111 protein-coding genes, 4 tRNA genes and 1 pseudogene (2 of these 116 only partly in view) are annotated in these 111634 nt (G+C 62.8%); 53 read left to right on the top strand and 63 right to left on the bottom strand.

Annotated elements, in window-relative coordinates:
• The 4 genes from AC0KWY_RS00740 to AC0KWY_RS00725 all read right to left on the bottom strand — a co-directional run.
• A protein-coding gene (locus AC0KWY_RS00740) for a chaperone modulator CbpM (protein WP_474027744.1) crosses the window boundary here: on the bottom strand, nt 1-70 show its start. The gene continues 251 nt to the left of window position 1, outside the view; the window shows 70 of its 321 coding nt (coding positions 1-70); it begins with the start codon at nt 68-70; its stop codon lies off the left edge, out of view.
• Nucleotides 71-72: 2 nt separating this feature from the next.
• The gene (locus AC0KWY_RS00735) at nt 73-1020 is read right to left on the bottom strand and encodes a DnaJ C-terminal domain-containing protein (protein WP_474027743.1); all 948 of its coding nucleotides are present in this window, start codon (nt 1018-1020) and stop codon (nt 73-75) included.
• A gap of 103 nt (nt 1021-1123) precedes the next feature.
• Entirely contained in the window at nt 1124-1363 is a 240-nt protein-coding gene (locus tag AC0KWY_RS00730; RefSeq protein ID WP_474027742.1) for a DUF2789 family protein, read from the bottom strand.
• Between the two features lie 20 nt (nt 1364-1383).
• Entirely contained in the window at nt 1384-1515 is a 132-nt protein-coding gene (locus AC0KWY_RS00725) for a hypothetical protein (protein ID WP_474027741.1), read from the bottom strand.
• 245 nt (nt 1516-1760) lie between these two features.
• Here AC0KWY_RS00725 and AC0KWY_RS00720 point away from each other — a divergent pair, with 245 nt between their 5' ends.
• Nucleotides 1761-1946: a CsbD family protein gene (locus tag AC0KWY_RS00720; RefSeq protein WP_474027740.1), complete on the top strand. Its 186-nt coding sequence runs from the start codon at nt 1761-1763 to the stop codon at nt 1944-1946.
• Nucleotides 1947-2028: 82 nt separating this feature from the next.
• Entirely contained in the window at nt 2029-2412 is a 384-nt protein-coding gene (locus AC0KWY_RS00715; protein ID WP_474027739.1) for a PRC-barrel domain-containing protein, read from the top strand.
• Between the two features lie 197 nt (nt 2413-2609).
• Here AC0KWY_RS00715 and AC0KWY_RS00710 read toward each other — a convergent pair whose 3' ends face one another.
• Nucleotides 2610-2777: a hypothetical protein gene (locus AC0KWY_RS00710; protein ID WP_474027738.1), complete on the bottom strand. Its 168-nt coding sequence runs from the start codon at nt 2775-2777 to the stop codon at nt 2610-2612.
• Between the two features lie 186 nt (nt 2778-2963).
• On the opposite strand from AC0KWY_RS00710, the gene AC0KWY_RS00705 reads away from it, so the two are divergent.
• Together AC0KWY_RS00705 and AC0KWY_RS00700 are read left to right on the top strand one after the other, a co-directional pair.
• The gene (locus AC0KWY_RS00705) at nt 2964-3416 is read left to right on the top strand and encodes a CHRD domain-containing protein (protein ID WP_474027737.1); all 453 of its coding nucleotides are present in this window, start codon (nt 2964-2966) and stop codon (nt 3414-3416) included.
• 89 nt (nt 3417-3505) lie between these two features.
• A complete protein-coding gene (locus AC0KWY_RS00700) occupies nt 3506-3700 on the top strand; it encodes a hypothetical protein (RefSeq protein WP_474027736.1) in 195 nt (64 codons plus the stop codon).
• A gap of 222 nt (nt 3701-3922) precedes the next feature.
• On the opposite strand, the gene AC0KWY_RS00695 is transcribed toward AC0KWY_RS00700, so the two are convergent.
• From AC0KWY_RS00695 to AC0KWY_RS00650, 10 genes are all read right to left on the bottom strand, one after another.
• Complete coding sequence (locus AC0KWY_RS00695; protein WP_474027735.1) at nt 3923-4450, bottom strand: hypothetical protein; 528 nt, start codon at nt 4448-4450, stop codon at nt 3923-3925.
• Nucleotides 4447-4854 carry a cupin domain-containing protein gene (locus tag AC0KWY_RS00690; protein ID WP_474027734.1) on the bottom strand — a complete coding sequence of 136 codons (408 nt, stop codon included), beginning with the start codon at nt 4852-4854 and terminating at the stop codon, nt 4447-4449. Before AC0KWY_RS00690 ends, AC0KWY_RS00695 begins: the two co-directional genes overlap by 4 nt.
• 417 nt (nt 4855-5271) lie before the next feature.
• Entirely contained in the window at nt 5272-7818 is a 2547-nt protein-coding gene (gene mgtA, locus AC0KWY_RS00685; protein WP_474027733.1) for a magnesium-translocating P-type ATPase, read from the bottom strand.
• Between the two features lie 57 nt (nt 7819-7875).
• Nucleotides 7876-9576: an ABC transporter ATP-binding protein/permease gene (locus AC0KWY_RS00680; RefSeq protein WP_474027732.1), complete on the bottom strand. Its 1701-nt coding sequence runs from the start codon at nt 9574-9576 to the stop codon at nt 7876-7878.
• 72 nt (nt 9577-9648) lie between these two features.
• Complete coding sequence (locus AC0KWY_RS00675; protein WP_474027731.1) at nt 9649-10122, bottom strand: hypothetical protein; 474 nt, start codon at nt 10120-10122, stop codon at nt 9649-9651.
• Between the two features lie 8 nt (nt 10123-10130).
• A complete protein-coding gene (locus AC0KWY_RS00670; RefSeq protein ID WP_474027730.1) occupies nt 10131-10553 on the bottom strand; it encodes a hypothetical protein in 423 nt (140 codons plus the stop codon).
• 28 nt (nt 10554-10581) lie between these two features.
• A complete protein-coding gene (locus tag AC0KWY_RS00665) occupies nt 10582-10779 on the bottom strand; it encodes a hypothetical protein (protein ID WP_474027729.1) in 198 nt (65 codons plus the stop codon).
• A gap of 75 nt (nt 10780-10854) precedes the next feature.
• Nucleotides 10855-11070, bottom strand: a complete 216-nt coding sequence (locus tag AC0KWY_RS00660; protein ID WP_301278393.1) for a glycine zipper 2TM domain-containing protein — start codon at nt 11068-11070, stop codon at nt 10855-10857.
• A gap of 52 nt (nt 11071-11122) precedes the next feature.
• Nucleotides 11123-11734, bottom strand: a complete 612-nt coding sequence (locus AC0KWY_RS00655) for a hypothetical protein (RefSeq protein ID WP_474027728.1) — start codon at nt 11732-11734, stop codon at nt 11123-11125.
• Nucleotides 11735-11990: 256 nt separating this feature from the next.
• Nucleotides 11991-13022 (bottom strand): phospholipase A, encoded by a 1032-nt coding sequence (locus tag AC0KWY_RS00650; protein ID WP_474027727.1) that lies wholly within the window; start codon nt 13020-13022, stop codon nt 11991-11993.
• Nucleotides 13023-13194: 172 nt separating this feature from the next.
• Here AC0KWY_RS00650 and AC0KWY_RS00645 point away from each other — a divergent pair, with 172 nt between their 5' ends.
• The gene (locus AC0KWY_RS00645; protein WP_474027726.1) at nt 13195-13338 is read left to right on the top strand and encodes an IS3 family transposase; all 144 of its coding nucleotides are present in this window, start codon (nt 13195-13197) and stop codon (nt 13336-13338) included.
• A 23-nt stretch (nt 13339-13361) separates the two neighbouring features.
• Here AC0KWY_RS00645 and AC0KWY_RS00640 read toward each other — a convergent pair whose 3' ends face one another.
• Nucleotides 13362-14438, bottom strand: a complete 1077-nt coding sequence (locus tag AC0KWY_RS00640) for a GSU2403 family nucleotidyltransferase fold protein (protein ID WP_474027725.1) — start codon at nt 14436-14438, stop codon at nt 13362-13364.
• Between the two features lie 143 nt (nt 14439-14581).
• Between AC0KWY_RS00640 and AC0KWY_RS00635 the strand changes: the two genes are divergently transcribed.
• The gene (locus AC0KWY_RS00635; protein ID WP_474027724.1) at nt 14582-14956 is read left to right on the top strand and encodes a hypothetical protein; all 375 of its coding nucleotides are present in this window, start codon (nt 14582-14584) and stop codon (nt 14954-14956) included.
• Nucleotides 14957-15166: 210 nt separating this feature from the next.
• Here AC0KWY_RS00635 and AC0KWY_RS00630 read toward each other — a convergent pair.
• A tRNA-Val gene (locus AC0KWY_RS00630) sits at nt 15167-15241 on the bottom strand.
• Between the two features lie 97 nt (nt 15242-15338).
• On the opposite strand from AC0KWY_RS00630, the gene gltX reads away from it, so the two are divergent.
• The 5 genes from gltX to AC0KWY_RS00605 all read left to right on the top strand — a co-directional run bounded on the left by gltX (nt 15339) and on the right by AC0KWY_RS00605 (nt 18797).
• Entirely contained in the window at nt 15339-16733 is a 1395-nt protein-coding gene (gene gltX / locus AC0KWY_RS00625) for a glutamate--tRNA ligase (protein ID WP_474027723.1), read from the top strand.
• Nucleotides 16734-16798: 65 nt separating this feature from the next.
• A tRNA-Ala gene (locus AC0KWY_RS00620) sits at nt 16799-16874 on the top strand.
• Between the two features lie 34 nt (nt 16875-16908).
• Nucleotides 16909-16984, top strand: a tRNA-Glu gene (locus AC0KWY_RS00615).
• A 16-nt stretch (nt 16985-17000) separates the two neighbouring features.
• Nucleotides 17001-17077: transfer RNA gene (locus AC0KWY_RS00610), tRNA-Asp, on the top strand.
• Nucleotides 17078-17177: 100 nt separating this feature from the next.
• Nucleotides 17178-18797 (top strand): DUF6538 domain-containing protein, encoded by a 1620-nt coding sequence (locus AC0KWY_RS00605; RefSeq protein ID WP_474027722.1) that lies wholly within the window; start codon nt 17178-17180, stop codon nt 18795-18797.
• Nucleotides 18798-18891: 94 nt separating this feature from the next.
• Here the strand turns inward: AC0KWY_RS00605 and AC0KWY_RS00600 are convergent, their stop codons facing one another.
• Nucleotides 18892-19563, bottom strand: a complete 672-nt coding sequence (locus AC0KWY_RS00600; protein WP_474027721.1) for a hypothetical protein — start codon at nt 19561-19563, stop codon at nt 18892-18894.
• A 325-nt stretch (nt 19564-19888) separates the two neighbouring features.
• On the opposite strand from AC0KWY_RS00600, the gene AC0KWY_RS00595 reads away from it, so the two are divergent.
• Together AC0KWY_RS00595 and AC0KWY_RS00590 are read left to right on the top strand one after the other, a co-directional pair.
• Entirely contained in the window at nt 19889-20524 is a 636-nt protein-coding gene (locus AC0KWY_RS00595) for a YkgJ family cysteine cluster protein (RefSeq protein ID WP_474027720.1), read from the top strand.
• A gap of 401 nt (nt 20525-20925) precedes the next feature.
• A complete protein-coding gene (locus tag AC0KWY_RS00590; protein ID WP_474027719.1) occupies nt 20926-21294 on the top strand; it encodes a hypothetical protein in 369 nt (122 codons plus the stop codon).
• Between the two features lie 1362 nt (nt 21295-22656).
• On the opposite strand, the gene AC0KWY_RS00585 is transcribed toward AC0KWY_RS00590, so the two are convergent.
• The 7 genes from AC0KWY_RS00585 to AC0KWY_RS00555 all read right to left on the bottom strand — a co-directional run bounded on the left by AC0KWY_RS00585 (nt 22657) and on the right by AC0KWY_RS00555 (nt 28639).
• Nucleotides 22657-24480, bottom strand: a complete 1824-nt coding sequence (locus AC0KWY_RS00585; RefSeq protein WP_474027718.1) for a family 2A encapsulin nanocompartment cargo protein cysteine desulfurase — start codon at nt 24478-24480, stop codon at nt 22657-22659.
• Nucleotides 24455-25381, bottom strand: a complete 927-nt coding sequence (locus AC0KWY_RS00580) for a family 2A encapsulin nanocompartment shell protein (RefSeq protein ID WP_474027717.1) — start codon at nt 25379-25381, stop codon at nt 24455-24457. The genes AC0KWY_RS00585 and AC0KWY_RS00580 overlap by 26 nt, the downstream gene beginning before the upstream one ends.
• A gap of 109 nt (nt 25382-25490) precedes the next feature.
• Nucleotides 25491-25718 (bottom strand): helix-turn-helix domain-containing protein, encoded by a 228-nt coding sequence (locus AC0KWY_RS00575; protein ID WP_474027716.1) that lies wholly within the window; start codon nt 25716-25718, stop codon nt 25491-25493.
• A complete protein-coding gene (gene epsC / locus AC0KWY_RS00570) occupies nt 25715-26680 on the bottom strand; it encodes a serine O-acetyltransferase EpsC (protein ID WP_474027715.1) in 966 nt (321 codons plus the stop codon). Before epsC ends, AC0KWY_RS00575 begins: the two co-directional genes overlap by 4 nt.
• On the bottom strand, nt 26677-27651 hold the full coding sequence (gene cysK, locus AC0KWY_RS00565) for a cysteine synthase A (RefSeq protein WP_474027714.1): 975 nt from the start codon (nt 27649-27651) through the stop codon (nt 26677-26679). The genes epsC and cysK overlap by 4 nt, the downstream gene beginning before the upstream one ends.
• 24 nt (nt 27652-27675) lie before the next feature.
• A complete protein-coding gene (locus tag AC0KWY_RS00560) occupies nt 27676-28194 on the bottom strand; it encodes a rhodanese-like domain-containing protein (RefSeq protein WP_474027713.1) in 519 nt (172 codons plus the stop codon).
• A gap of 139 nt (nt 28195-28333) precedes the next feature.
• Nucleotides 28334-28639: a DUF2325 domain-containing protein gene (locus AC0KWY_RS00555; protein ID WP_474027712.1), complete on the bottom strand. Its 306-nt coding sequence runs from the start codon at nt 28637-28639 to the stop codon at nt 28334-28336.
• Between the two features lie 491 nt (nt 28640-29130).
• Between AC0KWY_RS00555 and AC0KWY_RS00550 the strand changes: the two genes are divergently transcribed.
• Nucleotides 29131-31290 carry a KAP family P-loop NTPase fold protein gene (locus AC0KWY_RS00550; RefSeq protein WP_474027711.1) on the top strand — a complete coding sequence of 720 codons (2160 nt, stop codon included), beginning with the start codon at nt 29131-29133 and terminating at the stop codon, nt 31288-31290.
• Nucleotides 31291-31534: 244 nt separating this feature from the next.
• Here the strand turns inward: AC0KWY_RS00550 and AC0KWY_RS00545 are convergent, their stop codons facing one another.
• Together AC0KWY_RS00545 and AC0KWY_RS00540 are read right to left on the bottom strand one after the other, a co-directional pair.
• Nucleotides 31535-32638 (bottom strand): sigma-54 interaction domain-containing protein, encoded by a 1104-nt coding sequence (locus AC0KWY_RS00545; RefSeq protein WP_474027710.1) that lies wholly within the window; start codon nt 32636-32638, stop codon nt 31535-31537.
• 130 nt (nt 32639-32768) lie between these two features.
• On the bottom strand, nt 32769-32984 hold the full coding sequence (locus AC0KWY_RS00540) for a TOBE domain-containing protein (RefSeq protein WP_474027709.1): 216 nt from the start codon (nt 32982-32984) through the stop codon (nt 32769-32771).
• 423 nt (nt 32985-33407) lie between these two features.
• Here AC0KWY_RS00540 and AC0KWY_RS00535 point away from each other — a divergent pair, with 423 nt between their 5' ends.
• From AC0KWY_RS00535 to AC0KWY_RS00495, 9 genes are all read left to right on the top strand, one after another.
• A complete protein-coding gene (locus AC0KWY_RS00535; protein ID WP_474027708.1) occupies nt 33408-34040 on the top strand; it encodes an energy transducer TonB in 633 nt (210 codons plus the stop codon).
• 46 nt (nt 34041-34086) lie between these two features.
• Nucleotides 34087-34929: a MotA/TolQ/ExbB proton channel family protein gene (locus AC0KWY_RS00530; protein ID WP_474027707.1), complete on the top strand. Its 843-nt coding sequence runs from the start codon at nt 34087-34089 to the stop codon at nt 34927-34929.
• Between the two features lie 6 nt (nt 34930-34935).
• Nucleotides 34936-35358 carry an ExbD/TolR family protein gene (locus AC0KWY_RS00525; protein WP_474027705.1) on the top strand — a complete coding sequence of 141 codons (423 nt, stop codon included), beginning with the start codon at nt 34936-34938 and terminating at the stop codon, nt 35356-35358.
• Nucleotides 35359-35382: 24 nt separating this feature from the next.
• Nucleotides 35383-35811 (top strand): ExbD/TolR family protein, encoded by a 429-nt coding sequence (locus tag AC0KWY_RS00520; RefSeq protein WP_474027704.1) that lies wholly within the window; start codon nt 35383-35385, stop codon nt 35809-35811.
• A gap of 143 nt (nt 35812-35954) precedes the next feature.
• Nucleotides 35955-37352, top strand: coding sequence for an MdtA/MuxA family multidrug efflux RND transporter periplasmic adaptor subunit (locus AC0KWY_RS00515; protein ID WP_474027703.1), 1398 nt, complete (start codon nt 35955-35957; stop codon nt 37350-37352).
• Nucleotides 37349-40456 (top strand): MdtB/MuxB family multidrug efflux RND transporter permease subunit, encoded by a 3108-nt coding sequence (locus tag AC0KWY_RS00510; protein WP_474027702.1) that lies wholly within the window; start codon nt 37349-37351, stop codon nt 40454-40456. Before AC0KWY_RS00515 ends, AC0KWY_RS00510 begins: the two co-directional genes overlap by 4 nt.
• Nucleotides 40453-43572, top strand: coding sequence for a multidrug efflux RND transporter permease subunit (locus tag AC0KWY_RS00505; protein ID WP_474027701.1), 3120 nt, complete (start codon nt 40453-40455; stop codon nt 43570-43572). Before AC0KWY_RS00510 ends, AC0KWY_RS00505 begins: the two co-directional genes overlap by 4 nt.
• A 4-nt stretch (nt 43573-43576) precedes the next feature.
• Entirely contained in the window at nt 43577-44989 is a 1413-nt protein-coding gene (locus AC0KWY_RS00500) for an efflux transporter outer membrane subunit (protein ID WP_474027700.1), read from the top strand.
• A 24-nt stretch (nt 44990-45013) separates the two neighbouring features.
• Nucleotides 45014-47098 carry a carboxy terminal-processing peptidase gene (locus AC0KWY_RS00495; protein ID WP_474027699.1) on the top strand — a complete coding sequence of 695 codons (2085 nt, stop codon included), beginning with the start codon at nt 45014-45016 and terminating at the stop codon, nt 47096-47098.
• A gap of 88 nt (nt 47099-47186) precedes the next feature.
• Here the strand turns inward: AC0KWY_RS00495 and AC0KWY_RS00490 are convergent, their stop codons facing one another.
• The 19 genes and pseudogenes from AC0KWY_RS00490 to AC0KWY_RS00400 form a co-directional block, all read right to left on the bottom strand.
• On the bottom strand, nt 47187-48623 hold the full coding sequence (locus tag AC0KWY_RS00490) for a DUF1501 domain-containing protein (RefSeq protein WP_474027698.1): 1437 nt from the start codon (nt 48621-48623) through the stop codon (nt 47187-47189).
• Nucleotides 48624-48639: 16 nt separating this feature from the next.
• Complete coding sequence (locus AC0KWY_RS00485; protein WP_474027697.1) at nt 48640-51030, bottom strand: DUF1549 and DUF1553 domain-containing protein; 2391 nt, start codon at nt 51028-51030, stop codon at nt 48640-48642.
• 239 nt (nt 51031-51269) lie between these two features.
• On the bottom strand, nt 51270-54104 hold the full coding sequence (locus AC0KWY_RS00480; RefSeq protein WP_474027696.1) for a TonB-dependent receptor: 2835 nt from the start codon (nt 54102-54104) through the stop codon (nt 51270-51272).
• Nucleotides 54105-54391: 287 nt separating this feature from the next.
• A complete protein-coding gene (locus AC0KWY_RS00475) occupies nt 54392-54976 on the bottom strand; it encodes a peroxiredoxin (RefSeq protein ID WP_474027695.1) in 585 nt (194 codons plus the stop codon).
• A gap of 27 nt (nt 54977-55003) precedes the next feature.
• Nucleotides 55004-55678 (bottom strand): c-type cytochrome, encoded by a 675-nt coding sequence (locus AC0KWY_RS00470; RefSeq protein WP_474027694.1) that lies wholly within the window; start codon nt 55676-55678, stop codon nt 55004-55006.
• Nucleotides 55678-56064 carry a hypothetical protein gene (locus AC0KWY_RS00465; protein WP_474027693.1) on the bottom strand — a complete coding sequence of 129 codons (387 nt, stop codon included), beginning with the start codon at nt 56062-56064 and terminating at the stop codon, nt 55678-55680. Before AC0KWY_RS00465 ends, AC0KWY_RS00470 begins: the two co-directional genes overlap by 1 nt.
• 53 nt (nt 56065-56117) lie before the next feature.
• Nucleotides 56118-56609 (bottom strand): rhodanese-like domain-containing protein, encoded by a 492-nt coding sequence (locus AC0KWY_RS00460; RefSeq protein ID WP_474027692.1) that lies wholly within the window; start codon nt 56607-56609, stop codon nt 56118-56120.
• Nucleotides 56606-58174 (bottom strand): PepSY domain-containing protein, encoded by a 1569-nt coding sequence (locus AC0KWY_RS00455; protein ID WP_474027691.1) that lies wholly within the window; start codon nt 58172-58174, stop codon nt 56606-56608. Before AC0KWY_RS00455 ends, AC0KWY_RS00460 begins: the two co-directional genes overlap by 4 nt.
• Nucleotides 58175-58193: 19 nt before the next feature.
• The gene (locus AC0KWY_RS00450) at nt 58194-58664 is read right to left on the bottom strand and encodes a c-type cytochrome (protein WP_474027690.1); all 471 of its coding nucleotides are present in this window, start codon (nt 58662-58664) and stop codon (nt 58194-58196) included.
• 43 nt (nt 58665-58707) lie between these two features.
• The gene (locus AC0KWY_RS00445; protein ID WP_474027689.1) at nt 58708-59421 is read right to left on the bottom strand and encodes a cytochrome b/b6 domain-containing protein; all 714 of its coding nucleotides are present in this window, start codon (nt 59419-59421) and stop codon (nt 58708-58710) included.
• A gap of 11 nt (nt 59422-59432) precedes the next feature.
• Nucleotides 59433-60323, bottom strand: coding sequence for a dienelactone hydrolase family protein (locus AC0KWY_RS00440; RefSeq protein ID WP_474027688.1), 891 nt, complete (start codon nt 60321-60323; stop codon nt 59433-59435).
• A 16-nt stretch (nt 60324-60339) separates the two neighbouring features.
• A pseudogene (locus tag AC0KWY_RS00435) lies at nt 60340-60888 on the bottom strand (SMP-30/gluconolactonase/LRE family protein); the annotation flags it as partial.
• Between the two features lie 12 nt (nt 60889-60900).
• On the bottom strand, nt 60901-61332 hold the full coding sequence (locus AC0KWY_RS00430; protein ID WP_474027687.1) for a hypothetical protein: 432 nt from the start codon (nt 61330-61332) through the stop codon (nt 60901-60903).
• Between the two features lie 344 nt (nt 61333-61676).
• A complete protein-coding gene (locus AC0KWY_RS00425; RefSeq protein WP_474027686.1) occupies nt 61677-62255 on the bottom strand; it encodes an AraC family ligand binding domain-containing protein in 579 nt (192 codons plus the stop codon).
• 15 nt (nt 62256-62270) lie between these two features.
• A complete protein-coding gene (locus AC0KWY_RS00420; RefSeq protein WP_474027685.1) occupies nt 62271-63083 on the bottom strand; it encodes a MetQ/NlpA family ABC transporter substrate-binding protein in 813 nt (270 codons plus the stop codon).
• A 35-nt stretch (nt 63084-63118) separates the two neighbouring features.
• A complete protein-coding gene (locus AC0KWY_RS00415; protein WP_474027684.1) occupies nt 63119-63781 on the bottom strand; it encodes a methionine ABC transporter permease in 663 nt (220 codons plus the stop codon).
• Entirely contained in the window at nt 63774-64691 is a 918-nt protein-coding gene (locus AC0KWY_RS00410; protein WP_474027683.1) for a methionine ABC transporter ATP-binding protein, read from the bottom strand. The genes AC0KWY_RS00415 and AC0KWY_RS00410 overlap by 8 nt, the downstream gene beginning before the upstream one ends.
• Before the next feature lie 159 nt (nt 64692-64850).
• Nucleotides 64851-65660, bottom strand: coding sequence for an alpha/beta fold hydrolase (locus tag AC0KWY_RS00405; RefSeq protein ID WP_474027682.1), 810 nt, complete (start codon nt 65658-65660; stop codon nt 64851-64853).
• A gap of 2 nt (nt 65661-65662) precedes the next feature.
• The gene (locus tag AC0KWY_RS00400; protein ID WP_474027681.1) at nt 65663-66952 is read right to left on the bottom strand and encodes an O-acetylhomoserine aminocarboxypropyltransferase; all 1290 of its coding nucleotides are present in this window, start codon (nt 66950-66952) and stop codon (nt 65663-65665) included.
• 386 nt (nt 66953-67338) lie between these two features.
• Here AC0KWY_RS00400 and AC0KWY_RS00395 point away from each other — a divergent pair, with 386 nt between their 5' ends.
• From AC0KWY_RS00395 to AC0KWY_RS00385, 3 genes are all read left to right on the top strand, one after another.
• Nucleotides 67339-67479, top strand: coding sequence for a hypothetical protein (locus AC0KWY_RS00395; RefSeq protein WP_474027680.1), 141 nt, complete (start codon nt 67339-67341; stop codon nt 67477-67479).
• Between the two features lie 141 nt (nt 67480-67620).
• Nucleotides 67621-68175: a phasin family protein gene (locus tag AC0KWY_RS00390; RefSeq protein ID WP_474027679.1), complete on the top strand. Its 555-nt coding sequence runs from the start codon at nt 67621-67623 to the stop codon at nt 68173-68175.
• Between the two features lie 158 nt (nt 68176-68333).
• On the top strand, nt 68334-69182 hold the full coding sequence (locus AC0KWY_RS00385; protein WP_474027678.1) for an EAL domain-containing protein: 849 nt from the start codon (nt 68334-68336) through the stop codon (nt 69180-69182).
• A gap of 3 nt (nt 69183-69185) precedes the next feature.
• On the opposite strand, the gene AC0KWY_RS00380 is transcribed toward AC0KWY_RS00385, so the two are convergent.
• Nucleotides 69186-70121, bottom strand: coding sequence for a CysB family HTH-type transcriptional regulator (locus AC0KWY_RS00380; RefSeq protein ID WP_474027677.1), 936 nt, complete (start codon nt 70119-70121; stop codon nt 69186-69188).
• A 116-nt stretch (nt 70122-70237) separates the two neighbouring features.
• Nucleotides 70238-70696, bottom strand: coding sequence for a hypothetical protein (locus AC0KWY_RS00375; protein WP_474027676.1), 459 nt, complete (start codon nt 70694-70696; stop codon nt 70238-70240).
• A gap of 193 nt (nt 70697-70889) precedes the next feature.
• Between AC0KWY_RS00375 and AC0KWY_RS00370 the strand changes: the two genes are divergently transcribed.
• Genes AC0KWY_RS00370 through AC0KWY_RS00360 form a run of 3 tightly spaced genes read left to right on the top strand, consistent with a single transcriptional unit; the run spans nt 70890 to nt 73128 of the window.
• Nucleotides 70890-71192 carry a c-type cytochrome gene (locus AC0KWY_RS00370; protein WP_474027675.1) on the top strand — a complete coding sequence of 101 codons (303 nt, stop codon included), beginning with the start codon at nt 70890-70892 and terminating at the stop codon, nt 71190-71192.
• A 12-nt stretch (nt 71193-71204) separates the two neighbouring features.
• Nucleotides 71205-72506 carry an FCSD flavin-binding domain-containing protein gene (locus AC0KWY_RS00365; RefSeq protein WP_474027674.1) on the top strand — a complete coding sequence of 434 codons (1302 nt, stop codon included), beginning with the start codon at nt 71205-71207 and terminating at the stop codon, nt 72504-72506.
• A gap of 52 nt (nt 72507-72558) precedes the next feature.
• Nucleotides 72559-73128, top strand: coding sequence for a hypothetical protein (locus AC0KWY_RS00360; RefSeq protein WP_474027673.1), 570 nt, complete (start codon nt 72559-72561; stop codon nt 73126-73128).
• Between the two features lie 177 nt (nt 73129-73305).
• On the opposite strand, the gene AC0KWY_RS00355 is transcribed toward AC0KWY_RS00360, so the two are convergent.
• A complete protein-coding gene (locus AC0KWY_RS00355; RefSeq protein WP_474025700.1) occupies nt 73306-74325 on the bottom strand; it encodes a sulfate ABC transporter substrate-binding protein in 1020 nt (339 codons plus the stop codon).
• 211 nt (nt 74326-74536) lie between these two features.
• On the opposite strand from AC0KWY_RS00355, the gene AC0KWY_RS00350 reads away from it, so the two are divergent.
• From AC0KWY_RS00350 to AC0KWY_RS00340, 3 genes are all read left to right on the top strand, one after another.
• Complete coding sequence (locus AC0KWY_RS00350; RefSeq protein WP_474027672.1) at nt 74537-75883, top strand: phenylacetate--CoA ligase family protein; 1347 nt, start codon at nt 74537-74539, stop codon at nt 75881-75883.
• A 2-nt stretch (nt 75884-75885) separates the two neighbouring features.
• A complete protein-coding gene (locus tag AC0KWY_RS00345) occupies nt 75886-76401 on the top strand; it encodes an RBBP9/YdeN family alpha/beta hydrolase (protein WP_474027671.1) in 516 nt (171 codons plus the stop codon).
• A gap of 101 nt (nt 76402-76502) precedes the next feature.
• The gene (locus tag AC0KWY_RS00340; protein WP_474027670.1) at nt 76503-76832 is read left to right on the top strand and encodes an ArsR/SmtB family transcription factor; all 330 of its coding nucleotides are present in this window, start codon (nt 76503-76505) and stop codon (nt 76830-76832) included.
• A 756-nt stretch (nt 76833-77588) separates the two neighbouring features.
• Here the strand turns inward: AC0KWY_RS00340 and AC0KWY_RS00335 are convergent.
• A complete protein-coding gene (locus AC0KWY_RS00335; protein WP_474027669.1) occupies nt 77589-77834 on the bottom strand; it encodes a hypothetical protein in 246 nt (81 codons plus the stop codon).
• 87 nt (nt 77835-77921) lie between these two features.
• Between AC0KWY_RS00335 and AC0KWY_RS00330 the strand changes: the two genes are divergently transcribed.
• Both AC0KWY_RS00330 and AC0KWY_RS00325 read left to right on the top strand, forming a co-directional pair.
• Complete coding sequence (locus AC0KWY_RS00330; protein WP_474027668.1) at nt 77922-78401, top strand: hypothetical protein; 480 nt, start codon at nt 77922-77924, stop codon at nt 78399-78401.
• Between the two features lie 251 nt (nt 78402-78652).
• Nucleotides 78653-78907: a DUF3418 domain-containing protein gene (locus AC0KWY_RS00325; protein ID WP_474027667.1), complete on the top strand. Its 255-nt coding sequence runs from the start codon at nt 78653-78655 to the stop codon at nt 78905-78907.
• An 88-nt stretch (nt 78908-78995) separates the two neighbouring features.
• Here AC0KWY_RS00325 and AC0KWY_RS00320 read toward each other — a convergent pair whose 3' ends face one another.
• Together AC0KWY_RS00320 and AC0KWY_RS00315 are read right to left on the bottom strand one after the other, a co-directional pair.
• A complete protein-coding gene (locus tag AC0KWY_RS00320) occupies nt 78996-81290 on the bottom strand; it encodes a tetratricopeptide repeat protein (RefSeq protein ID WP_474027666.1) in 2295 nt (764 codons plus the stop codon).
• Between the two features lie 43 nt (nt 81291-81333).
• Nucleotides 81334-83223, bottom strand: a complete 1890-nt coding sequence (locus AC0KWY_RS00315) for an ATP-binding protein (RefSeq protein WP_474027665.1) — start codon at nt 83221-83223, stop codon at nt 81334-81336.
• 493 nt (nt 83224-83716) lie between these two features.
• Here AC0KWY_RS00315 and AC0KWY_RS00310 point away from each other — a divergent pair, with 493 nt between their 5' ends.
• The 4 genes from AC0KWY_RS00310 to AC0KWY_RS00295 all read left to right on the top strand — a co-directional run bounded on the left by AC0KWY_RS00310 (nt 83717) and on the right by AC0KWY_RS00295 (nt 89182).
• Nucleotides 83717-85180 (top strand): protein adenylyltransferase SelO, encoded by a 1464-nt coding sequence (locus AC0KWY_RS00310; RefSeq protein WP_474027664.1) that lies wholly within the window; start codon nt 83717-83719, stop codon nt 85178-85180.
• Between the two features lie 107 nt (nt 85181-85287).
• Nucleotides 85288-85911, top strand: a complete 624-nt coding sequence (locus tag AC0KWY_RS00305) for a histidine phosphatase family protein (RefSeq protein WP_474027663.1) — start codon at nt 85288-85290, stop codon at nt 85909-85911.
• Nucleotides 85912-85918: 7 nt separating this feature from the next.
• Nucleotides 85919-88837: a response regulator gene (locus tag AC0KWY_RS00300; protein ID WP_474027662.1), complete on the top strand. Its 2919-nt coding sequence runs from the start codon at nt 85919-85921 to the stop codon at nt 88835-88837.
• 144 nt (nt 88838-88981) lie between these two features.
• Nucleotides 88982-89182 (top strand): hypothetical protein, encoded by a 201-nt coding sequence (locus AC0KWY_RS00295; RefSeq protein WP_474027661.1) that lies wholly within the window; start codon nt 88982-88984, stop codon nt 89180-89182.
• Between the two features lies 1 nt (nt 89183).
• On the opposite strand, the gene AC0KWY_RS00290 is transcribed toward AC0KWY_RS00295, so the two are convergent.
• From AC0KWY_RS00290 to msrA, 3 genes are all read right to left on the bottom strand, one after another.
• Nucleotides 89184-90500, bottom strand: a complete 1317-nt coding sequence (locus tag AC0KWY_RS00290; protein ID WP_474027660.1) for an NAD(P)H-dependent oxidoreductase — start codon at nt 90498-90500, stop codon at nt 89184-89186.
• Between the two features lie 68 nt (nt 90501-90568).
• Nucleotides 90569-91537, bottom strand: coding sequence for a selenoneine biosynthesis selenosugar synthase SenB (senB, locus tag AC0KWY_RS00285; RefSeq protein WP_474027659.1), 969 nt, complete (start codon nt 91535-91537; stop codon nt 90569-90571).
• A gap of 64 nt (nt 91538-91601) precedes the next feature.
• Nucleotides 91602-92957: a peptide-methionine (S)-S-oxide reductase MsrA gene (gene msrA / locus AC0KWY_RS00280; RefSeq protein WP_474027658.1), complete on the bottom strand. Its 1356-nt coding sequence runs from the start codon at nt 92955-92957 to the stop codon at nt 91602-91604.
• Nucleotides 92958-93395: 438 nt separating this feature from the next.
• Here msrA and AC0KWY_RS00275 point away from each other — a divergent pair, with 438 nt between their 5' ends.
• The 3 genes from AC0KWY_RS00275 to AC0KWY_RS00265 are packed head-to-tail and all read left to right on the top strand — an operon-like array spanning nt 93396 to nt 95952.
• On the top strand, nt 93396-93848 hold the full coding sequence (locus AC0KWY_RS00275) for an AAA family ATPase (protein WP_474027657.1): 453 nt from the start codon (nt 93396-93398) through the stop codon (nt 93846-93848).
• 9 nt (nt 93849-93857) lie between these two features.
• Nucleotides 93858-94394, top strand: coding sequence for a hypothetical protein (locus AC0KWY_RS00270; protein ID WP_474027656.1), 537 nt, complete (start codon nt 93858-93860; stop codon nt 94392-94394).
• Nucleotides 94366-95952 (top strand): cobaltochelatase CobT-related protein, encoded by a 1587-nt coding sequence (locus tag AC0KWY_RS00265; protein WP_474027654.1) that lies wholly within the window; start codon nt 94366-94368, stop codon nt 95950-95952. Before AC0KWY_RS00270 ends, AC0KWY_RS00265 begins: the two co-directional genes overlap by 29 nt.
• 183 nt (nt 95953-96135) lie before the next feature.
• Here the strand turns inward: AC0KWY_RS00265 and AC0KWY_RS00260 are convergent, their stop codons facing one another.
• The gene (locus AC0KWY_RS00260) at nt 96136-96423 is read right to left on the bottom strand and encodes a lasso peptide biosynthesis PqqD family chaperone (RefSeq protein WP_474027653.1); all 288 of its coding nucleotides are present in this window, start codon (nt 96421-96423) and stop codon (nt 96136-96138) included.
• A 78-nt stretch (nt 96424-96501) separates the two neighbouring features.
• Nucleotides 96502-97014: a GNAT family N-acetyltransferase gene (locus AC0KWY_RS00255; protein WP_474027652.1), complete on the bottom strand. Its 513-nt coding sequence runs from the start codon at nt 97012-97014 to the stop codon at nt 96502-96504.
• Between the two features lie 97 nt (nt 97015-97111).
• Here AC0KWY_RS00255 and AC0KWY_RS00250 point away from each other — a divergent pair, with 97 nt between their 5' ends.
• The 4 genes from AC0KWY_RS00250 to AC0KWY_RS00235 all read left to right on the top strand — a co-directional run bounded on the left by AC0KWY_RS00250 (nt 97112) and on the right by AC0KWY_RS00235 (nt 99313).
• The gene (locus tag AC0KWY_RS00250) at nt 97112-97414 is read left to right on the top strand and encodes a DUF6916 family protein (RefSeq protein ID WP_474027651.1); all 303 of its coding nucleotides are present in this window, start codon (nt 97112-97114) and stop codon (nt 97412-97414) included.
• Nucleotides 97415-97690: 276 nt separating this feature from the next.
• A complete protein-coding gene (locus AC0KWY_RS00245) occupies nt 97691-98221 on the top strand; it encodes a phage tail protein (protein WP_474027650.1) in 531 nt (176 codons plus the stop codon).
• Between the two features lie 15 nt (nt 98222-98236).
• Nucleotides 98237-98764 (top strand): phage tail protein, encoded by a 528-nt coding sequence (locus AC0KWY_RS00240; protein ID WP_474027649.1) that lies wholly within the window; start codon nt 98237-98239, stop codon nt 98762-98764.
• Nucleotides 98765-98776: 12 nt separating this feature from the next.
• Complete coding sequence (locus AC0KWY_RS00235) at nt 98777-99313, top strand: phage tail protein (RefSeq protein ID WP_474027648.1); 537 nt, start codon at nt 98777-98779, stop codon at nt 99311-99313.
• Nucleotides 99314-99490: 177 nt separating this feature from the next.
• Here the strand turns inward: AC0KWY_RS00235 and AC0KWY_RS00230 are convergent, their stop codons facing one another.
• Nucleotides 99491-99643 carry a hypothetical protein gene (locus tag AC0KWY_RS00230; protein WP_474027647.1) on the bottom strand — a complete coding sequence of 51 codons (153 nt, stop codon included), beginning with the start codon at nt 99641-99643 and terminating at the stop codon, nt 99491-99493.
• Nucleotides 99644-99791: 148 nt separating this feature from the next.
• On the opposite strand from AC0KWY_RS00230, the gene AC0KWY_RS00225 reads away from it, so the two are divergent.
• The gene (locus AC0KWY_RS00225) at nt 99792-101729 is read left to right on the top strand and encodes an asparagine synthase-related protein (RefSeq protein ID WP_474027646.1); all 1938 of its coding nucleotides are present in this window, start codon (nt 99792-99794) and stop codon (nt 101727-101729) included.
• Between the two features lie 43 nt (nt 101730-101772).
• On the opposite strand, the gene AC0KWY_RS00220 is transcribed toward AC0KWY_RS00225, so the two are convergent.
• The 4 genes from AC0KWY_RS00220 to AC0KWY_RS00205 form a co-directional block, all read right to left on the bottom strand.
• The gene (locus tag AC0KWY_RS00220) at nt 101773-102690 is read right to left on the bottom strand and encodes a hypothetical protein (protein ID WP_474027645.1); all 918 of its coding nucleotides are present in this window, start codon (nt 102688-102690) and stop codon (nt 101773-101775) included.
• 269 nt (nt 102691-102959) lie between these two features.
• A complete protein-coding gene (locus tag AC0KWY_RS00215) occupies nt 102960-103928 on the bottom strand; it encodes a hypothetical protein (protein ID WP_474027644.1) in 969 nt (322 codons plus the stop codon).
• A 219-nt stretch (nt 103929-104147) separates the two neighbouring features.
• Nucleotides 104148-104702 (bottom strand): aspartyl/asparaginyl beta-hydroxylase domain-containing protein, encoded by a 555-nt coding sequence (locus AC0KWY_RS00210; protein WP_474027643.1) that lies wholly within the window; start codon nt 104700-104702, stop codon nt 104148-104150.
• Nucleotides 104703-105149: 447 nt separating this feature from the next.
• Nucleotides 105150-105731, bottom strand: coding sequence for an SCO family protein (locus AC0KWY_RS00205; protein ID WP_474027642.1), 582 nt, complete (start codon nt 105729-105731; stop codon nt 105150-105152).
• Nucleotides 105732-105961: 230 nt separating this feature from the next.
• Between AC0KWY_RS00205 and coxB the strand changes: the two genes are divergently transcribed.
• The 5 genes from coxB to AC0KWY_RS00180 are packed head-to-tail and all read left to right on the top strand — an operon-like array spanning nt 105962 to nt 110326.
• A complete protein-coding gene (coxB, locus tag AC0KWY_RS00200; RefSeq protein WP_474027641.1) occupies nt 105962-107065 on the top strand; it encodes a cytochrome c oxidase subunit II in 1104 nt (367 codons plus the stop codon).
• A gap of 10 nt (nt 107066-107075) precedes the next feature.
• On the top strand, nt 107076-108674 hold the full coding sequence (ctaD, locus tag AC0KWY_RS00195) for a cytochrome c oxidase subunit I (RefSeq protein WP_474027640.1): 1599 nt from the start codon (nt 107076-107078) through the stop codon (nt 108672-108674).
• A gap of 29 nt (nt 108675-108703) precedes the next feature.
• The gene (locus AC0KWY_RS00190; protein ID WP_474027639.1) at nt 108704-108850 is read left to right on the top strand and encodes a hypothetical protein; all 147 of its coding nucleotides are present in this window, start codon (nt 108704-108706) and stop codon (nt 108848-108850) included.
• A 4-nt stretch (nt 108851-108854) separates the two neighbouring features.
• The gene (locus AC0KWY_RS00185; RefSeq protein WP_474027638.1) at nt 108855-109457 is read left to right on the top strand and encodes a cytochrome c oxidase assembly protein; all 603 of its coding nucleotides are present in this window, start codon (nt 108855-108857) and stop codon (nt 109455-109457) included.
• A complete protein-coding gene (locus AC0KWY_RS00180; RefSeq protein WP_474027637.1) occupies nt 109454-110326 on the top strand; it encodes a cytochrome c oxidase subunit 3 in 873 nt (290 codons plus the stop codon). The genes AC0KWY_RS00185 and AC0KWY_RS00180 overlap by 4 nt, the downstream gene beginning before the upstream one ends.
• Here the strand turns inward: AC0KWY_RS00180 and AC0KWY_RS00175 are convergent.
• Complete coding sequence (locus AC0KWY_RS00175; RefSeq protein WP_474027636.1) at nt 110314-110514, bottom strand: twin transmembrane helix small protein; 201 nt, start codon at nt 110512-110514, stop codon at nt 110314-110316. The two genes, AC0KWY_RS00180 and AC0KWY_RS00175, sit on opposite strands and share 13 nt — an antisense overlap.
• Between AC0KWY_RS00175 and AC0KWY_RS00170 the strand changes: the two genes are divergently transcribed.
• Both AC0KWY_RS00170 and AC0KWY_RS00165 read left to right on the top strand, forming a co-directional pair.
• Nucleotides 110513-111280 (top strand): SURF1 family protein, encoded by a 768-nt coding sequence (locus tag AC0KWY_RS00170; protein WP_474027635.1) that lies wholly within the window; start codon nt 110513-110515, stop codon nt 111278-111280. The two genes, AC0KWY_RS00175 and AC0KWY_RS00170, sit on opposite strands and share 2 nt — an antisense overlap.
• On the top strand, nt 111277-111634 hold the 5' portion of the coding sequence (locus tag AC0KWY_RS00165; protein ID WP_474027634.1) for a hypothetical protein. 197 nt of this gene lie beyond the right edge of the window; 358 of the gene's 555 nt are visible here — the first part of the coding sequence; its start codon is at nt 111277-111279; its stop codon lies off the right edge, out of view. The genes AC0KWY_RS00170 and AC0KWY_RS00165 overlap by 4 nt, the downstream gene beginning before the upstream one ends.

Genomic DNA, 111634 nt, shown 5'->3' with positions numbered 1-111634 from the left:
TCAGCGTCAGCTCGTTCTGCTCTTCGAGAATGGTCGCGCAGGCTTGCGGCAGCATCCTGGTCTCGTCCATGCTCATTCTCCCAGTCCGGAACGCGGTTTGAAGGTTTTGAACTGCCCCGCCATGGCGCTGAAGAAGGCCTTGTCGGCATCGTTTTCGGCGGGTGGCACAAGCACTTTGAGCACCGCGTAGAAATCGCCGGGGGTGTTGCCGGGAATGCCGCGCCCCTTGAGGCGAAGCTTGCTGCCGGATTTCGAGTTCGGCGGAATCTTCAGGTTCACCGTGGCATCCGGCGTCGGCACGCCGAGCGTTGCTCCCAGCGCAGCTTCCCAGGGGGCCAGCGGCAGGTCGAGAAAGACGTCGCGCTGCTCGACCCGGAAATGCGCATGAGGATTGAACGACACTTCCAGGTAAAGATCGCCCGCCCTGCCCTGGCCGATGCCGGGCGCCCCCTGGCCGAGCAGACGGATATGCTGACCGGCGCGGACACCTCGCGGAATCGTCACGTTGAGCTTCAGCGAGCGCATCTTCACCTTGCCGTCGGCGTCCACCTCGGGCGTGCCGAGCGTGATGGTCCGGGTCGCACCGTTATAAGCATCGGCCAGGTCAATCATGATCCGGGCATGGCGATCCTCGCCGCGCGCATGAAACCCCGGCGTCTCCCGATGGCTGGCCGAGAAACCCCGGCCATAGATGGATGCGAAGAAATCGCTGAAATTCGCGGCATCCCCGGCGTCTGCGGCATCGCCGGAAAACTCGAAGCCGGCGTTCCAGTCCGGCGGCGGCCGGAAATCCTGGCCGGCCTGCCAGTTGCTGCCCAGCCGGTCGTAGGCCGCGCGCTTCTCGAGATCCTTGAGCACCGCGTTGGCTTCGCCGAGTTCCTTGAACCGTGCTTCGGCCTCGGGATCCTTGCTGACATCCGGGTGATATTTCCGGGCCAGTTTGCGATAAGCGCGCTTGATCTCGTCCTGGCTGGCGTCCCGCGCCACCCCCATGATCTTGTAGTAATCCTTGAATTGCATGGTTTGGCCTGTCTCGGGCGGCTTCTTTCAGGTCACGGGCGCTGCCGGTCGTCGGCGAGCGCCCCACCCTGCACAGAGGAAGAACGAAGCGGAAAACCGGCACCTAAGCGGAGGCATGCAGTTCGGAATTCAGCGCTTCGACCACCTCGGCCCAGTCGGCATCGTCGCTGATCGCCTGCTCCAGGAAAGCCGCTTGCGAAGGCGACCAGAAAACGGCCAGGTGCAGTTGTACGTCGCCCGCCAGCGGCCGTCTGGCTTCGATGAACTGCTCGGTCCCTTGCGGCGGCTGATGCTCTCCCAGTTGGTCGAACAGTTCGTCCATGCTGTGCGCGTGCTGTTCCATGCCGTCGTCCCCTTCGCAAATCAACGAACGGTGATCAGGGGATTGGGGTGCGCTTTTTCCTGCTTCTTGTTCTTCTTGGCGACCTTTTTTTCCTTGGGGGTCAGTACCGCCTGTTTCCGGTCTTCCTTGGTTCCGTGTCGTTCCTTGCCCATGGTCGTTCTCCTCGGGGTGAATGGGTACGTCGTTGAAGGCTAGCCCAGTACCGGCGATCCGTATGTTGGCCAGCGCACATTTCCGTTTCGGCCTGCCGATCCCGCTATTGCCGGGATTGGCGAGCCGTTCGCTATGCGCGCCAGCGTACCGATTGCCGGGGCCACCTTGCCTAATCTCACGTCACGGATGCCGGATCGCAGTTCCGGCATCCGTCCATCATCAATTCAACTTGCAGGAGAAAACCATGAACAAGGATCAAACCAAGGGCCGTATCGAAGAGGCCAAAGGCAAAGTCAAGGAAGTGACCGGCAACCTCGTCGGCAACGACGAACTGGAACTGAAGGGAAAGATCCAGAAGTCCGGCGGCAAGGTCCAGGCTGCCTACGGCGACCTCAAGGAAGACATCAAGGATGCCAGCAAGGAAAAGTGAGCCATCCGGGATATAGGCCGGCGCCACTGCCTACGCCCATCTCCGCACACAGCCTGTCCCCACACAAATTCAGGAGTAGCAAATGACCCAAATCATCCATTCGGAACTCACCACCACCGGCCAGATCGCCTCCAGGTTGCTCAGTGCCAGTACGCTCGCCGCCGACGACGTGTACAACCCGAAAGGCGAAAAGCTGGGCAGCATCAAGGAACTCATGCTCAACATCAATAGCGGCAAGGTCTGTTACGCCGTGCTCTCCTTCGGCGGTTTTCTCAGCCTGGGCGAAAAGCTCTTTGCCGTGCCGTGGAGCGCCCTGAAGGTCGACACCGACAACCAGCGCTTTGTCATGGACACCGATGAGGAACGCCTGAAAACCGCGCCGGGCTTCGATTCCGACAAGTGGCCCAACATGGCCGACTCGACCTGGGAAAAGAACGTCAACGCCTATTACGGCACGACACTCTGAAGCCGATCCCGCCCGCCAGGCCGGTGCGCAAGCCCGAGCCCGGCCGGGCGGGATAGCCGAGTCTCGCTCACCAGCGCCGACAATATCCCGTCATGCGGTCGGCGTTTCCGGATTGCCGGCCGATGGCCGCCTGCCCGGTCCTCAGTCGCATCGCGCGCCTGTTCCATGCGCTTGCGGCCATCCTTGAATGCCAGCGCTCAATCCGGCGCCGGCGTCGGCTCCCCATCCGCTACCTGCTCCGCCGGCGCCAGCGCGGGCCGCGCCGTGTCGTCGAGCTTGGGTTCGAAGATTGATGCCCAGTGGCGGCAGCCCGGCTGCGTGGCCGGGTGTCCATGGTCCCTGACGGGGTCGATTTCCTTGTTCATGTGTGCTCTCCGCTACCGGCTCAGCCGGGGAATGTCGCCCCGACTATGCACGCAGGATGCGGACGGCTCGGTATGCCAGCCAACATAGGTCAGCGCAACGTCCGGTCTGTGTGCGCTGGCGAACGGAAATCCCTGCCTGCCTGGCAAATCATCACCGTTCCCAACCCTTTCAGAGAGATAAGCAAAATGACCCCGCGCCCCCGCTCCCCCCATCTGCTGACTCGCCTTGTCCCGCTGGCGCTGTTGCTGGCATCGGCGCCGCTGTTCGCCGAGATGCCGGTTTCGGTTTCCCTGAGCGGCGCTGCCGAAGTACCGGCAGTCGTCACCCCGGCAAGCGGTCTGGTGAAGATCAGCGTCCTGCCCAATCGCACCATCAGCGGCAGCGTCGACACCAAGGGCATGCTCCCGACCATGGCGCACATCCACGAGGGTAGCGTCGGCACGAACGGAGCGCCCATCGTCACCTTGATCAAGACCGGCGACAACGTCTTCACGGTCCCGGCCGATAGCCGGTTCAGCGAGGCGCAGTACACCAGCTACCTGGCCGGCAAGCTGTACGTGAACGTCCATAGCCTGGCCCATCCGAATGGCGAAATCCGCGCCCAACTGCCCGGCAAGCCGATCCGCATCGCCAACTGACCGGCATCCCCGGAATCGACGCGACGCGAACGGCATCAACCACCTGGATCACCCCGTCCCTCAAACCCGCAACCTGGTCAGGAATTCCCATGAGAAAACTTCTTGTCGTGATACTTGCCGTCGGCAGCCTGCTTGCCGGCTGTGTCGTCCATGACGGCCCCTATCGCGATGGCGGCGACCGCCGCGGCGATCACGACGGCCCGCCGGATCGCATCCACGATCGCGACCGCGATGGCGTTCCGGATCGACGGGACACGCGCCCGAACAACCCGAACCGCTACTAGAGCGTGTCACAGCAAGCAGCGGGCGGCGCGAGAGGTTGACGGGGAGGCACTGCCAGGCGCCGGTCGCGCCGCGCAGTGATCTGCACCAGCGAGCGGCAATGCGCCACGCCAACCGCCGTCCCGCAGATTACGGTGAACACGCCCTGGCCGAAGCCAGCCGCCGGGCGACCGAGCACGCGGAGTCGCCGGCGGCATGCCATCCTGATCGACGGCTGACGGCATTCAAACCGTCATCGCGACATCCTTGACGTCGCCGACCGAGGTGGCGATGACATCCCGCGCCACCTCGGTTTCCTGCTCGGTCCGGGTCTCGGCGACCAGAACCACCTGGCCGCTGGCAATCGCATCCCGGATCAGGTCGGAAAGCCACCCCTCCTTGTGTCCGAAGCCGGCGTTGGCGCCGGCGGCAGCGCCGACGAATGCCCCCAGGCTGGCGCCCCAGCCCAGCATGACCAGCGGCGCGACCAGCGGACTGGCGACGAACAGGCTGACATTTGCCGCCACGATCGCCAATTGCGCCAATGCCCCGATCCCGCCCCCGACGGCGGTACCGATCGCGCCATCCACGAGCACGTTGGTCAGGAGGGTACTGTCCTTGCCTTCGATCTCGGTGACGGCCGGACCGGACTCGGCGTCGAAGAGCTGAAGTTGTTCGCTTGGCATGCCGCGTTCGACGAGGCGGTCAAATGCGGCTTCGGCTTGATTGCGATGGGCAAAAAAACCTGAAACGTGGTGACGATATTCATTCATTTGAGACTCCCGGATTCGCTCGTCTTGCCATTGAAATGTTCAGTGTCACCCTCGGCGTCCGAGCGTTTTTCATGGATGACGCCGTCGCGATGATTTGGCGGTGAGTAGAGCGTGTAGAGCTTGAGCGGCACCGTGCCGGTATTGACGATGTTGTGGTTGACGCCGGCCGGCACCAGCACTGCGTAACCCGTCTTGATCGGCGTCCTGGCGCCGTTCATGATCGCCTCGCCGGCCCCTTCCTCGATGCGGAAGAACTGGTCAACCTTGTGAATTTCGGCGCCGATCTCCTCCTGTGGCAGCAACGACATGAGGACCAACTGGGAATGCTTGGCCGTGTATAGCACGCGGCGAAAGCTGTCGTTCTGGACGACAAGGCTTTCGATATCCTGGGCGAAACCGTTCATGGGAACTCCTTTTCTCGCGCTTCCACGCTCGTCCGTCCGTTGCCGCCATCGGCGACGGGCTTTCAAGGTAGCCCGAACGCATCGCGCCTACCGTGCGCCCGGCAACATAGGAAGACGAACCCGCGGCAAGACGCCGGGGAAGCGCCATCAATCGATGAAGATGACGGCCAGGGCCAGCGCCGCGAGAAACAGGAGAAGTGGCAGTACTTCGCCCATGGCAACGGAACCGGCCGTGGCGACGGCAATTGAATATGGCATGTCGATCTCCCCTGGTTAGGAAAGAGCATGAAGCCAGGTCATGGCGAGGCCGTCGGTGCGCGGGCAAACATTGCCGCACAGGCCCTCTGGCAGCACTTCGTTTCCTCCCGGAAACAGAAATGCATCGGCGCCCAGCGGCATGCGCCGCCAGCCCGCCCGTCAGCCCCGGACGGCGTGCCAGCGATAAAAGGCGCGCTTGGCAAGGTTGACGATGAGCAGATACACCAGCGCCATGCCCGCCAGAGTGAGGTAGAAGCTGGCCGGCGGCGGGACGAAGCCGAAGTAGCTGCCGATCGGGGTGAACGGCAAGACGGCGCCGAGCAGCGCCACGCTGAGCGAGGTGGCAACCAGCACCGGATGCGGACGGCTTTTGAACGGATTGCCCCGCGTCCGGATCACGAAGATGACCAGCACCTGCGTGCAGAGCGACTCGACGAACCAGCCGGTCTGGAACAGTTGCTCATCGGCCTGCAGGACGCTCAACATGACGTAGAAGGTCAGGAAGTCGAAGGCCGAGCTGATGGGGCCGATGGTCAGCATGAAGTTGCGGATGAACTTCATGTCCATGACCCTGGGCCGGCGCACTTCCTCGGCATCGACCTTGTCGAGTGGCACGGGTACTTCGGAGATGTCGTAGAGCACGTTGTTGAGCAGGATCTGCGTCGGCAGCATGGGCAGGAAAGGCAGGAACAGGGCGGCGCCGGCCATGCTGAACATGTTTCCGAAATTCGAACTGGTGCCCATCATGATGTACTTCATGATGTTGCCGAAGGTTCGGCGCCCTTCCATCACGCCATCGTGCAAGACCTGCAGGTCGTGGTCGAGCAGGATCATGTCGGCGGCCTCCTTGGCCACATCGACGGCCGAATCCACCGACAGGCCGACATCGGCCGCCTGCAGCGACGGCGCATCGTTGATACCGTCGCCGAGATAGCCGACGACGTGACCGCGCGCCTTCAGCGCCAGGATGACCCGCTCCTTCTGGGCCGGATTCACGCGACAGAACAGGTTGGCCTTTTCGACCCGGACACGCAACGCCGCATCGTCCATCGCCGCCATTTCCTTGCCGGTCAGGATGCCGACGACCGGAATGTTCAATTGCCCGCACAGATGCTGGGTCACCAGTTCACTGTCGCCAGTGACGATCTTGACGCTGATCCCGCTCGCCTGAAGCGCGGCCAGCGCCTGGCCGGCGCTCTCCTTGGCCGGATCGAGGAAAGCGGCAAAGCCGGCAAAGACCAGTTCCGCCTCGTCGCCGATCACGGCGTGCGGATGATCGGCCGGCACTTCGCGCCAGGCGATACCGAGCACGCGAAAACCTTCCTTTTCAAGATCGACATGCACGGCATGAATCTTTTCCCTGGCCGCCCTGTCGAGCGGGATTTGCGCCGGGTTGCCCTGCTCCTCATAGCTCGCGCACAGGCCGATGATCTCTTCCGACGCGCCCTTGACCACCAGCAAGCGCCCCTGCCCCTTGTCGAGCAGGACCGAAACACGGCGCCGCTCGAAATCGAAGGGGACTTCGTCGATCTTCCGCCAGGCGCTGACATCGATGTTCTGGTGCGCCAGGATCGCTTCGTCGAGCGGGCTCTTCAGGCCGGTCTCGAAAAAACTGTTGAGGTAGGCGAGTTCCAGCACCCGCTCGCTCGGCTTGCCCTGCGGGTCGGTATGCTGCTCGAGGCGGATCTTCGCTTCGGTCAGGGTGCCGGTCTTGTCGGTGCAGAAAACGTCCATCGATCCCAGGTTCTGGATCGCCGCCAGGCGTTTGACGATGACCTTCTTCTTCGCCATGAGCAAGGCGCCGCGGGCCAGCGTGACGGAGACGACCATCGGCAGCAGTTCGGGGGTGAGGCCGACGGCGAGGGCGACGGCGAACAGGAAGGAGTCCAGCCAGGGCTTGTGCATGAAGGCATTGACCAGCAGCACGAAGAGCACGAGCAGGATGGTCAGGCGCATGATCAGCATGCCGAAACGGTGGGTGCCGATCTCGAAGGAGGTCGGTGGCGGCGTCCGGGTCAGGCTGTCGGCAATGGCGCCGATGGCCGTACCGGCACCGGTCTTCACCACCTCAACCCGCGCACTGCCGCTGATCACGGTGGTCCCCATGAACACGGCGTTGGCGGCATCCTGGATCTCGGTGGCAGTGGCGGCCAGCTGGTCGGCATGCTTTTCCACCGGGTAGGACTCGCCGGTCAGCAAAGCCTGCTTGACGAAAAAGTCGTTCGATTCAAGCACCAGCCCATCGGCCGGGATCATATCGCCGGCCGACAGGACGACGATGTCCCCCGGCACCACCTCGCTCACCTTCACGGTCATGGGCAGGCCGTCGCGGATCACCCGGGCCCGCACCGAAACCGACTGGCGCAGGCTGGCTGCCGCCTTGCCGGCGCGGTGCTCCTGGACGAAATCGAGGGTGACGCTGAACAGCACCATGACCAGGATGATGAAGAAATTGGTCAGTTCGCCGGTCATGGCGGAAATCGCGCTCGCCGCCAGCAACAACAACACGAGCGGATTCTTGAAGCGGGCCATGAACTGCTGCCATGGGCGCTCGTCCTGATGATCGCGCAGGCGGTTGGGGCCGAATCTGGCCAGGCGACGTCGGGCTTCGCCATCGGACAAACCGCTGGCCACGGCGGCCGGCGCCCTGTCCGGGTCGGCGTCTGGCGCAAGCCACCAGGGTTGAGGATTCGAATCCACTGCCATAGCCGCTGCCTCCCATGTCAAACCGGATCGCAACCGGGCAACGGCCGATCCGGAACGCTACTCGAAACGATAATCCGCCGCCGCAAACAACTTCCACCCACATTGATCGTCCAGCGCCAGCACCTGGCGGTGATATTTCAGGAGGGACGGCCGATGGCCAACGCTGACCAGCGTCGTGCGGGTCGCCGCCAGCAATTGGTACAGGCTCTCCTCGTTGGCAATATCAAGCGCGCTGGTCGCCTCGTCGAGCATGACGTAGCGGGGCCCGATCAGCAGCACGCGAGCGAATGCGATGCGCTGCTGCTCGCCGACCGACAAGACCTTTCCCCAATCCAGTTCGCCATCCAGGCCGTCGAAATGGGTCGCCAGATCGGGCAGGTTCACCTGTTTCAGCACCGCCAGCAACTCACCATCGCTGACGCGTTTGTCGATCTCGGGATAGAGCAACTGGGTGCGCAGACTGCCTTGCACCATGTAGGGCCGTTGCGGCAGGAAAAGCATCTCCCGGCTCCCCGGACCGACGATGCGGCCGCTCCCCGAGTGCCACAGTCCGCCAATGGCGCGCAACAGCGAGCTCTTGCCGCAGCCGCTGGGGCCGACGATGAGGAGCCCCTGCCCCGGAGGGACGCGCAGGGAAAGGTCCTTGATCAAGCTTCGCTCGTGTTTCGGCGTCTTCAGGGAAAGGTTCTCGATCGCCAGATCCGGCCCGGCGGCAAAGCGGATCGCCCCCGCGTTCGATGGCGAAGGCGCACCGTTGTCGGCGAGAAACCGCCGGAAGGTTTCGAGGCGCTTGATCCCGGCGGCAAATTTGCTGAGGCTGTCGAAGTTGTCGATGATCACCGTCAGCGCGCTGAGGATCGCGGCAAAGGCGCCCGCCGCCTGGATCGCCCGGCCGACTTCCAGCTCGCCGGAAATCACCCGTTCGGCAATGATCGCGCTGGGCAGGACCACGGTCAGGAAACTGTAGCTGAACTGGAACAGGTTGAGTTTCAGTTGTACGCGGATCAGCCTGCTCAGGTTCCCGAAAATCTCGTTGAAATACCCGCCCACCTGCGACGACTCGCGCGCCTCGCCGCGATAGAAGGCGATGGCTTCGGCGTTCTCGCGGATACGCACGAGGCTGTAACGGAAATTGGCTTCGCGCTTGAGCTGATAGAAGTTGAGCGAGATCAGCGTCTTGCCGAACACCATCAAGGTCACCAGGGTGCCGGCAGCGGCATAAACCAGCAGGAAGGCCACCAGTTCCCGCGAGATGCTCCAGAGCACGCCGGCAAAGGCCAGCAGTTGCAGGAGCGCCCCGAAGATCACCATCAGGAACTGCAAGGAGCGCTGGGTGAAGGTGTTGATGTCCTCGGCGATCCGCTGGTCCGGATTGTCGATGTCGGCGCTGGCATTCAGTTCGTAATAGGCCCGGTCGCTGAAGTAGTCGCCGAGGAAATCGCGCGTCAGCCAGCGCCGCCAGTGCAGCGCGAGCTGGTCCCGGACGTAGTAGTAGAAGCCGAAAACCGGCACGCCGATGAGGAGGATGCCCAGGCTTTTCTCGATGGAAAGCCAGAACCGGTCGGTATCCTTGGCCGCCAGCGCGGAGGTGAATTCCCCGGTCTGTTCGTTGAACAGGACGGCAAACCCGGTTTGCCCGAGCAGCAGGACGATCAACATGAGCAGCCGGCGCCTGGCCGGCCACTTCTCCTCACCGAACCAGTAAGGGGCGGCGATCCTTTGAAAACGCAACCAGAGGTGGCGGTCAAAGCGGATCATGTGCAGAGCGGGCTGACGAGCGGTCGGGAGCGCGGCAGACTCGCCCTGAACATGCATCGGTCGATTGCAGCCCTATTCGCCCCGGGCGAAGAAGCGCAGCTTGATCGCCTGCCCGGCGCGGGCCACCAGGATGCGCCGGGTTTGCCAGACACCATCGATATCCACCGCAATCTGATGGCGCCCGACCGGCAACTTCAGGTACAGCAGCGGCCCGTCCGTGACGCCGGAGGCCGTGATCTTCCCGTTGCGCAGGCTGACGGTAAACGGCACGCCGGCCAGGTAATTGCCGCGCGCACCGGTCAGCATCACGTGAACGTTGTAGGCAGCCGACTGCCGACGCATCTCCACCATGGCTTCGTCGCCCACCCCTCCGCTCAACCAGGCAACCGCGCCTTCTGGCGTGCCCGCCGCTTTGCCCTTCGCCGCGTCGTCGAGCGCGAAGGCAGGCACGGCGGCGCATTGCAGCGCAACGATCATGGCGATCAGGGCAAGCCTGCCGCCCGGTGACTTCGGTTTGCCGACTTGCGCGGCCGATAGACTGGACATGGCCGACCTCACCGACGTTCGCCACGGCCGTTGCCGCGATGATCATTGCCGCGCGGGTCGTCACGACGTCGATCCGGCCCATCGCCCCGGCGGTGGCGCTCCTGGTAACGCGGTACGTATTGTTCGTTGTACCACCTGTCCCGAACGAAATAGACCCGTTCGTCGCAGGCATCGTAGGCCGCGCAGTGGCGGCGCCAGTTCCTGGCATGGCCCGGCGGCACGTGCATGTAGACCGGCGGACGCCCCGATGGCCCGCGCCGGATCAGGCGGGGTTGGGCATAGAGCAATTGCGGACGCGGGTAGTCGCCGACATCGATGCGCCCGTAAAAGCCGGGCTCCCCGAGCGTGACCGAGACGCCGACATCGGCAGCCTTCGCCGGTTCGGCGGCCCCCGCCAGCAGCACCGAGAGCAGTAACAGGTTCAAGTTCATGGTGAAACTCCTCGCTCCGTTGCCGTGCTTATTTCTTGTCGCTCTGAGCGGCGTCCTGCAGCTTGCTGCCGGCTTTTTCGATTTCCTGGCCGGCCTTCTCGGTCGCCTGATCGACTTTCCTGCCCGCCTGTTCGACCGGCCCTTCCGTCTTCTGGCAAGCGCTCGCGACGATCAGCAGCGCCGCCAGCATGGCGGCTGCGCCCGGGGTTTTTGTGGGTTGGCTCATCTGCTGCTCCTTCAAGCATCGTTCAACGGACGCCCCAAGCCGTCAGGCCGGAAGCACTGCCTGGCGGTCGCTCGCTTACTTGGCGACCTCGTGACCGACGACGCCACCGACGACGGCGCCCCCCACGGTGCCGGCGGCACTGCCGCCGGTCAGCACGGCCCCGCCAATGGCGCCGACGCCGGCGCCGATCGCGGTACTCTGTCCTTGCGACGACATGCCGGAGCAAGCGCCGAGACCAAGCAAGCTGGCAACGGCCAACACCCTGAACGAGACTTTTCGAGTGGATTTCATGGCACAGACTCCTTTTGAGGATCTTTTCCAGCGCCCGAATTGGCGCCGGAGATTACTTGTTGAAACGCGCCTTCGCCTGGCTCAGGCAAGTGTCCTTGGCGGCCCCCGAGTAGGTGTCGCACTTTTCCTTGGCGACCGTGTACTGGGCGTCGCTCTTGTCTTCGGCGGCATCCTTGCGCGCGTCGGCGCCCTTCTTGCTGGCATCGCTGCGCGCGTCGGCACTCTTTTCGGCAGCCTTGGCATTGGCCTCCGAGGCCTTCATCTTCGCCTTGGCATCCGCCTTGGCGGAGGTCAGCGCGGCCTTGGCTTCCTTGACGCAGACATCCTTGGCATTGCCGGCCAGGTCGTCGCACTTTTCGACGGCGACGTCATAGTCCGCCTCGGCCTTGGCGACGCGCGCCTCGTAGGTGTGCTTCTGCGTCGGCTCGTAGACCGCCTTGAGCTCGGCCTCGGCAAGCTTTTCCTTGCCTTTGGCGTCGGCCTTGCAGATATCGCTGGCGTTGCCGGACAGCGAAGCGCAGTTGGCATGGGCCGCCTTGTACTCGGCACCGATCTTGTCCTTGGCGGCCTTGTAATCGGTTTTCGACATGCCTTCAGCGATGGCGGCGCTGCTGAATGCCAGAACGGCCGAGACGGCAATGACGGTGATGTTGAGCTTGTTCATAAGGTCCTCAATGCGGTGGATTGCTGCGCGCGGCCAATGACGCCGCTGTCTTCGCCGGAACCGCGCTGCATGATTGCAGCGGCGATTCCCCGCTGTACTGGCTGGGAGAGGCTCCGACGAACCCAGCTTAGGCGCTCCCGGCTGGCCCATCTGTCGCTTGGCACACATAGGGCAAGAGACGCCCGGCAGCCGATGCGCAAGCGCCGACGGGAGGCGGAATATCGGCCCGGCGCGCGCTTCCGCAATTCAGGCCGGTTCAGAACTGGAACAAGGTCAGGCCCAGCCCCAGGCTGGTCTGGCGATGGTTGTAGTCCAGCAGCGTCTCGCCGAAACCGTGGAACAGTTGCACATACCAGCGCAAGCCGGTCGGTTGATCGGCAAATACCGGGCGGCTCCAGTCCAGTTGCAGCGAACCCCGGTTGAACGATTTGAAATTGGTCCGCCAGGTCAGATTCATCGTCGACACACCGGGCGACCAGGCCATGTTGATCTCGCCACGACCGATGTAATCGGTGAGATCGGGATTGTCATCCTGGCGCTGGATATGAACCCGCTGACTGTCGCGAATCATCAGGCTGAAGTCGCCATGCTCGAACCCCGCCCCCAGGGTGAGCCGATTCCAGCTCCGGGACAGCGGGTCGCTCTGCCCGTTCGACTGATGGGCGAAGCCTAGCTGCAGCATGCGCAGCTTCCAGCCCAGCGGGAGGGACGCGAACTGCTGCGGAACCGGCACGACATAGATCATTTCCGGCTGATAGTCGCTGCTGCGGAACGGCGACGAATCGTCGGAATCCCACAACTGCCACAGCGAGCGCTGAGTATAGGCCGCCCACAGATCGGCGCCGGGCAGCAGCAGGTCCGCCGCCACCTTGGCGCGCAGCGAAATCTGCAGCTTGGCCTCGACGTTGCCGTAATTCCGGTTGCTCAGGCCGGCGGGCTGGGTCGGGCTATGGGGCGCATGGTTCATCCGCGAGGTGTAGTGCACGGGCAGCAGGAAATTGGGCAGATAGGTACGAACGACAAAGCTTTTGCGCTTCTCGTCCGCCCCCAGTTCCCAGGTCTGCGCCATGACCGACGCGGCGCGCGGGCTGTCGCCGGCACTCGCCCTGGCATCCATCGGCTCATCGCCGACAGTCTTGCCGCCGGCCATCGATCGCTTGGCCGCACGGTCATAACAGGCCAGGCGCAAACGGTCATCCGCGATGTCGGCACAGCCGGCCGTCGGGTCGGCTGAAATGACAGGACCGGGCAATGCCGCCAGCGCCAGTAAGACCATCTTCGTGTTCATGCATCCCCGATCCCTCGCCTGCCCGGTCGGCAGCTCGACCAAGGCTACTCTGTCCAGCCCGGCGCTCTGTTCGGCAGCGCACAAAGCATGAGGATATCCATCAAGCACACAGAAAACGGGAAGCCAGCTCGTTCGGCGATGGCCCGATCCGCCCGGATCGATCCACCTTGCGATGCCCGAGCTTTATGCGCTCGAAGCGGGCGTGCATGATTACATCAACTACTACAACCACGAGCGCATAAAGCTCGGGCTGCAGGGGCTCAGTCCGGTGGCGTTCCGGCTGAGAAGAAGCACCACCAGATCGGCGGGGCCGTGACCGTCCAAATTCAGGGGGTCAGTTCAAACCCGGGGCGATTCAGGTAGCTTTGCCAGACACGCCTCAACTGCACACTTCGCTAGGCTATCGGTGAGCGTGAGGGACTTCCGGATTTTCTCGGCCACCTTGCCGTAGCCATACTCGGGCAGTGCGGCGAGCGCTTTCTGCAACTCGTGATCCCGCCCAATCTCGACCAGCGCTTCGACAATCTCCATCGCCTGAGTCACGTCTTTTTGCACTTTGGTTTGAAAACCCGCCGCCCGTTCCTGCGCAATGATCAGCTTATGGATCGCAAAGCGGGCCGGGTCAGGAAAGTTTGCTGGGATTGCGTACTGACCAACTAGCATGCCGCGCACAATCGGGCCTCCTAGTAGGTAGTCCATGTAACGCAACGGTTCGGCTGCAAACCCAAGATCAGGGAACATGATGGGCGACGTGTCGGTCTTGCGCCGCATCGTCGTTAAGAAGTCGATCTTCACTTTCGATTTGCGACTCATGAGCGAAGTCGCTGGGAACTTGATGTTGAGCGATGGCACGGCGAAGAAGGAGTCGTCGCCAGCTTTAACAACATTCTCGACATTCAGCGTGGAATCGCTGACCGGGGTAGCCAGTGCGATTCCATGGGGCCTGGCAAAGTCCATGTCCATCGTTTTGAGAGAACCACCCCATCGCACGCCCAGCGCATTGCCCAAGGCCCCGAACGCATGTGAACCAACGACCACGATGGCCTTGGAAAATAACCCCGCTCGGGCCAGCCACTCCATCACCCGGAAGTGCGCCAGTTCTACGGACATGCCGCCACTGGACACAAAGGAACGCGTCGTTGTTTTTAGGGATTCAATGGCGCTTTGAATGTCGCTCTTGCGCTCGACTAGGCGTTCGACCAGGGCTTTGGTTTTCTCGGTTTCCAGCCCAAGCGCTTTGCGCCGGAACGTGCCATCCGGCAGCTTTACCTGCCAGTAGAGGTACCGCTTTTCATTGGAGACATTTACATAAGGACTGCCGACAACGCCATCCTCGAATATCAAGACTTCGTAACTCAATGCTTCTTCTAGGAGTTGCGCGTAAAGCGTCTGGGTCAGGGCTGTTTGCAGTTCCATAGCAATTCGAAATTTGTAGTACACGACGAACAGTGTACTACAAAACTCATGGGCATTTGTAGTACACGAGGCAAGGTGTACTACAAAACCCAGAAACGCTTCTATGAGCTTACGAGGCCTGGCGTCGTAGGTAATTCGTGTCAATGACTTTCGACATAATATTTGTCGCCGGTGCGGATGGCATTCGTCAGCAATTGCTGCAAATGCTGACCGAGGAGACACCAATTACCCTGGCTGAAGCATGCTTACGTACTGGCGTCGAGCACAAACTGCTTTATCTGCGCGCCAATAGGGAAGCCCGAGCAATTGCAGACCGTTACCGAAGGCATCAAGCATCGTGCTGGGACCATAAGGAATCCCGACTTCAGACACAAGTTGGCAAGCTGATTCAGGAACGGTTGGAAGCAGGCTATGAGGGAGTTAGCGCCAGGGATGTCTGGCGGCACCTTGATACGGACTTAAAGTCAGTACGCCATAGCTATCGGCAAGTCGCAAAGGCTATGGCAACCAACGAATAAAAAAATCGCCTGCTAAAAAGCAAAACGGAACCCTGCTGGTTCCGTTTTTTTTGCGCCTCGATTTTCGATAAATCGGAGGCAAACCCTAAACCATGCATCAGGACACCCGGTAAAGCAAAATGTGTCCAAACGCGAAATAAAGCAATAACAGGCCTGGTGGCCAGTTTATGCTTATCCGCACAACAGAGCGGGTTTCCAGGGAGTCATCGATGGTGGGCGGTACTGGGTTCGAACCAGTGACCCCTGCCGTGTGAAGGCAGTGCTCTACCGCTGAGCTAACCGCCCATCGAGGAAGGCGCGAATTTAACCATAACTCGCAGAACCGGTCAAACCTCGCTCGGCTAAAATAGCGAACTTTGTTTCAGACACCGAAGCGATTCCCATGAAGCCAGTCCGCACCCGTTTTGCCCCCAGCCCCACCGGCTACCTGCACATTGGCGGCGCCCGTACCGCCCTCTTCTCCTGGGCCTATGCCCGGCGCCACGGCGGCACTTTCGTGCTGCGCATCGAAGATACCGATGTCGCCCGTTCGACACCGGAAGCCGTCCAGGCGATCATCGACGGCATGGCCTGGCTGGATCTTGCACACGACGAGGGGCCGTTCTACCAGATGCGCCGCATGGATCGCTACAAGGAAGTGATCCAGCAGATGCTGGCTGCCGGCACCGCCTATTACTGCTATACGACACGCGAAGAACTCGATGCGCTGCGCGCCGAACAGGAAGCCAGGAAGGAGAAGCCGCGCTACGACGGCCGCTGGCGCCCGGAAGAAGGCAAGACGCTGCCGACGCCACCCGCCGGGGTCTCGCCGGCGATCCGCTTCCGCAACCCGAAGGACGGCGTCGTCGCCTGGGACGATGCGGTCAAGGGCCGGGTCGAGTTCGCCAACAGCGAGCTCGACGACCTGATCATCGCCCGTGCCGACGGCACGCCGACCTACAACTTCTGCGTTGTGGTTGACGACTGGGACATGGGCATCACCCACGTCATCCGCGGCGACGACCACGTCAATAACACGCCGCGCCAGATCAACATCCTCGCCGCACTCGGTGCCGAGGTACCGACCTACGCTCATCTGTCGATGATTCTCGGCGACGACGGCGCCAAACTGTCCAAGCGCCACGGCGCGGTATCGGTGATGCAGTACGACGAGGACGGCTACCTGCCGGAAGCCGTCATCAACTATCTGGCTCGCCTCGGCTGGTCGCACGGCGACGACGAAGTGTTCTCGCGCCAGCAATTCGTCGAGTGGTTCGACCTCGACCACATCACCGCCTCGGCCGCCCAGTTCAACACCGAAAAGCTGTTGTGGCTGAACCAGCACTACATGAAGCAGTTGCCGCCCGCCGAACTGGCGGCCCGGGTCAAGCCACGGCTGGCGGCGCGCGGCGTCGCTACCGACGGCGGCCCCTGCCTGGAAAAGGCGGTCGCCCTCTACGTTGACCGCTGCAACACGCTGAACGTCCTGACCGACGCGGTGGAAGTCTTCTACCTGCAAGTGACGCCGGCGCCGGAACTGCTCGCCCAGCACCTCACCGACGAAACCCGCCCGGCGCTTGCCGACTTTGCCGCCGGCATCGCCAACGTGAACTGGGAAATCCCGGCGATCGCCGCGCTGATCAAGGAGACCATCGGCAAGCACGGCTTGAAGATGCCGAAGCTGGCGATGCCGCTGCGTGCCCTGCTGGTCGGCCAGACGCAGACGCCGTCGGTGGACGCGGTGATCGAACTGATCGGTCGCGAACGCGTCCTGGCGGCTCTCGCAAAAAATCTCTGAAAATCTCGCGAAGGCCCTTTACAAGGGGAAAGACGGTCCCTATAATGCGGCCTTCTTTCGAGCAGGGGGGTATAGCTCAGCTGGGAGAGCGCTTGCATGGCATGCAAGAGGTCAGCGGTTCGATCCCGCTTACCTCCACCAAGAGCTCGAAAGAATGCAGTAGAAATTAGTCCGGGTCCCCATCGTCTAGAGGCCTAGGACACCGCCCTTTCACGGCGGTAACCGGGGTTCGAATCCCCGTGGGGACGCCAAGGTTTTTGCAGTAATGGAGTGGTAGTTCAGTTGGTTAGAATACCGGCCTGTCACGCCGGGGGTCGCGGGTTCGAGTCCCGTCCACTCCGCCAACATATTCCCAAGTGACTGATTATATTGATATAATCAGTCACTATGGCGAGTAAAAGGGTACAAAGGCAGGGTACAAAGTTCAGTCAGAAGGGACTGGACATGCCACCCTACATGACCCTCAGGAACCATACCTACTATTTCCGGCAGAGCGTCCCGCCAGAGCTGCGCTCGCTCATCGGCAAGCGGGAAATCAAGAAGTCTTTGGGTCGCAATTACCCGGCAGCCGTCAGCCTTTGCAAGAAATTTGCCGTCGAGGCCGACAAGGCCATCTGTGATGCTCGCGCCCAATTCGACAGCATCCCTGTCGATCCCTTCTCCTCCGAGGGAATTCGCCGTACCCGACCGGTTCCCCTGACTGAAGTCACCCCAGAACTCGAAACCCAGTTCGGCAACCTGATTCGCAACGCGCTGCTCGAAACCGATCGGAACAAACGGATTGCGGGCATGGATGCTGAGGAATTTGCCGAGTACGGAACGCACATTGACCAAGCGATCGCCACTCTGCGCAAGCAGTTGGCAATGGGCAACGTCGCGCCAGTGCTCGAGGATTCCAGAATCATCCTGATCGGCCGGGGTTACAACCCGAATTTCTCCGCGGACAGTTGGCGAAAAATCGCCTACACCCTGACCCAGGCATTCCTGGAAGCCTATGAAGGCATCAAGAAACGCCAGGAAGGCGCTGTCGTGACTGAAACCAGCACAGACACCCTACCCAGCCAGTTCATCGTCCAGAACACCCGCAAGACCACACCCGACGCAGGCAGCGAAATCACCTGGCAGACGCTGTACGAAGTTTGGGAAAAAGAGTGCGAGCGCCGACAGAGCACCAAGGACGCCTATCTGGCAGCAATGAAGCTGTTCGCCGAATTCAGCCGCAAGGCCCCGCCCCAAACCACGCGCGACGATGCCCTGGCATTCCGCGATTTCCTGCGGGACGTCAAAGCCCTCTCCCCCGGCACGATAGCCAACAAGCTCGGTTTCATCGGCACGTTGTTCAACGCCGGGCGAAATACCGCACGCCTGGCCAGTCATCTACCAGAAAACCCCTTTGCCGATATCACGGTGAAACGGGCCAAACGCGGCAGTGGTGACAATAAGCGCCTGCCTTTCAGCGACAACGACCTGAAAATCATCTTTAGCAGCCCGATCTACACTCAGGGCGAGCGCCCCGAAGGCGGCGCCGGCGAAGCCTGTGTGTGGGTACCGGCGATTGCCTACCTGACCGGCATGCGGCTAGAGGAAATCGCCACCCTGACCCGCTCGCAATTCCGAACCGACGCCAAGGGCAATCACTACATTCACGTTCTGGCATCGAAAACCGATGGCGGCGCCAATCGTGACGTGCCAATCCACCCCGAACTGATCAAGGCAGGCCTCTTGAACTACGTCAGTCTCTGCACGGATCGACTGTTTCCGCAGATCCAGTTGACTGACGAGAGCCAGAGCTCTGCGTTCTCAAAATGGTTTGGCCGTTTCCTCGACAATCTTCAGATCAAGGAACGCTCCAAGGTATTCCACAGCTTCCGGCACCTGTTCAAGGACATTTGCCGCAACGCCCGGATCGAAGAAGCGGTGATCGATCAGATTTGCGGCCACGAACCGGGAACGGTCGGCGGCAAATACGGCCGCGGCCGCCGTGTCGATGTGCTGGCGACAGAACTGCAACGGGTGACACCACCGATATCGCTACCGATGATCACCCCTTCGAAAAAGGGCTGACGCCCCCGCCGTCAGATTCCCTTGGCGAATGTATCGAGATGCCTTGACCGATCCCTCCCGAGAAATTCAGGGTGTTCCGCCCTGGCAGACCAAGCTATTCCCATAACTTGATCATTCTCATTGAGGGCAACTTTGGGGCAGCGGGTAACCGGAGCTTGAATTTCCCCGCCACTTTGTCGCGCTCGTCGAACAAGCGCTTCACTTGCTCGCGCACGCCAGCAAACATCGGCATGGCCACAAGGTATCCTGCTGCTTCTTTCAGTCCGGCAGTATCCCGGGCTTTGATCCGCTCAACCAGGAGCGCCTCCCACTCTCGATAACGGCTTGCCGACAGGCGCCATGTCCAACTGACGGGGCCGCCCTTTTCCGCGGTAGCCGATCTAGGCAGTTGCAACAGTTCGTAGTGCCCGAAAACGATACGTGCCTCAGCCAACCGGCAGTCCTTTACCCGCCCGGGCACTCGATCAGAGTTTCCGAGGCCCTGCGCCCCCTCGGTAGAAAGCATCCACCAGAGCACCTTATCCTGATCGTCGAAAGACATCGGGGCCAGACAAAGATGCACGCTGGCCTTGCCACTGCGCTTACGGTACGCACGAGCAGGGATATCTGCGGCCAGACCAAATGACGACCACTTCTCAGCGAACGCGGGCAAGCGCTCTTGTGGGATCACATCTGCACACCAATAGACGTGCCCGGTCGAGACAAGACGCTGCAGGTGCTGCATGAAAGCCGTCTGATTTACCGGCCGCCGAAAGAGATCTGTCATCGCCACAGCTCCACAAATCAAAGTATAGAAGCTCGAAGCAGAAATCCGTCAGGGAGTTGCCGCTTGACCTCCCAGGCCCCCAGCCACTACAGTCCTCCGGCTACCCAAACAAAGGTAGCCAGGATTGGCGTCCTGATATGGAGCACAACGATTTGGCGTGGCAGACCCACGCCAATAGTCGTTGGTGCGGCACGTCCCAACGGGCGGCCGTGCAGGTGGAACCGCAAGGTTCGCCGATGCTCCATCGGTACGCCAACGCCTGCATTGGCCGCCCACCCGATTGGCGTCGCGTGGGCGGGAAACCACTTCCCTGGAGCACAACCCCATGTTTCCGCAACTTCCCCCAGATGACTTACCCAGCGCAGTACGTCAGCTACTTGAACTCGGCTCCTCGCCTCGCCGGGAAAAATTGCTGTCAGCCCACCCCGAACTTGAGGAGACAGACCTCCTTCACCGCGTTGCCAGCATCGCCACCGAGAACAGCAGTTTCAAATCGAAGCGACGCAAAATCCTCGAGCTCACCGAAGAATTGGTTCGCAGCATCGGAGAAGTCGCCATCTGCCGTCAGGGCTGCGCCCACTGCTGTCATATGCCGACCTTCATCTACGCTCATGAAGCTGAAGCGCTTGGCCTTGCGAGCGGCCGTTCACCAAAACGATTGCCCTACCGTCCGCGAGACACCGTGATGTACGAGGCGGCAGCCTACGTTGGACAGCCCTGCCCCTTTCTGGATGCAAATCATGCCTGCGCTGTCTATACTCAGCGGCCGCTGATTTGCCGCCTCCATCACTCGCTGGGCGACGACCCGGAAGCCTGCAGAATCATCGAAGGTTTCCCGCAAGGCGCCGTTCCCAAGATCGACCCCGATCTGATTGAGTTGCCCTATCACGCCCTGGCGGTCAGAAACTCCCCGAGAGAGGCATGGGGCGCGATCCAGGATTTCTTTCCCACGCCTCCGTGACTGCCTACCGTCAATAAACGCCAGTAGGCGGTCGGGCAACTGAGCGCCCACGCGGCCCCAGTATCGACAAGGCGGATCGATCCGATTCCCAGGCAACGCCAAGCCGTCCGTCGCCCGCCGGGGGACGGCTTGTATCCGCATACCGGCAGGATCGAACCGCATACCGTCTTCTTTCGGACGCCGAGCCTGCTTTGATGTCGAACGCGGCGTTTTTGTCTTATACGAGACTTTGAGCGAAGGAGACCGCCATGCCGAATCTGTGTTTCAAAGTCCGCCCCGGGAGAAAATGCGCCCAGCTTGTTCGGCACGTTTACGACCCCTCGAGAAAACGCAGCAGGACCATGACGGTTGGCACATTGGACTTGTGCTCCGACCCCCTCGAATTTCCAAGGGGGCTGACCTTGCGCCCCGGCAAGCTCATCACTGACGCGGAACACGCAGCCATCCTGGCGTTTCTGACGGCAAACGAAAACCCAGACAGCCGCGACAAGCGACTGAAACAGGTTGAGCGCATTCGCCAGGCGCTACAAAGTTCTCCTGAGGCCGCTGACGAGTTCGGATGCTGCATCGATGCCATCCAGCGTTTGAGCCAAGCCCTGCCGGCACTTGCCGAAGAAACGCGTCGCGGCGGGACGGAGCCTTGGCTCAGCTTGCGGCCTCGCTATCTGGAACTCGGGGAAAGCTGGAAAACCCTTCTCGCCGCAGCTCAACAGGCGGGGATCGCGAAACGTTACCAACGCAAGGGAAGCCTGGCTGCGGATGAGATGTGATTGGGCGTGAAGTGCAACTCTGGAACCTCCTCTCAAGGAATGCCCTGTCACTGGAATGCCCCGGAATTTCAATTGAATTAGAACGAACAGCAACTCAATAATGAACTGGGAGAAAAAAAGGGGCATTCCCCGATGTTCAAATTGGGCATTCCTGAGCTATACCGATCAGGACAGAACAGTTCGGACAGAAAACTGTGCGGCCTTGGTGCGCCAACACCATCCAGCTTGCTGGACAACGGGGCGCGCCAACGCCCTTGTTGTTCTCACTTCATGCCGGCTGTGCCGGTAGCTCCCCGCCAGGGAGCGAGTTGTGTGGCGCCGTATGCTCGTAATGGAGCTTGTACGGTGCGAGGGGGAGGTGGCGGACTAAACCTGGCAATGCCAGGGTAACCCCGCCGCTTTATCCCATGAACGCCGGGCATCTGCCCGGCAACCGGTGCGAACACGAAACGGACGCCAGGCGGAAATGCCTGGATGCTCCTGACGATATGAAAACGAGGTGCAAGTCCTCGCTCGGGGATGCGGGAAAGCCGCATAACCGATGCCAGACAGGATGGCTGCGTTATCGCCTGCCGTGAGGCAGGCCTCGGCGGGATGGAACAAGTGTTCCAGACCCATCGGGCGAGCGTGTTGGTGCCCTGGGGTAGCGCCCAGGAAGCCGCAAGCCGCGTTGATAGCTTAAACCTGTAAATGCGCCCTTTGCGGTGCTATCTGGAAAGTGCAAGTGCTGTTTAGGGCCCGCAGTGCCTGGAACACGATGGAAGCAACAGACGATCCTTCGGATTTGGAAGTAAGGCAGGGGCTTATCCCGGTTCGCCCGCCTGAAACACGGTAACCAGCCCGGAATCTGAACGTCTGTTGTGAGTCGGCAGCGATCTGCATGAACGCAAGAAATCGTCTAAGTGGTGCAAAATGCACTCGGAGGATCGATGGGATGGCACCCATCGGTACGGCACCAACGATGCCGAAAATCCCGAGAGTGTATAAGCGAACCCCCTCAGCAACGAAGCACCGGGTCAATCTGGTGCCGAGCCATGGGGGTGACACAACGCAAGGTGAAGTGGTCAGGGGTGGCACCCTGACAGCAAGCAAAATGGCAACCCCGCTTGGCGGTGGGGTCGCTAATCGTAGGCTTCCTGGCGGAGGCCTCATGCGACACAACCCGAGGGATCATTCTTCGGGATTTCCAGTGAATCCGGCTGTGCCGGTTTCGGATTCTTCTATTCCACGACGGAGGGAATCTTCAAGGTCATAACGCTATTGCCGGGCCTCCCGGCTTAACTCACGGCCACCCCGCCCTGCGGGGTGGCCGGCTTGACCTGTAAAGGAAGAGATCCTCTTCGTCGAGCGGATCGGCTCGATTTACCTGGCGAGCCTCTTGATTACCGACAACATCCGGTCAATTTCCTCACAGGTGTTGTAGAACGCCAATGAGGGCCTTACCGTGGTTTTGACCCCGAAACGACGCAGGATCGGTTGGGCGCAGTGGTGGCCGGAGCGTACCGCGATGCCCTCCTCGTTCAGCGCCCGGCCGACTTCCTCGGTCGAGTAACCGGCGAGCACAAAGGACGCCACGCTGGCCTTGTCCGCCGCCGTGCCGATCAGGCGCACGCCGGGAATTGCCGACAGCCCGCGCATCGCATAGACCAGCAGATCGTGCTCGTAGCGGGCGATGTTCTCCAGGCCGATGCGCTCGACGTAATCGAGCGCCGCGCCCAGCCCGACGGCATCGGCGATGTTGCCGGTGCCTGCCTCGAACTTGTTCGGCGCCGGCTGGAACAGCGTCTTCTCGAAGGTCACGTCAGCGATCATGTTGCCGCCGCCCTGCCAGGGCGGCATCTGCTCGAGGATCGCCTTCTTCCCATAAACCACGCCGATGCCGGTCGGCCCGAAGATCTTGTGGCCGGAGAACACGAAAAAGTCCGCGTCGAGCGCCTGCACGTTCACCCGCAGGTGCGATACCGACTGCGCGCCATCGACCAGCACCTTGGCGCCAGCCGCGTGGGCCATGTCGATGACCTGCTTGATCGGCGTCACCGTGCCCAGCGCGTTCGAGACCTGGGTCACGGAAACCAGCTTGACCTTCGGCCCGAGCAGCTTCTGGAACTCGTCCAGGCGCAGTTGCCCGCTGTCGTCGACCGGAATGACCTTGATCTTCGCGCCGACCTGCGCCGCCAGTTGCTGCCAGGGCACGATGTTGGCGTGGTGTTCGAGCAGCGAAACCACGATTTCGTCGCCCTCGCCGATGTTCTGCGCGCCCCAGGTCTTGGCGACCAGGTTGATGGCTTCCGTCGCACCGCGCACGAAGATGATCTCGTCGCTGGAACCGGCGCCGAGGAAGCGCTGTACCTTGTTGCGCGCCGCCTCGTAGGCATCGGTCGCCCGTGCCGCCAGTTCATGCGCCGCCCGGTGAATATTGGAATTCTCGTGGGCGTAGAAATAGGCGAGACGGTCGATCACCGACTGCGGCTTCTGCGTCGTCGCGGCGTTGTCGAACCAGACCAGCGGCTTGCCGTTCACCCGCTCCTGCAGAATCGGGAAGTCGCGGCGGATGGCGTTGACGTCGAAAGGCGGCCTGCCGCTGGACGCAATCTCCGGCGTCTGCGCCGCATCCAGGAAATAGAAATTCCCTGAATTCTGCGGTCGACCGTGGAAACCCTCCGCTTTCCGCTCCCCGGCGATCTGGGCGAGCAAGGCATGCAGTTCGCCGTCACCCGGCAAACCGAATGGCTGAGCGACAACGCGGTTCTCCGGCACCTTGGGCGCGGCCGCCTGCTGATAGGGACTGGCTTCGCCGAGGAAATAGTACGGCGAGCCCGGCACGGAAATCGGCAGGCTGTCGGTGAAGCTGCTCGGTGGCTGCGGCGGCAAGGCTGCCGCGTAGGCTTCCGGCACGCCGAGTTCGCCACCGCCGCCACCGACCGGATCGACCGGGTCCGGCGCCACCGGCACCGGTGCCACGCTCGGACCGGACTGGATCAGACTGGGCTCCGGCGCTGGCGTGCTGCCGGCAGCGAGCGAGGTTGGCAGATCGAAAGACGGCAATGCGGCCCCCGGCAAGGCGCGGAAAAATTCCGAGGCCAGCCGTCCAAGCGTGGCTTCATCGGGGATTGCTGACAAATGCGCCGGCGCGGGCGCGCCGGACAAGCCTTCGATGCCCTTACTTGTAGGTGTCGGGATAGTCATGGTACTTGCCGATCTCCACGTCATCGAGGACAGCCAGTGCATCCGGAACCAGCACGGCCAGCGAGCAATACAGCGAAATCAGATAGGACGCGATGGCGTTGCGGTTGATGCCCATGAAGCGCACCGACAGGCCCGGCGACTGCTCGCCGGCCAGCCCCGGCTGGAACAACCCGACGACGCCCTGGCGCTTCTCGCCGACGCGCAGCAGCAGGATCTTGGTCTTGCCGCCGTCAACCGGCACCTTGTCCGACGGGATCAGCGGAATGCCGCGCCAGGTCAGGAACTGGGCGCCAAACAGCGAAACGGTCGGCGGCGGCACGCCGCGGCGGGTGCATTCGCGGCCGAAGGCGGCAATCGCCAGCGGGTGGGTCAGGAAAAAGGCCGGTTCCTTCCACACCTTGGTCAGCAGCTCATCGAGGTCGTCCGGGGTCGGCGCGCCGGTCAGCGTCGAGATGATCTGGTCGTCGGCCACGTTGGCCAGCAGGCCGTAATCCGGGTTGTTGATCAGCTCGGATTCCTGACGCTCCTTGATCGTCTCGATCGTCAGGCGCAGTTGTTCCTTGATCTGGTCGTGCGGGCTGGAATAGAGGTCGGAGACGCGGGTATGGACGTCGAGGATGGTGGTCACCGCGTTCAGGAAATACTCGCGCGGCGCTTCGTCGTAATCGACATAGGTCTGCGGCAGCTCCGACTCGTCGCGCTGCGAGCACGCAACACGCACGTCGCGCGGGTTCTTGACGGTGTTCAGGCGATAGATACCAGCTTCAACCGGCAGCCACTGCAGCAGATGCACCAGCCAGCGCGGGGTGATCGTCGACAGCTGCGCCGTCGTCTTGGTGGCATTGGCTAGCTGCCGTGCGGCGGCATCGCCAAGGGCGGTCGGTTCGGGAATTTGAGCCATCAGTGGATCTCCTGCAAGGAAAAGTGAAAATACTTATAAGAAAATCGGATAAACATTGTCGTAAGCCGGCCCCCTGCCCTTCAACATGCTATAGCCATCAATCAGGGGATCAGGCGGCACGCTGCTCGCAAAAGGCCAGCAGTTCGGAAAGCGGAACACCGAGCGCACTGGCCAGCTTGGCCGCCGTTTCCAGCGAGGGCATGACGCACCCGCGCTCGACTTCGCCGAGATAGGAACGGTTGAGGTCGGCCTTCTCGGCCAGCAACTCCTGCGACCAGCCGTGACGCTCGCGGAAGCTGCGCACGGTCAGGCCGAAATGCGCGATCAGTTCGGTCATGCCGCGACCTTCCCGAGATTGGCCGGCTCGTGCTGCAGACCGGCCTGCGTGACCTGACTGCCGGGCGGTACGCTGCGCGTCAGCCAGACGTTGCCGCCGATGCTCGATCCCTGGCCGATGGTGATGCGCCCGAGTATCGTTGCCCCGGCGTACACCACCACTTCATCCTCGAGGATGGGATGACGCGGCGCGCCCTTCTCCAGCGCCCCGCTTTCGTCCTGCGTGAAGCGCTTGGCGCCGAGCGTCACCGCCTGATAGAGGCGGACGCGCTTGCCGATCACCGTCGTCTCGCCGATCACCACGCCGGTCCCGTGGTCGATGAAGAAACCCTCGTCGATCCGGGCACCCGGGTGGATGTCGATGCCCGTGGTGGAATGGGCGATCTCAGACAGTATCCGCGCAATCAGCGGCACGCCGAGCCCATAGAGCGTATGCGCCAGCCGGTAATGAATCACCGCCAGCACGCCGGGATAGCACAACAGCACCTCATCGACGCTGCGCGCTGCGGGATCGCCGAGATAGGCGGCCTCGACATCGGTATCGAGCAGCCGGCGCACTTCAGGCAAACGCTGGGCGAAGGCCTTGACGATCTCGGCAGCATGCGCCTCGACGCCCTCCTTCTCCTCGCAGTTGAGGCGGCGGTTGTAACCAAGCTCAAGCTGGACCTGGTGAAACAGCGCGTTGAGCGCGCTGTCCAGCGTATGCCCGACGTAGAAATCCTCGCCCTCCTGATGCAGGTCGGAAGGACCGAGACGCATCGGGAAAAGCACGCCGCACAAGGCTTCGGCGATTTCCTTGAGCGCCTCGCGCGACGGGAACTCGCGCACCGCGAACTCGCGGGTCCGCTGCTGCGCCTTGCGCCAGCGCACCCGCGCCGCGTGCAGCTCGGCGACGATCTCCTTGACGCCCCAGCCGCCGAGTTGCTCGTAGGCGGGGGAAGCCTGGCTGAGGACCTGGCTCATGCCGGCAACCCGGCCTCGTTGAACAGGCCTTCGAACAGGATGGAACTCAGATAGCGTTCGCCGGAATCGGGCAGCACGACGACAATGGTCTTGCCCGCGTTCTCCGGCTTCTGCGCCAGACGCACGGCGGCGGCGACGGCTGCACCACTGGAGATGCCGGAAATGATGCCCTCCTCCCTGGCCAGGCGACGCGCGTAATCGACCGCATCCTCGTTCGACACCTGTTCAACGCTATCGACCAGCGACAGGTCAAGCACGGCCGGCACGAAACCGGCGCCGATGCCCTGGATCTTGTGCGGCCCGGGTTTGATCGGCTCGCCGGCGCGCGCCTGCGTCAGCACCGGGCTGGCGGTCGGTTCGACGGCCACCGACTGGATCGCCTTGCCCTTGGTGCCCTTGATGTAGCGCGACACACCGGTGATCGTGCCGCCGGTGCCGACACCGGAAACCAGAATGTCGATGGCGCCGTCGGTATCGTTCCAGATTTCCGGCCCCGTCGTTGCTTCATGGATCGCCGGGTTGGCCGGGTTCTTGAACTGCTGCAGCAGGACATACTTGCTATCGGAGGCGGCAATTTCCTCGGCCTTGGCGATCGCGCCGCCCATGCCCTTGGCGCCCTCGGTCAGCACCAGCTTGGCGCCGAAGGCGGTGAGCAGCTTGCGCCGCTCCAGGCTCATCGTTTCCGGCATGGTCAGCGTCAGCGGGATGCCCTTGGCGGCGGCCACGAAGGCCAGCGCAATGCCGGTGTTGCCGGAAGTCGGCTCGACCAGTTCCTTGCCCGGCCCGAGCAGACCGCGCTTTTCCGCGTCGTTGATCAGTGCCGCACCGATCCGGCACTTCACCGAATAGGCCGGATTGCGCCCCTCGATCTTGGCCAGGACAGTGGCCTTGGCACCATCGACAACACGGTTGAGCTTGATCAGCGGCGTGCCGCCAATCGACTGCGAGTTGTCTGCAAAAATTTTCGACATGCGTTTCCCCTTGATGAAATTGAATCAATCCTGAATCCACGGCAGACCGGCATTGCGCCAGCCATTGAAGGCGCCGCGCCGCTGCTGTTCGTCGAGATCGCCCTCGAAACCTTCGAGGATGTTGAAAACCTGTTTGAACCCCGCCTTCGTCGCGGCCTCCGCCGCCGCCGCCGAACGCTTGCCGCTGCGGCAGAGCAGCAGGATCACCTCGTCCTTGCCGGCCTTGGCTTCCAGTTCCTTGACGAAACGCGGATTGCGCGACAACGACAGGCCGGTCATCCAGGCCACATGCTTGGTTTCCGGCACATGGCCGACGAACTTGCGCTCCTCGGCGGTACGCACATCGACAATCACGGCCTCGCCACGCGAGAACAGCGCCCAGGCCACCTGAGGGGAAACGCTGCCGGCGTACGGCAACTGATCGGCCACCGCCTGCTGGCGGGCCTGCTCCAGCGCCGGCGAAGCAACGCTGGCAAAACCGTCCTCGCCGAAAATGGCGGCGGGCACGGAGAAAGACGGCTGGTCGAGAACGGCTTCGGACATCTTGATTCCTTTCGCATCGCTGTTGGGGCGGCGCGATTCGCATCGCGCCGGGATCGGCTTCAAAGCTGGCGGTCGGCTTGACCGCTGTCTGTAGCCACCAATTTATTCCCCGCTGACAGGAGGCAAAACGAATAAAAACTTAGATCGTTATATGACGCCGATCAGAACCGCTCACCGCCGCCAGCGCCGAACTGAGCTGACCGATGCTGCGCCGGCTGAAGACGATCGGCACCGACATCTCGTCGGCCGCCTGCCGGACTTTTCGGGCCAGACCGTGGTTGACCTGGTCGACCATGACCACGACCACGCGGGTATCGCGCGGAATGCTGCGGTGGCATTCGCTGTAATTGCGCCCCTTCCAGTGACGAACCGGGCTGAAGCCATGCTCGGCGAGAAAGTCCCGGTAACTGGCGACCCGGTCGCCACCAACGATCAGTGCGGACATGCTGCGCTCCTGCTGTTTTCACAGCACCAATCTAGGCGAACGGGCTCTTCGGACGAACGACGCTATTGCTTGAAGGAAATAAGCGAACGCCGGATATGCTTTTTCAGAATGGCCGCAGGAGATTCGTGCGATCTCACCCGAGGCGACTGCCGGAGATCATCGTGCCTGGGCACCGATCAACGACGCCCCGGACAGCGTGCGATCTGGCGGCGTTCGGCCAACTGCTGACCTTCGGTGTTCATGCTTCGCCATCATCGGCATGACCGGTCCGCTTCTAAAGCTGCCGGATGAACAATTCAACCTACTTCGGCCTTTGCGGTCGTTTATATTCCTGGCCAATCAGGACTGCTATGCAGTTGGAAAGTTGCCATTCAAAGGAAGATAAAAAAGAACAGCAGAATTACAACCTGGCAGAATCGAACAGTCGATCCATTTCATAGCCACAATGCTTGATTGGGCTAGGCTCACCAACATGTAATGAGGCCAATGCTATGACACAAGAAGACAATGTTGCAGACCTCCGCCTGGACCGGCCTCTTCGGCCGGAAGGGGCACTCGCTGCCGATCTGTTGGATCGAGGAGGTTTTGCCGCCCGAGTCACTGATGTTTTGAGGTGTATTTCTCCCGAGGCGGGGCTTGTAGTGTCCCTTGAGGGTGCTTGGGGAAGTGGAAAGACGTCGTTGCTAGCAATGCTTGAAGAGTTGTTGGATGCAGAACCCGCACAACAACGGGCGGTAGTTGTTCACTTCAATCCATGGCTAATCGGTGACCGCGATGCCTTGTTGCGACAGTTCTTGGCGAGTATTGCCAAAGCCGTCAAATTGACCGATCACGCAAAAGAGGGAAAGCGAGTCGCCAAAGAGCTCAAGACTTATTCAAAGGCGTTCGACATCCTGAAGTTAATTCCCGGAGCAGAACCGTGGGCCAGCATCTTCAAATCGGTGGTGGAGTCTGTTAGTAATGCCAGCGAGGCGGTCTTTGATTACAAGACTCCCGACATTGAAGCGAGGAAGGTTGCGTTGGAAAACGCCCTGCGCAAGTTTCCTCAGCGCATTGTCGTTCTGCTTGACGACCTTGATCGTCTGTATCCAGCCGAAGCCTATGAGATGGTTCGCATCATCAAGGCGGTAGGAAATTTACCGAACGTAGGCTATGTACTGGCCTGGGATGAAAAGTACGTCAGTGCCGCATTGGACAAATTGAATGTGCCTTTTGCTGCAACTTACCTCGACAAAGTGGTACAGGTAAGGTTGCATGTGCCCCCACTGTCATTCCCTCAACGTGTTGTACTCATAAACAAGGCACTGGGAAGGCTGGCAAAGGACGCTCTCGCGCAACATTTCAAAGGCGGAGAGGAACGCCTTGGGTCTTTGTTCCATCATGGATTGAGCGAGCTGATTGAGCAGCCGCGGGATGTTGTTCGATTGTTCGACGTCGTTTGCTCAATCGAGCCGGGCTTGCGTGGCGAAATCCATCTGGCTGATATCCTTGGTTTGGCAATCCTGATGATAAAGGCCCCCTCTGTCTTCGACCTAATCAGCCGGATGCCACAGGCGTTTGTCGGAAGACGGCCAGGATCTCGAACGGAGTTCCGCGACGTCAAAGAAGTAGTTGAACACCATGCGGCAGAACGTGATCTAGCTATAGACAGCTATGCGCATGCAAAAGCTGTTCGGGATGTGGTTCACTGGCTATTTCCGCTGACTGCCAAGGTAGATGATGTTTTCACCTTCGGTCGAGTTGAGTTTGGCGAAGGGCATTTAGCAGCCCCTGACCGCTTGCTTATCGCCTTGCACCTTAGTGCACGACCGGATGATCTCAGTCTAGTACGTGTAAGGCAGTATCTCCTCCATCCTGCCAAGCGCGCCGAGATTGCCGCGTCGCTTCAGCCGGATAACTGCATTGATTTCGTTGCCCAACTGGGCAATATGGCAGAGAGCCTGGGTAGTGATGTATCCATTGATGCAGAAAATCTAGCGATAGCCATTGCTCAGCTTATTGAAGGAGAGGTATTCGTACGTAGGGCGAGGGATCGCGACGAAGTGATCTTTATCAAAGCCGAAGGGGCAGCAGTGCAAGCGATTGGGCAACTGTTCAAGCGCTTACCTGAACCGGTCGCCTTGGATCTGACGGTACGAATTTTGAGCGACGAGAAGGCTTTGTCGGTGGCATCAAGGATTGCCATCATGAATTTCATTTCTGATGACCGCGATAAATTGGATTACCTCAAAGTGCCGGCCGAGAAACGTGAGCCAGCCTTGGAAGCCTTCGCCAACAATGTGAAGAACACAGCACACAACGGTGATCTGTTTGCCAAGTCCACGCCTGACCTTGTGCTGTGGGTCCTGACGCGACTAAAGCCAGAACACAGCAAACTTGTGTTTGAGGCAATTCAGAAAACGGACCCAACTCTGGATAGTTTCGTGGAAGCCATGCTGAAGGGGTCGTTCGATAGCCACAAAGGCCAGAGCTATCGATTGCCGAAAAACCTCGAAGAGCTTGAGAATTTTATCGCCATCGACTTGTTGAAGCAGCTCGCAGCGGAACGACTGAAAGATGAGACCTTGGACTATCCCGTCAGAGCGGCTTGGCGGGCATTGCTTGAAAAGAAATGTATTTATGGGAAGGACGGATCAGAAAACCGCGACTAACTTCCGAGGGGTGGATGTTCACCACATACCAGCCGTTGCCACCAAGGCGCGAGAATAACCACTCAGGCTAACCACTCAGGCCGAACAGTTCGCGTTCAGATAATGCTCTGACCGGCGGTTTCAATCAGTAAGCTGCCGTTGTTGTGCCCAACAGGCGAAGGTCAGCCGAGGATCGACCGGAGTCGCCCAAGCAACAAGTACGCATCCGCAGTCAGGCGAATGCGACTGCGCAAAATCCTGCCATCTAGTTGATGCTGTCCTCCAGCAACGAATCCTCGCCGTCCGTCGCTCCCGCCCGGCCGGAAGCGAGCAAACCGAAGCGCTTCAACTGGGCACGCAGGATGTTGCGCGAGATTCCCAGCAGGCGTGCCGTATGTACCTGGTTGCCGGCGCAGTGTTCGAAGGCCAGTCGCACCAGTGTTTCCTCGACCTGTTCGTAAAGCGCACCGCGATGCTCGTCGAACATTTCGCGCAGCGCCCGCGATAGGCGGCATTCGTCGTCGTCCGCTGTCGCCGCCTGGGCCTTGCCGGCGTTCAGGTTGGGTACCCGCTCGTTGAGGCGCAGGTCGGCCGAGCGGATGACGCCGTCGCGGCAGACGATCAGCGCGTAGTGGATGACATTTTCCAGCTCCCGGATATTGCCGGGCCAGGTGTAGTTGATCAGCGCCTGGCGGGCGTTCGACGAGAATTCTATCGGCCCGAGGCGCAGCTTGGCGCGATAGCTATCGACGAAGTGCCGGGCCAGCGGGACGATGTCCCCCGGGCGCTGGCGCAATGGCGGCAGGTTGATCGGCGCGATGTTGAGCCGGTAGTAGAGGTCGGCACGAAAATGTCCGGCCTCTACCGCGCTGACCAGATCGACGTTGGTGGCGGCAACCAGGCGGACGTCGATGTCGATCGGTCGCCGTGACCCGAGACGGACCACCTGACGCTCCTGCAATACCCGAAGCAGCTTGACCTGCATGGCGAGCGGCAGATCGCCGATTTCGTCGAGGAACAAGGTGCCGTGCTGCGCCGCTTCGAACCAGCCCTGTCGTTGCCCCTGCGCGCCAGTGAAGGCTCCGGCCTCATGACCGAACAATTCGGCCTCGATCAGGTTTTCGCTGAACGCCCCGCAGTTGACCGCGACGAACGGCCCGCTGCGCCCGCTCTGCGCGTGCACGTGGCGGGCGATCAGTTCCTTGCCGGTCCCGGTGTCGCCGATGATCAGTACGGTAGCGTCGCTCGGCGCGATCAACTCCGTGGTGTCAAGAATTTCCAGCGACACGGGATCGTTGAAAACCAGCGCCTTGGCGCGGATCGACAAGGGATTCGCGTACGAATCCGGAAATGTCAGCACAGTACTCATCAGTCCCCTCCGGCGGTGGCGCAAACGCCGGCGCACCGCAACCATTTACCCCTTCAGGCACCGGCGCTGGCCGGTCCCCAATGCCGCACAACGCCAGCGGAACAACCGTGGCGCGCTCCCCCGAGCTTTCTTACAACTTGGCGATCGCCACTTCGGTCGATTTGACCAGGGCCAGCACCTCGGAACCGATCTTCAGGTCGAGATCCTTGACCGAGCGCGTGGTGATCACCGAAGTCACGATCCCGAACGGGGTGTCGACCTCGATTTCCGAAACCACCGGACCGAGCACGATGTGCTTGACGGAGCCCTTGAACTGATTCCGGGCGTTGATCAACTGGATGGTCATGCTTTGCTTCCTTTCTGTCTGCTGGATTGAATGGATTTGCCACGCGTTGTTGTCGATGGCTGAGGCAGGTTAGGTGCTGCTGCAGCGCACAACAACGACAGTTTTCCTATAACCATTTTCTTTCCATGGACGATCTCGTCAGCGCCGGCAAGGCCGCTGTTGCGCGCCAAACAGTTGGACCAGCGTTGCTGTTGCGGGCGCAGCAGCCAAGGCCTGCCAAAACTCCCCTGGCAACACCACGGTGAGCGCTGGCCGACAAAAAACCGCTTTGCTTTCGTGGCCTTAGGCAACCCGAACGTCCCAGGGCAGCGAACGGGCACGGCTCATGCTGCAGCACAGCACCGTGGTGGCGGCATGCGCTGTTGCCGCCCTGGCCGGACAACAACCGGCACCCGGAAAAAACCCAGCAGAGAACCCTGAACCATGAATTTCTCGCCCAGCTACGCCGCCCGACAACGCGACCCACGCCAGCACCTGGTCGGCATCTCCGCCGTCGTGATCTTTCACGTCCTGCTCGTCTATGCCCTGGCCAACGGCCTCGGACGCAAGGTGGTGGAAGTGTTCAAGGCGCCGCTCGAAGTCAGCATCGTCGAGGAAATCAAGCCGCCGCCTCCGCCGCCGCCACCACCGAAGATCGTCCAGTCGCGGCCCAAGGTCAGCGCGCCGCCGCCCCCCGCCTATGTGCCGCCAACCGAGGTTGCGGTTCAGGCGCCAGCGCCGGTCGTCACCACCACCAGCACGCCGACCCCGCCAGCGCCACCGGCGCCGCCGGTCCAGCAGACTGCGCCGGCACCGCTCAGCGTTGCCGTGGCTTGTCCCAATTTCCGCAACGTTGTGCCGCAGATGCCGTCGCAGGCTGAACGCCAGGGGCTTTCCGGCGACGTGGTCGTCGAATTCACGGTCACGGCGGATGGCCATGTCCGGGACATCGGTGTCGTCCGCTCGACCAGCGCGATTTTCAACGCCGCCGCCACCCGCGCCGTTGCCCAATACCAATGCGTCAGCCAGGGCCGCGATGTCCGCGTCAGGCAGATGATTTCTTTCCGTGTCGATTGAACACTTACCCGATCACTTCAAACAGCTTCAACAGGAGAAATTCACCATGTTCCGCTTCAAGAACCTTCGTGCGCTGTTCGCCGCACTGCTCGTCGCCGCGACTTCGCTGGCCGCTCCGCTGGCATCCGCGCAAACCGCCCCGGCCAGTGCCGGGCAGGCAACGGCCACCGCCGCCGTCGACAACCCCTATGGCCTCGATGCCTTGTGGAGCGGCAGCGATTTCGTCGCCAAGGGGACGCTCGTCATCCTGATCATCATGTCGGCGGGTAGCTGGTTCATCATCTTCACCAAGCTCTACGAGCAGCGCAAACTGGCCCGCCAGAGCAAGAAGGCCAATGCCAGCTTCTGGGCGGCCGGCGGCCTGCAACAGGCGATCGAGACCCTGGACCAGAGCAGCGCCTTTCACTACATCGCCAAGGCTGGCGTGGATGCCACCGACCACCACCGCGGCCTGCTCGGCTACATCGATCTGAACGACTGGATCCAGCTCTCCATCCATCGCTCGATTGACAGCATCCAGAGCCGCCTGCAGGACGGACTGGCCTTCCTGGCCACGGTTGGCTCGACCGCGCCCTTCGTCGGTCTGTTCGGCACGGTGTGGGGCATCTATCACGCCCTGACCGCCATCGGCATCGCCGGTCAGGCTTCGATCGACAAGGTCGCCGGGCCGGTCGGCGAAGCATTGATCATGACCGCCATCGGCCTGGCCGTCGCCGTGCCGGCGGTGCTCGGTTACAACTGGCTGGTCCGCCGCAACAAGGCGGCACTCGAAGACGTGCGCACCTTCGGCAGCGAACTGCATGCCGTTCTGCTCGGCGAGGCCGCCACCCGCGTCACGGAAAGCAGTGGCCCGAAGGTGGTGCACGCCATCCGCGCCATTTCGGTGTAAATCGCCATGGCCATCAACGTCGGCACTGCAGACGAGGACGAGGTCCTCTCCGCCATCAACACCACCCCGCTGGTCGATGTGATGCTGGTATTGCTGATCATCTTCCTGATCACCATTCCGGTCGTCACCCAGACGGTTGCCGTGGAACTTCCGAAGGAACGCAACCAGCCCCGCGTCACCAAGCCCGAGAACATCAATCTTTCGGTCACCCGGGACGGCGCGGTCTACTGGAACGAAAAGCGGGTGGCCGGCCAGGAGTATCTGGTAAGCCAGTTGAAGGGCATCGCCCTCGTCGAGCCGCAACCGGAAGTGCAGATCCGCGGTGACGGCAATGCCCCTTACGAACACGTCGGCAAGGTCGTGCTGGCCGCCCAGCGCGCCGGCATCGTCAAACTCGGCTTCATCACCGATCCGCCGCCCCTGCACTGACCCCCTGACAGAGGAGAAACATTCATGGCCATGAACATCGGTCCGGGCAGCGGTTCCGGCGATCCCGAGGTGATGGTGGACATCAACACGACGCCCTTGATCGACGTCATGCTGGTCCTGCTCATCATGCTGATCATCACCATCCCGATCCAGTTGCATTCGGTCAATCTGAACCTGCCGGTCGGCAGCCCGCCGCCGCCGAGCACCCCGCCGGAGATCGTCAAGATCGACATCAATGCGGGCGGCACCGTGTTGTGGAACGGCGAAGCGCTGGCCGATGGCGCCGTGCTCGAATCCCGCTTGAACCAGGCCGCCGCCCAGGCCGTGACGCCGGAGCTGCACGTCCGCCCCGACAAGCTGGCTGCCTACCGGCATGTCGCGAGTGTCATGGCCGCCGTGCAGCGCCAGGGCCTGACCAAGGTCGGGCTGGTGGGCGCCGAACAATTCATGTAGGGGCGGCCGCGTCTGACCCGATAGCTTTGCCGGCCCAGGTTGCGGCGAGGCTGACATCCGTTCCGCCGATGTCACCCTCGCCTTTCCCCTTGCCGGCCTCACCGAACGATAAAGACAACCGTCGCATGGAAGATTCCAAGCCAATGAAACGCTGGGCGGGACGACATCCGAAGCTCGCCGTCAGCGCGATCGCCCTCGCCCTGCTGACTGCCGCCGGCACCTATTACGCCTTTGCCGCCCGGGCCAACCCCGCCGCCGAGGCGGCCAGCCACGGAGCACGAGGCAAGGGCGAAAGAGCCTCGGCACCGGGCGCGCCCAATGGAGGGGCCCGGGTTCAACCGGTGAAAGGCACCGCCGCCCGCCGGGGCTCGCTCGACGTGGAGGTTGCCGCCATCGGCACCGTGACGGCGTCCAATACCGTGATCGTCAAGCCGCGGGTGGACGGTCAGATCGTCCGCATCAATTTCCGCGAAGGCCAGACGGTCAAGGCCGGCGACATCCTGGCCGAGATCGATCCCCGCCCGTTCCAGATCCAGCTCGACCAGATCCGCGGGCAATTGCTGCGCGACGAAGCACTGCTCGCCGCCGCCAGGGTGGACCTCGAACGGTATAAGGGGCTGCTCGACAAGGACTCGATTGCCCGGCAACAGGTCGACACCCAGGAAGCCCTGGTCCGCCAGTACCAGGGCAGCGTACATATCAACCGCGCCCAGGAAGCCAACGCCCGCCTCAATCTTGCTTTCACGCGGATTGCCGCGCCGGCCGGCGGACGCATCGGCCTGCGCCAGGTCGATGTCGGCAACATGCTGCGCAGCACCGACAGCAACGGGATCGCGGTGATCACGCAAACCCGGCCGATTTTCGTGGTCTTCGCCATTCCCGCGGAGCGCCTGGGCAACATCGCCGGGCGCCTGCAGCAAAACGAAAAATTGCTGGTCGAAGTCTGGGACCGCGAAAACCGCAGCAAGCTCAGCGAGGGCTATCTGCACAGCATCGACAATCAGATCGATGTGGCGACGGGAACCATCAAGCTCAAGGCGGAAATCCCCAACGGCGACGACAGCCTGTTTCCGAACCAGTTCGTCAACGCGCGGCTCAAGGTGGAAACCCGCCAGGGCGCGGTGCTGCTGCAATCCGCTGCCGTCCTGCGCAACCCGCAGGGTACCCAGGTCTTCGTGGTCGGCAACGACCAGCGGGTGGAAGCGCGCAACATCCGTCTCGGCCCGGCCAACGGCAATCAGGTGGTGATCGAGGCGGGATTGTCGGCCGGCGAGACCGTCGTCCTCGACGGTGCGGATCGCCTGCAGAACGGTGGCCGGGTTGAGTTGCTCAGCGTCGACGGCCAGCCGGTCGCCAGCCAGGGCGAGCGCCGCGGCAGCGATGCCGCCGGCAGACGCGAGCCAGGTCAGCAGCGTCCGCGCGATGCCCATGCCGCCCGCCCGTCTACGGCTGGCGTTTCGCCATTCGCCAGCGTGGAATTCGCCATCCCCTTGGCCCTGCGCCTCGATCGCCGACCGGTGGCCGGGCTGGAACCCCGATGAACCCTTCCCGTCTGTACATCCTGCGCCCCATCGCCACCTCGCTGATCATGGTGGCCATCCTGCTGGCGGGACTGATCGGCTATCGCCTGTTGCCGGTTTCCTCGCTGCCGGAAGTCGATTATCCGACCATCCAGGTGACCACGCTTTACCCCGGCGCCAGCCCGGAAGTGATGACTTCCGCAGTGACCGCGCCACTGGAGCGCCAGCTTGGCCAGATTGCCGGCCTCAACCAGATGTCGTCGAGCAGTTCCGCCGGCGCCTCGGTCATCGCCCTGCAGTTTGCGCTCGGTCTCGATCTGGACGTCGCCCAGCAGGAAGTCCAGTCGGCGATCAACGCCGCCAGCGCCTTCCTGCCCGGCGATCTGCCGATGCCGCCGGTGTTCAGCAAGGTCAATCCGGCCGACGCGCCGATCATCACCCTGGCCATCACCTCGACCGAGCTGCCGCTGCCGCGGGTGGCCGATCTCGTCGATACCCGCGTCGCCCAGAAAATTTCCCGGGTCGCCGGGGTCGGCCTGGTCAGCCTGGGCGGCGGTCAGCGACCGGCCGTCCGCATCCAGGTCAATCCGCAGGCCCTGACCACCAACGGTCTCAATCTCGACGACATCCGCAATGTCATCACCAGCGCCAACGTCAATATGGCGAAAGGCAGCTTCGACGGCCCGTTGCGCGCCTCCACGCTGGATGCCAACGACCAGTTGCGTTCGGCGGCGGAGTACCGGAACCTGATCATCGCCTGGAAAAACGGCGCGCCGATCCGCCTCGGCGACATCGCGGAACTCATCGACGGCGCCGAGAACAACCGGCTGGCGGCCTGGGCCGACGACAAACCGGCGATCATCCTCAACATCCATCGACAACCGGGCGCCAACGTCATCGACACCGTCGATCGCATCAAGACGCTGCTGCCGACGCTGCAGGCGGCCTTGCCGGAAAACGTCCAGTTGCAGATGCTGAGCGACCGCACGGTCACCATCCGCGCTTCGGTGGCGGATGTCCGCAATGAACTGCTGCTCGCCATCGCCCTGGTCGTGCTGGTGATCTTCCTGTTCCTGCGCAACATCCCCGCCACCCTCATTCCCAGCGTCGCCGTCCCGCTGTCGCTGATCGGCACCTTCGGCGTCATGTACCTGGCCGGCTTCTCGATCAACAACCTGACCCTGATGGCACTGACCATCGCCACCGGCTTCGTGGTCGACGACGCGATCGTGATGATCGAAAACATCGCCCGTTACGTCGAGGCCGGCGACCCGCCGATGGAGGCGGCGCTCAAGGGCTCGGCGCAGATCGGTTTCACCATCATCTCGCTGACCATATCGCTGCTTGCCGTGCTCATTCCCCTGCTCTTCATGGGCGACGTGGTGGGGCGGCTGTTCCGCGAGTTCGCGATCACCCTGGCCGTGTCCATCCTGATCTCGGCGCTGGTATCGCTGACGCTGACCCCGATGATGTGCGCCCGCCTGCTCCATCACGTGCCGGAGGAACAACTGGGCCGCTTCCATCGCCTGTCCGGCGCCTTTCTCGACCGCCTGATCGAGCGCTACGCGCTCGCCCTGCGCTGGGTCCTGCAGCATCAGACAGCGACGCTGGCGGTCGCGCTGGGCACGCTGCTGCTGACCGTGGTGCTTTATCTGGCGATCCCGAAGGGCTTCTTCCCGGTCCAGGATACCGGGTTGATCCAGGGGGTCAGCGAGGCGACGCAGAATGTTTCCTTCGCCGCCATGAGCGAGCGGCAGCAGGCGCTGGTCGACACCCTGCGCCGCGACCCCGACGTCGCCAGCATTTCCTCGGTGATCGGCGTCGACGGCAGCAACGCCACGCTCAACAGCGGCCGCCTGCTGATCAGCCTAAAACCGCACGGCGAACGCCAGCACGATGCCGGCGAAATCATCAGACGCCTGCAGGAACGGGCGGCGCGGGTCGGCGGCATCGCGCTCTACCTGCAGCCGGTCCAGGACCTGACCATCGAGAGCCGGCTCAGCCGCACCCAGTACCAGTTCAGCCTGGAAGGCGCCGATGCCGCCCATCTGGGGGAATGGGTGCATTACCTGCAGCGTCGTCTCGAGCGCCGGCCGGAACTCGCCGATGTCGCCAACGACTGGCAGGACCAGGGGCGCCAGGCCTACGTCGAGATCGACCGCGACCAGGCCGGACGCCTGGGCATCTCCGTCGCCGCCATCGACAACGTGCTCTACAACGCCTTCGGGCAACGCATGATTTCGACCATCTTCACGCAGTCCAACCTTTATCGGGTGATCCTCGAAGTCAAGCCGGAATTCCAGCGCGGCCTCGATGCCATCGGCAACCTCCATGTCGTCGCCGGCAACGGGGCGCAGATTCCGCTGAGCAGCGTCACCCGCGTCAGCGAACGCCCCGCCTTGCTGGCGGTGAATCATATCGGCCAGTTTCCCGCCGCCACCTTCTCGTTCAACCTGGCACCGGGCATTGCCTTGGGCGAAGCGGTGCAGGCGATCCGTGAAGTCCAGCAGGAGCTGGATCTGCCGGCCAGCCTCAGCCTGCGCTTCCAGGGGGCCGCCCTGGCCTTCCAGGCCTCGCTGACCAGTACCGTCTGGCTGATCGTCGCTGCCATCGTCACCATGTACATCGTGCTCGGCGTACTCTACGAGAGCACGATCCATCCGGTGACGATCCTGTTGACCCTGCCGTCCGCCGGCGTCGGCGCGCTGCTCGCCCTGATCGTGGCGGATCGTGACCTGGGCATCGTCGGCATCATCGGCATCATCCTGTTGATCGGCATCGTCAAGAAGAACGCCATCATGATGATCGACTTCGCCCTCGAAGCCGAACGGGAACAAGGCAAGAGTCCCGAGACCGCGATCTACGAAGCCTGCCTGCTGCGCTTCCGGCCGATCCTGATGACCACGCTGGCCGCCCTGCTCGGCGCGCTGCCGCTGATGCTGGGCGACGGCGTCGGCTCCGAACTGCGCCAGCCGCTGGGCATCACGATGGTGGGCGGCCTGATCCTGTCGCAGATCCTGACGCTGTTCACCACACCGGTCATCTATCTCGCCTTCGATCGCCTGGCCCGCCGTTGCGCGAGCTGGCGCCGCGGCCCCCTGGCGGTCGGGGAAGAACGGCGATGAGCCTGGCCGAACGACTGATCCGGCGCCCGGTCGCCACCTCGCTGCTGACGCTCGGCATCGTCCTGCTCGGCATCGCCGCCTACTTCCAGTTGCCCGCCGCCGCCCTGCCCCAGGTGGAATACCCGGTCATCTCGGTACGCGCCAATTTGCCGGGGGCCAGTCCGGAAACCATGGCGTCGAGCGTGGCCACGCCCCTCGAACGGGCTCTCGGCAGCATCGCCGGGATCAACGAGATCACTTCCGGCAGCGCGCTCGGCACCACCGAAATCAACCTGCAGTTCGACATCGACCGCAACATCAACGACGCCGCGCGCGACGTCCAGGCCGCCATCAACGCGGCGCGCGGCCAGTTACCCAGCGGCATGACCGGCAACCCTTCCGTGCGCAAGGCGAACTCGACCGACGGTCCGATCGTCATCCTTTCGCTGACCTCCGATACGCTGTCGCGCTCCCAGATGTACGACGCGGCGCTCACCATCCTCGGCCAGAAGCTCTCGCAGATCGAAGGCGTGGGACAGATCAACGTCGGCGGCAGCGCCCTGCCGGCGGTGCGCATCGAACTCAATCCGCAGGCTCTCGCCCGCGCCGGCGTATCGACCGAGGAGGTCAGGAACGCCATCGTTTCGACCAACGTCAACCGGCCCAAGGGGGTGCTCGAAGATGCCGACGCCAGCTGGCTGGTGACCGCCAACGACCAGGCCAAGAAGGCGCAGGACTATGCCCCGCTGGTGGTCGCCTGGCGCAACGGGGCCGCCCTGCGCCTGCAGGATGTCGCCGAGGTCGAGGATGGCGCGCAGGATCTGCGCAACGCGGCGCTGACCAACGGCCGGCCCTCGGTCGTCATCCAGGTGCAGCGACAGCCCGGCGCCAACATCATCGCCACCGTCGACCGCATCCGCGAACGCTTGCCGGAACTGCAGTCAGCCATTCCCGACTCGATCCGGCTGCGCATCGTCCAGGACCGCAGCGTGACCATCCGCGCCTCGCTGCGCGATGTCGGCGCCAACCTGCTCACCGCGGTCTGCCTGGTCATCCTGGTCGTCATGCTGTTCCTGCGCGACCGCCGGGCCGCCCTGATCCCCGCCGTAGCGGTACCGACGGCGCTGATCGGCACGCTGGCCGTCATGTACCTGGCCGGATTTTCCCTGAACAATCTGTCGCTGATGGCATTGACCGTCGCCACCGGCTTCGTCGTCGATGACGCGGTGGTCGTCCTGGAAAACATCAGTCGCCATGTTGACCGCGGCCTCGCGCCAATGCAGGCTGCGGTGCAGGGCTTCAACGAAGTTCGCGGTACCGTCATCTCGATGACCCTGTCGCTCGCCGCCGCCTTCATCCCGATCATCTTCATGGGCGGCGTCGTCGGTCGCCTGTTTCGTGAATTCGCGGTCACGCTAACCGCCGCCATCGTGCTGTCGCTGCTGATCTCGATCCTGGCAACGCCAATGCTGTCGGCGCGGGTACTGCGTCCGCGCGACAGTTACCGGCGCGGCGCCTTCTCGCGCCTCACCGAGCGTTGCATCGAGCGACTCCAGGAAGGCTATCGGCGCTCGCTGGCGTGGACACTCGACCATGGCCGGCTGACGCTCGGCCTCCTGGCTGCCGTGATCGGCCTCAATATCTACCTGTACGGCATCGTCCCCAAGGGCTTCTTCCCGCAGCAGGATACCGGCCGCCTGATCGGTGTCATCCGCGCCGACCAGAGCAGCTCCTTCCAGTCGATGCAGGAGAAACTCGCCGATTTCGTGGACATCGTCCGCCGCGATCCGGCGGTGGCCGATGTCGCCGGTTCGACCGGTGGCGGCGGTGGCGGTCCGGGCGGCGGCGCGCGCAATTCCGCCCAGATGTTCATCACCCTGAAACCGCTGGCCGAGCGGAACGCCAGCGCCGAACAGATCATCGACCGGCTGCGCCGGCAGTCGGCCCATGTCGCCGGTGCCAGGCTGTTCCTGAATTCGGCGCAGGAAATCAAGATCGGCGCCCGGGCCAGCAGTTCGAGTTACCAGTTCACCCTGATGAGCGACGACCTCGCCGAGCTGCGCGCCTGGGAACCCGGCATCCGCCGGGCGTTCGCCGAACTGCCCCAGCTCACCGACATCGATACCGACAACGAGGACAAGAGCGCCCAGACCTCGCTGACCGTGGACCGCGATGCCGCCGCCCGCCTCGGCCTGAGCCAGCGCAGCATCGACACGACCTTGAACAATTACTTCGGGCAGCGCCTGGTATCGACGATCTACAACCCGCTCAACCAGTACCGGGTGGTCATGGAGGCGGCGCCGCGCTACTGGCAGAGTCCGGATTCCCTGGCTGAAATCGCGCTGACCACGGCCAGCGGGGAACTCGTTCCGCTGTCGGCCATTGCCCGCTGGGCGCCCGCCTACGCGCCGCTGTCGGTCAACCATCAAAGCCAGTTCGCGGCTTCGACGATCAGTTTTTCGCTGGCGCCCGGGGTCGCGCTCGGTGAGGCCGCTCAGGCGATCCGCGAGACGCTGGCGAGAATGGGGGTGCCGAGCACGATACATGGCAGCTTCGAGGGCTCGGCCCGGGTCTTTCAGGCGTCGATGGACAGTCAGCCCTGGCTGGTGCTGGCGGCCATCGTTGCCGTGTATCTGGTGCTCGGCATCCTCTACGAGAACCTCGTCCATCCGCTGACCATCCTGTCTACCCTGCCCTCGGCCGGTGTCGGCGCCCTGCTCGGCCTGCTCCTGTTCGGCAGCGAATTCACCGTCATCGCCATGATCGGGGTGATCCTGCTGGTCGGCATCGTCAAGAAGAACGCCATCATCATGGTCGACTTCGCGCTGCAGGTGGAACGCAACGCGGGGCTCGCCCCGCGCGAGGCCATATTCCAGGCCTGTCAGTTGCGCTTCCGTCCGATCATGATGACGACCCTGGCCGCCATCCTGGGGGCCGTGCCGCTCGCCCTGGGCAGCGGCGATGGCGCCGAACTGCGCCAGCCGCTGGGCATTTCCATCGTCGGCGGCCTGATCGTCAGCCAGTTCCTTACCCTGTACACCACGCCCGTCGTCTACCTCTACCTGGATCGCGCCCGTCTCGCCTTCCATCACCGCCGGAAGCCACGCCCCGGAGCGCTGGCCCCGGACGCTGCCTGAACCCATGAAGAATCAGAAAATCCTCGTCCTGGCCATGATTTCGTGTGTGCTGAGCGGCTGCGCCGTCGGCCCCGACTACCGGAAACCCGCCGTCAGCGTTCCGCTCGCCTGGGACGCGCAAGGCGCCGACCGAGACGCGGCATCGCCAGCCGGCAAGGCGCTGCCGGCAAGGTGGTGGGCGGCCTACGGCGACCCGACGCTAGACCGGTTGGTCGAACTTGCCGACACCCAGAATCAGGATCTGCTTGTCGCAGAAGCCCGTCTCCGCCAGGCGGATGCCGCGTTGCGCGGCAGCCAGGCCGGCCTGTTTCCCGCCCTGAGCGGGACGCTTGCCCGGACACGGACGCAGGATGCGGGCAACGCCGCGGTACGCAAGCTCGACCGCCTTGCCTTGAGCGCCGGCTGGGAAATCGACCTGTGGGGACGCGTTCGCCGCCAGATCGAGGCCGGACGGGCGGAACGGGAGGCCACGGCGGCCGAACTGGCGGCGGCCCGGCTGAGTATCCAGACCACCCTGGCCCAGAGCTATTTCACGCTGCGCATCAACGATGCCCAGCAGCGCCTGCTCCAGAAAACGCTCGCCGCCTACCAGCGCTCCTTCGACATCACCCGCAACCGGCACGCGGCCGGCATCGCCAGCCAGGCCGAAGTCGCCCAGGCGGAAACCCAGTTGCGCTCGACCGAAGCCCAGGCGATCGAACTGAACATCGAGCGCGCCCGACTCGAGCATGCGATCGCCACCCTGACCGGCCGACTGCCCGACGCCGCTCGCCTCCCGGCAACGGACGAGCTGCCCGTCCCGCCGGCGATTCCGCTCGCCCTGCCGTCCACCCTGCTGGAAAGTCGGCCTGACATTGCCGCCGCCGAGCGCCGCGTGGCTGCAGCCAACGCCCGAATCGGCGTTGCCCGCGCCGCCTTCTTTCCGGAGATCAGCCTGAGCGCCAGCGGCGGTTTCCAGAACGCCGGCATCGCCCACCTGCTGACCTTGCCCAACCGCTACTGGTCACTGGGGCCGATCCTGGCGATCTCTCTCCTCGATGGCGGCAAGCGCGCTGCCGCCGACGACGAGGCCATCGCCGAACACGACAGCAGCGTTGCCAGCTACCGGCAGACCGTATTGCAGGCCTTCCGGGAAGTCGAAGACGAGCTTTCCACCCTGCGCATTCTCGAGCAGGAGAAAACCGCCCAGCTGGCGGCAAGCGCCGCCGCCAGGCGCTTCCAGACGCAGACCGACAACCAGTACCTGGCCGGTACGGTCAGTTTTCTCAACGTCGCCACCGCCCAGGCCGCGGCACTCAACGCCGAACGCAGCAGTCTCGACCTGCTGGGCCGCCAGTTGCTCGCCTCGGTCGCCCTGGTCCGCGCCTTGGGTGGTTCGCCCTGGCAAGATCGGGCATATTCCGACCTTTCCCCTTGAGCTCGCCGTCAGCCACATTCCTGAATGCCTCCGATCAAACATCTCACCCTCGGCATCGCCCTGGCTTTTGCCTGCGCTGCCCATGCCCAGGAAGTGGCGCCCCAGGCGCAGCAGGGCGTGGCCGCCAGCTTGTCCGCGGAAATCCTCGGCCGCTATCACTACCGGCCAATACCGCTCGACGACCGGATGTCCGAAGCGATCTTCGAGCGCTACCTGAAACAGCTCGACGGCGAAAAACTCTTTTTCGCCGAACCCGACATCGCGCTGCTGCAAGGCGTCCGCCGTCGTCTCGACGACGCCGTGGGCAGCGGCGACCTCCGGCTGCCCTTCCTGATCTTCAACCTGTATGCGCGCCATGCCATCGACCGTTACCGGGAAGCCCAGGCCTTGTTGCGCGAAGCGCCCGATTTCACGCTGCCCGAAAGCATGGCGGCCAGTCGGGAAAATGCCCCCTGGCCGAAGGACGGCGCGGAACGCCGCGAGCTTTGGCGACAACTGGTCAAGAACGACTGGTTGCGTCTGCGTCTGGCCGGCAAGGCCGACCCGGAGATCGTCCGGACGCTGGACCGCCGCTACGAACTGGCGATCGGCCGCATCAACCGGCTGAACGCCGAAGATGCGTTCCAGTCCTTCATGAGCGCGTTCACCAACAGTATCGACCCGCACACGAATTACCTCGGCCCACGCAACGCCGACGATTTCGAGATCGGCATGAGCCTGAGCCTGGTCGGGATTGGCGCCGTCCTCGAGGAACGCGACGCCTATACGACGATTCGCGAACTGATCCCCGGCGGCCCGGCCGCCCTTTCCGGCAAGCTCAAGGTGGGTGATCGCATCCTGGCCGTTGCGCAGGGCGAAAACGGCAACCCGGTCGATGTCTTCGGCTGGCGCCTTGACGAAACGGTGCGCCTGATCCGGGGCGCCGCCAACTCGGTCGTCGAACTCGAGATCATTCCCGCGGACAGCGTCGCCGATGCGCCGCACCGCCGGATCAGGCTGGTCCGCCAGAAAATCTCGCTGGAGGACCAGGCAGCGCAGCAACGCGTCATTTCCCTGGCCGACGGGCGGAGGATTGGCGTGGTCAGCCTGAGCACCTTCTACCGCGATTTCACCGGCAGCCAGAACGGGGCGGCGGACTTCTCCAGCGCCTCCCGCGATGTCGCCAAACTGCTGGCGGAATTGCGCCGGCAACGGGTCGACGCGGTGCTGGTCGACCTGCGCGGCAACGGCGGCGGCGCGCTTGCCGAGGCAGTGGCGCTGACCGGACTGTTCATCGACCGCGGACCGGTGGTTCAGCAACGCGATGGCCGCGGCCAGATTTCCGTCGAGTCCGACAACGATCCCGGCATGGCCTGGGACGGCCCGCTGGCCGTCCTGATCAACCGCGAATCGGCATCGGCATCGGAGATATTCGCGGCGGCCATCCAGGATTACCGGCGCGGTCTGATCATCGGCGAAGCCAGCTTCGGCAAGGGCACCGTCCAGTCGGTACTCGATCTCGACCGCTACACGCCGGAAGGCGCACCCAAACTCGGCTCGCTGACGATGACCGTCGCCCAGTTCTTCCGCGTCAACGGCGGCACCACGCAACTGCGTGGCGTTGCGCCGGACATCACCATCCCCGGTCTCGGAGGGACGGAGCGGCAGGGCGAAAACGCCTTTCCGAACGCCCTGCCCTGGAGTCGGATCGCCGCCCTACCCGGCCCCCTGAATGCCTCGCCTTCCCCCAGTCTGACCGCAGAATTGACCCGCCGGCAGGCGGTCCGTCTGGCCGGCAACGTCGAATTCCAGTTTCTGCGCGATGAACTGGATCGTTTCCGGCGCTTGAAGGCGGAGAACCGGATTTCCCTCAATGAAGCGGAGCGGCGCCGGGAGATGAATCTTCAGGAAGCCAGAAATTCGCTCAGGAAGACGCGGCTGCGGGCGACCGGCAACGCGGCCCCCGCTGACGATCTCTTCGCCGCCGACGACGGGCTGGAAAACGGCGAACGCAGCCTGACCCAGGAGCTGTCGCGCCGCCGGACGCAAAAGGCCGCGCCCGATGTCGTCCTCAGGGAAGCGGCGCAGATCCTGGGCGATGCGCTGCGCCTGGCGAAGCATCCCCACTGAGCGATAAAAAAGGGCCGCCAACCCAAGGTTGACGGCCCTTTCCGGCAACGGCCCTTCCCGGGGCGGCAGACGCCCCGGGAAGCAAACGTCACGCAAACACTTCCTTGACGATATCGCCATAAACGACGGTCGGCCGCTCCGAACGACCGTTGTACTGGAAGGTCGTCTTCAGGTGATTGAGCCCCATCGCATGCAGCACCGTGGCCTGGAAATCGTAGGTCGAGGTCGTCTTGCCGACCGCCTTGAGACCGATCTCGTCGGTCTGCCCAATACTGGCGCCGCCCTTGACCCCGGCCCCGGCCAGCCATTGCGTGTAGCCCCACGGATTGTGGTCGCGGCCGGTTCCCGACTGACCGTAAGAGGTCCGGCCGAATTCGGCAGTCCACACCACCAAGGTCGAATCGAGCAGCCCGCGTTGCTTGAGATCGTTCAGCAAGGCACCGATCGGCTGGTCGACCATCCTGGCCTGCGCCTTGTGATTTCCTTCCAGATCGGTATGGGCGTCCCAGTCGTTGTACTTGTCGGCCTTGCCGGAAACCACCTGGATGAAACGAACGCCGTTCTCGACCAGGCGGCGGGCACGCAACAGGTTGGTCCCGTAATCATTGGTTTCCGGTGTGCCGATCCCGTAGGCGGCACGGGTTTCCGCACTTTCCTTGCCGATGTCGACGACGTTGGGCACCGTCGACTGCATGCGATAGGCCAGTTCGTAGGCTTCCAGACGGGCCTTCAATTCGGTATCCGAGGGATACTTGCCGGCGTGAAGTTTGTTGAACTCGCGCAGGAAATCGAGCGCATCGCGTTGCTGGTTGGCCGCCAGCAGATCCGGACGATCCAGGAAGAGGATCGGCGTCTCGCCGAGTTGCAGCGGTACGCCTTGATAAACCGCCGGCAGGAAACCCGAGGCATAGTTGACCGAACCGCCGGCCAGCCCGCGACCGCCGTTGGAGAGCACGATGTAGGCTGGCAAATCCTGGTTGGCGGACCCCAGGGCATAGGTGATCCATGCCCCGAGCGTCGGCCGCCCCGGCACCGCGCCGCTGGAATTGAGCAGCATGGTCGAGATGTCGTGGGTGGCGCCGACGGTTTCCATGTTGTGGATGAAGGCAAGATCGTCGGCGTGCTTGGCCACGTTGGGCAGCAGGTCGGAGAACCATTTGCCGCTCTGCCCGTACTGCTTCCATTTGCGTTGCGAGGCCAGCAGTTTGCCGGCACCGCCCTGCGTATTGACCTGAACCCCCTTCAGGAAGGATTCGGGAATCGCCTGGTTGTGCAGGCGATAGAGCTCGGGTTTGTATTCGAACAGGTCCTGTGCGGCCGGTGCGCCGTTCATGTGCAGCCAGATGACGGACTTGGCCTTGCCCGGGTAATGCGTCGGCTTGGGCGCCAGCGGACCGGCATCGTTCTCGGCGGCGAACAGCGGCGAGAACACGCCGCCACCGCCGACCATGCCACCGACGGTCAGGGCCAGCCCTTTGGCCGAGACACCGAGAAAGTTCCTGCGGGAGTGCGAATGATGAGTCATGATGATTTCCGGAAAATTAGAAGCGATAGATGAATTCGTTGGCATTGGCCAGGCTGTGCGCCAGATCGACGAATGCCGCCAGGCGGGTCGGACTGGTGTCCGGCAGATCCTTGAGCCCAACGGGCACGGCGACGGCCAGCTTGCCGCTGGCGAGCTGCGCCTTGATCACCTTCTCGTGGCGATTCAGGAAGGCGAGCGCGGCCGCCTTCTCGTCCCTGGCCGGCGCCCGCGAGTAAAGCACCTGGAACAGCCGGTCGAGTTGCGCTTCCTCGCTCTTGCCGGCCTCGCGGATCACCCGTCCGGCCAGGCTCTTCGACCACTGGTAAACCTGGTCGTTGTTGAACAGGGTCAGCGACTGCTGCGGCACGGTCGTCACGTCGCGACGGCTGTGCGGACTTTGCGGCGAGGCGCCGTCGAAGGTCTCCAGCATCGGATAGGGCAAGCTGCGGCGGACATAGACATAAACGCTGCGGGTGTGATGATCCTTGGCGTTGTCGGTCTGCGGCCAGAAGCCCGGCACATTGCGCGATGAAGCCTTGTAGATGACCTCCGGCAGGGGGGGATAAACGCCCGGCCCGCCCGCCTTCGGCGTCAGCAGGCCGGAAGCGGCGAGCAGCGAATCGCGCACCTGTTCCGAGTCGAGACGCTTGCGCGGGAAGGTTGCCAGCAACTTGTTCGTCGGATCGACGGCAAGCGCGTCCTTGCGTTCGGTGGATGCCTGGCGGTAGGTGCTCGAGAGCAGGATTTCGCGCGTCAGTTTCTTGACGCTCCAGCCATTTCTGACGAAATTCCCGGCCAGGTAGTCGAGCAGCTCGGGATGGCTGGGTTTCTGCCCGGCGCGCCCGAAATCGCTAACGCTCGGCACGATGCCGCTGTCGAAGTAGTGCGCCCACAGGCGGTTGACGAAGACGCGGGGAACGACGTGGTTGTCGCTGGAGACCAGCCAGTTGGCCAGGGCCGAACGCCGTCCGGAGGAGTTCGCCGTCGGCACGATCTCGGCCTTCGTGTTGTTCGGCGTGAACAGAGCCGGGAAGCCCGGCTGCACCTCGGCCAGCGGCCGGTGATGATCGCCGCCGGCGTAGATGTGCTGAGGTGCCGCATCGGTTCCGTTCTCGGTCAGCGCGGAAAGGATGGTTGCCCCCTGCTCCGGCCGCTGGTCGTTGAACTTGCGCAACTCGGCCAGCAGCTTCCGGAACTCCGACTGGCGCTGCTTCAGCTTCTCCAGCTTGGCCTTGTCGAAGCCCGGGTCGACCGCCGCCACCTCGACGGCATTGTTGAAGGCGCCGCCGGCGGCGGCAAAGAAGTTGATATCCCAGCCGTAGTTCGGGTTGTTGCGGACGATGTACTGGTCAAAACGGTAGTTCAGCCAGCGATCGAGCGATTTCCATTCTTCCTTGGGTTTCCACAGCGAGACCCGGCCATCCTCGTAGAAACGCTCGCGGTGATACTTGATCACCTCGTCCTTGTGGGGTTCGATGAAGGCCGTCAGCTTGGCACGGATTTCCCGGGTCGCTTCCTCGTAGGCCGCATAGTCCCGTTCGAACTTCTTCTCGCGCTCGCCCTTCTCGAGCACCGGCAGGTTGTCGCTGGGCAGCGTGTTGGCGAAGAAGGACTGCAACTGGTAGTAATCCTTCATCGAGATCTTGTCGAACTTGTGGTCGTGGCAACGCGCGCATTCGAGCGAATGGCCGAGCAGCACCGTGCCGACGGTGTCGGTCATGTCGGTGATCGCGGTATAGCGTTTTTCCAGCAGGTCGCGATGGTCGGGCGCATCCGGATAGCCGCGCAGGAAGCCGGTGGCGACCAGCGCATCCTGCTGGCCGGGCCACAATTCGTCGCCGGCAATCTGTTCCTTGACGAACTGGTTGAACGGCTTGTCCTGGTTGAAGGACTTGATCACGTAGTCGCGATAGCGCCACATGCCGGGCCGTTGCTCGTCGTCCTGATAGCCCTGGGTATCGGCGTAGCGCGCCAGGTCAAGCCAGCGGCGGCCGACCCGTTCGCCGTACTGCGGCGAGGCGAGAAGACGGTCGACCAGTTTTTCGTAGGCATTCGGCGACTTGTCGTTGACGAAGGCCTTGACCTCCTCCGGCGTCGGGATGACCCCGGCCACGTCAAGGTAGACACGCCGGATCAGGGTCACCCGATCGGCTTCAGGGGAAGGTTTCAGACCTTTTTCGGCGAGCTTGGCGAGGACGAACTTGTCGATCTCCGTCCGCGCCCAGCGGGCGTCCCTGACCTCCGGCACGGTCGCCTGCACGGGGCGATAGGCCCAGTTCGAAGGCAGGCTGGACCTGGCGGCGGCCTCCTTCGCCGGCGGCGCCTTTTCCTGCGCCAATATCGGCCCCACGCTCAAACCTGCTGCAGCCAGGCCAAGCACGATGGCCAGCCGAGTTCCGTGAATCATTTCATTTCTCCTGTATCCAGAAAGTACATTCGAGTTATTTCGCAAACTTCAGGCCATCCCTGCGAGGCACGCGACGCAGATGCAAGGCCATGATTTAATTAACTTAATAATTTCCAGGCGCGACACCCGGGGGGCTCGGGGAAACGCTACTGCCTCACCGGAAACAGTCACTGTTGCCCGCCAGACAGATGCCCCCGGGGTCCTAAACAACGGGCCCCGTGACGAGGCCCGTTCCCGGTTTAGAGCTTGGTCGAAAAGACCAGGCCGTACTGGCGAGGAAAGCCGGGCGCCCAGGCATTCCAGGTCTTGTTGCGCGGCGTGTCGTCGTCGAAGACGTTCTTGATGAAGAAGGTCGTCAACCAGCGATCCTTGGCATCGGCAAAACTGAAGTTGAGATCGGTGACCGAGCTGCCCGGAATCCACGCATAGCTGGACAACGAGTTGTCCGAGTTCCAGCGGCTCTGGTAGGTGGTGTTGAAGCCCGAACGGAACACCTTGCCGTCGGCTAGCGGCCAGCTATACACGGCGTTGATGTTGAGCGAGTACTTCGAGGCGCCGGGCAGGGTCTTGCCCGAATAATCCAGGAAGGGGCTCGCCGCCGTGCACTCGTTGGCGCGCTCGACCGGGCAAGTCGCGTTCTTGAAGTCCACGTAGTGCGCGTCGTTGTAGGCGCCGGCGAAGCGGACCACCAGATTCTTGATCCCCGTGTAGGCCCCGTCGATTTCCAGGCCCTGGGTCCTGACCTTGGCCACGTTGCCGAAGCCGGAAACATAGGTGGTCACACTATTGATCGCACTCAGCACCGGGTCCTCGAAGGAAACCGTCTGCTGGTAATTGCTGATGTTGTTCAGATAAAGCGAGGTGTTCAGGACCAGATCGCCACCGAGCAGATTGCTCTTGAAGCCGACCTCGATGCCGGTGTTGCGCTCGGGCTTGACTTCCAGGGCATAGGGCACGGCCGCTTCCCGAATTGTCGGCAGGCCGGATTTCTGGCCGTAGGACAGCGAGACGTAGCCGGTCACGTTTTCATTGAACTTGTACTTGGGGGCGATCGTGAAGGTATCGACGTTGCCCTTGTAATTCGCTGAAAACTGATTGTAGAGGGTGCCGATCCGGCCGCTGCGGATCGCTTTGGCGCGCGCCACCAATCCCTTCTGGGTGGCATCGAGCGCCGCGTAGTTGGCGGCACCGAAATAGGTCTGGGCCAACAGGTCTGCCGCAGCCACCTGGGCGGCGTCGGCCAGTGCTGCTGCCGTCAGGTTGCCGTTGGTTCCGCTGACGACATCGAAACCGCCGCTGGCGCCGCCGTTGAATACCTTGCCGTAGCCATTCTGCTCAATCCGCGCTTCCTGGGTGATGGTCCGGTCCTCCCAGGAACGACGGATGCCGGTATTGACCTTGAAGTCGTCGCTGACCCGCCAGTCGCCGTTGAAATACAGGGCGCTGGTCAGATTGTCCACCTGCGTCGGCTTGGCGATCCACAGGTCGTTGAGCGAGTCGACCAGCATGTAGCGGGCCGCCACCGCGTTGGCGCCAACCGTATTGTTGGCAACCAGCGCGTTGTATTGGCTATTGGTCGCGTACCAGGCGCCGGCATCCGAACCGTAAATGTTGTTACCCTGCGAGCGGCTGATCACCTTCTGCACGAAGAGCCCGGTCTGGTATTCGAGCAGGTTGTCGATGTTGGAGGCGAGCTGGAAATCCTGGGTGTACTGGCGGAAAACCTTGTTCTGGCCGGCTGCCGTCTGGACGTCGAAGACCGTACCTTCATCGTCGCGGAAGGCGTTGAAGACATAGTCCTTGTAAGAGGTCACGGAATTGAGCCGATACTTGTCGGCAAGCACCCAGTTCAGGTCCAGACCGAGGCTGTTGCTGCCGCTGACCACACCCTGCTGCGAATCGCTGGTGATCACCTTCTGGTTGAACCAGTTGCCATTCAGCGTGTAATCGCCATTCCGCAGGAACCAGCCACGTGCCAGGCGCTGCTCGTTACTCAGTGCGGTATTGGCGGCCCCGTTGGCATAGAAGGCCGGCGTTTGCGAGAAGAAGAAGTTCGTGGAATTGATATTCACGTTCTCGCTGTTTCTCGGCATCACCTCGGCGATCAGACGGGCGTCGAAATTGGCGCTCGGCTTGAGCAGCAATTGCAGTCGCGCATTGACCCGATCGGAACTGATGTAGGTGTTGTCCGGGTTGTAGCTGTTCGGTATCCAGCCGCCGCCCTTCTGCACGTCAACCGAGGTCCGGAAAGCCAGCAGGTCGTCGACGATCACCGCATTGCCAACCGCCGTCGCGCGGACACTACCGTTCGACTTGTTGTAGCTCTGCGCTTCGTACTTGGTGAAGCCGACGGAAGTCTCGACCGAGTTGCTGAAGGTCGGTCGCTTGTAATTGACCTTGATGCCGCCGATGGTCGAATTCTTGCCGCCCTGGGTGCCCAAGGGGCCATGGACCGCCTCGACCGATTCGATGTCGTAGAGGCTTGAATAGGCGAACTGGTTGAAGCCCAGACCAACCCCGTCCAGACTGATGCCGACGCTGGGGTCGCCGCCGTCGACGTTGCCGGTTTTACCCAGCCCGCGCATCGAGTAGCTGCTGGTCGAGGTATTGCCGTAATTCCATTTGACGTTGGACAGACGCTTCAGGGTATCTTCCAGCGTCGTCACCCCTTCCCGTTTCAGCTCCTCGCCGGCGACCACCGAAATGGACTGGGGGATTTCCTTGACGCGCAGCAGGGTCTTCTTTCCCGAGACCACGACCCGCTCCAGTTCCGCCGCCGACGACACGGTCTGCCGCCCGCCCCCTTGTTCCCTGGCGGAACGTTCCTCTGCGGGTGCCGCCGTGACCTGAGCTGCCTTATTGCCGCGCAAGGCTTCGAGTTCCTTGCGCAGGCGCAGGTTCTCCTGCTGCAGTTCGGCAAGCTGCCCATCGTCGGCTGCAACTGCGGGGAGTGAGGTGAAGGACAAGGCCCCCATGACGGCAAGAACGCCCAGATGGATTGTTGTGCGCCTGAAAACCGGCGCCGGCTCCTGACGATCGATACCCCGTTTGATTTTTGTCTTTGCATGAACCATGCGATTAGCTCCTGATTGAAATCAAACGGGTTTGGCAAATTGCATGCCTGCCTGACGATTCCTCCGAGAGACGCAGCAGCGCCAAAACCATCCGGAAAAATCATTTACGATCAAAGACATAAAACAAACCATCAGGCATATCAGGAACATCATGTTTCTTGGATTTTTTTCGTATTAGCGAACTGCCCGGATTCGTTCACTCCCTTCTCGAAACTGCTTCTCCAGCACCAGAAAAAAAGGCAGCCATTGGCTGCCTGATTCCTTCGAATGGGGGAAACCGGAGGGTTTTACTGGCGCAAGCGCGTGCCCAGCGTTCTGACGACTTCAAGTACCCGGGCAACATTTTCCCTGGGCGAGAGACCGCCGACGACGGCAGCAATCTTCCCTTCCCGGTCGACAACGAAGCTGGTCCTTTCGGCAAAGCCGTGATCGATTGCCTCACCCCGGGTGTCGCGCCGTCCCGGCTGCAGATCGCGGACATTGACCTCGTAGGCACGCGCTACACGCCCATCGGCATCGGCAGCGACCGTCAATTTGCCGGCGCAGTACTCCGGATCGGCGGAGAAGGTTTTCAGACGCCGGATATCGTCCAGGGAGACGCCGACGACACTGGCCCCAACCTCCTCAAAACGTCCGATGTTCTCGGCAAAAGTGTGAGCCTGGATGTTGCAGCCATTGGTGTAGGCCGAGGGATAGAAGTACACCACGACCGGTCCTGCTGCCAACGCATCGGCCAGCGAGTAACGGAACTCCTTCCCGGCCAGCGCGGCCGGGGTAGCAAACAGCGGCGCAGCCTGGCCAACTTCCAGCTCTGCCGCGGCAGGGGCAATCAGCAGGCCGCTCAGGATGAATGCCAATAAACTTATCTTCATGGATTTCGATTCCTTGGTTTGATGTTCCTACAAGCCGGCCAGATAGGCCGCCAGGGCATCGATTTCACCGTCCGACAACTGGTGGGCAAGCTGCGTCATGACGCCACCGGCGCTGTTCCTGCGTTGCTGGCTGCGCCAGTCACGCAGTTGCTTGTTGAGGTAACGTTCGTGCTGACCGGCGAGACGGGGAATACCGGGATGAGCCCGGCCAGCCTCGCCGTGACAGCTTACACAGGCGGGAATTGCCCGCGCCGGATCGCCTTCGTGGTACAGCCGGGCGGCTGCGCTATCGCCCACCTGCCCGCTGCCCCGCATTGCCGGCAAGGAGGCATAGTAGGCGGCGATATCGTGCAGGTCCTGCTCCTCCAGCGTGCGTGCCATGATTTCCATCTCGTCGCTGTGACGGCGGCCGTCACGGAAATCTTCCACCTGCTTGACGATGTAGGCAGCCGACTGCCCGGCCAGCTTGGGAAACTTGCCGATGTTGCTGACGCCGTCGCCGATCTCGGTGGCGTTGCCGTCCTTGGCATGGCATTCCTGGCAACGCTCGTCATAGGAACGCACCGCGCCGACTGCCGCGCGTCCCACCGGATGCCCGGCGACCGGCAAACTGCCCGGCGCCAACGGACCGGCTGCCCAGACTGGCGACACGCCAAGCAATAACGCGGCGATTGCCGCGTACATCTGACCTTGTGCGCGCATCAGGATTTCTTGTAAATCTTGTGGCAGGACTTGCAGTTTTTCGAGAACTCGGAGGTTCTGGCATTGGCGTCGTCGTAGTGTCCGGCGGCGACCAGCTTGCCGATATCGCCCAGTATCAGCCGGCCCTCGCGGGCAATGTCGACGGCGTCCTGCGTATTGCCCTTCTTCGCATAATGCGCTTCCACCTGCGCCAGGTAGCCATCGAGTTCCTTGATGCCGGCGCTGGCGGCGGCGCCATCCTGTCCGGAGATATGGGAAACCAGATCCTTGGTCACGTCTTCGATGGTCTGCATGAAATCCATGTCGAATTCGTTTTCCGCCTGTGCTGCCGAAACCACCAGCAGCGCGGAGAAGCCCAGACTTGCGATCAGCTTGCTAATTTTCATGTTGCCTTTTCAATGATTGGAATATGCACGAGGATGAGAAATCGTCCTGCGGTTCAGGGGGTCGCAGCCGCCGGCTGGCGGGGAGGTGGCGCTACCGGTTTCAGCAGCTTGCCCCCCTCGGCCTCGTAGTTCTGGACCCCGACCGCGCCGGCGACACTGAAGCCCCGGGCGAGCAGGAAATCGGCCGCGGCACCGGCCCGCCCGGCGTGGTTGGAAGCCGTCAGCACCAGACGATCGCGCGGAATGTAGGCGAGCGATTTCTCCAGGTCGGCCGACTGGATGCTGAGGTAAACCGGCAGACCGCCGTTTCTTGCCAGCTCATCCGGTCGGCGGAGATCGATGACGACGATGCGTTCCGGGGTGGCGAGGTACTGATCGACCTCGGCCTTGTCCAGCTTCTTCACCTGGTATTTCCAGGCAGCACTCGCGCTGCCCTCCCGTCCCGGCACCTGCTGGGCGATGGCAGGAAGAGCGAGGCAAAGCATGACCAGTGCGGCAAACGATGATTTCATGTAACCCTCCTTGAGCAGTGAATGCGGATTCATGATTCCTCCACCACCAGAGGCCGGCTTTCGCTGTCGCGAGGCTGGCGCTTGCGGGGTCGGAAAGTCACCTGCAGGCGCCGCCAGCCGATGACGACCGAACTGGCTGCGAGAACCAGGCCCAGACCGACCCACAGCAGCATCCAGGCGTCCCAGACCGGCCTCACATAGAGCGGACCGATATCCCAGTGATGCAGCGCGGAAAACAGCCAGCGGTAGAGGCGCCGACTGGCGTCCTGACGCAGGAGCAGACGTCCGTCGAGCGGATCGACGTAGTAGTGGGTTCGCGCCGGATCGTCGAGTTCGACACGCAAGACGGGCAAGGGACGATCCCAGGCGGTGCGGGCGTGGCGCGGGTAGTAGTAGCTGTCGTAGGCGGTGACCGGGTAGACCGAAGCGGCAAAGCCTCCGCCCGACAGCCGGTGCACCGCTTCAAGCAGATGCGCCTCGCCGATCCCGCTCCCCGAGCCGACGACGAGTTGCCGGCTGCCATCGCGTTTCCAGGCGGACAGGACCGCTTCATGCCCGACACGGCGCCAGCCGAGCTCGACGACATCCGGAGCCAGGCCGTCCCGGGCGGAAGGCAGCCATTCGGCTGCCGCGCCGGGCAGACCGGGACCGTAGTAGCGGGCCAGCTCGGCACGGGAAGGCGTCGCCGCTGAAAAGAGTTTCCAGGTATTGCCGTTGACGAAGCCGCTGAACGTCCAGAGCAAGGCAAAAATGCCACCGAGCAAGCCGGCCCAGAAATGCCAGCGGAACCAGAATTCCCGGTACGGATGCACCCGCCCCTCGCCATAGCTTCGCTTGCCGAACCAGCCCGGCCGCCAGCGCAGCCAGCCGACAATCAGCCCGCTGAGGCAAGCGGCGAATGCGGCAATTGCCGACCACATGAGAATTTCCGCGCGCTGCTCAGACACCCCGGCCAGATCGAGGAAGCGGAAGAAATGGAGCCAGTTCCCTACCCAGTAGAACGCTCTTTCAACGCGCGTCGACACATGCACGACATCGCCGCTGCGCGCCGAAATGTAGATTTCGCTCCCCTGACCGTCATCCACGGCGAAGCGATGGAAGGGACGCAAGGCATCCTGATTGCGGACGACGAGCGGCTTTTCCACCGTCTCGATGAAATGCACCGCGGTTTCCTCCTGGCCGGACGAAGCATTGACCCATTGTTGGGCGAGCTGCCCGGCCGCTTTCTCGGAAAAGCGCAGGGCGCGCCCGTCGACCGCCGACAGGGCCAGGCGCTTGCCATTGCTGTCCTCGACGAGCCAGACGGGTTGCCCGGCCCGGCGCAGGAGTCTGGCCTCGACCAGTGCCGCCTCGCCGTTTTCCTTGCCCGCCGAAGAATCAAGCGCCTTGCCCTGAGCCGTCTGAAGGCGCCAGGCCTCGCCAAGACTCAGCCAGGCGGGCTCGACGTTGAGCGCTTCGGCATGGGCGAGTTGTTGTATCCGGGTCTGGTTCAACGGGGTCGCGTAGACGATGACCAGCCCGGAAACGAACCACAAGGCCATGCACAAGGCGAGCCCCACGCCAAGCCAGCGGTGGGTCAGAAACAGCAGACGTTTCATGAGGGGAATTCCTTGGAGTTCAGTCTTTCTTCTTGAAATCGTCGTGGCAGTTCTTGCAGCTCGCCTGCAGCTTGCCGAACTGCGCCTTGACCGCTGCCTGATCGCCAGTGGCGGCGATCCTGGCCAGTTCGCCGGCCTCCTTGCTGAACGCGGCAGCCAGTTCGCCGGCGCGCTTGCCGTCGCTGAACAATTCCGGCTTGACGCTGGTTTCGCGCCAGCCCTTGCCCTGCTCGGTACCGGGCGCATAGAGGGCGCCCAGGCCGGAACTGGCCAGCGCAGCCGTACTGTTGGCGGCACGCACGACTTCATCCCGGTTGAAGCTGCCCTCGACGTTGGCCTTGATCCGGGAACTGTTCCAGGCCAGTACCTGATAGACGGACTGCCGCCACTTGATCAGCGTTTCCGGCTTGGGGGGCTGTGCCTGCTGGGCCAGGGCGATGTTGGAAAGCGTGACGGCGAGGACGGCTGCCAGGGATGTACGAAGTTTCATCGATTGCTCCGGAAATCATTAAGGGAAGGTGGTAAAGCGGGATCTACCAGGCCGGCGCGGCGACCGCAGCGGGCACGACGGTTGCCGCCGGGAACAGGAAACCGCCGGCACCAGCGACCGAGACCGCGGCCAGCAGTGCGGCGAAAGCGAAAGCCAGGACGAGACGGCGGCCGGAAATCAGGGTGGGCGATTCGACATCCGCCTGCGCCTCCCCCGCACGCTCCCGCCAGCCGGTCAGCATCGGCTTGAGCAGCGCTTCGCCCTTGAACCAGTGGTAATAGGAAATCGCCAGCAGGTGCAGGACGACGGTCGCCGCGAGGGCATAGAAAACCAGCACGTGCAGCGCGCGCGCCCGATCCGATGTCTCCTGGTCGACGAGAAAGGCCAACGGCCCCTGAAAGGCGATGTCGTCGTTGGCGAACAAGCCTGTCAGCACCTGCGCCAGCCCCAGGCCCAGCAAGGCGAGCACCGACAGCGCACCGAGCGGATTGTGGCCAACGCCCTGCCATTGCCCCCGCAGATGGGCGCGAATCGCCGCCGGTCCGCGCACGAACCCGGCAAACCTGGCCGTCGACGAACCGACGAAGCCCCAGACGATGCGAAAGATCAGCAATCCGAAGACAAACAGGCCGCTGCGCCCGTGCCATGCGATCCAGTCGCCGCCAACCAGGCCGCTACCAACGGCGGCGACGATGCCGACGACGAGCAGCCAATGGAACAGGCGGGTCGGAATATCCCAGACCGGCAGTTTTTCCATCATCGCCTCCTTCAGGCCTGCAGTTGCCGGCGCAGGAAGGCTATCGTCCTTTGCCAGGCCAGTTGGGCCGCCGCCTGGTCGTAGCGGGGCGTGGTGTCGTTGTTGAAGCCGTGTTGCACGCCGGGATAGATGTGAGCCTCATAGCGGGTACCGGCGGCTTTCAGCGCGGCTTCGTACTTCGGCCAGCCGGCGTTGATGCGCTCGTCGTTCTCGGCATAGTGAATGAGCAGTGGCGCCTTGATCGCCGGCACCTCCTCGGCCGGCGGCTGGTTGCCATAGAAGGGCACGCCCGCGGCCAGATCAGGGAGGCGCGTGGCGAGGAAATTGACGATACCGCCGCCGTAGCAGAAGCCGATCGCGCCGAGCTTGCCGTTGCCTTGCGGCAGCCCCTTGAGGACACCGGCGGCAGCGATGAAATCGGCCCGGGTTTTGTTCTGGTCGAGTTTGGGGAAGAGTTCGCGCGCCTTGTCTTCGTCGCCGGGATAGCCGCCGAGCGGGAACAGTGCATCCGGGGCAAAGGCGAGAAAACCGTCGAGCGCCAGGCGCCGGGCGATGTCCTCGATATGCGGGTTGAGGCCGCGGTTCTCGTGGATGACCAGTACCGCCGGCAGCTTGCCGGTGGCTCCGGCCGGCTGTACCAGATAACCGCGCACCGTCCCGTAGCCCTGTGGCGACGGAAATTCGACGTATGCCGCCTGGAGGCGCGGATCGTTACCGGCCACCTGCTGGGCTTCGGCGAAGCGCGGGCTGAGCGCCTGCAGCAGTCCCTCGGCGGTGACCGCACCGACCGCGAAACGCGCCGCGGATTTCAGGAAATCGCGCCGTGGAATGAGGCCGTGCACATATTTGTCGAACAGTTTCAATACTTCCGGATGAAAATCCTTGGCGGTCTGGCGGGGCATGGCGTTTCCTTTTTGCTTATTTGGCCCGGCCGCTGTGGCCGGGGGTGAGGACGGCGATGCGGTAGGCGGCGCCGCGCCCGACCACGTAGAGGCTCTTTTTGTCGCTGCCGGCAAATGCCAGGTTCTGCGGCTTGCGCGGCAGGGGGATGACGCCCAGCCCTTCACCGCTCGCCGAGAAAACCTCGATACCGGCGTTGGAGGCCACGTAGAGACGGCCCTGGGCATCGACAGCCAGACCGTCGGCACCGCTGCTGAAACCGTTGTCGCCCTTGCGCCAGCCGCTCAGGCGAGCAAAGTCACGACGCTTGCCGACGCTGCCGTCGGCTGCCACCGCGTAGGCCAGCACATGCTCGCCGAGCGTATTGGCGACATAGAGCGTCTTTTCGTCCGGGCTCAACTGGATACCGTTCGGTCGCTCGATGTCGGCGGCCAGGCGCTGCAGGCTGCCTTCCGGCGTGATGTAATAAACCGCCGGTTTGGCGAAGACCTTGCCGGGCGCCGCCTGGCCGGCCGGCACATTGACGCCGGAATCGGTGAAATAGACGCCGCCTTTCCGGTCCACGACGAGGTCGTTCGGTCAACCGAAAGGCAGTCCCTCGAAGTTGTCGGCCAGGGTCCGCGCCCGTTCGGCCGGCAACACGACACCGACGCGGGTATCGCTGACCTGAACGCTGACCAGTTCGCCGCGCGGATTGATGCCCAGGCCATTGGAACCGTTGCTGTTTTCCAGGTAAACGCTGGTCGAGCCATCCGGCGCCAGGCGGGTGATGCGGTTGGCCTGCGTCTCGGTGAAGACGAAGCTGCCATCCGGCAGCCCAAGCGGGCCTTCGCTCCCCTTGAAACCGTCCTTGATGAGTTCGACCGGCGTTTCAGTCGCTACCACGCCGGCAATGCCCGGTGTCCTGATCTGTTCCTCGGCGCAGAGGGGCTGGGGCTGGGCCAGGGCCGCGGCGAAGATGAGCGAGGCCAGTCGGGCCGATTGTCGCAACACGAATGATGGGGTTTGCATGAATTCTCCTTGGCTGCTTGCAAGGCCGCGTCGAAAACCGGAAGCGCGGACCACTCCCCTGCCTGATTGCAACCTGCATGCCTGCGCCCTCCCGGTTTCCGCGAACGATCTGCACGACAGCGCCAAGTCACTGACCCAAATGGGGTTTTTGTACACTTTCGCCACCTGGACCGGAGGTTTCCGACGCCTTGACGGTAGCTTCTCCGGTTCGCCAGAGGCGCCCTGCTGCGGCTTGCGCAGCACCTGCTGCTGCCGGGGCAACAGCCGATATCGGGCCTGGCAAAAGCAAATCAGCCCGCTGCCATGGTTTGGTCAGCGGGCTGATCGACGACTTGCAGCAGCGTTCAGGATTGCGCGGCGCCCCCTTGCCCCAAGCGATCCAGGGTTTCGTTGAACTCATCGAACAAGGGCAGCCCGGGCGCCGTGGCGCCGGTGAACTCGGCCTCCCAGCCCTGAGGAATGCTGAACAGGCGCAGCGCGTCGAAATCCGGCCGTTCGCCGGCGTCGAAGAAGTGGCGGACGCCGGCCGGCACGATGATCCAGTCGCCGGCTTCGCAGAGCAGTGCGAGATGACCGTCGGCGACGCGGATGTAGAACAGGCCGCTGCCACCGAGGAAATAGCGGATCTCGGCATCGGCATGGGTGTGCTCGCCGAGGAAACGCTGACGCAGCGCCGGCCAGTCGGGGTTGCCCGGTTTGACACTGACGCGGTCGACGCTGCGGATCGATAGCTGCGCCTTGAGCGCGTCGAGTTCCGGCCCGTAGGCGGCGAGCACGGCGTCGAGGCTGCCGTCGCCAAGTTCGCGCCGCGGCCAGCGGCCGAAGCTCAGGCCGAGGCCGCGCAGCGCCACGCCGACCGCGGCTTCGCCGGTCAGCGTGCGGCCCCAGCGCCCCTGCGCGTCGAAATGCACCAATGCCGTCATCGCCGGGCCCTCCGCTTACTGCAGTGCCGCCGGCCGGGCGTAACCCGGGAAGTGCTTGTCGAGCACGTCCTTGAAGAACTTGCTCTTGAAGGCAGCGGCAATGTCGGCGGCCCACGGCGCATTCTTGTCCTGGGTCCGGGTGGCGGCGACCAGCAGGTAGTAATCCGGCGTCTTTTCCAGGGCCACGGCTTCGGTCAGCTTGAGGCCGGAGGAGATTGCGAAGTTGCCGTTGATCACCGAGAAATCGGTGTCGTCGAGGGCGCGCGGCAGCTGCGCGGCTTCGAGCGGGACGAACTTCAGTTTCTTCGGATTCTCGGCCAGGTCCTTCTCGGTCACCTTGAGCGGATCGACGCCCGGCTTGGCCTTGACCAGGCCGTATTGCTCAAGGAAGACGAAAGTGCGGGCGAGATTGGTCGGATCGTTGGGCACGGCGATGCGGGCGCCTTCCTTCACCTCGGCGACCGACTTGAACTTGCGCGAGTAGAGGCCGAGCGGCGCGATCGGCCCCTGGACGATGTCGACCAGGTCGAGCTTGTTCTTCTCGGCGAAGTTCTTCAGGTAGATCACGTGCTGGAAGTAGTTGGCATCGAGTGCGCCCTGCGCCAGCGCGTGGTTCGGCTGGACGTAGTCGCTGAATTCGACGAGCTTGACCTTGTAGCCCTTCTGTTCGAGCTGCGGCTGGATGCCGCGGCGCAGCACCTCGATGTTCGAGCCGGCGGTGGTGCCGATGGTCAGCTCCTTCTTCGCCTGGGCGTGGGCGAGACCGGCCGAGAGGCCGACGGTGGCGGCAAAGACGCTGAGCAGCAGGTGGCGACGGGTGAAAGACATGAATGACTCCTTGAAGTGGTGATAGGAAAAAAATCTCAGCGCTTGTCGAGGCGATGCGCGATGGCATTGCCGCCAAACTGGATGATCTGGACGATGACGACGAGCAGCGCCACGGTCAGCAGCATGATGTCGGTCTCGAAGCGGTAGTAGCCGTAGCGGATCGCCAGGTCGCCGATGCCGCCACCGCCGACGACGCCGGCAATGGCCGAATACGACAGGAAGCTGACGGCGAGCACGGTGAGCGCCAGGACCAGGCCGGCGCGCGCCTCCAGCACCAGCACCCGCCAGACGATCTGCCATTCCGAGGCGCCCATCGCGTGGGCAGCCTCGATCACGCCGCGCGGCACTTCGCGGATGGTCTGCTCGACCAGCCGCGCCAGATAGGGAATCGCCGCCACCGACAGCGGCACCGCCGCCGCCAGCGGGCCGATCGAGGTGCCGGCGACGATCCGGGTGAACGGCACCAGGGCGACCATCAGGATGATGAAGGGGAAGGAGCGCACGGTATTGACCAGCCAGCTCAGCACCAGATAGGCCGGCCGGTTGGCCAGCGACTGGCCGGGGCCGAGCAGGAAGAGCAGGACGCCGAGCGGGCCGCCGACGAGGATCGCCGCGCTGAGGCCGATGCCGAGCATGATGAAGGTCTGGCCGATGGCTTCCCAGAGTTCGGGCAGCAGTTCGATGAAGGACTCAGGCATAGGACACCTTGGCGGAGAGTTGCGGGGAAACGGCGGACGGCTCGCCGGCGGCGACGCGCCGGGCTACCGGGACAAGCGGCGTAACGGCTTCGCCAACGCCGCTGGCGGCGGCGCGCAGCGCCCGCCACTGGCGTTCCTCGACCAGTTCGGCCAGTTCGCGGCCAAGCGCGCTCTGCCGCTCGCGGGCCGGGCCATCGACGGCGAACTGCTCGATCAGGCGGCCGTGTTCGAGTACCGCGACATGGCTGCACAACTGGTCGACGACGGCCAGTTCGTGGGTGACGATGACGATGGTCACGCCCAGCTCGCGGTTGATCTCGCGCAGCGTCTGCAGCAGCGCACGGGTCGTCTCGCTGTCGAGCGCCGAGGTCGGTTCGTCGCACAGCAGCACGTCCGGACGCGGCGCCAGGGCGCGGGCGATCGCCACCCGCTGCTTCTGGCCGCCGGAGAGACGCGCCGGGTAGCTGGCGAGTTTGTCGGAGAGGCCGACCAGCGCCAGGCACTCGCGCACCCGGGCATCGATCTCGGCGCGGCCATGGTGGCCGTGGATGCGCAGCGGAAAAGCGACGTTGTCGTACACCGTGGCGTTCTGCAGCAGGTTGAACTGCTGGAAGATCATCCCGATGTTCTGCCGCGCATCGCGCAGTTCGCGCCGCCCGAGCGTCGTCAGCTCGCGCCCGGCGACGCGGACGCTGCCGGCGTCGGGCCGCTCGAGCAGGTTGATCAGGCGCAGCAGCGTGGACTTGCCGGCGCCGCTCTTGCCGACCAGGCCGAAAATATCGCCGCGGGCGATGCTCAGCGACAACGGATGCACCGCGTCGAAATGCTGGCCGTCGGGCAGCGTGAAGGATTTTTGTACCGAGCGCAGTTCGATGACCGGGCTGGCGTTGGCAGAGGAATCGTGGCTCATGCTGGCTGTTCCGGCGCCGGTCTGCCCGGCGCCTCGTTGGCTTGGAGAAGGCATCACTGTCGCCGCCCGCAGCGCCCCTGCCAACGAAGAAGAGCGTCTATGCTTATGTGCCGGGCGGTAGTTAGGTTAGAAGCCCTGCCCGCCCGGCGCCGCGCCCCGTCAACGAGCGGCGAGAAAGCCGATCAATGCGTCGAGCACGGCATCGGGCCGCTCGGCCATCAGCGCATGGCCGCTACCCTCGACGGTGACCAGGCGGGCGCCGGGAATCGCCGCCTGAACGGCTCTGGCAACCTTGGGCGAAGTCATCCGGTCCTGGCTGCCGGCGATCAGCAAGGTCGGCGCGGTAATGAGCGAAAGACTGTCGAGCGGACGCCGGTAGGCGTTGCAGGCGGCGAGGTTGACGTGAAAGACGCCGCGTTTCTGGCGCGCCATCAGGCGCTGGTTGACGCCGAGCAGCCACAGGCCGGGCACGGTATTGCCGCCGATCTGGCCGGATGACGAGTACGACCAGGCATTGATCATTGCCGCCGCCTTCGGCTCGTTGTCGCGGGCGGCATTGAGCAGAACGTCGGCCACCGGCATCGGCAGTGCGGTGCCGATCAGCACGCTGCGTACGGTACGTTGTGGGTAGCGGGCGCTGAATTCAAGCGCCACCAGCGACCCCATGCTGTGGCCGACGATCTCGGCCTTTTCAACCCCCAGCGTGTCGAGCAGCGCGGCGACCCAGTCGGCAATCGCCTCGACGCTGGCCAGCGGTTCGCCGCCGCTGCGCCCATGCCCGGGCAGGTCGGGCGCCAGCACGCTGAAGCCGTGGTGGGCGAACCAGCGGGTCTGCAGGGTCCAGCAGGAATGGTCCTGCTGGGCACCGTGGAGGAAGACGACGGTCTTGTTGCGGTCGACCGTGGCCGGCGTCAGTTTCTTGCCGCCGGTGTAGATGTAGACGGATTGTCCGGAAACTTCGCTCTGCATGCTCAAGCCCTCGCGGCGGCGGCGAGGCCGCGGTTGATGTCCTCGATCAGGTCGTCCGGGTCTTCCAGGCCGACCGACAGGCGGATGGTGCCGGGATGGATGCCGGCGGCGACCAGGGCGGCATCGGACATGCGGAAGTGCGTGGTCGAGGCCGGGTGGATGACCAGCGACTTGGCGTCGCCGACGTTGGCCAGATGCGAGAAGACCTTCAGCGCCTCGATGAACTTGCGCCCGGCGGCACGACCGCCCGACAGGTTGAAGGTGAACACCGAGCTGCTGCCGCGCGGCAGGAGCTTCTTCGCCAGTTCGTGGTCGGGATGGCTGGGCAAATCCGGGTGATTGACCGCGTCGACCGTGATGCCGATCTGCGTAGAGAGATGGGCGAGCAGCTTCCTCGTGTTGTCGATATGGCGCGCCATGCGCAGCGGCAGCGTCTCCATGCCCTGCAGGATCTGGAAGGCGTTGAGCGGGCTCAGACAGGCGCCGAAATCGCGCACGCCTTCGCGACGGGCGCGCAATAGAAAGGCGGCGACGGTCGATTCCTCGGTGAACACCATGTCGTGGAAGCCCTCGTACGGCTGGCTCAGCGTCGGGAATTTGCCGCTGCTGTCCCAATCGAAGGCACCGGAGTCGACGACCACGCCGCCGATCACCGTGCCGTGGCCGGAGAGGAACTTGGTCGCCGAATGGAAAACCAGATCGGCGCCGTGGTCGAAGGGCTTGAGCAGGTAAGGCGTGGTGAAGGTCGAATCGACCAAGAGCGGCAGGCCGTGTTCGTGCGCCAGCGCCGAGACGCGCGGGATGTCGAGCACGTCGAGGCCGGGATTGCCCAGCGTCTCGCCAAAGAAGAGCCGCGTTTCCGGACGGATCGCCGCCTTCCAGGCGTCGAGGTCGCGGGTGTCGACGAAGGTGGTCTCGATGCCGAAACGCGGCAGCGTGTATTCGAGCAGGTTGTGCGAGCCGCCGTAAAGCGAGCGGCTGGCGACGATGTGGCTGCCGGCGCCCATCAGCGTGCTGATCGCCAGGTGCAGCGCGGCCTGGCCGGAGGCCACGGCAATCGCCCCGACGCCGCCTTCGAGTGCGGCGATTCGTTCTTCGAGCACCGCGTTGGTCGGGTTGGAAATGCGCGAGTACACATGGCCGCCGCGCTCCATGTTGAACAGCGCCGCGGCCTGGTCGGCATCCTTGAAGACGAAGGACGAACTGAGGTAGATCGGCTGCGCGCGGGCGCCGTACTGGCCATCCGGCACCTGGCCGGCATGCAGGGAAAGGGTGTCGAACTTGTAGCTCATCGCGAGGGATTCCGGCTGGCAAAGCGCGGATGCTAGGCGGCGCGCGCAGCGGCGGGAAATCACCATTTCTTCGATGCTTATAGCGAATTCGAGAATCAACCCGGTTCCAGGCGCAGCCGGGAAAAATTCCCCGCCGGACTGAACCGGCGGGGAAAAACGCAAGTGCGCTCGGAGAGAGAGACGTGATGACGACCGCCATCACGATCGGGAATCTAGGCCATCGGCCCGGACGCCTGAACGACTTTGTCCTGATAAGCAATTTCGGCTGCCGCATCGATCCTTATCAGAACCCGGCGGCCTAATATCGATATAGCGTTTTCTTTGTTCTCCTGATTTCTGGCCGCCCCTACCCTCTGCGGCAACTGACCAGCAAGGAATAGGAAAGCGTGCCCGAACCAGAACTTCTCAAGGACTTCAACAAGTCCCTCCCGCCGCGAACCACGATCCGCGAGCAGGTCATCCAGGTCATTGTCATCCTGACTCTCCTGGCAAGCGCTGGCGCCCTGTTCGCCGCGCTTGCCCGCTGATGCCGGCCGAGCCCGGCATAAAGACAGAAAGCGGCACCTTCTGTGGTTATAAGGACAAACTCGTTGGTCGGCGCCAAACTCTTTCGATAATTGAACACGCACCACCCCGGTGCGCCCTTCAACTCGCCCACGGAGCCCATCATGAGCCACCCCATCACCCACGCTTCCCTGATCGCCAGCCAACAAGCCGCGCTCGACAAGTCCCGCGCCCTGCTCAATCTCGGGCTGCAGGGCACGGAAAAAGTCTTCAACCTCCATCTGGAAACGACGCGTCAGTCGACCCAGGTGCTTTTCGAGCATGCCCGCCAGTTGCTCGCTTCTTCCACCCCGGGTGAAGCGAGCAAGCACCTGGGAGAATTTGTCCGCCCGCAACTCGAACACCTCGCCGCCTACTTCCATCAACTCTGGAGCCTGTCGCTGGCAACCCAGAACAGCCTCGTCCAGCTCGCCGAGGAAAGCCAGGCCGAGACGAACCGTTCGCTGTCCTCGGTGGTCGACTGGTACGCCAGCACCGGCAATGGCGCCGAATCCTCCGTCTCGGCAATCCGCTCCGCAATTTCCGCGACGAACTCAGCCTTCGATCAGGCCACCAGGCTTGCCCGCCAGGTCAGCGACATCGCCGATGCCGGGGTCAATGCCGCCGCCAACGCCGGGCTCCGGGCCGCCGGGGCGAGCGCTCGCAAGAAAGCCGCGTGACCGTCATTGCCGGAGGCTGGCCCCCGAGCCTCCGGCAACAACACTGCCGATCTGGAATGACGATATATCCGGGCGCCTTCTAAGCTGAGAGCAACTGAATCGTTCCCGGCGCCAACGGCGGGCGTTAGATTTCGCAAAACACCGATCTGGAGTCCATCATGCCCTTGAGCGAAATCGTTCGTACCCTGAATTCCCCGCCGGCCGAGCGACATCCGGACTATCTGTACCGCTCCGGCCTCGACCACCCCTTTGTCGCCGCCGAGGGGCGCGTCTTCATCCATTACGCCAACATCCGCCTGGAATCGAAATTCCTGCCCATCGTCGATACGGCAAGCGGCAAATCCCATGGCCATGCGTTGACCATCCAGGCCTTTGGCCTCTCCAACAACATTCCGATGTCGCCTGACGCCGTCTTCGTCCTGCCTACCGATGCCGAAGAGTTCGTCTACCTCGATCGCCTGGTCCGCACCCTGCACGCGCTCAACTACCTGACCCAGCCAGTACGCGGCAATCTGCTGCTGCGCGTCCATGCCCGCCACATCATCAGCGTTCCCGCCAATCACGGTCTGGCCTTCGAGGAAATCCTGCGCCCGTGCGGACTGTTTCCCGACCAGATCACGCTGGAAATCAATACCGACAACGTTGCCGACCCGGCGCACTTCATCCGCGCCGTCGACAGCTACCGCTCGCGCGGTTACGGTATCGCGGTCAGCCATTTCGGCCGCACGACCCTGGATTTCGACTTCCTGGCCGCACTCCAACCCGACATCGTCAAGCTGGACAACCTGCTGCTCGCCTCCAGCCGGCCGCTCGACCGGATCATCGACAACATCCATGCCCTGCGGGCGCGCGTCCTGATCGAGGGGATCGACAGCGCCAAGCTGCGCCGCAACGCCAGTCACCTGGACATCGACCTGCTGCAGGCCCATGCCCCGATCGTCCGCCCGGTCGGCATCCGCATCGCGGCGGATGCCGGAAACTGGGCGCGGATCGATGCCGCTGCCTGAAGCTTACTCGGCCGCCGGCGTCGGCTTCAGGGCGGCGCGGATCGCCTCCTCGCCAAGATCCGGGCAAACCTTCTCGATGAAGGCGTGGGCATAGCTGCGCAGGTAGGTGCCGCAACGCACCGCGAGATGCGTGGTGTTGGCCGGAAAGAGGTGCGGCACCTCGATCAACTGCAGGTTGCGGTCCTGCTCCGGGTGGTAGGCGACCGAGGCGACGATCCCGACGCCCAGCCCGAGGCCGACATAGGTCTTGATGACGTCGGCATCGATCGCCGAGAGCACGATGTCGGGCACCACACCGGCGTCGGCGAACGCCGCATCGACGTGGGCGCGGCCGGTGAAGCCTTCGTGGTAGGTGATGACCGGATACTCGGCCAGCGCTTCGAGCGTCACCGGCCGGCAGTCGAGCAGCGGATGGCCGTCGGGAACGATGATCGCGTGGTGCCAGGAGTAATAGGGAAAGGATGCCAGTTCCGGCACCTTGTTGACCGCCTCGGTGGCGATCCCGATATCGGCCCGGCCGCTGACCACCAGTTCGGCGATTTCCTGCGGGCTGCCCTGGAGCAGGGTCAGGTGTACCTTGGGATAGTCCGCCTTGAACCACTGGATGATCTTCGGCAGCGCGTAGCGCGCCTGGGTATGCGTTGTCGCCACGACGAAGTGGCCGGTCTCGCGGCTGGCGAACTGGTCGGCGATGCGGCGCAGGTTCTGGGTGTCGAGCAGGATGCGCTCGACCACCCCGACCAGTTCCTTGCCCGGTTCGGTCAGGCCGAGCAGGCGCTTGCCGCGGCGGACGAAGATCTCGATGCCGAGTTCGTCCTCGAGGTCCTTGATGTGCTTGCTGACGCCCGGCTGCGAGGTGTACAGCGCATTGGCCACCTCGGTCAGGTTGAACTCCTGACGCACCGTCTCGCGGACGATCCGCAGTTGCTGGAAATTCATGGTATCTCTCCCGTCGGACACCCGGCCCGCATCATTGATCAGCGAACTTTATGAGCATCTTGTTATGACGTGAAATAATAAAAAACGAATAACAAATCACAATTCAGAATAAAACATCAATCCGAACGCTGATCGCGAGTTCTTTGCACCCGGTAGCCATGATGCCGTAACAAACGTACGGCGCCGTTGATCGAACGTCTGACCTCCTCGGGTACATCCGCCGGCGGATCGGCCGGGCCGGCGGGCGGTAGCAGTGTCAGGCCGTGCTGCGCCAGCCAGTCGATGATCGCCTGCAGACCCTTCTGGCCGATGCCCTCGGCCCGCTGCAGGCGCCGGTAGCCGAGCGCGAACACCTCCTGCGGGGTGAATTCGGCACGATTGAACAGTTTGCGCAGCGCATTGCGCTGCAGGGTCGGCAAGCGCAGCGCATGCGCCGAAGACGCACCGCAATCTGCCGACACGTTGGAACAAGCAGCCTCTTCCCGCGAATTGCCTTGCTTCATGGCTCGTAGCGCCCTCGACGAAAACGCGGCAAGGATAGCCAGCCGACCAAGCCTGTGAAACGAACGATTCATGATAAGAATATTCACGAACGAGCAATCTGCCGGTGCTCTGCAAAACTTCTGGATCGACCGCCAGTACGAGCTTTTCGCCCCACACACGCTTCTTAGCTTATGCGAATAAATTCGTTGCCGCTGCTTCAGCCCTGAACGAAAGTGCTCCCCGTTCGGCAAACGGCGTGTTTGCCGGGAATCTCAGGAGCCGTCCATGAAAACCCTTGCCTCGCCTTTGCTCGGCGTCTGCCTGCTGGCGCTCGCCCAGGTCGTTGCTGCCAGCGAAACTGGCCGCGTCCCCTACTTTGTCGCCAATTGCTTCAATTGCCACGGTACCGAAGGCAAGGTGAATTCGGCGATTCCAGCGATCGCCGGGCGCGACCGCGACTACCTGATCGAAACCCTGAAGGCCTACAAGGCCGGCAGCAAGCCGGCAACGATCATGCATCAGTTGGCCAAGGGCTACACCGACGATGAACTGCTGGTCCTGGCCGATTATTTTTCCCGCCAGAAGTGAGGAAGGCGCACCATGAAACGATTCAATGAACAACGCCGTCGCCTGCTCCAGGCAGCCGGGGCATCCACCGTACTGGCCGGCTCGGCAGCGCTCTCCGCCTGCGCCACTGGCGGTGGCGGCAGCAACAGGCCGCTCGGCCGCGTCGTCGTCATCGGTGCCGGCTTCGGCGGCGCCACGGCCGCCAAGTACCTGCGCAAATGGAGTGATCAACGGATCGACGTCGTGCTGATCGAGCGCAACAGCCATTTCATTTCGTGCCCCACGTCGAACGAGGTCCTCGCTGGCAACCGCGAGTATCAGAGCCTCGTCCATGGTTACGACGCCCTGCGCAGGAACTGGGGCGTCCGGGTGGTCAATGCCGAGGTGACTGCCGTCGATACCGCGAAGCGCAAGGTCAGGACGGCAGCTGGCGACGAGTTCGATTACGACCGCCTGGTCGTCTCCCCGGGCATCGATTTCAATTTCGCCGCGATCGCTGGCTACACTGCCCAGGCTCAGGAAAACGTCCTGCATGCCTGGAAGGCCGGGCCGCAGACCCTGGCGCTGCGCAAACAGTTGATCGATTTGCCGGACGGCGGGACTTTCGTCCTTGCCATCCCGAAAGCGCCCTACCGCTGCCCACCCGGTCCCTATGAGCGGGCCAGCCAGATCGCGCACTATTTCAGGACGCACAAGCCGAAGTCCAAGGTGCTCGTCCTCGATGCCAACGAAAAGATCATTTCCAAGACCAAGCTGTTCGCCGACAACTGGGCCGCAGCCTACAAGAACATCATCGAATACCATCCGAACTGGAGTGCAAGCGAACTCGATGTCGGCCAGCGTACGCTGGTCAGCGAAATCGGCGATCGCGTGAAGGGCGACATCATCAACCTGATTCCGCCGCAGACGGCGGGCAAGATCGCCCACCAGATCGGCGTCGTCAATGCCAACAACCGCTGGGCGGACGTCAACTGGATCACCCTCGAATCGACCGCGGTGCCTGGGGTACATGTGCTGGGCGACGCTACCTTATCGGCTCCGACCATGCCCAAATCCGGCCACATGGCGAACCAGCATGGCAAGGCCGCTGCCGCCGCCATCGTCGAAATCCTGTCCGGAAGGACACCGCAACCGATCCTGATGGCCAACACCTGCTACTCCTTGCTCGACGACCGGCTGGCGGTCCACGTCGATTCCGTTCATCGCTGGGATGCGGAGAAGAAGACGCTGCTGCCGGTTCCCGGCGCCGGCGGGGTCTCCGCTGCACCGTCGGTCGAGGAAGGTTTGTACGCCCGCGCCTGGGCCAAGAACATCTGGTCCGACACCTTGAGTTGAGCCCGCTCGATCCGGCCGGCGCCGGATGTGCGGAAAAAAGCGAGCAGACGAGATGCAGGATATGCCGGTCAAGGGCGTCGATGCCAACTATCGTTTCATTGCCGCTTACCAGGAGGTCAATGCCCGGATCGTCCAGCGCCACCAGGCGCTGACGCTCTACGTGACACTGACCGCCAGTCTGCTCGCCGCACTGCTGGCCCTGCACCCGGGCAATTCCCGACGGGAACTCCCCGTCGAATGGCTGGTTTTCGCCTTCCCGGTGACGACGCTATGCCTTGCCTTCCTCAATTACAAGACGGAACGCGCCATCACCAACCTGCGCTCCTTCCTTTCCTCGCTGGAGCGGATCGGCAACGCCCACCAGCAATTGCCGAGCTACAACACCGATCCGCGCTGGGCGAGCGGCGTCAACAAGGTTCGCCGTTTCCATGACTATGCGGCCGCGGTGCTGGCCGGCGGCGCCAACGCGATCGGCATCGGCGTGATGGCACGGCTTTACCCTGAGCGGCTGGCCGAACAGCTATTCCTCCTGACTCCGTTGGTCGGCGGCGCCCTCTTCTCGGTCGTCGCATTGCTGGTCATTCCGCGCTGGAGCTACCGGCCGGTCGATCCGGAGCAGTAGAGCGTCACAAACTGCAGCGCGCCGGCTTCTGCCAGTTTCCCGGTCCGAGCCCACGCTTGGGTTTTGTGCGATCTCAAGTTCGAAATCCCCGAACTCTGCTTTTGCTATCCACAAAACGGATAAAGCCGGCCCGCGCCATCGGCGCGGCCGGCTTCAGGTGGGTGACACCCCGGCGACTTACTTCTTGCCGTACACCTGGTCGAAGGTGCCGCCGTCGGCAAAGTGCTTCTTCTGGGCGGCTTGCCAACCGCCAAGCTCATCGATCTTGATCAGGTTGAGCTTGGGAAAGCGCGCCAGGTCCTTCTTGTCGGCGAGTTCCGGCTTGATCGGGCGGTAGTAGTTCTTGGCTGCGATCTTCTGGCCCTCGGCCGAATACAGGTACTCGAGATAGGCAGTCGCCACCTTGGTCGTGCCGCGCTTCTCGGTCACGCCATTGACCACCGTCACCGGCGGCTCGGCGAGGATCGAGACCGACGGCACGACGATCTCGAACTTGTCCGGACCGAGTTCGTTGATCGACAGGAAGGCTTCGTTCTCCCAGGCCAGCAGCACGTCGCCGATGCCGCGCTGGACGAAGGTGTTGGTCGAGCCGCGGGCACCGGAATCGAGCACCGGCACGTGCTGCAGCAGGTCCTTGACGAAGGCCTGGGCCTTGGCTTCGCTACCGTACTTCTTCAGCGCGTAGCCCCAGGCGGCCAGGTAGTTCCAGCGCGCCCCGCCGGAAGTCTTCGGGTTCGGCGTGATCACTTCGACGCCCGGCTTGAGCAGGTCGTCCCAGTCCTTGATTCCCTTCGGGTTGCCCTTCTTGACCAGGAAGACGATGGTCGAGGTGTAGGGCGAGCTGTTGTGCGGCAGGCGTTTCTGCCAGTTGGCGGGGAGCAGCTTCTGGTTCGACACCTGGGCGATCTCGTCGATGTCGTAGGCGAGCGCCAGGGTGACGACGTCGGCTTCCAGGCCGTCGATCACCGCCCGCCCCTGCTTGCCCGAGCCGCCGTGCGACTGCTTGACCGAGACGTCCTGGCCGGTCGTCGCCTTCCAGTGCTTGGCGAAGGCGTTGTTGAACTCGACGTACAGTTCGCGCGTCGGATCGTAGGAGACGTTGAGCAGCGTGGTCTGCGCCTGGGCGAGGCCAGCGCCAGCCAGCCCGGCGAACAGCGCGCTGGCCAGCAGCGCGCGACGGATGACTGAGTGCTTCATGCTTCACTTCCTCGGTTGAAATAAGTGAACGCACTGTAGAGGTCAGTCAAGCGCGAAAAAAATAATAAAACCTGCAATGCTTATACGCACTTACGAAACCTGGAAGCCCCCCTCCGCGAACAAGCGAAGGCCGCATAAGCACATAACAATTGCGTCGTTTGGCGCAAGCCCAGCGACATCGACAATTCGCTCCATTACGGAGGAATTGTCGATGGGAAAAATCGAACATATTGCGGTCGACCGCGCATACTGGGACGAAAAACTGGAAACCCAGTCGCGCGCCGATTGGGATGCGCTCAAGCTCGATCTGCTGAAAAAGCACCTGCACCACGCTTACGCCAACTCGCCGTTCTACCGTCGGCATTTCGACGCGGCCGGCGTGCATCCCGACGACGTCAAATCGTTGGCCGACATCCGCCGCTTCCCCTTCATCGAGAAGAAGGTGCTGCGCGAACGGCAGGAAGCCGTGCCGCCCTTCGGCGACCTGGTTGCTGTGCCCGAGCGCGACATCGTCTATATCTCGGCCTCGAGCGGCTCGACCGGCGTGCCAACCGCATCGCCGTTCACGGCGCAGGACTTCGACGACTGGATGGACTACGAGGCGCGCCAGTTCTGGTCATCCGGCCTGCGCCCGGACGACCGCTACTGCCATTCGCTGAATTTCTCGCTGTTCGTCGGTGGACCGTGCGTGCTCGGCGCCCAGAAGCTCGGCGCGCTGTCGATCCACGCCGGCACCGTGCCCTCGGAGCGCCTGCTCGCCATCGCCAGACAGTTCCAGGCCACCGCGATCTGGACGACGCCCTCCTACGCCTGGTATCTCGGCGAGACGGCGATCAAGGAAGGCATCGATCCCAAGAAAGACTTGGCGATCAGGCGCATCTTCGTCGCCGGCGAGCCCGGCGGCTCGATCCCGGAGACCCGCCAGCGCATCGAGGCGCTGTGGGGCGCCAAAGTCTATGACTATTACGGCCTGTCCGACATCTTCGGCTCCTGCGCCGGCATGTGCGAGGAACAGCACGGCCTGCACTGGGCCGAGGATCACATCCTGGTCGAAGTGCTCGATCCGGAAACGCAGGAACCGGTCGCCGACGGCGAACGCGGCGAGCTGGTGCTGACCACGCTGAAGAAATCGGCGCGGCCGATGATCCGCTTCCGCACCGGCGACATCGTCTCGTTCACCAGCGAGCCCTGCGCCTGCGGCCGCACCTCGCAGCGCATGCTGGGCACGCACGGACGACTCGACGACATGCTGATCATCAAGGGCGTGAACATCTTCCCCAGCGACATCGAGGCCATCGCCCGCAAGGACCACGACCTGACCGGCGAATACAAGCTGATCGTCGAGCGCGAGAACCACCTTGACCGGCTGACCGTGGAAATCGAGCGCGTTGCCGCCGACGGCGGACGCGATGACGAACTGGCCGCACGCTTTGCCGGTCACCTGAAATCGATTACCGGCGTCTCGGCAAAGATCGTCATCCTGCCACCGGATACCCTGCCCCGCGCCACGCACAAGGCGAAACGGGTCGACGACCGACGCCTCGGCGTGTGGAGTTGAAGATGGCTGAAATCCTGATCGTTCCCGGGCTACGCAACAGCGGCCCGACGCACTGGCAAAGCTGGTTCGAGGAGCAGTTGCCGAATACCCGCCGCGTCGAACAAACCAACTGGGAAAAGACCTGCCTCTCCGACTGGGCGGCCCGGGTTCGCGACGCCATCGATGCCGCCAGCGAGCCGGTCTGGATCGTCGCCCACAGCTTCGGCTGTCTGGCCAGCGTGACTGCGGCTTTCGTCCGCCAGGAAAAAATCCGTGGCGCCCTGCTCGTCGCGCCGGCCGACCCTCAGCGTTTTGACGAACCGGCAGCGCTGCTCGAAGAGCGTCTGACGTTCCCGAGTCTAGTCGTAGCCAGCAGCAACGACCCCTGGGTCAAGGAGAGTATTGCCCGGCAGTGGGCCAGCATCTGGGGAAGCGATTTTCTGAACATCGGCGCCGCCGGTCATATTAACGTCGATTCCGGCCATGGCCCCTGGCCGCAAGGATTGCAGTTCTTTCAACAACTGCAGGCCGGCATTTGAACCGTGCAGCAACATCGGCATAAGCATCTAATTTTTCCTTCTTAGCCGCTGCCGTAGTCACTTCATATACTCAAGGCCTGGTCACCGGATTGAATTGAAACATGCCTGAGTATTTGACGATACCGCTTCTTCAACCTGCTGTCAGGTCCTGGAATCAAACCGAAACCCAAAAGGTTGCCGACTTGCTGAAAGCAATTTCGCACCCTTTGCGATTGGGCATCGTGTGCATACTGGCTGACGGGCCGCTGTGCGTGAATCAGATACAACAATCGATCGGCACCTCACAGGCGAATATCTCCCAACACCTGAGCAATCTTGCCAATCGACGTCTTCTGCTCACGGAAAAGCAAGCCAACCGGGTTTATTACCGGCTGTCGGATGCAAGGCTGATCGAAATCATCGGCATATTGAAGAAAATCTACTGCCATTGAACCCAAACGAGCGACCGGCAGCCTGAACTGCAAAAATTGTGGGCAGGGCGTATCAATCAACTGTGAAGTGCAGTACGGCTTGCTTATCGGCAGGACAGAGCACTGACGAGCACCTACGAGCCTCTGCAACCAGAAGAACGCCGGCCGCCTTTCCCGCCTCCCTCCCCAATCTCCCGAAACAGCCATATCCAGGCGCTTCGCCAGTCGGAAGGAAACCGTGCAACAGCTTCGACGCAACGGTCGCTTCCAGAAAAGGAAGTTGGAGTATCCGTTTTTGTGCGCTATTGCCGGACCGAAAAACGGCAACTCAACAGAGGAAGCAAGACAGCAGGAAACGAAAGCGGCGACGTCTTGCAGTTCCAACAATCACCGCCATCGAGTACCCAACAAGAATCTGTGCTAGATTAGATCCGTCAGCAGGACATTGACTGGGTACAAACCTAGTACAAGTCAATGCCGACGACTGCGATGTAAGTGAATGAATTTAAACGGAATAACGCCTCGACTGAAGAGTCCCATCCACTCCGCCAACAAATTCCCAAGCGGCTGATTATATTGAAATAATCAGCCGCCATGGTGAGTAAAAGGGCACAAGGACAGGGTACAAAGTTCAGTCAGAAGGGACTGGACATACCACCCTAGATGACCCTCAGGAACCATACCTACTATTCCGCCCAAGCGTTCCAGTTGAGCTGCGCTCATTCATCGGCAAGCGGGAAATCAAGAAATCCCTAGAACGCAATTACCCTGCAGCCGTCAGCCTTTGCAAGGAACTTGCGTCGAGGCCGACAAGGCCATCTGCGATGCTCGCGCCCAATTCGACAGCCTCTCTGTCGATCCCTTCTCCTCCGAGGGGATTCGCCGTACCCGGCCGGTTTCAACCACTTGGCAAGATGCCAACGCCTGCGCCGCAGGTTGCAGCCAATCCATCAGGATTTGTCGCTGGTGCGGCGTCAATTCCGTCAGCGCATTCGACAGCTTCCGGAAATCATTGGGCTTCATCACAACACCTACCCAATTGATTCAGATAAGCTCGTTATAGACCAACAGCCTGCGATTACAGAGCCTTAGATAAAGAAGACCCGGACCATGACAAAAAGGTACAAGCTGAATAGAAAGACGAATAGTCTATTGACTGTTCCAGCTGTTAGCAGCCGCAGCCTTCCACATCAAACCACGCACCCACCGCGAAACCACCAACCAAGCCTGAAGTTTCTCGCCTTATTTACGGCGGGCGTCGTTGGCGGCATCGCTGCGCCGTCGGCGTGTTCCGCCAAGGTCGCAGACTGCCCACCCATCGTGCGTGGCGGTGTTGAGTACACCAGCCACCGTAACTACGTGCAAGCGGTCAAGCAGTCGACGGGGGAGGTTCTTTGGCGGACGGTCTTGTTTACCGAAAAGTACACTAGGGAGTTCGACCCAAGGATGGAGGAGGATGTGCAGTGGAACATGGCATGTATTGAGAAAGTTCGTGCAACCGAGGTGGTCGTGAGCGATCACAAGGGGCGAGTCTTTCGCGTCAGCCGGGCAAGTGGGGAGCTCATCTCGACGAAAGAGTCGTCGAAGTAAGCGTTCAAATTCATGACGTTCGACCCAGCCATCACTGTCGCATCTCATCAATACGAAAGATGAGCGGTTTTTTGCCAGATTTCGCGTTGGCAAGCTCGTAGAAGGAGACTTAGATATCCTCGAGGACGCGCTTGCTTTCGGTTGGCTTTCCGGGGCGGCAAATTCATGCTGTGAGGCTTGCTGCCCTTGTTGGCGCTCAGTGTGCTCGCCCGGTTAAGCGGCCGTACCCGCGCTATTACGAGGCGGTCGGCGTGCGCCTCGACAAGCTGAAAGCCAATCCGGCGCACGACGCCCGGTTGATGGCCGAGTACGCGCCGCTATGGACCGACTACGAACGCCGCGCGATCCAGTTGGCAAAAATGGGCGCGGTCGATCCGCTGGTCGAACAGTTCCGCTGGCTGCTGGAAGAGCTGCGCGTCGGCCTCTACGCGCAGGAGTTGAGCACGCCAGTGCCGGTGTCGGTGAAACGCTTGCAGAAACAATGGGAGGACATTCGGCTCGGTTAACGCGACACCGCTACCTTCGGTCCAGGTCGCCCTGCCGCCAGCAACGCCCTCCCCCCGCCTTGGCAAGGGAGGCCCGTCACTGACAACACTAGAGTCCGTAGCGCTCGATCGCGGCCAGATGCGGTGCCGGATCGAGCTGACACTGTTCAGCCAAACGCAACCAGCATGGTGTGTGAGGCCAATCCTGGGTGGCTTCATGCAATGCCTGGTGGATCTCGAGCGGCGAAACGCACTCCGGTGCCGAAACCGTGAAAAAGGCACCGGGCAGATCGCAGGAGTCATCATTGTCGAAGACTTCGTAATCGTCGCCGCTGTGAACCCAGATTTTCCAGTCACGCGCCTGCAACTGCTCGCGCATTTGCTCGAAAGGCGCATCGCCAGGATAAGCCCCGTCTACCAGCCAGCCCGGGCCGAAGCCACCGGACGATAGCGTATGCACGTGCCGGAAAGTCGGAATGAAATTTTTGCGCTCCTCTTCATCCTCGGGGAGCGGCTCGACGGTCGTCGCATCAAAGACCACCCAGTCATCGACATGCTGCCGCCAGTTGCCCCGGGCATTTTCGACGATCCTCGCACTGACCGGACCCGTCCGTTGGGCATAATAGTCAACGGCTTCGCCGTTCTCGAAATAGCGGATGACGACGCCGCCCCAGGCTTCCTCGACCGGCCCGCTCTGGCTCTCGAATTCAATCCCGAGCAGGGCTCCGGCCTCGCGGACCTTATCCCAGTTTTCGGCGGCGCTAGCGGCAACCATGCAATCCCAGAGCACGGATTTGTCCTGCGCCGCGTTTTCGTACAACGTATAGTAATTTTCGGCGGCCTCGGCAAAGCGACATTGCTGCATCAGGCTATGCGCGAGCAGGCCACGGGCGTTGAGCGAAGCCGGCGAGGCACCGAGCAAGGCAAGGCAATGCCGCTCGGCTGCGGGCCAATCATCGCGGCGGGCGGCCAGACGCGCCAAGCACCAGTGGGTAGTCAAGGGAGCAGTGGTTTCGTAGAGGCGGGACAAACGCATCACCCCGGCCTCATCGCCCCGATCTATCAAGGCCCCCAACAGGTGAAAGGCCAAATTTTCTTCCTGCTGGGTGTGGGTTTCGACATACGCCCAAAGCAGTGCAATTGCGTCATCATGGGCGCCGCAGGCATCCAGGGCAGAAACCGCCTGAACGCGCAGCATCTGGTTCTCCGGAAGCTGGTGAAGTGCCTGCAGCAACCATTGGACCTGCTGTTCCGGATTGCTGTTTCCCCCCTTGTCCGCCTGGGCCGCGAGGTACTCAAGCAAGTCCTCCGCTGCGACCGGCAGTGCGTCTTGCTGCGGCAAGGCATTGATTTCGCCGGACAAACGATCCAGAAGTGCCCCAGCGCCCAGATCGCGACGCAGCTTGGGCAAGCAGGCCCGGGCCTGTTCAAGGTAGCGCCGAGCACTCCACGCGCTCCCTCGGAGAATTGCCAACCGAATGCCGTATTCCGCCAGTTCGACGACCATCCGATAGCTGCCGCTTTCTGCGTAGTGCGCCAGCGCGCGCTGCAACTGGCTCGCGAGTTGCCAGGTGTTGCGTTCCTGTTGGCGGAGCAGGACCGGATACGCTGCTTGCCACCAAGAAAGGTGATCGACAAGAGTCAGCTCCGGCAATGAGGGCAAGGTTTCCCAAACATCTTCGTCACGACCAAGCCCTGCCAATGCTCGCGCCTTGAGCAAAGTCCGCGGTTGCGAAACATTCCGGGACTCAAAATCGTCGGCCTCGGTTTCCTGAGCAAGGATATTGTCCAGCGCTTCCTGATAACGCCCCAGCGCGACCAAGGCCCGACTTCGCGCTTCATGGATGTTGTGATCGACTTCTTCGCCGGCCTGCTCGATGCAATCCTGCTGGGATTGCAGGTATGCCAGCGCCTCGTTCAGCTGTGTCGCATCGACCAGCGCATCGGCTTTTTCGTTGGTGAGGCACTGGAAGCACCCCCAGCTTGGATCGATGCGCGCGAGCGTTTCGTCGCAGACGGCAATCCGCTCTTCAAACCAGCCAGGACCGTCAATATTGCCGTAGCAGGCCGCCAGATCCTGGGTCACACAAACAGACTGGGGACAAGCGATCGTTTCCTTGCGGTGCGCGAATTCGAAAAGCGCCACGGCATCGGCCAGCGCTTTCTCACCTTCGGCCTTATTCCCAATCCGGTTGCGCATTTCCCAGTGACCGACAAAGACCTCCAGCCAGGGATTTTCGAGTGTCTTGCATAGCGCCTTGGCCTCCGGCAACAAGGCATCGACTTGCGCCGGCTGCATGTTGACGATTTCGGTGGTCAGCCGATCGATCAGAACCGCACTATGCATTTGGCCCGCCTCGGCGAGGTCGTTCTGGAGCTTTTCGACCCAGTCCCAAATATTCATTTTGTATCCTTGAAGAAAGGTAGGTTGTCCGCAGAGCGGAAAATCAGCGATCAGCGATCAGCGCGATTGATGCTGCGAGGTCATCCAGCGCCTGATTGAGGGTGCTTTCGGCATGCCCTCCCCGGCTCATCAGCACCTTGAAGGCTTTGAGTAGCCGGGCGGCCAGTGCGGCCTGGACAGGCGTTTCGCGCAGGCTCCGAAGCAGGGTCTGAATGGCCGGACTGTCGAGATTCAGGTAGAGCAGCTCGTCGTATTCGGCATCGATCTTTGCAGTGAATTGGCGGGCTAGCCGGAGCGCAGCTTGTGAAATCTGTTTGTCGCTGGCGTCGGCTTCCAGCCGACGTTTAAGTTCACTGTCGCGATCGGGCACAACCACCAATGGCAAAGCGGCCGGATCGAAGCGGGCTGGAATCAGTTTTTCGCCATCCGCCAGATGTGCACTCAGCCAAGTCAGTTGGTCGGACGGCAATTCGGCAAGGGCGAATAGCTGGCGATTGCCCTGCTCGGTCCCCAGTTCGGTCAGGCGAAAGCCTTTGATTTGAGCCCAACGCCGCAGAAAGGGCACGACGGCGTAGCGATGTCCGTGGGCCACAGGAACATTCATGCTCCGAAACAACATTTCCTCGAAACCGTGACGGTTTTCGAAGAGAACATGCAGGCTGCCACGGGAAAGCAGTTCCCGAACAGGAAGATCGCCGCGCGAGCTGGGAATGCGGACGCAATCCATGATGAGCAGAAAAAGACGCTCGTCACACAGGGCCGCACCGAGCAAAGCTTCATTATGACGGTTGAGAACACGTTGCCAGGCTTCGGGTTGAGTACGACTGATATCGGCCAATCCCTCGATCAGGGCCTCCGCGATGGCATGCTGGGTAAGCCGGTATTCGTCGTCTCGCTGAAGATCCTCGCGACTGGCGGTCGGGGTCAACTTTGCGGACTCAATGACCCCGCCAACAAAACCTGCCCACGAAGGCAGCAGATCGCGAGCATCATCATCAAGCAGCATGCCGCGCACGAATACCGACAGATTCCGGTTGTCGCTGGTGCCATAGGTAATCCCGTCTTGTATCCAGAGCAGCCCGACAGCTCCTCCGGGCGTCCCGGAGCGCAAGGGAAGGGTACAGATTGGCTCGAATGCTCTTTCAAAACGGGTAGCAAACGCCAGATTACGGCGCCGTTCAAGCACGGGGTGCAAGCGTGCAGCATCCTGCTGCCGCCAGGGGGGGGCCTCCGGATTCAGTGCCCCGGCCTGACCTGCGAGGTAAATGGGCTCCTTGAGCAACTGACAATAGTGACCGAGGATGTCCAGTAGACGTGTGCGATTGGCCAGCCCAAGATAGTCGTTCTGCAATTCGAGAACAATTTCGCTCCCGATTGGCCGGGAAGGAATCGGGACGATCGAATACTGCTCGGCATTGGTCGAGGTATAACAGTGACTGCGACCGGGATCCTGATATGACGTGGTATTCACGGTTACCCGCCTGGCGAGAACGAAGGCCGACAGAAACCCCAGACCGAACATCCCGATCAGGCCGCTATCATCCACTTCGTTTTGCCGCAGCTTGCGCGTATATCCGACACCGACGGTCGCCAAATAAGCATGGATCTCGTGCTCGGTCAGTCCTGCACCAGTGTCCGTAATACGCAGAAAGCCCTGTGAGCGATCGAAATCGACATCGATTCTTGCGGAATCCTGCCATCCAGGCTGTTCGATCCGACGGCGAATGATCGAGTCATGGGCGTTTTGCACCAGTTCGCGCAAGGCGACCATTGGTGTCGAATACAAATGCTTGCTAAGTACGGACATCAAGCCCGTCAGATCGACGGCCGTACGATGAAGTCCTGCAACGACGGCTGGTGATTCTGGCGAATTCATTGTGCTGGCTATATCTGCGATTGCAGCATTATCGTCGAAGAGACGAGAAAGATCCATGCCAATAGAATGCCCATATGGAATAAAGCATGGCCCGTACAAGGCTGGCGCCGCCGATCTGCGAAGCATGCATTTGAATCGACACGTGGCGATTCATTTCCCGATAGGAAGATTGCTTCGTGAGGAGGGAGCTCTCGAAGGATTTCGGTGCATCACAAACGGCTGAACGGCCGATAACCGGTGAATCGCCGCCCAATCCTGGCCAAGAACCCAAGCTAGCAACACCATTAAACCCCACATAAATCCGTGGCAAAGTGAACGTACCAGTTGGCCAACGACTGGGCACAAAACAAGTACAAGTCAATATCTATAATTTCGACGCAAGCTACTGAATATAAACGCAATAACACTTCGATCAAAGACTCCAGGCCACTCCACCAACCTTTTTGCTTTTCGGCAAAGGAAACAGTCGTCCGCCGGCGCAGGCTGACCCAGCGGCGGAACCAAGCCGCCCCCGCCGGGTCGAATCGGCGCTGCTTTCCGGATGCCATCCATGCCCGACCTGTTCACTTTCGACAACAGCTACGCCCGCGAACTTTCCGATTTCTGCGTCCGCTGGGAGCCGGCAGCCGCCTCGCAGCCGACGCTGCGCTATCTGAACCATGCGCTGGCACGCGAACTGGGTGCCGACCCGGCCGCGCTGATGGCGGCCGATGGCGTCGCCGCACTGGTCGGCAACCGCGTCCCGCAAGGCGCCGAACCGGTCGCCCAGGCTTACGCCGGCCACCAGTTCGGCGGTTTCTCGCCGCAACTGGGCGACGGCCGCGCCTTGCTGCTCGGCGAAGTCATCGACCGCGAGGGACGCCGGCGCGACATCGCCTTCAAGGGTTCCGGCCGCACGCCGTTCTCGCGCAGCGGTGACGGCAAGTGCGCGCTCGGCCCGGCGCTGCGCGAGGCGCTGATCGGCGAGGCGATGCACGCCCTGGCCATTGCCACGACGCGCGCCCTCGCCGTCGTCGCCACCGGTGACCCGGTGCGCCGCGAACGGGCGCTGCCCGGCGCCGTGCTGACCCGCATCGCCGCCAGCCACGTCCGGGTCGGCACCTTCGAATTCCTGGCCCAGCATCTCGGCGAAGCAGCGGTCCGGCGCCTGGCCGATTACGTGATCGCCCGCCATGGCGGGCCCCGGGAAAGCAGCGGCCAACCCTACCGCGACCTGCTGCAGGCGGTCGCCGAACGGCAGGCGGAACTGGTCGCGCGCTGGCTCGGCGTCGGCTTCATCCACGGCGTGATGAACACCGACAACATGACGATCTCCGGCGAGACGATCGATTACGGCCCCTGCGCCTTTCTCGAAGCCTACGACCCGGCCGCCGTGTTCAGTTCGATCGACCGCCAGGGCCGCTACGCCTACGGCCGCCAGGGAACGATCGCCCAGTGGAATCTCGCCCGCTTCGCCGAAACCCTGCTGCCGCTGCTCGACGCCGAGCCCGAGCGCGCCGTCGCCATTGCCACGGACATCATCGAGGCCTTCCCGGGCCACCACGCCGCCGAATGGCTGGACGTCTTCCGGGCCAAGCTGGGGATCGACGAGAGCGGTGACGCCGCCGATGACCGCCGCCTGATCGAGGATTTCCTCGCCCTGCTGGAAGCCGGCCGGGACGATTTCACGCTCGCCTTCCGGGCACTTTACGCGCTGGCCGCCGACGGCACCGCCGAACGGATCGCCGGCGAAGCGCGCTTCGCAACCTGGCTCGCCCGCTGGCAGGCCCGCCAGCCGCAACGCCCGCCAGCGCTGCTGGCGGCGATGCGGACCGCCAACCCGCTGTACATCGCGCGCAACCACCAGGTCGAAGCCGCCCTCGACGCCGCCGTCGATGGCAACGATTTCGCCCCCTTCGAGCGCCTGCTCGACGTCGTCCGCAACCCGTTCGACGCCCGCCCCGAAGCCGCCGCCTACGCCACCCCGGCGCCCGCCGCCTTCACCGATAGCTACCGGACTTTCTGCGGCACCTGAACGTCGCGCCGGCACGCATCAGCACAATTGCATAAACCTCTCGCATACGAGCATCCGCTGTGCTTTAATCTACAAAACTTTACAAAAAACCCCGCGGAGGCAATTTCATGAAAACACTGGCTTGCCTATTGGCCGGCATGCTGTTCTCGCTGTCCGTCGTCGCCGGCGATGCCCCGACCTTCGTCGAAAAGCCGATCACCCGCGAACTCTTCGAGCAGATCCGCAGCGGCGGTTTCGTGCTCTACATGCGCCACGGCAATACCGACAACAACCGCGCCGACCGCTTTCCGGCGGTGGACCTCAGCGACTGCTCGACCCAGCGCCTGCTCTCCGACGCCGGCCGCCAGCTGATGCGCGACATCGGCAGCCACCTGCGCACGGCAAAGTTGCCGCTCAACCGCGTGCTGGTCAGCCCGATGTGCCGCACCCGGGAATCGGCGCAACTGGCGATCGGCGAGCAATTCGAGGTCAAAGAACCGCTGATGTATTCGGCCAACATGACCAGCGAGCAGAAGCAGCCGCGGATCGTCGCGCTGAAGAAGCTGCTCGCCGAACCGGTGAAGCCCGGCGGCAACACGCTGATCATCGCCCACGCGCCCAATCTCGACGACCTGATCGGTTTCTTCGTCAAACCCGAAGGCACCATCGTCGTCTTCCGGCAGACCGGCGGCGCCGGTTACGAATACGCCGCCAGCATCCACCCGGCCGACTGGCCCGGCCTGCTCAAGTGACGCGCTGATGGAGAACTTTCTCCGCCACCGCGGCCGGCGCACCCTGACCCTGATCATTCTGTTGCCGCTGTTGCTGGTCGGCGGCAGCGCGATGATCTTCAACCTGAGCACGGTGTACAGCCTGAAGCAGCAGCAGGCCGACGCCAGCACCGAACAGCGCGAGCTGCTTGCCCTGCTCAACGAAGCCACCGCGCTCAGCGAAACACTGGCCACCGAACAGCTCAAGGTCAGCGAAACCCTGGGCCTCGCCCGCGACGGCAAACTCGACGAAGCGGGGCTCTACCGCAGCCATGTCAGTCTGGTCGACCAGATGGCGGTACTGGACCGCCGCGTCACCGGCCTCGTCGAACGCACGCGGCGGCAGGTGATACCGGAACGGGAAGCGCAGGCTCTGATCGACGACTTTCTGGGCTACCGCAACTACGTCGTGATGGCTTCCGACATCGCCGCCATCGATCCCGGCACCGCCAGCCGCCACATCGACCAGGCGCGCGCCCATTTCATCGCCTTTGCCGAACACGCCCACCACCTCGCCCTGCTCCTCGGCAAGCGGGTCGAAACGCGCAGCGCAGCGGCGACCACCGCCTTTGCCGGGCATTTCGCCAGCGTCCGCCTGACCGTCATCATCGGCATGCTGGGCATGCTGGCGCTGGCGCTGCTGATCGCCAATTTCTTCAGTCGCCGGATGTCCTTGCTCGCCGAAGGCATGATGGCCCTCGCCGCCAGCCGCGAAACGCCGGCGCCACTGCCCGAGATCGAACGTCTGGCGCGCCGCAAGCACGGTGAAATCGCACCGCTGGCGGCGGCCGTCCTCGATTTCCGGCAGGCCCTGCTCGACCGCCATCAAGCCGAAATACAACTGCGGGAATACCAGCAGAACCTGGAAAGCCTGGTTGAACAGCGGACCGCCGAAGTCAACCAGGCCAGGCTCGCCGCCGAAACCGCCAACCGGGCGAAGAGCGCCTTCCTGGCCAACATGTCGCACGAAATCCGGACGCCGATGAACGCCATCCTCGGGCTCACCCACCTGATGCGGCGCGACTCCGTGCTGCCGCGGCAGTTCGAGCATCTCGACAAGATCGGCGACGCCGCCCAGCACCTCCTGGGCATCATCAACGACATCCTCGATTTCTCGAAGATCGAGTCCGGCAAGCTCGCCCTGGAAAACACCGACTTCGACCTCGATGGCCTGTTCCGCAGCATCCACGTGCTGATCGGCGACAAGGCGGCGGACAAGAACCTGGAAGTCGTCACCCGCATCGATCCGGCGCTGCCGATGATGCTCTGCGGCGACCGCATGCGGCTCGGCCAGATCCTGCTCAACTTCGCCAACAACGCGGTCAAGTTCACCGAGCGCGGCGTCGTCAGCCTGCGCGCGCGCAAGATCGACGGCCCGCCGACGGAAGCAATCCGCATCCGCTTCGAGATCAGCGATACCGGCATCGGCATCACCCCGGAACAGCAGTCGCGCCTGTTCCAGCCCTTCGAGCAGGCCGACCTGTCGACCACCCGCAACTTCGGCGGCACCGGTCTCGGCCTCGCCATTTCCCGGCGCCTCGCCGAACTGATGGGCGGCCGCGTCGGCGTGACCAGCACGCCGGGCCAGGGCAGCACTTTCTGGGCCGAAATTTCCTTGCAGCCGGCCAGCAGCCAGGCCCCGGAAACCCAATCGGGCCGGCGCATCGACCGCCGCCTGCGCGTCCTCGTCGTCGACGACCTCGATGAAGCGCGCGACGCCCTGGTCGACATGCTGGTCATGCTGCAGGCGCAGAGCGCCAGTGTCGCCGCCGGCCAGCAGGCGATCCAGCAGGCCGCCGCCGCCGCCCAGCGCGGCCAGCCGTTCGACCTCATCCTGCTCGACTGGAAGATGCCCGGCCTCGACGGCATCGAGACGGCGCGGCAGATCCAGGCCCTGCACCTGCCGCACACGCCGGTGATGATCCTGGTCACCGCCTACGGCCGCGACGAGCCCGCCGATCAACTGCGCGACGCCGGCATCCGCCTCTGCCTGAGCAAGCCGGTCACGCCCTCGACGCTGCACGACGCGATCCTCGAATCGCTGAGCGGCGAACCGGCCACCCAGAACCTGCCGGCCAGCGCGCTCGACCTCAGCCGCTTCCAGGGCCGCCGGGTGTTGCTGGCGGAAGACAACCCGATCAATCAGGAAGTCGCCATCGAACTGCTGCGCGAAGTCGGCCTCGCCGTCAACCTCGCCGAAGACGGCCTGGCCGCCGTCGAACTGGCTAGGAAAAACACCTACGACCTGATCCTGATGGACATGCAGATGCCGCGTCTCGACGGTATCGCCGCCACCATCCAGATCCGCCGCCTGCCCGGCGCCGGCGAAACGCCGATCCTGGCGATGACCGCCAACGCCTTCGCCGAGGACCGCCAGGCCTGCCTCAACGCCGGCATGGCCGACCACGTCGCGAAGCCGGTCGATCCCGACCAGCTCTACAGCACCATGCTGCGCTGGCTGCCGGCGCAACCGCTGGCCGCCCCGGCCGAACGCAGCGCCACCGACCCCGAAGTCCAGGACCAGATCGCCCGCCTCAAGCAGATGCTCGCCGGCATCGATGGCCTCAACGTCAACGCCGGGTTGCGCGCCGTGCACGGCAAGCTCGCCACCTACCGGCGGGTCATCGAACTCTTCATTGCCACCCACGCCGACGACGCCAGCCGCCTGCGCGAACTGATCCACAGCGGGCAGATCCGCGAAGGCGAACATCTCGCCCACGCCCTCAAGGGTTCCGCCGCCAACCTCGGTGCCGGCGAAATCCGCTACCTCGCCGAACGCATCGAACAGGCGCTGCGGCGCAGCGAGATCCACGAAGCCGAAGTCGTCCTCAGCATGCTGGAAATCAAACTGCCGATGATGGTTTCGGCGCTCGCCGGCAACCGCGAGAACCTTGCGGCAAATGTCTGATCCAACCCGGTAGAGGCGCACCGTTGTGAAGCGGCGCCGCACCCCGGCTGTGCCTGAACGCCGCCAGGCCTCCCCGCCGGCGGCGTTTCTTCCCGGTGGAACGGATGTTGCGTGATGTCAAACGTCACATCACGGGAGAAAATCATGGCCCCCCGACTGACCGAAGAAACCCTGTTCTGGATCCGGCTGGCCGCCTTCGCCCACCTGTCCGAACAGATCTTCTGCTCCGGCGCCAGCGTTGCCGACGCCGAGGAACTGCTGTTCGGCTGGTCGCTGCCCGGCGCCCTGCCCGCGACCTACGCCTGCCTGACCGGTGGTGTCGCTTACGCGACAAACCAGGCCTGACTCAGGAACGCCCGGGATGCGGCCGGAGGTCGAGCGCCTTGCGCGGCAGATGGTTGTCGTGCGCCTCCTTGATCCAGCGGATCGCCGCCAGTTGACGGAACAGGCCGGCCGGCACGAGCGGCCGGGCCATCAGGCGGATCGCCGGCCCGGGAACCGGCAGACCGGCGCCCAGCGCCGTACCGGCCAGGCGCAGGGCGCGGATCGGCCGCCGCAGCAGCAGGGCGTGATCGTCGAGCGGCCGGCCGTGGATCATCTCGCCACCGCCGAGCGCCAGGCCGCCCGCCCAGGCCAGTCCGTGCTGCGCGGCAAAATGCCGTAACTGGCGCAGTGCGCTGCGGTTGTGGACAGCTTCCGGATAGCCGCAATTGAGGATGCCGACCAGCCGTCGCGGTGCCCCGGCAGCACCAGTGAGTTGCCGGCCGAGACGCTCGAGCGCCCGCGTCGCCAGGTAAGGCAGACCATCGACGTAAAGCGGTGCCGAGACGACCAGCAGATCGGCCGCCAGCATCGTCGCCAACGCCCGCTCGGCGGCGGCGCCGGGCTTGATGAAAGCCTGCACGTGCACCAGCGTGCAACGGGTGCCCGCCTGCTCCAGCGCCTCGGCCAGTCCGCGCGCCAGCGATTCCGAAGTGCTGCTCCCCTTGGGACGGGCGCTGCCGATCAGGATCGCTGCCGTCGCTGGCGCTGCCGTCGGCGGCCCGGCATCGGCGCGGCAAACCGCGTCGAGCGCATCGGCTGCCGGCTTCGGGAAGGCGTCGCCGGCATCGGCCGCCAGCGCGCATTCCAGCGCCGCCGCCAAATCTTCCCGCCAGCGCTCGGCCTGCTGCGAAACGATGCGACAGACGTAGCGCGAAGCCAGCAGGTTGATCGCGTTGCCGCCGGCGTACTCGCGGAAAGTCGCCGAGGTCTCGTCATCGGCGCGGTCGCTGATGCCGAGGAAGAGCATCGGCGGGTAATCGGGGTAGCGCGGCCGATGCCGGGTCAGGCCGTCGCGCTCGTTGAAGAAGGGATGGATCAGGCCGAGCAGGCGATCGACGGCTTTCTTCAGGTCGCCGCTATAGCCGCCGAAAACGACCGGCGACAGGAAGACGACCAGAGCGGCTTCGCGCACCGCGCGCAGAATCTCCTGCGCTTCGTCGCGGGTCCGGCAGACGCCCGGCGTGCGCGTCCAGCATTCGAAATCGCCGGTGCATGGCGCCAGGTTGATGCCGGCCAGGGAAAAGTGGCTGACCGAGAGGCCGCGGGCCGCGGCCAGTTGCCGCAGTTGCTGGCTGACCGGGTGATTGGCGGCACTGCCGTCGAGTATGACGATATCCATCGGCGCTCAGGGAAATGGGATTAGCGCAGCATTGTTCCACCGGCGACGACCGATGTATACCTCTGGCATCAAACAGCGAGTTGCCGGAGCAGTTCGTGCAGCGCCGCCCGTTCGCGCCGCGGCTGGAAAAGTTCGGCCCGCGCCGCCACCGCCGCCTGCAGGCGAGCCAGCAAGCCGTCGGCGGCCCCCTGGCTGCGCCGCAGTTGGCGCAGGCGTTCGGCCAGCGCGCCGCTGTCGCCGCAGGGAAAATAGCCCGGATAGTCGACGCCGAGCAGGCCGATGTTGCCGTCCACCGCCGAAGCCAGCACCGGCGTGCCGCAGGTGATGGCTTCGATGACGACGTTGGCGCCGCCCTCCATCAAGCTCGGATGGACCAGCAAATGCGCCCGCTGGATCGCCCGCCTGGCCACGCCATGCGGCTGCGCGCCGAGCCAGCGGTAGGCGGGGCAATCGGCCATGGTCGCCGCGGCGGCAGCGCCGAGCGCCGGATCGAGGACGCCGCCGAGGTGGCGGATGCGGATGTCGGGCTGGCCGGCTAGCAGGCGGGCGGCGGCGAACAGTGTTGCCGGCGATTTTTCCGGGCGCAGATGGCCGACCGCGACGACATTGAGATGGCGCGCGGTCTTCACCGGTGTCCGCCGGGCCGGCGCCGACTGCAGGATGACCCGCGCCCGCCCGCGCAGCTCGGCCGGCAGGCTGGCGATGCCGCATTCGTGCAGGACGACCAGCGCCTGTGCGGCGTGCAGCGAGGCGACGGCTGAAGCATCGACGGCGATGTCGCGGTGCAGGTCGGTGCCGGTCAGCACCACGGCCAGACCGCGGCTGCCGTGCCGGGCATGCCAGGCAGCGATGGCTGGCGCCGAGCGGCGGGCATGCAGGGCGATCATCGCCTGGTCTTCGGCCGCCCCGGCATCCGGCCAGTCGCGGACGATGCGCACGCGCCCCGCTCCGGCCAGCAGACGCTGCCAGCGACGGGCGGTGCGCCAGTTGCCGTTGTTGGCGTCGCCGAGGTAGGGACTGACGATGACGAGGTTCATGCGCGGACCGGGATTGCGGAGCCGCCCATTCTAACGGCTCGCGGCTGCCCGCCTGCTTGCCCGCCTACTTGCCCGCTTGCTTGCCCTGGTCCGGCACGAACTTCAACACGTTGCCGTTGATGCAGTAGCGCTTGCCGGTCGGCGGCGGACCGTCGTCGAAGACGTGGCCGAGGTGGATGCCGGAGCTGGCGCTGCGCACCTCGACCCGGCGCATGCCGTGGCTGACATCGACATGCTCGCTCAACGCGCCGGGCAGCGGATTGAAGAAGCTGGGCCAGCCGGTGCCGCTGTCGAACTTGGTGTCGCTGCGGAACAGCGCGGCGCCGGAGATCGGATCGACGAAGGTACCGGGCCGCTTCTCATCCAGATGCGAACCGGTACCCGGATACTCGGTCCCCTGCTCGAAGGCGATCTTCTGCTGCGCCGGCGTCAGCAGGTGGAAACCCAGCCATTTCCAGAAACGCTCCTGGTCGCCGTTGTAGCCGGTGTAGCGCGACACTTCCTTGCCCTTCTCGAAGAGGACGATGGTCGGCGTCGCGAACAAGGCCTTCTCCAGCGCCCAGCCGGCCGGCGGCTGCGGGTTGAGCGTGCGGGCGATGGCGACCGGCGACTGCCAGCGGTCGAGCACTTCGGCCTTGAACTTGCGGCAATAGGCGCAATCCTCGGCTTCGAAGACGATCAGTTGGCGCTGGAAATCGAGCTTCGCCGCGTCCAGCCGGGGCGCCTGGGCGGCGGCCGCCGGCATTGGCGTCGTCGCGGCAACACCGGCCTGCGGATACTTGACGCCGGTACCGCCCAGCCCGCAGTAACCGTTCGGGTTCTTGGCCAGGTAGTCCTGGTGGTATTCCTCGGCGCTGAAATACTTCTTCAACGACGCGATTTCGGTGGTGATCGCCCCGCGCCCGGCGGCCTGCAGCGCCTTTTGGTAGACGTCGCGCGTCTTCAGCGCCAGCGCCTGCTGGGCGTCGTTCTGCGTATAGACCGCGCTGCGGTAGTTGCTGCCGACGTCGTTGCCCTGACGGTCGCCCTGCGTCGGATCGTGACTTTCCCAGAACTGGATCAGCACCTTCTCAAGATTGGTCTTGGCTGGATCGAAGGTCACCTTGACCACTTCGGCGTGGTTGCGCTTGTCCGAGCGCCCCCACTGGCGCAACTTTTCCTGCGCCAGCACGGCGTCGTAAGTGCCATCGACCTCGCCGTTGGCGTAACCGCTCTCGACATCGACGACGCCGGGCAGCGCCGCCATGCGCTTCTCGGCGCCCCAGAAACAACCCATGCCGAGGACGATGCTCTCGGTCACCGCCGGCATTTTCGGCTTCACCGCCTGGGCGGCAGAGGTGGCATCGCCACAGGCGCCGACCAGCAGCGCGGCGGCCAGCGCAAAAGTGATGCCGTTGAAGACAAGTGTTTGCGAAATCATGACGAAACCTTCCGTACAGCGGCAACCGATGGCGGCGGGATTGCCTTCCGCCTCTCCGTGGACCGGGCCACGGCGGAGTAGTTTCCATTGGTCGCGCCAGCCGGCGGATTCTTACACCACTGCCGGCAATTTCTTTTGCCGAAGTCGACGATAATCCAACCGTCAGCGAGTGGTCGTGAGCGTCTGATTGACACTCCAGCCAGATCGGATTCCATGACTTTCCGATTGTCTCCTTCACCACCGCTCGGGAGACGATCCTGTGACGAAGGCTGAATTGTTTGCCCAGACGTCTTGACAGCATTGCGCGCCAGGAGAATTTATCGCAAGCTTGCGCTCTCCGGTTACAGAATTATGCACAAGGCAAGGCAAAGAACGAGCGCATCGCCTCCTGCTGCGCATAATGGCAAGCAGCACATCGACCCCGACGCAAATCACTCCATGAACATTTCCACAGACGCACCAGTCGCCCCCCATCGGCTGGGCCCCGACACCACCCTGTCTGTCCGCGACACATTCGGGATTGATTCCGACCTCAGAGTTCCGGCCTTTTCCACCACATCTGAACACGTTCCCCTGCGCGATGACTGCTATCGATTCGATCCGGAAACCACGCTGGCCATTCTTGCCGGCTTTACCCACAACCGGCGAGTCATGCTGCAGGGCTACCACGGCACTGGCAAATCCAGCCATATAGAGCAAGTCGCGGCACAGCTCAACTGGCCGTGCGTCCGGATCAACCTGGATAGCCACGTATCGCGCATGGACCTGGTCGGCAAGGACGCCATCGTCGTCAGCGACGGCCAGCAGATCACCGAGTTCCGCCCCGGCATCCTTACCTGGGCCTTGCAGCACCCTACCGCGTTGATCTTCGACGAATATGACGCGGGTTGACCAGACGTGATGTTCGTCATCCAGCGCGTGCTTGAGGTGGAGGGAAAACTCACCCTGCTGGACCAGAACCGCGTCATTACCCCGCATCCTGCCTTCCGCCTCTTTGCTACCGCCAACACCGTCGGTCTTGGCGATGTCAGCGGACTCTACCACGGCACCCAACCGATCAATCAAGGCCAGCTCGACCGCTGGCACATCGTCGCCACGCTCAATTACCTTGCCCACGACAAGGAGGTGGAAATCGTCTTGTCCAGGATGCCGGAGCACGCCACGCCGGAAATTCGTGCACAGGTCTCGGCCATGGTCTCCCTGGCAGACCTGACCCGTACCAGTTTCATGCATGGCGAGTTGTCGACGGTGATGTCTCCCCGCACGGTAATCAGCTGGGCCGAAAACACCCGAATTTTTGGCGATCTGAGCACTGCTTTCCGGCTCACTTTCCTGAACAAGTGCGACGACGCTGAAAAACCACTGGTCGCCGAATACTTCCAACGCTGTTTTGACCAGGAACTCCCTCTTGAGCCGGGAAACGCCAGCTTCTACTGAGGCAAGACAGCAGGCACTCAACGCGGCCTGTGCGCGTACCTTGGCGGAGCAACCCGACCTGATGTTGGTCGGCAACGAAAGTACCCTACGTGGCAGCGCCGATGCCGCCGCTTGCCACGTCCGCTATCGACTGCCCGAGATGGCTCGGCAATACCGACCGAAAGCACTGGCTGGCAACCTGTTCGATGCTCTCGAAGAGGCTCGTGCCGAGGCAGAGGGGGCGCGCTGGCTGCCCGGCATTGCCAGCAATCTGGCCTTGCGTCCGGCGGTTTCGGCAAACCCGCGAGATCGCTTGCGGGCCTGGGCCTATAGCGTTTTTCTCGGACAATCAACAAGTTGCCCTGAGAATATCGCCAACGCATTAGCCCTTCTCGCCCGGCATATCGACAACCCGATCGAATACGGTAGTCAGGCCAGCGCGCTGGCCCAGGCGCTGGGAACAAACTTCCCTGCTTCTTCCAGCTTGGATCCGGCCGAGCCTGCCCCGAAATCCGTCCCTGAAACAGACGACGGTTTTTCCGGGGAAAACAGCCAGACTGAAGGCAATGAGGAAGATTCAGACGGCGAGCCGCAGGTCGCCGAGCCGACCCGGGACAGCATCCCCGGCACCGCACCGCCACCTCTACCCGAGGTTCTGATGCGCGACTACCACATTTACGACTCGTCCCATGACCGTGTGGTACATGCCCGCGATCTCGTCGACGCTGCAGAACTGAATCGTTTGCGTCTGCGTCTCGATGGGGAACTGCTGCCCTATCGCGGACTGGTAACCCGGCTTGCCCACAGGTTGCAGCGCCTGCTGCTCGCACGCCAACGCCGCAACTGGTCTCTGGATCAGGAAGAGGGTCTGCTTGACGCCAGCCGTCTGGCCCGTCTGGTGGCCGACCCCAACCGAACCGAGATCTTCCGGATCGAGGAAGACGGGGTGTTCCCCCAAACCTGCGTCACCCTGTTGTTTGACAACTCGGGCTCCATGCGCGGCCATCCAATCACCGTCGCCGCGCTCTCCGCCGATATCCTGGCCCGCGCGCTGGAACGCTGTGGCATCAAGGTAGAAATATTGGGTTTCACCACGACAGATTGGGAAGGCGGCACACCGGCAAGACGCTGGGCCCATTCTGGCAGCCCTCCCAGCCCCGGTCGCCTCAACTCGCTGCGCCACATCGTCTACAAATCCATGGATACCCCTTGGCGACGTGCGCGACTCAGCCTGGGATTGATGCTGAAAGAAGACTTGCTCAAGGAAAACATCGATGGAGAGGCCCTGTGGTGGGCCTGCCAGCGCCTGACAGGAAGGGTGGAAGCGCGCCGCCTGCTTATCGTCGTCAGCGATGGCGCTCCCATGGATAAGGCCACGCTGACGGCCAACCCCCGCAGTTACCTGGACCAGCATCTACAGCAAGTCATTTCCTGGGTGGAAAAAAACACCGACATCCAACTGCGAGCCATCGGTATCGGCCATCAGATTGGTCGTTACTACCGGAATTCAATCAGCCTGCGCAAGGTCGATGACTTGGGATCGATACTTGCGGACCGTCTGGGCGCATGGCTGGATTGAGCCCCCCGGATAAAATCCGCTGACGCAAAGAACACCTTCCCGCTGCAACGAACAACCGCTCCTCCCGAACAGCAGATCGAACAATTGGTGTGCCGCTACCAATTGCTCTCCGGGAAAGGCCAATTTGAAAAACAAGGGAGCACGGATACTTCGGAATTCAGCAAGGCGATCAACGGCCACGAATCAGTCCGTCCGCGTATCGATCAGTTTCTGCGCCGCCATATCGTTGAGAAAACACAGGACATCCGCTTCGCAAGTGGCCCGATCGACAGCGAACTCAACGACCAGTCGGTCGCACAGTCCCCTGACGCTGCACGGTTCGGCAATGAGTTCCCAAACCCGCCCACCGATACTGTCCAGACCGTAGTAATTGCCTTGGGCGATGCTCATCATTACCACCTCGCCATCCACCTCGGCGCAGATCTGTTCCCGTCCTTGAACAACGACACTGTCCAACTCGATGATCATCATCTGGCTACTGCTCCCATGTCATTTCCCGCTGCTGTTAACGAGCCCCATGTCCTAGAGTCGATCTCCGACTGAAGCCATTCAATTCTGCATAAAGGCGGCAGTCGGATACCAAGCCATGTACTCTGTCATGACATCGCTTTGCTCGACACGAAAGCCGAGAGAGAGATAGAGCTGACGAGCGCGAACATTTGTCCGGTTTACCGCCAGGGTCAATGGTGCCCTTGACTGTCCGGCGGCAAACTGCATCGCCTTGATCACCGTGACGCCAAAACCGCGCCCCCGTGCCTGAGGAACGAAAGCCAGATCAACCAGCCGAATCTCGTTCGGACCGAAGTCCACCACGATACGGCCGATGCGCTCGTTCAGGTATTCCACCACGAAATACATGGCATTCGGGAACATCTCCCCGTACCCCTGCCCCTGGGCGCGCTGCTGCATACCGATCAATTCTTCGATGAAATCCGTCCCGGCATCGATCAGGCGTAGATCGTCCCGCGTTGACCGATACAAGGATTCGATAAATCCCTTGTCCTCCGGACGCGCCGGGCGGATGCCCAGATTATCGGGAAGGGGTGTATTACCTGCCAGCATTATTTAGCCCCCTGCACATAACTTTGAACAGACAATTTTATGATAACTTACTATGACATATACAAAGCCAGCAATCACCGCGATACAGGAGGAACACATGACCGCTCCAACCGCGCTCGGCATCAACAATTTTCTTCCCATGCTGGACAAGGAGTTCAAACTCCCCCTGGAGCAAGGAGGCATCCTGTTACGGCTGACCGAAGTCACCCCCTACCAACGCAAAGGTGGTTTCAGGGGGGGGCGCGATCCCTTTCACCTTATTTTCCAAGGCCCGCTCGAACTGCCGCTACCACAGGGGACTTACCCGCTCAGCGCAGAAGGGGGGTTTGAGCACGCCATATTTCTGGTCCCCGTGGGCCGGGAAGAAACGGCCATGATTTACCAGGCAGTGTTCAACTGAACCTCCTCGTAAGGTATGCATCATGGCATGTACAGAATTGACGCGCTTGGTCGCTGTCCTTGCCACACCATGAAAAACGATGCGCTGACGGCTTTTCCGGCATCGCCGAGAAGGTTATCGCGGCGCGCGGCTCACGCGGCGAACGTGGTTTTGCGTGGAGGACTGGAATTACGCCCTCCATGTCGATGCCACCACGCCGTTTACCCAGCCGGCGGAGGTTTTATCGATGGAGTTGCCATCCCCCGCCACCGTTCCAAACTCATCAGGAGAAATGCTATGGCGGATCCATTCCTCGGCCAGATCAGCACTTTCGGGTTCAACTTCGCTCCCCACAACTGGTCGTTATGCAACGGGGCAATTTTGCCCGTCAATCAAAATCAAGCGTTGTTCAGCCTGCTGTACAACAGCTTTGGCGGCGACGGCAGCAGCACCTTTGCCCTGCCCAACCTGCAAGGCCGGGCACCAATGCATTACAGCACGGAATATAGCCAACTAAGCACCCGCGGCACTACCGCCGGAACCGAAACGGTAACCCTCAGCATCGATACCATGCCGGCTCACAACCACATGGTGAAGGCCTCCAACGAAGTGGCCAATCTGGCGGTTCCCAACGCCACCTTCTATCTGGCGCAAACGCCATCGGGAAAGGCAACGGCCTATGCCCCCTATACCAGCGCCAGCGCTTCGGTCATGGGACAGCAGTCGGTCTCCAATGTGGGGCAAGGCACTCCCCACAACAACATGCAGCCCTACCTGGCAATCAACTTCTGCATCGCCATGCAGGGTTATTACCCCAGCCGCAACTGACGAAAGGAACTTCCCATGGACGCATTTGTAGGTGAAATTCGGCTATTCGCGGGCAACTACGCGCCGGTGAATTGGTCGATGTGTTTCGGGCAGACAGTCCCGATCTCTCAATACCAAGTCCTCTTCAGCCTGTTTGGCACGATCTACGGTGGCGACGGAGCGCAGAATTTCAGCTTTCCCGATCTGCGCGGCCGGGTACCCATCCACTTCGGCACCGGTACTGGGTTGACCCCACGCAACATAGGGTCCGCTTCCGGCACAGAAACCGTTACCGTGCTCACGGCCAATCTGCCCCAGCACAACCATGCCTGGATGGCCAATACCGATCTGGCCAGCTTGCCGTCTCCCAATGGCAACGTTTTGGCCAACGTCGGGGCCGGCAACACCCTGTACGAGACCCAGGCGACTTTCGACAAACCCGTCGCGGCCCCGAGCGATACCTTGAGCATGGAGGGAGGCAACCAAGCCCATGCCAACATGATGCCCTACATGGCCCTCAGCTTCATCGTGGCGCTGCAGGGTGAATATCCGAGCCAGAATTGAACGGAGACCACCATGGCTGAACCATTCATCGGGGAAGTCCACATTTACCCCTACACCTATCCCCCCTACAACTGGGCGGATTGTAACGGGCAGCAGATGTCACTCGCCCAGTACCAAGCACTCTACGCCATCGTTGGCATCACCTTCGGAGGGGATGGCAGGACCAATTTCAACCTGCCCAACCTCATGGGGCGCTTGCCGATGGGCCAAGGTAGCGGTCCGGGGCTCACTCCCCGACCCTATGGCTCCACCGGTGGCGACTACACGGTCACCCTGAACCAGAGCCAAATGGCCAACCACAACCACACGCTATCCTTCGAGCGTGAAGTCACCGAAACGGCGGCCCCAACCGGCAATTATCCGGGGGTCTTCCGTCAAAATGGTGCCGGGACGGAACTCTATGACACGAATGGCACGGCCAATCCCGTCTATATGAGTCCCCAGGCTGTCGGTGTCACCGGCGGTAGTCAGCCTCACGCCAACATGCAGCCTTACATGGTGCTACGCTTCTGTATCGCTCTGGAAGGAACCTGGCCTTCTCGCAATTGATCCACCGGCATGATAACGACAAAGCCCCGGCCATGGCCGGGGCTTTTTTACATCAAGTAGAGGCGTGGAAACGCAAGTGCAAGAATTGGCTTATGGGGGAATCCTTGCACCTTATCCTGGCCACCCCGAAAAAACAGAAGAAACGCTCACCCAGCAGCGCCCCGTTGCCGTATCGAATCAGGAGAGCAGACCACCGTCATCAGAACCGTCGAAGTTTTGTTGGGTATTGAGATCAATCCTGGCGGAACGCAACTTGGGGGCTTGCCATTCCTTGCGGCCTTCAACGATGGCTTCTTGAACCATGACATCAACTGTTTCTTGCTCTTGCATGACGGATGACCTCCAAACCGGAATGAATGATGAATAAGAATGCTACGCTAGCGATTCTATCGACCTAACGCTGACCGACACAAGCAATATTATGCCGTGGATATTGCCCGGCGACGATCACACCAAACCCACGCATTGACCCTCAACGATGAGCACAATTGCCGGAATCATCAGGAGACAAGGGGACGCTGTCAGCCAGGATGACACCGAGCGTCTGCTACAAGCCTTGGCAATTTACCGACCGGAAGTCAGCCGCGCCTGGCGGCGCAATCAAGCTGCCTTGGTTTGTACCTTACGCCGTTTAACTCCGGAAGACGTTTTCGATCGTCAGCCCTTGAGCCATGGCGGCACCAAGCCAGTACTGGTCTTTTCCGGACGCCTGGACAATCGCGACGAACTGGCCCAGAAACTGCAAATCCCTGCCGCTCAGTTACGGAACATGGCGGACAGCGCCCTGGTGCTGTCCGCCTATGAGACTTGGGGGGAAGAATCCCCCCGGCACCTGTTGGGGGATTTCGCTTTCGCCGTCTGGTCACCCTTGACGGAATGCCTGTTCCTGGCCCGTGACCCGATGGGCATGCGCCCCCTCTACTGGCATCAGGGCAACGGACTTTTCGCCTTCGCCTCCGCTGCCCAGGCCTTGCATGCGCTACCGCAAATCCCTCGAGAATTGGATGAGGAACGTCTTGCGGAATATCTGGCCCTGATCCCCTGGGTTGGTCCATCGAGTTGTTTTCTGGGCATCCAGCGCCTGGAACCGGGACACAGCTTGATCATGCAAAACGGCAGCGTACGTACGACCTGTTACCACCGTTTCTCTGCGGAACGCCGCATTGAGCTGCCGCGAGACGAGGATTACGTCGAAGCCTTCCGAGAACACATGGAAACCGCTGTCCTTTGCCGGCTACGGGCACGGGGTGAAATAGGGGCGCATCTCAGTTCAGGCTTCGACAGCAGCATCGTATGTGCCGTGGCAGCCCCCATACTGGCGGCACGAGACAAGAAATTGCTGGCCTTCACACATGTCCCCAGAGAGGGGTTCGACGGCCCCGCCCCCAGGGGGCGCCACGCCAACGAAGGCCCCGCCGCCGCCGCTCTGGCGGCACGCCACCCGAATATGGATCACATTCTGATTCGTACCGACGAGCGGCATTTAAGCGAGCTTGACCGGCATTCCCAACACAGCTCACGACCGGTGCTCAATCCAAGCAATGCCCTGTGGATCAGCGCCATCCGCAACGAGGCGGAGGCGCGAGGGGCACGGGTCGTTCTGACCGGGCAATGGGGCAATATGGGATTGTCTTTCGATGGCCGCATGTTATTACCGGCATTGTTACGGCAAGGTCGGCCCTGGACCTGGTTGCGCGAGTCCCACGCCTTGCAGCGACAAGGCGCCATGAGCTGGAAATCGATCCTGACCCAATCGCTGGGGCCGTTCATGCCCGAATGGCTCTGGTCCAGACTCAGTCGGCAGCGCCGAGGCGATCTCTCTGGCCTGTTCCGACAAACCGCGCTGCATCCCGATATCGCCCATGCCCTGGATATTCGCGCCAGGGCGGAGAAGGGCAAGCTCCGACTCAGCTACCGCCCTTGGCACGACGGCCGGGCTGCCCGTCTCATGGTGCTTTACCGAGTTGATCTGGGTGACAGCTATCTCGACGCCTTGGCCCAGGCCGGCGTCGTCGAGCGCGACCCCACCGCCGACGTACGCTTGCTGGAATTCTGCCTGGCCATCCCTGAAAACCAGTTCCTGCGCAATGGACAGATGCGCTGGCTGCTGCACCGTGCATACGGCGACCGACTGCCTCCGGAAATCCTGTACGCCCGCAGCAAGGGGCTGCAATCCGCCGACTGGTATGAGACTGCAGGCCGGGAGCGGGAGGAAATGGCGGCCGAGCTGGATCGGCTGGAAGCTTCGCCGACGGCGGCCCGCCTGCTGGATTTGAAATCGATGCGCCAGGCCCTGGACGATTGGCCCACGACGGGCTGGACCCGGCAGGAGGTGATCAGCGAATACAAACTCAAATTATTGCGTGGTCTCTCGGTCGGGATGTTCATCCGCAAGATGGAAGGAGGGAACGAATGAATGGTGCGAATGGGCGTCAATTCCTTGCTGTCGCCCCAAATCCTCAGGCATCCTGACGCCACGCCAGCGCCACACGATCCAATACCTCTTCCATGCGATCGAGAAATTTTGGGCGGCATAACCGTAGCACCTGGATGCGCTTCGCGGTTCGACTACATTGCTGGAATTGCCACTGCCCCAGCCCCAGCGCCTTGACATGCTGGGGCCTGTAGGTAATTTGCGCCAATGCATTGACGGCATCCAGACCGCGCAACGGTTCAATGACGATACCATCGTCGAGGCGGTTTTCCTCCAGGAGATAAACCCGTGCCAGAGGCAGGGGCAGGTCGCGGTGATCCTCCTCCACCGCCAGATGAAATTTCTCCAGACGGGAATGATCGCGCACCAGTCGCTCAGGTTCGTGGCGGATGTGGCACAGGGCGTCGGCCCAGAGCTTGATGCGGGCGAAGCTGGGCTGGGCCCAGGGCTGGCCTTCACGATCCAAACGTATCGCCAGCAGATCGTCGCCGATGAGACGATGACCACGTTGGCGCAAATGTGCCACCAGGGTGGACTTGCCGGCACCGGAATTCCCCGCGAACGCCACGGCCTGACCGTTCACCTCGACAGCGCCGGCATGCAGGGCCAACAGACCGCGTTGGTGCAGCAAAACCCCCAGCACCGCGCCGAGCAGATACAAGCGGATATCGCCGGGCGCCACGCCAGGCTCGGGGTCGATTCGGACTTGCTTGCCATCTGTGACCAGATAGCGGGCGACCTCCGGCACCTCCAGAAGAAACCGCCCCTCGCCGGCCTGCCACATCGGACCTTGATCGGCAATCGACGGCAATCGCTCGGAAATTTCTCCAAGATCGACAAGGACATCCGCCGGGATATCGATCGGCGCCTCGATCAGTTCCGGAAGCTCCAAGGCTGAGAGAAGCGTCAGACCATGGATGCGGTAACTACGAAATGGACTCATTGGGACAAGACACACGCTAGCAATTTAAGAAACTTCGGTTAGACCATACTCAAGAGCCCAATCAGAATCAGGGATTTCGCATGCCAATTTCGTATTCTTTATTTATCGATGGATTTGAGGATCGTGTCCCGCCAAGTGATGCAAGAGCCAACGCTTCCACGCTACGCTAGCACAGTTCCCGCGGTTTTCCGGCGACGGGAGCGGGCACAGGCCCCGTTCCGTGGGCATGAGATCGAATATTTTCTCCACGTCACGCCCTCTACCCCGCCTCAGGCAGAGCCCTTCTCCTTGCGGATTTTCTCCAGGGATTGATAGGGCTCGATCAGCCAGCGTTCCACCATTTCAACCACAGCAGAATCGGCGGCAGCGCGTTTGTCGGCGCCATCGGGTTGAAAAGCCATGTAACCCCGCTTGGCGCTACGCCCGGTTACCGCGCGCAGGCTCTCCATATCCTGCCTCGCCAGATCGATACCGAAGTGGGCGGCCAGTCTGTTTTCCAGGGCATCGGGCAATTCGTCGTAATTGATCAGCAAACCGTTACCGTGATGCTGCATGGCATGCCTGGCCTGTTCGAGAATGACGGACAGAACCCAAGCCCCATGTCCGAGCGGCTGGCTCATCAGTTCATCGGGCGGATGCAGGCCGTGGACTTTCATCGAGCCCGGTACCAGATGCCAGCCTGGCATTCTCTGATGCGATACCAGTACCTCCAGCGGATCGCGGTAGAGAAAAATCCAGGGCGTATCGGGATAGGCTGCCAGCAAACGATCGATGTGGGCGGTATGCCAGCAATCGGTTTTCAGAAACAGGCGGCGGTCAGCAACGCGGCGCGGCTGACCCAGTGCGGCGAGCAAGGCGCGAATTGTTTCCGCCCCCGCCGCCGGGGCAGGCCATTGCAACAAGGTATCCACAGCTTCCGGCTCGGACAGCACCACGCTATCTGTGAGCGCCGAAAGCCATTGCGCCACCAGCGTCGAGCCACAACGGCTCAGGTGAAACACCATACCTTGCAGCGGCAGGCCGGGATGGCTCGATGCGCGCTCCAGCAACAGATCCAAACTGCTCTGCTGGCGCAACAACTGGTTGAATGGCCGAGCCGCCAGCCTGGCCAATGTGTCATGACAGAACGGCTCGGTGAATCGCTCCGCTCCCATGTAGCCCCAATCCACTTGCGCCTTGGCGTCGCGCATCGACAAGAACAGCGGTATCCAACCGGCGAGCCTGTCCATGTCCGTCATGGCCGCTTTCTGTCGGACCAGGCGCGGCGACCGCTGCGCATGGCCTGCCACACAGCTTCTTCCTGTAGCCCGACCCCTTGGGATTGCGCTATTTGCAGGACGGCGGCAACAAACTCGCTGGCATCGGTCAAGGCAAACAGGCGCGCTTGCCGGACGGGATCGTCATGCACGACTCGACGCAAGGCCTGAATTATCCCTTCGCTGCTTCCGGCCATCTGCTCAGGCCTCAAGCAAGCCGCGCAACCAATCGTTGAGCTTGCAATCGAGCACGATATGCAAGCGTTCGGTCGTACCACGATTGGTGAAACTATGCGGCAAGGTAAAGTTCCCGTACCAGCATTCGCCGGCTGCCCAACGATAACTGACCCCGTCGATACGACACTCCACATCGGGATTCGTCGCCACCACGACATGGATGCGCACTTCACCATGTTCCGGGCTCAGCATCGGATCGCGGTGTTCCTTGATGACTGAGCCCGCGCCCAGTCTCAGCAAACGCACCGCCAACAGAGGGCACTGGAAAGTCGCCAACACTTCCGGAAAGTAGTCGCAGCTTTGCAGCAGCGGAGTGTCTTCCCAGGTCTCGGCCTGCGGGTCCGAATACATCGGTATGACGCTACCTGGCACAGCGCGCAGGGGCAAGCCGCTCCAGTCGCCGTCATAGATGCGGGTATTGAAATGAGGCAACCACTGTTGCGATTGCAGATGCGCCAAATCTGCTTGCAGGCGGTTGGGCGCGAAATTCAACGGCAGGCGAAGTACGGACGGTATCACGAGGTCACGCCTCCAAAGAAAAGGGGGGAATGAATTGGCAAGCACGCTCCAGGAAAAAACGAGGGCACTTCATTTCCCCATGACATACAAGAGCACCGGAAATTTATGTCAACCGCACAAACCCAAACATCATACACACCAGGACGCTCGGCATGCCATCCACCTTGACCTCAAGGCCGCATCAACCCTGCTCTCGAAGAGGTCCCTTTCCGTCTTCTGGCTGGTCTGTTCGTCAAGTCGGGGCTGGACGTGTTCGGCATTGGAAAAGCGCACCTCGGCCCCGACTTTGCGCGCCTGACGGTTGGCGAAGAAGCGGAACTGCTACACGCGCAGCTCGGCGTTGCAGCCTCGCGCAGGACCGAGGCGGCGTAGGCACTTTTGGTCGCCTTGGCCGCATCCCAGATGCATGCACAGCGCCCGCAATCAGTTTGCGCACGATGCGCATGACTAGCGCAACAAGCCGCGCAAATCCGCCACCAGGTCCTGGACGCTGTTCGGGTCGCGCACGTGGAGGCGCAGCCTGCCGGCCGGGTCATAAACGTAGGCGCCGCTGGAGTGGTCGACGACGTAGCCGAGCGCCCCCTCCACCGCATGGCGGCTGGCGAAGACGCGGTATTCCCTGGTCAGCACCTGGATCTGCGTCGGCTCGCCGCGCAGGCCGAGGAAATCGGGGTGGAACCAGGCAACATAGGTTTTCAGTTGCGCCGGCGTGTCGCGCTCGGGGTCCAGGGTGATGAACAGGACCTGCACCCGCTTGCTGTCTTCCCCGAGTTCCTTCATCGCCTCGGCCAGTCGGGCCAGGGTAGTCGGGCAGATGTCGGGACAGGAGGTGTAGCCAAAGAAGACGATCACCGCCCGGCCGCGGAAATCGGCCAGGGTGCGTGGCTGGCCGTGGTGATCGGTGAGCGAGAAATCCCGGCCGAAGCTGGCGCCGGTGATGTCGGTATTGCGAAAGCTGACCGGTTCCGGCTGGCATCCAAGCAGCAGGAACAGGGCGACATTGAGCAGGAACAAGCGGTAGCGCTTCATGGGGGCAGGAGTCATTGAATTAAATAATACGGAACTAATTAAACAATATCGCTTCAGATTGCAAAGCAGGTTGTCAGAAGGGGGGAGCCGGGATGACGATCACAGCGCATTTTTTGCGAGACACGGCGTATCGCTGCGCCGGAATTTCGTCTTCAAGCCAGACTTCGCGCCCTCCTTGTTGGCACCTCGGGCGCCTCGCCCTCCTTGCCCCGGCATTGCTGCCGGGTGTCGTGCACGCGGCCTACAACTTCAACTTCCCGGAACCGGTCACGCCGATCGCGCGGGAGACGCTGAACATCCACAACGAATTCATGCTGATCATCACCGTGCTGTTCGTCGTGGTGTTCGCGATCATGATCTATTCGATGATCCGCCATCGCAAAAGCGTCGGTCATCAGGCGGCCAGGTTCTCCGGGCCGCGCGGCGCCCTGCAGTGGTTCTGGGCGCTGGTGCCCTTCGCCATCCTGCTTTTCATCGACTTCGTGCTGATGGGCATCCCGGCGGTCAAGGCGGTGATCAACATGGAGGACACCCAGACGCGGGCCGACATGGTGCTCAAGGTCACCGGCATGCAGTGGAAGTGGCAGTACGAATACCCCGAGGCCGGCATCAAGTTCATCAGCACCCTGGCCACGCCGCGCGACCAGATCGCCAATGCCGAGGCCAAGGGCGAGCATTACCTGCTGGAAGTCGACCAGCCGGTGGTGCTGCCGGTGGGCAAGAAGGTGCGCGTGCTGCTGACGTCAACCGATGTCATCCATACTTGGTGGGTGCCGCAATTCGGCGTCAAGCGCGACGCCATCCCCGGCTTCCTGCGCGAGACCTGGGTACTAATCGAGAAACCCGGCATCTACCGCGGCCAGTGCGCCGAGCTGTGCGGCAAGGATCACGGCTTCATGCCGGTGGTGGTGCATGCCGTGCCCGAGCCGGAATACCTGGCCTGGGTGGACAGCAAGAAAACCGAGGCCAAGGCAGCGGCGGGCAGCAGCGAGCGGACCTGGAGCAAGGACGAACTGATCGCCGCCGGCAAGGAGGTGTACGAGAAACAGTGCGTCGCCTGCCACCAGAGCGAGGGCCAGGGCCTGCCCCCGGCCTTCCCGGCGCTGGCCGGCAGCAAGGTGATCGCTGGCCCGTTGTTCGACATGAACGGCAAGCCGCCCGCGGATAGCCACGTCAACCGGGTGATGAACGGCAAGGCGGGCACCGCCATGCAGGCCTTCCGCAACACGCTGTCGGACGTCGAACTGGCCGCCGTCATCACCTTTGAACGCAACAGCTTCGGCAACCACCAGGGCGACATGGTCCAGCCCGCCCAGATCAAGGCCCTGCACTAGGAGTCGAGCGATGAATACAGCCACTACCACGCACCCCACACCGCACGACGCCGGGCATTACCCCGGCGGCCTGATGCGCTGGCTGACGACGACCAACCACAAGGACATCGGCACGATGTACCTGACCTTCTCGCTGCTCATGTTCTTCGTCGGCGGGCTGATGATCCTCGCCGTGCGCGCCGAACTGTTCCAGCCCGGCCTGCAGTTGATGCAACCCGAGTTCTTCAACCAGTTGATCGGCGTGCATGCACTGGTGATGATCTTCGCGGCGCTGATGCCGGCTGCCACCGGCTTCGCCAACTGGATGATCCCGCTGATGATCGGCGCCCCCGACATGGCACTGCCGCGCCTCAACAACTGGGGCTTCTGGCTGCTGCCGCCGGCCGCCATCCTGCTCACCCTGCCGTTCACGCTGGCCCTGTTCGGCATCGGCGACGGCGCCATCGCCACCGGCTGGACCTTCTACGCGCCGCTCTCGGTGCAGGGCGGCATGGGCGTCGATTTCGCCATCCTCGCCGTGCATATCCTGGGCATCTCGTCGATCATGGGGTCGATCAACATCATCGTCACCATCTTCAACATGCGCGCCCCCGGCATGACCATGATGAAGCTGCCGCTGTTCGCCTGGGGCTGGCTGATCACCGCCTTTTTGCTGATCGCCACCCTGCCGGTGCTGGCCGGCGCGGTCACCATGCTGCTCACCGACCGCCATTTCGGCACCCATTTCTTCGACGCGGCCGGCGGCGGCGACCCCATCCTCTTCCAGCACCTGTTCTGGTTCTTCGGCCATCCCGAGGTGTACATCCTGCTGCTGCCGGTGTGGGGGCTGATGCCGCATGTGCTGGCCACCTTCTCGCGCAAGCCGACCTACGGCTACAAGGCGCAGGTCTACAGTTTCATCGCCATCGGCCTGCTCTCGGTGGTGGTCTGGGCGCACCACTTCTTCACCGCCGGCCTGCCGGTGCCGGCGCTGATCTACTTCATGTTCAGCACCATGGCCATCTCGCTGCCGCTGGCCGTGCTCTTCTTCTGCTGGATCGCCACCATGTGGAAGGGCGCGATGAGCTTCGAGACGCCGATGCTGTTCGCCGTCGGCTTCATCGTCCTGTTCGGCATCGCCGGCCTGACCGGGCTGATCCTCGCCGATGTCGCCGCCGACGCCCAGTATCACCACAGCTATTTCGTCGTCGCCCACTTCCATTACGCGCTGTTCGCCGGCGGCATCATGGGCGTGATGACCGGCGTCTATTACTGGCTGCCGAAATGGACCGGCCACATGTACAGCGAAAAGCTCGGCAAGCTGCATTTCTGGCTGACGGTGATTTCCTTCAACCTGACCTTCATGCCGCAGTTCTTCCTCGGCCTCGCCGGCATGCCCCGGCGCATTCCGGACTATGCGCTGCAGTTCGCCGAGTTCAACGCCATGTCGACGGTCGGCGCCTTCATCCTCGGCCTCAGCCAGTTGATCTTTGCCTGGAACATCTGGTGCTGCGTGCGCGGCGGCCCCAAGGTCGATGGCCGCGTCTGGGAAGGCGCCGAAGGGTTGGAGTGGGAGTTGTCCTCGCCACCGCCCCACCACAGTTGGGAAACCCAGCCGGTGATCAAATGAAGCCGGGCAATTTTCAGATCGGAGAGCCGATGCCCCCCGCCCCCCCATCCGCCGACGCAGCGGCGTTTTCCCCGGCCGACCTGGCCTCACGCCGCGCCGCCTCACGCCGCCTCGGCTGGTGGCTGGGCGCCGCGGTGCTGGCCATCTACCTGCTCGGGCTGTTGATCCCGCGTTAGCGCCATGGAACAGGTGCCCGCCGCTCCCGCCAGCCACCGCCGCCTGATCGGCCGTCTGCTGTTGCTGGTGGCCGGCGCCTTTGCCTTCGCCTTTGCGCTGGTGCCGCTCTACAACGTGCTCTGCGAGGCCACCGGCTTCAACGGCAAGACCGCCGGACCAGAGCGCGACTTTACCGTCGGCGGCCTCAGCGCCAGCGCCGCGCCGGCCGCCGCCGTCGATACTGGCCGCAGCATCCGCGTCGAATTCACCGGCACGGTGATGCCCGGCCTGCCCTGGGAGATGCGGCCGCTGCTCACCCACCTCGACATCCACCCCGGCGAACTGCAGCAGGTCGCCTATCTGGTGCGCAACACCTCGAACCGGGCGGTCACCGGCCAGGCCGTGCCCAGCGTCACGCCCGGCCAGGCGGCGCAGCATTTCGACAAGATCGAGTGCTTCTGCTTCACCCAGCAGACCCTCGGCCCCGGCGAAGCGCGCGAGATGCCGCTGGCCTTCATCGTCAAGCAGGAAGTCGCCGCCGACATCCGCCACATCACCCTGTCCTACGCCTTTTTCAGCATCGACGGCCAACGCCGGACCCTTACCCGCACCGCGGAGGCAAGATGAAAAACGCTCCAGCCCACGCCGGCCACGGCGCGCACTACTTCGTTCCGCAGCCCAGCCTGTACCCGGTGATCCTGTCCGCCGGCATGTTCCTGCTGGCGCTCGGCTTCGTGCAGACGATGAACGACGCCGGCCCCGGCCAGTGGGTCATGCTGGCCGGCGCGGCGGTCATCGTCTATGTACTGTTCGGCTGGTTCGGCCACGTCATCGCCGAATCGCAGAGCGGCGCCTACCGCGACTGGGAAGACCGTTCCTTTCGCTACGGCATGATCTGGTTCATCGCCACCGAGGTGATGTTCTTTGCCGCGTTCTTCGGCGCCCTGTTCTACATGCGGGTGATCTCGGTGCCGCGCCTGGGCGAGATGATGGCGGTGCACGGCGTCACCCTGTGGCCCGACTTCGCCGGCACCTGGCCGACCAGCGGCCCGCAGGGCGCGCCGTTCACGCCGATGGGCGCCTGGGGCATCCCGGCCTTGAACACCGCGCTGCTGCTCAGTTCCGGCGCCACCGTCACCTGGGCGCACTGGGCCCTGTTGCGCGACCGGCGCCGGCAACTGGTCGCCGGGCTGGCGGCGACGGTCCTGCTCGGCGCCATCTTCCTCGGCTTCCAGGCTTACGAATACCACCACGCCTATACCGAACTGGGCCTGACCATGGGCGCCGGCGCCTACGGCGCGACCTTCTTCATGCTCACCGGCTTCCACAGTTTCCACGTCACGCTGGGCACCGTCATGCTGGCGGTGATCCTGCTGCGCAGCCTGGCCGGCCACTTCAGCGCCGAGCGCCACTTCGCCTTCGAGGCGGTGGCCTGGTACTGGCACTTTGTCAACGTGGTCTGGCTGATCCTTTTTGTCTTCGTTTATTGGGTGTAACCGGGAATGAAGCCAAACCGGAAACTGCCGAGCAGCAACAGGAAGAGCGCGATGGACAGGCCGATGCGCAGGGTCAGCGCGCGTACCGTGCGTTCGCCCTGGCCGCGATCGCGATAGAGAAGGAAGAGCCCGGAGAACAGGCTGCCGACGATGCCAAGCAACAGCAAAACCACCACAATCCTGAGCATGGACGACGCCTCCGGGTCAGTTGCCACGGCCCAGTATGCGCGCCGCCCGAGCGCGCCGGCAAGGGCCAGCCGCAAGCAGGTGGCGATCCTCGGCGGACTGCTGCTGGCGCTGCTGCTGCCGGCCTTCGTTTCCCTCGGCCTGTGGCAATGGCGCAAGGCCGAAAGCAAGACGGCGCTGCAGATCGAACTCGACAGCCGCAGCCACGACGCCGCCATCGCCATGCCGACGACGCCCGCCGACGTCGATGCCCTGCGCCATCGCCGGGTCATCCTGCGCGGCAGCTACGACGCCGCCCATCAGGTGCTGATCGACAACCGCCCGTATCGGGAGCAAGCCGGCTATCACGTCATCACCCCCTTGCAGCTTTCCGGGTTGACCATGCATGTGCTGGTCAATCGCGGCTGGCTGCCGGCGCCGGCCGATCATCGCCAGCAGCCCGTGGCCGAGGTGCCGGCCGGCGAAATCGAAGTGAGCGGCATCGCCGTGCTGCCCGCGCAGCGCTTCTTCAACCTGGCGGCGCAGCCGACCAGCGGCTGGGCGCCGGTCTGGCAGAACCTCGACCTCGAACGCTTCCGCTCGGCCGTGCCCTATCCGCTGCAAGGCCTGGTCGTCCAGCTCGACCCGACGGCGGCAGGCGGCTATGTGCGCGACTGGCCGCGCCCGGACGAACGCGCCGACCGCCACCGCAGCTACGCCTTGCAATGGTTCGGTTTTGCCATCGCCAGCCTCGGCATCTGGGGCTATTTCCTGATCCGCCGACCATGAACAGCGTCGCCCTCCCCACCCCGCCCAACCGGCGCCAAGGCCGCCTCACCCTGGCCCTGATCGTCGGCCTGCTCGCCCTGCCCTTCGTCATCGCCGCCGCGCTTTACTTCGGCGGCTGGCACCCGTCGCGGATGACGCACCACGGCCACCTGCTCAACCCGCCCCGCCCGCTGCCGGCGGAAATCCTGCGGTCAACCGAAAAAAACGCCGAAAAATGGCAACTGGTGCTGCACGTCCGCGGCCCCTGCGCCGCCGATTGCCTGCGCCGCCTCGACGAAATGCGCCGCGTCCACGTCGCCCTCTACAAGAACATGGGCCGCCTGGGCCGCGCGCTGCTCACCGGGCATGCCGACG

Source organism: Azonexus sp. MM2026_4 (assembly GCF_055901855.1).
The sequence above is the reverse complement of the archived record's forward strand: the minus strand, read 5'-3'. Positions and strand labels throughout refer to the sequence as shown.

Bases quoted from the DNA above. Each gene is read 5' to 3' on its own strand.
- AC0KWY_RS00180 (WP_474027637.1), top strand. From the start codon at position 109,454: ATGAAAAACGCTCCAGCCCACGCCGGCCACGGCGCGCACTACTTCGTT.
- AC0KWY_RS00680 (WP_474027732.1), bottom strand. From the start codon at position 9,576: ATGATCCGCTTTGACCGCCACCTCTGGTTGCGTTTTCAAAGGATCGCC.
- AC0KWY_RS00295 (WP_474027661.1), top strand. From the start codon at position 88,982: ATGGCCCCCCGACTGACCGAAGAAACCCTGTTCTGGATCCGGCTGGCC.
- AC0KWY_RS00335 (WP_474027669.1), bottom strand. From the start codon at position 77,834: ATGAAGCCCAATGATTTCCGGAAGCTGTCGAATGCGCTGACGGAATTG.
- AC0KWY_RS00735 (WP_474027743.1), bottom strand. From the start codon at position 1,020: ATGCAATTCAAGGATTACTACAAGATCATGGGGGTGGCGCGGGACGCC.
- AC0KWY_RS00550 (WP_474027711.1), top strand. From the start codon at position 29,131: ATGACACAAGAAGACAATGTTGCAGACCTCCGCCTGGACCGGCCTCTT.
- AC0KWY_RS00375 (WP_474027676.1), bottom strand. From the start codon at position 70,696: ATGAATCGTTCGTTTCACAGGCTTGGTCGGCTGGCTATCCTTGCCGCG.
- AC0KWY_RS00355 (WP_474025700.1), bottom strand. From the start codon at position 74,325: ATGAAGCACTCAGTCATCCGTCGCGCGCTGCTGGCCAGCGCGCTGTTC.
- AC0KWY_RS00345 (WP_474027671.1), top strand. From the start codon at position 75,886: ATGGCTGAAATCCTGATCGTTCCCGGGCTACGCAACAGCGGCCCGACG.
- AC0KWY_RS00635 (WP_474027724.1), top strand. From the start codon at position 14,582: ATGACTTTCGACATAATATTTGTCGCCGGTGCGGATGGCATTCGTCAG.
- AC0KWY_RS00370 (WP_474027675.1), top strand. From the start codon at position 70,890: ATGAAAACCCTTGCCTCGCCTTTGCTCGGCGTCTGCCTGCTGGCGCTC.
- AC0KWY_RS00170 (WP_474027635.1), top strand. From the start codon at position 110,513: ATGGACGACGCCTCCGGGTCAGTTGCCACGGCCCAGTATGCGCGCCGC.
- AC0KWY_RS00530 (WP_474027707.1), top strand. From the start codon at position 34,087: ATGTTCCGCTTCAAGAACCTTCGTGCGCTGTTCGCCGCACTGCTCGTC.
- AC0KWY_RS00410 (WP_474027683.1), bottom strand. From the start codon at position 64,691: ATGAGCCACGATTCCTCTGCCAACGCCAGCCCGGTCATCGAACTGCGC.
- gltX (WP_474027723.1), top strand. From the start codon at position 15,339: ATGAAGCCAGTCCGCACCCGTTTTGCCCCCAGCCCCACCGGCTACCTG.
- AC0KWY_RS00350 (WP_474027672.1), top strand. From the start codon at position 74,537: ATGGGAAAAATCGAACATATTGCGGTCGACCGCGCATACTGGGACGAA.
- AC0KWY_RS00460 (WP_474027692.1), bottom strand. From the start codon at position 56,609: ATGAATCCGCATTCACTGCTCAAGGAGGGTTACATGAAATCATCGTTT.
- AC0KWY_RS00730 (WP_474027742.1), bottom strand. From the start codon at position 1,363: ATGGAACAGCACGCGCACAGCATGGACGAACTGTTCGACCAACTGGGA.
- AC0KWY_RS00270 (WP_474027656.1), top strand. From the start codon at position 93,858: ATGTTCGTCATCCAGCGCGTGCTTGAGGTGGAGGGAAAACTCACCCTG.
- AC0KWY_RS00465 (WP_474027693.1), bottom strand. From the start codon at position 56,064: ATGAAAATTAGCAAGCTGATCGCAAGTCTGGGCTTCTCCGCGCTGCTG.
- AC0KWY_RS00445 (WP_474027689.1), bottom strand. From the start codon at position 59,421: ATGGAAAAACTGCCGGTCTGGGATATTCCGACCCGCCTGTTCCATTGG.
- AC0KWY_RS00220 (WP_474027645.1), bottom strand. From the start codon at position 102,690: ATGAGTCCATTTCGTAGTTACCGCATCCATGGTCTGACGCTTCTCTCA.
- AC0KWY_RS00385 (WP_474027678.1), top strand. From the start codon at position 68,334: ATGCCCTTGAGCGAAATCGTTCGTACCCTGAATTCCCCGCCGGCCGAG.
- AC0KWY_RS00705 (WP_474027737.1), top strand. From the start codon at position 2,964: ATGACCCCGCGCCCCCGCTCCCCCCATCTGCTGACTCGCCTTGTCCCG.
- AC0KWY_RS00190 (WP_474027639.1), top strand. From the start codon at position 108,704: ATGCCCCCCGCCCCCCCATCCGCCGACGCAGCGGCGTTTTCCCCGGCC.
- AC0KWY_RS00225 (WP_474027646.1), top strand. From the start codon at position 99,792: ATGAGCACAATTGCCGGAATCATCAGGAGACAAGGGGACGCTGTCAGC.
- msrA (WP_474027658.1), bottom strand. From the start codon at position 92,957: ATGATTTCGCAAACACTTGTCTTCAACGGCATCACTTTTGCGCTGGCC.
- AC0KWY_RS00585 (WP_474027718.1), bottom strand. From the start codon at position 24,480: ATGACTATCCCGACACCTACAAGTAAGGGCATCGAAGGCTTGTCCGGC.
- AC0KWY_RS00480 (WP_474027696.1), bottom strand. From the start codon at position 54,104: ATGGTTCATGCAAAGACAAAAATCAAACGGGGTATCGATCGTCAGGAG.
- AC0KWY_RS00205 (WP_474027642.1), bottom strand. From the start codon at position 105,731: ATGAAGCGCTACCGCTTGTTCCTGCTCAATGTCGCCCTGTTCCTGCTG.
- senB (WP_474027659.1), bottom strand. From the start codon at position 91,537: ATGAACCTCGTCATCGTCAGTCCCTACCTCGGCGACGCCAACAACGGC.
- AC0KWY_RS00380 (WP_474027677.1), bottom strand. From the start codon at position 70,121: ATGAATTTCCAGCAACTGCGGATCGTCCGCGAGACGGTGCGTCAGGAG.
- AC0KWY_RS00315 (WP_474027665.1), bottom strand. From the start codon at position 83,223: ATGGATCTTTCTCGTCTCTTCGACGATAATGCTGCAATCGCAGATATA.
- AC0KWY_RS00440 (WP_474027688.1), bottom strand. From the start codon at position 60,323: ATGCCCCGCCAGACCGCCAAGGATTTTCATCCGGAAGTATTGAAACTG.
- mgtA (WP_474027733.1), bottom strand. From the start codon at position 7,818: ATGGCAGTGGATTCGAATCCTCAACCCTGGTGGCTTGCGCCAGACGCC.
- AC0KWY_RS00720 (WP_474027740.1), top strand. From the start codon at position 1,761: ATGAACAAGGATCAAACCAAGGGCCGTATCGAAGAGGCCAAAGGCAAA.
- AC0KWY_RS00500 (WP_474027700.1), top strand. From the start codon at position 43,577: ATGAAGAATCAGAAAATCCTCGTCCTGGCCATGATTTCGTGTGTGCTG.
- AC0KWY_RS00535 (WP_474027708.1), top strand. From the start codon at position 33,408: ATGAATTTCTCGCCCAGCTACGCCGCCCGACAACGCGACCCACGCCAG.
- AC0KWY_RS00405 (WP_474027682.1), bottom strand. From the start codon at position 65,660: ATGCAGAGCGAAGTTTCCGGACAATCCGTCTACATCTACACCGGCGGC.
- AC0KWY_RS00300 (WP_474027662.1), top strand. From the start codon at position 85,919: ATGGAGAACTTTCTCCGCCACCGCGGCCGGCGCACCCTGACCCTGATC.
- AC0KWY_RS00665 (WP_474027729.1), bottom strand. From the start codon at position 10,779: ATGAGCCAACCCACAAAAACCCCGGGCGCAGCCGCCATGCTGGCGGCG.
- AC0KWY_RS00645 (WP_474027726.1), top strand. From the start codon at position 13,195: ATGCCCGAGCTTTATGCGCTCGAAGCGGGCGTGCATGATTACATCAAC.
- AC0KWY_RS00710 (WP_474027738.1), bottom strand. From the start codon at position 2,777: ATGAACAAGGAAATCGACCCCGTCAGGGACCATGGACACCCGGCCACG.
- AC0KWY_RS00475 (WP_474027695.1), bottom strand. From the start codon at position 54,976: ATGAAGATAAGTTTATTGGCATTCATCCTGAGCGGCCTGCTGATTGCC.
- AC0KWY_RS00580 (WP_474027717.1), bottom strand. From the start codon at position 25,381: ATGGCTCAAATTCCCGAACCGACCGCCCTTGGCGATGCCGCCGCACGG.
- AC0KWY_RS00455 (WP_474027691.1), bottom strand. From the start codon at position 58,174: ATGAAACGTCTGCTGTTTCTGACCCACCGCTGGCTTGGCGTGGGGCTC.
- AC0KWY_RS00495 (WP_474027699.1), top strand. From the start codon at position 45,014: ATGCCTCCGATCAAACATCTCACCCTCGGCATCGCCCTGGCTTTTGCC.
- epsC (WP_474027715.1), bottom strand. From the start codon at position 26,680: ATGAGCCAGGTCCTCAGCCAGGCTTCCCCCGCCTACGAGCAACTCGGC.
- AC0KWY_RS00230 (WP_474027647.1), bottom strand. From the start codon at position 99,643: ATGCAAGAGCAAGAAACAGTTGATGTCATGGTTCAAGAAGCCATCGTT.
- AC0KWY_RS00490 (WP_474027698.1), bottom strand. From the start codon at position 48,623: ATGACTCATCATTCGCACTCCCGCAGGAACTTTCTCGGTGTCTCGGCC.
- AC0KWY_RS00510 (WP_474027702.1), top strand. From the start codon at position 37,349: ATGAACCCTTCCCGTCTGTACATCCTGCGCCCCATCGCCACCTCGCTG.
- AC0KWY_RS00175 (WP_474027636.1), bottom strand. From the start codon at position 110,514: ATGCTCAGGATTGTGGTGGTTTTGCTGTTGCTTGGCATCGTCGGCAGC.
- AC0KWY_RS00320 (WP_474027666.1), bottom strand. From the start codon at position 81,290: ATGAATATTTGGGACTGGGTCGAAAAGCTCCAGAACGACCTCGCCGAG.
- AC0KWY_RS00400 (WP_474027681.1), bottom strand. From the start codon at position 66,952: ATGAGCTACAAGTTCGACACCCTTTCCCTGCATGCCGGCCAGGTGCCG.
- AC0KWY_RS00425 (WP_474027686.1), bottom strand. From the start codon at position 62,255: ATGACGGCATTGGTGCATTTCGACGCGCAGGGGCGCTGGGGCCGCACG.
- AC0KWY_RS00420 (WP_474027685.1), bottom strand. From the start codon at position 63,083: ATGTCTTTCACCCGTCGCCACCTGCTGCTCAGCGTCTTTGCCGCCACC.
- AC0KWY_RS00390 (WP_474027679.1), top strand. From the start codon at position 67,621: ATGAGCCACCCCATCACCCACGCTTCCCTGATCGCCAGCCAACAAGCC.
- AC0KWY_RS00700 (WP_474027736.1), top strand. From the start codon at position 3,506: ATGAGAAAACTTCTTGTCGTGATACTTGCCGTCGGCAGCCTGCTTGCC.
- AC0KWY_RS00365 (WP_474027674.1), top strand. From the start codon at position 71,205: ATGAAACGATTCAATGAACAACGCCGTCGCCTGCTCCAGGCAGCCGGG.
- AC0KWY_RS00595 (WP_474027720.1), top strand. From the start codon at position 19,889: ATGTTTCCGCAACTTCCCCCAGATGACTTACCCAGCGCAGTACGTCAG.
- AC0KWY_RS00545 (WP_474027710.1), bottom strand. From the start codon at position 32,638: ATGAGTACTGTGCTGACATTTCCGGATTCGTACGCGAATCCCTTGTCG.
- AC0KWY_RS00340 (WP_474027670.1), top strand. From the start codon at position 76,503: ATGCCTGAGTATTTGACGATACCGCTTCTTCAACCTGCTGTCAGGTCC.
- AC0KWY_RS00505 (WP_474027701.1), top strand. From the start codon at position 40,453: ATGAGCCTGGCCGAACGACTGATCCGGCGCCCGGTCGCCACCTCGCTG.
- AC0KWY_RS00485 (WP_474027697.1), bottom strand. From the start codon at position 51,030: ATGATTCACGGAACTCGGCTGGCCATCGTGCTTGGCCTGGCTGCAGCA.
- AC0KWY_RS00670 (WP_474027730.1), bottom strand. From the start codon at position 10,553: ATGAACTTGAACCTGTTACTGCTCTCGGTGCTGCTGGCGGGGGCCGCC.
- AC0KWY_RS00660 (WP_301278393.1), bottom strand. From the start codon at position 11,070: ATGAAATCCACTCGAAAAGTCTCGTTCAGGGTGTTGGCCGTTGCCAGC.
- AC0KWY_RS00450 (WP_474027690.1), bottom strand. From the start codon at position 58,664: ATGAAACTTCGTACATCCCTGGCAGCCGTCCTCGCCGTCACGCTTTCC.
- AC0KWY_RS00650 (WP_474027727.1), bottom strand. From the start codon at position 13,022: ATGAACACGAAGATGGTCTTACTGGCGCTGGCGGCATTGCCCGGTCCT.
- AC0KWY_RS00655 (WP_474027728.1), bottom strand. From the start codon at position 11,734: ATGAACAAGCTCAACATCACCGTCATTGCCGTCTCGGCCGTTCTGGCA.
- AC0KWY_RS00640 (WP_474027725.1), bottom strand. From the start codon at position 14,438: ATGGAACTGCAAACAGCCCTGACCCAGACGCTTTACGCGCAACTCCTA.
- AC0KWY_RS00605 (WP_474027722.1), top strand. From the start codon at position 17,178: ATGCCACCCTACATGACCCTCAGGAACCATACCTACTATTTCCGGCAG.
- AC0KWY_RS00330 (WP_474027668.1), top strand. From the start codon at position 77,922: ATGACAAAAAGGTACAAGCTGAATAGAAAGACGAATAGTCTATTGACT.
- AC0KWY_RS00305 (WP_474027663.1), top strand. From the start codon at position 85,288: ATGAAAACACTGGCTTGCCTATTGGCCGGCATGCTGTTCTCGCTGTCC.
- AC0KWY_RS00695 (WP_474027735.1), bottom strand. From the start codon at position 4,450: ATGAATGAATATCGTCACCACGTTTCAGGTTTTTTTGCCCATCGCAAT.
- AC0KWY_RS00250 (WP_474027651.1), top strand. From the start codon at position 97,112: ATGACCGCTCCAACCGCGCTCGGCATCAACAATTTTCTTCCCATGCTG.
- AC0KWY_RS00415 (WP_474027684.1), bottom strand. From the start codon at position 63,781: ATGCCTGAGTCCTTCATCGAACTGCTGCCCGAACTCTGGGAAGCCATC.
- AC0KWY_RS00675 (WP_474027731.1), bottom strand. From the start codon at position 10,122: ATGTCCAGTCTATCGGCCGCGCAAGTCGGCAAACCGAAGTCACCGGGC.
- AC0KWY_RS00245 (WP_474027650.1), top strand. From the start codon at position 97,691: ATGGCGGATCCATTCCTCGGCCAGATCAGCACTTTCGGGTTCAACTTC.
- AC0KWY_RS00310 (WP_474027664.1), top strand. From the start codon at position 83,717: ATGCCCGACCTGTTCACTTTCGACAACAGCTACGCCCGCGAACTTTCC.
- AC0KWY_RS00235 (WP_474027648.1), top strand. From the start codon at position 98,777: ATGGCTGAACCATTCATCGGGGAAGTCCACATTTACCCCTACACCTAT.
- AC0KWY_RS00260 (WP_474027653.1), bottom strand. From the start codon at position 96,423: ATGATGATCATCGAGTTGGACAGTGTCGTTGTTCAAGGACGGGAACAG.
- ctaD (WP_474027640.1), top strand. From the start codon at position 107,076: ATGAATACAGCCACTACCACGCACCCCACACCGCACGACGCCGGGCAT.
- AC0KWY_RS00470 (WP_474027694.1), bottom strand. From the start codon at position 55,678: ATGCGCGCACAAGGTCAGATGTACGCGGCAATCGCCGCGTTATTGCTT.
- AC0KWY_RS00515 (WP_474027703.1), top strand. From the start codon at position 35,955: ATGAAACGCTGGGCGGGACGACATCCGAAGCTCGCCGTCAGCGCGATC.
- AC0KWY_RS00185 (WP_474027638.1), top strand. From the start codon at position 108,855: ATGGAACAGGTGCCCGCCGCTCCCGCCAGCCACCGCCGCCTGATCGGC.
- AC0KWY_RS00215 (WP_474027644.1), bottom strand. From the start codon at position 103,928: ATGACGGACATGGACAGGCTCGCCGGTTGGATACCGCTGTTCTTGTCG.
- AC0KWY_RS00725 (WP_474027741.1), bottom strand. From the start codon at position 1,515: ATGGGCAAGGAACGACACGGAACCAAGGAAGACCGGAAACAGGCGGTA.
- AC0KWY_RS00255 (WP_474027652.1), bottom strand. From the start codon at position 97,014: ATGCTGGCAGGTAATACACCCCTTCCCGATAATCTGGGCATCCGCCCG.
- AC0KWY_RS00715 (WP_474027739.1), top strand. From the start codon at position 2,029: ATGACCCAAATCATCCATTCGGAACTCACCACCACCGGCCAGATCGCC.
- AC0KWY_RS00525 (WP_474027705.1), top strand. From the start codon at position 34,936: ATGGCCATCAACGTCGGCACTGCAGACGAGGACGAGGTCCTCTCCGCC.
- AC0KWY_RS00690 (WP_474027734.1), bottom strand. From the start codon at position 4,854: ATGAACGGTTTCGCCCAGGATATCGAAAGCCTTGTCGTCCAGAACGAC.
- AC0KWY_RS00555 (WP_474027712.1), bottom strand. From the start codon at position 28,639: ATGTCCGCACTGATCGTTGGTGGCGACCGGGTCGCCAGTTACCGGGAC.
- AC0KWY_RS00560 (WP_474027713.1), bottom strand. From the start codon at position 28,194: ATGTCCGAAGCCGTTCTCGACCAGCCGTCTTTCTCCGTGCCCGCCGCC.
- AC0KWY_RS00240 (WP_474027649.1), top strand. From the start codon at position 98,237: ATGGACGCATTTGTAGGTGAAATTCGGCTATTCGCGGGCAACTACGCG.
- AC0KWY_RS00540 (WP_474027709.1), bottom strand. From the start codon at position 32,984: ATGACCATCCAGTTGATCAACGCCCGGAATCAGTTCAAGGGCTCCGTC.
- cysK (WP_474027714.1), bottom strand. From the start codon at position 27,651: ATGTCGAAAATTTTTGCAGACAACTCGCAGTCGATTGGCGGCACGCCG.
- AC0KWY_RS00520 (WP_474027704.1), top strand. From the start codon at position 35,383: ATGGCCATGAACATCGGTCCGGGCAGCGGTTCCGGCGATCCCGAGGTG.
- AC0KWY_RS00275 (WP_474027657.1), top strand. From the start codon at position 93,396: ATGAACATTTCCACAGACGCACCAGTCGCCCCCCATCGGCTGGGCCCC.
- AC0KWY_RS00360 (WP_474027673.1), top strand. From the start codon at position 72,559: ATGCAGGATATGCCGGTCAAGGGCGTCGATGCCAACTATCGTTTCATT.
- AC0KWY_RS00430 (WP_474027687.1), bottom strand. From the start codon at position 61,332: ATGCAAACCCCATCATTCGTGTTGCGACAATCGGCCCGACTGGCCTCG.
- AC0KWY_RS00290 (WP_474027660.1), bottom strand. From the start codon at position 90,500: ATGGATATCGTCATACTCGACGGCAGTGCCGCCAATCACCCGGTCAGC.
- AC0KWY_RS00600 (WP_474027721.1), bottom strand. From the start codon at position 19,563: ATGACAGATCTCTTTCGGCGGCCGGTAAATCAGACGGCTTTCATGCAG.
- AC0KWY_RS00575 (WP_474027716.1), bottom strand. From the start codon at position 25,718: ATGACCGAACTGATCGCGCATTTCGGCCTGACCGTGCGCAGCTTCCGC.